The organism is Pseudanabaena sp. PCC 9330 (assembly GCF_055795045.1).
The window spans coordinates 1-115343 of record NZ_JAYFES010000103.1 but is presented as its reverse complement, the minus strand read 5'-3'; the positions used below and the strand labels follow the sequence as shown (position 1 = coordinate 115343).

Sequence of the window (115343 nt, the reverse complement as noted above, 5' to 3'; positions counted from 1 at the left end):
TTTACCCGCCAACCCGCCATTACCTGCTGGGTCAGGTCACAGATCGTGTCGCTATAGACCCGCATGCGATCGCCATGAAACGGCGGCATCAGCAACCGACGGTGGCGGCGATGGCGATCGCCATCGATCAACAGCAGCGACTGGTCGCCCAGCAAAAAGGTGAGCCCGCTGCCCATGCCCTGAGAGGGAATGTGAAAGTAGGAACTATCGGCCTGAAAGATGCCCTGAATCACCGCCGGGTCGGCCACGTAGATCGACGGCGGCATCCCCCCACCCACCTGAAACACTGAGCCGTAGCGGCGGTAGTTGTCTTCAAAATAGTCGAGCGGGCGCAGGATCAGCTTGGGCGCGCGCCGCCAGAAGGGGAGGGTAGAACCGGGGAGGGGGGGCATGGGGAGGTGCGGAGTGGGTGTTTTTAGGATAGCGAAGGGACTGGGGGCGGTGAGGGCGGCTCCGTTAAGGTTGAGATACATAGCCTGCGATCGCCAGCCGCAGGGGCCAAGATTGGGAAGCTCCCCTGTGGGGCAGGTATTTGGGACAGTGAGCTATGGAAACGCGACACCCAGGCGAAGATCTTGAGCGGCTTCGAGTGCTGGCGATGCTGCACTACGTGGTGGCGGGGCTGGTGCTGGCGTTTGCGCTGCTGCCGCTGGGTTTTGTGGCGATCGGGGTGGTGGCGATGGTGGCTCCTGGGAGTTTGGCCAGTGGCGACAGTGATCTGCCCCCCGCTGCCTTAGGGCTGATGTTTTTGGCGCTTGGTGCGGGGCTATTTCTCTACGGGCTGGTGCTGGCGATCGCGCTGATCGTTTCAGGTCGTTGCCTGGGCAAGCAGAGACGCTACTGGTTTAGCGTGGTGGTGGCCTGTGGTGCGCTCACCTTTACCCCCCTGGGCACGCTGCTGGGGGTAGCGACCCTGGTGGTGCTACTGCAAACATCGGTGCGCGAGCTGTACGGGGTTGCTCTCTAGGAGCGAGGGGCGTGGCACCAGAGACCCAGGCTAGCTAGCCCCAAGGCTCCAACTCCCCTGGCTTAGATCTAGAGCGGGCTGCTTTCGCCTAGGGCGGTCAGCACGGTGTCGTGAATCGCCCCATTGCTGACCACGACCCCCTTGTTGTTGGGAAAGCGGGCGGCGCTGGCAAAGTCTAGCGGTTTGCCGTGCATGTCGGTGACGCGGCCGCCGGCCTCTTCGACCACGATTACCCCGGCGGCGTGGTCCCAAATTTTTTCGCGGTAGTCGGGGGTTTTGGGCGAAGGTAGCCGCAGGTAGAGCACGGCCTGCCCAGCGGCGACGGCGGCGTACTTGGCCTGGCTATCCATCCGGATGGAATGGGCGGTAATGCCGACGGCACGGGCGATCGCACTCTGCTGGCTCTGGTCGCCGTGGCCCGACTCAACACTCTCCACAAAACGAAAGCGATCGGTGTCGTCTGCCGTGGCTACCGTCAGGGGCTGGGGGCTGCCACCGGCCAGGGGCATCATCACCGTGCCTTCGCCGCGCACGGCCACAAACAGCAGGCCCATGTCGCCGCCGTCAAAGCTGAGAAAGGGGCAGCCCAGCACCCCCACCTTGATGTCGCCGTCTTCTACCAGGGCTAGGGCGATCGCATACTGGTCACCGCGCAAAAAGCCCTTGGTGCCGTCGATGGGGTCGAGAGTCCAGTAGCGGGGGGCGACATCGCCGCTGCCGTGGTCAATGGCCCGCAGCACGTCGTCATCGGTAGCGCCTGCAATCACCCGCTGCACCTGCTCGGTGATCTGGGCCAATACTGCCGCTGAGTCGGGCTGGCGCAGGTCGGCGGTGTCTTCTTCGCCCACCACCGGGTCGCTAGGGAAGGCCTGGGCTAAGGCCTGACAGACGATCGCCTGGGCACCGTAGTCGGCGATGGTGACGGGGCTTTTGTCATTTTTTTCGATCGCCTGGGGCACCAGATTCTGGCGCACTGCTTCACAGAGCTGAGCCGCCTGGGTAACGGCGGCGATCGCAACCTGTTTTTCCTGTTCGTAGGCCATGGGGAGAATAGGTAGTGGGTGGATGAGAGGATGGGCGAGACCGATGTGTCTGCCCACGGGGCTTGGCGGGAGTGGGGAACTGGGTGATTACAGAAAAGTACTATAGCCGCTAGGGATAGCGTTAGCGTTGCTCAATCCAGGCGCGGGGGCCAAAGTGGCGACAGCTGCGGGCGGCTACCTCAGCGGCCTGAGCCAGAGCCAGGGGAAACGATCTGCTCAGCCGATAGTGGCAAAACGCGCCGTGGAAAATATCCCCCGCCCCTAGGGTGTCTTGCACGGCGACCTGGGGCACGGGCAGCATTCCCTGGTTGCCCCCCTGAAGAAACTGGATCGGTTGAGGGCCGTGGGTGATGGCAACTTCGGCAATGCCCAGGCTGGCCAGGGCCGCTAGGGTATCGGCCTGACCCGGAACTTGAAACTTGGCGGCGGCGATCGCGCTGGTGGCCCGACTGAGCACCGCCTCAAACCCTGGTTTCCAGCTGCCGGCGTCGATCACTACAGGAATGTCCTGCCGCTGGGCCTGGTCTGCCACCGCCAGCCCCGCCGCCATCTGATGGCCGTCGATCAGCAGTATGTCTACGCCTTGCAAGGCATTCTCTAGGGCCGCGGGTGGCTCGGCCTGGCGACCCACCGCATTGCGCGACACAATGGCGCGATCGCCGGTAGAGTCGGTTACCAAAATGGTAGACAGCGGCGGTGGGGTTTCTAGGTTAGGCAGTAGATCCAGCACCTCAACCCCATAACCCGCCAGCTCAGTGCGAATTAGAGTCGCGAGGGGATGCTGCCCCAGGGCACCCACCAGAGTGGCCCGATTGCCCAGGGCGGCAAAGGCGATCGCCGCGTTGGTGGCTGGCCCCCCGGCCACCAGCAGACTGTCTAGGGCCACCAGTTTTTCATCGCTGGCGGGCACATGGTTGACCCGATAGATGCAGTCGAGGGTGATTAACCCCACAAAAAGCCCCTTGGCCATAGGCTTGCCCTCAGGATCCTCACTCTAGATTGTCTCGGTATTCTGTCGAAGCTCAGGTCAGCCCGTACAATTAAAAGAACGCCATCCCTACGTCAACGATCGCCCCGGATATTGCCCGTCCATGACCGACACCGCCGTCACTGCCCTCACCGCCGCCGACATCTCTACTGACATTGCCGCAGCGGTGGAGCAGCGGCGCAACTTTGCCATCATCTCCCACCCCGACGCTGGTAAAACGACGCTCACCGAAAAGCTGCTGTTGTACGGGGGTGCCATTCAGGAAGCCGGGGCGGTTAAGGCCAAACGCGCCCAGCGCAGCGCTACCTCAGACTGGATGGAGCTGGAGCAGCAGCGGGGCATTTCCATCACGTCCACAGTGCTTCAGTTTGCCTACCGGGGCTACACCATGAACCTGTTGGATACACCGGGTCACCAAGACTTTAGTGAAGACACCTACCGCACCCTGGCCGCCGCCGACAACGCGGTCATGCTCGAAGACGCGGCCAAGGGTCTAGAGCCCCAGACCCTGAAGCTGTTTGAGGTGTGTCGCCTGCGCTCCCTGCCCATCTTCACCTTCTTCAACAAGATGGATCGCCCGGCCCGCGAACCCCTAGAGCTGCTGGATGAGATCGAGCAGCGGCTGGGCTTGCAGACCTATGCGGTCAACTGGCCCATCGGCATGGGCGATCGCTTCAAGGGCGTGTTTGACCGCCGCCACCAGCAGATTCACCTGTTTGAGCGCAGCATCCACGGCAAAAAAGCGGCCAAAGATACCGTGCTAGACATTGGCGACCCCCGCATCGAAGACCTGCTCGACCAAGACCTCTACTATCAGTTCAAAGAAGAGCTGGAGGTGATCGAAGAGGCGGGGCCAGAGCTAGACCTCGACGCCGTCCATGCCGGGCAGCAGACCCCGGTATTCTTCGGCAGCGCCATGACCAACTTTGGCGTGCAGCTGTTTCTCGATGCGTTTTTAGACTACGCCCTCAAGCCTTCGCCCCACAGCAGCACCCTGGGCGAGGTGCCGCCTACCCACCCCGACTTCTCAGGGTTTGTGTTTAAGCTGCAAGCAAATATGGATCCCAAACACCGCGATCGCATCGCCTTTGTGCGGGTGTGCTCGGGCAAGTTTGAGAAAGATATGGTGGTCAGCCACGCCCGTTCTGGCAAATCCGTTCGCCTGTCGCACCCCCAAAAGCTCTTTGGCCAGGGCCGCGAATCCCTCGAAGAAGCCTACCCCGGCGATGTGATTGGTCTGAATAACCCCGGCGTGTTTGCGATCGGCGACACCATCTACCAGGGCAAGCGCCTGGAGTATGACGGCATTCCCTGCTTCTCGCCGGAGATTTTTGCCTACCTCAAAAACCCTAACCCCTCCAAGTACAAGCAGTTCCAGAAGGGCGTGTCAGAACTGCGGGAAGAAGGGGCCGTGCAGATCATGTTTTCCGCCGATGAGTCGAAGCGCGACCCGATTTTGGCTGCCGTCGGCCAGCTCCAGCTAGAGGTGGTGCAGTACCGCCTGCAAAACGAGTACGGTGTCGAAACCCGCATTGAGCCGCTGCCCTACACCGTGGCCCGCTGGGTTGACGGCGGCTGGGAAGCCTTGGAGGCCGCCGGTCGCCTGTTCAACACCGTCACCGTCAAAGACAGCTGGGATCGCCCGGTACTGCTATTTAAAAACGAGTGGAACTGCCAACAGGTGATGACCGATCATCCGAAGCTCAAGCTGAGCAGCATTGCCCCGGTGGTCTCTGGCAAAGAGCCCGAGGCGCTGTAGGCAGGCTAGCCAAAAGCCCACATGACCGGGTCGGCGGGCAGGTGATCGGTCACGGTGTGGCTGATGCTGTCGATCGTCGCCCGATCGTCCGGCGATAGAGATACCGCCGCCGCCTTGACATTTTCTAAGGCCTGGTTAACGTTGCGCGCCCCAACGATCGCCGTGGTCTGAGGCTGGGCCATCAGCCAGGCCAGAGCCAGGTTGCCCAGGGTAGTGTGATGGGCCTCAGCGATGGGTTTGAGCTGATCTAGCGCGGCCTGGGCCTTTTCGTACAGCGGTGGCTGAAATAGCTTGTTTTTGCTGCGAATGTCGTCTTTAGGGAACTGGTGGTCGGGGCCAAACTTGCCGGTGAGCAACCCCTGGGCCAGGGATGAGTAGGCCAAAATCGTCAGGTTGTGCTCGACACAGTAGGGCAACAGCTCGGCCTCGACCCCGCGCCAAAATAGGGAATAGGGAGGCTGAAGGCTGTCGATGCGGCCAAACTGCATGGCTTCTTCGATTTGGGCTTTAGAAAAATTCGACACCCCAATCGCGCGAATTTTGCCCTGCTCCTGGAGCTGGTTCAGCGCTCCCATGGTTTCGCCGATGGGCACCACCTCGCTGTTAAAGGAGCCCGATGGCCAGTGGATCTGGTACAGGTCAATCACATCGGTCTGCATCCGCTTGAGAGAATTCTCGCAGGCCTCGATCACCTGGTCGGCTTTCAGGTGGTTGGCAAAAACCTTGGTGGCGAGCACAACCTGGTCGCGCCTGTCTGCCAACGCTTTACCCACCAGCTCCTCAGAGTAGCCGTTACCGTAGACTTCTGCGGTGTCGAAGGTGGTAATTCCGGCCTCCAGTGCCGCCTGCATGGCGTGGATGACGGCTGCATCCTCAACCCCAACCCAGCCACTTTTACCAGCCTGCCAGGTGCCAAAAATCAGCGGCGTGATCTCAATGTCGGTGTTGCCCAGCTTTCGCCTTTCCATTTGTCTAAGCACCCTGAGTAGACTGCAATTTCTCAATAAATGCCAGATGTTCTGGCGATTGTAGCCCCTGCTGCACCACGGCTAACACCTGAGGCAAGTTGCCCTGCACCATTGCCTCTCGGTCGAGCCACAGGCCAGGAAAGATTCGGCTGCGGCAGAGGCCATCTGCGCCCAGCTCCAGATCAACGTAACGATCCACATCCAGATCAAACCAGTCGATCTGACGGTCAAACACCTGCCAAACGATATATTCTTGAACGCCGTTACGACCATAGGCCGCTTTCTTTTCGTGTAGGTCAAAGGTGGCGGTGCTGGCGGCAATTTCAATCACCAGCTCAGGTGAGCCTTCCACATAATCATCTGCTGTGAGCCTAGATTTTCCGCCGTACCCCTGCTCCAGACGCATGAAAATATCAGGCTGAGGTTCGTTGCCCGAATCCAGCCTTACGGTTGAGTCAATGCCGACATCCACCCCCGGAGTTGTCACCCAGTAGGGACTGAGCCAGGCCATCATCTGAGAGTGGGGACGCCCGTGACTACCTAACCTGACAGGAGATGCCACGTAAACCACTCCTTCGATCAGTTCAGCTTTAGTATCGGGCATGGCGGCGTAGCGGCGCTCAAACTCGGCGCGGGTGAGGCGATCGCCATTCTCCAGCGGCGGTATAGTCAACGGCGTACGGGGAAAGGTGGTCATAGCAGACCCGTGTTCACATACCAGCATGATAACGGGCTTGCCGAGGGAAACAGTTGATAGTACTGGTTTATTATGGGTTTTAGGTTTTGTGGGCTGCCCACAAAACCTAAAACCCATAATTGTTTCCAATGCCTCCTCAACTCCGCCCCTACCAGGTTGACCTGATCAACGACCTCTACCGCAAGCTCAACGAGGGGCACAAGCGGGTGGCGATCGTCGCCGGTACCGGGGCGGGCAAAACCGTGATCAGCGGGCAGATCTGCGCCCATGCCGAACGGGCGGGCAAACGGCTGATGTTTTTGGTGCACCTCGATGTGCTGGTGGGCCAAACCTACGAAAAGATGGAGTCCTTTGGGCTCAACTGTGGCTTTATCAAAGCGGGCTGGGAAGAAAACCGCGACGCCCCGATTCAGATCGCCAGCATTCAAACCATGTCGAAGCGGCAGTGGTGGAAGCAGTGGCCCGCCGATGTGGTGTTCTACGACGAGGGCCACATCACCCTGTTTAGTCAAGTGGGCAAAAAAGTGCTCAAAACTTTTCCCGACGCCTGGCATCTGGTGATGACGGCCACCCCCAAGCGCCTGGGCAAAGAGCAGTTGGGCGATTTTATGGATACTCTGGTGGCCTCACCTGTGCCCAGCGACCTGCAACAGCGGGGGTTTTTGGCCCCGATGAAGTATTACAGCATGCCGCCAGATGGGGTCGCCAACCTGAAGGAAGTGAAAACTGTGCGGGGCGACTACGACGAGGTAGGACTAAAGAATGCCTGCGATCGCCCCGAGCTGATCGAAAAAATTGTCCGCGAGTGGCAGCGCCTCTGCCCCGGCAAGCGCACGATCGCCTTCTGCGTCGATATTGAGCACGCCCGACACGTGGCCGATGCCTTTAACGCCGCTGGCATTCCGTCTACCACCGTCGAGGGCGGCACCCCGATCAAAGACCGCAAGCGCATGTACAGCGACCTACGAGACGAGCAAATTCTGGTGCTCACCTCCTGCAACGTGATCAGCATTGGCTTTGACGAGCCCAGCGTGGAGGTGGGGCTGATGCTGCGGCCCACCCAATCCAGTGCCCTGCACCTGCAACAGATTGGCCGGGTCATGCGAATCTCGCCCCAGACCGGCAAGCAGTACGGCATCATTCTCGACCAGGCGGGAAATCTAGAGCGGCTGGGCTTTCCCGAAGATATTAAGGACTACCACCTGCCGGTGCAGGAGCAAACAAACAGCGAGGGGGGGACGCCGCCGACGACGAAGCCCTGCCCCCAGTGCGGCCGCATTGTGCTGTCGTTTATCGCCAAATGCCCCGACTGTGGCCACCAGTGGATCACCGAGCGCCCCCTCAACCTGGAAGACATGGTGGAAATCTACTCTGCCGACCAGGCCCATCAGATCAACGACATCCCCACCCTGGTAGAGCTGTTTCACAGCCACCGCCGCCGTGCCTATATGCGGCGGAATGCGCCGACCTGGGCCGAGCGATCGTTCTGGGAACACTGCGGTCGCTGGCCTAAGAACGAGTGGTGCTATGGCTCGATTTTTGGGGCTAGGCCCACGCCCACACAAATGCTGGAGTACTTCGAATACCTGCAAAAAAGCGCCAAGCGCATCGGCAAACGCCAGGACTGGATTGTGATGGAATTTGAGAAAGAGTGTGGCCCAGGTAGCTTTCAGCGGATGGCGAACCTGCGCCAGGCTATGTAGGTATCCAGGGCATGTCTGGGGGCGTGAGATATCGAGATTGCTGAAGTTTATTTAGACCAAGTTATAGTGTTTGCATACAGATAAATGAGTAGTCTCGACTACAAGAGCCGACTACAAGAGCCCTAGACAACTTTCTCAACCCAAGCTGGATGCGATCGCGCTAGTTTCGGCCATAGATGCAGGCTCAAGGCATCTACCTAGACGCTAATCGCCCCACACCGACAGTGGTTTAGCGTCAACTACCTGTGGCTAGGGCTAAACCGCTCGACACTCTACCCCCTTGTCAGAATGCAGAAAGCTTGGTACATCTGTGCCATGTCTTCAGGCCGCACTCACGATCGCATTACTCTCTGGGGCCTACCGCTGGTGGTTTTGGCCTCATTCTACGTCACCCTCCATGGCTGGTTGACGGCGTTGGTCTGCCTGGGCTACTTGCTGGCTGGCTGGCTGCTTGGCCCCGATCTCGACATTCACTCCGTGCAGTACAAACGCTGGGGCTGGCTGCGATGGATCTGGCTCCCCTACCGGGGCAGTATGCGCCACCGCTCTCGCTGGTCCCACGGGCCGATTGTCGGCACAATGGTGCGCGTGCTGTATCTGTCTCTCTGGCTCGGCCTGGCTGGCGTCACTGTGGTGCATTTGCTCAACAGCACCCAGCGCACTGCCCTCACCTGGGGCGAGCTGATAGACGGGCTGGGCTGGGCCTTGGTAACTTACTGGCCCTGGTGGCTAGCCCTACTGATAGGCCTGGAACTAGGTGCCCTGAGCCACTACGCCACTGACTGGCTCTCCTCCGCCGCTAAGAGCCGGCGAGGTAAGTCGAAAGCCAAGGCTAAACCCAAACGGGTGAAACGGAGGTAGGCAGATAAAAGCGTAGATGAATGTCGGAGGATCAGACCCGTCTGTCTGCCCTGAGAATATATTGGCTCTGAGAATGTACTGCCCTAGGAACGTATCCGTCCTGAAAATATCCGTTGAGCAGGCTAACCCTCCACGGGTAGCGATTTCCCCCACTGATCGCCCTCTACCACCGTATGCACCTGCCACTCTGGGGCCGCTGCGGGATAGTCTTGGCGAAAATGCCCACCTCGGCTCTCGGTGCGAAAGGCGGCGCTGCGGAGAATTAGCCAGGCAACATCGTGGAGATTACAGAGTTCACCCCAGGCTCGTACCAGTGGCCAGCTCAGGGACTCTGGCAGAGCGTAGGTTTGCCCAGGGGTAAGGGTATGGAGGGCATACAGGGGGTGCTGCTGCCACTGGGTGCGCTGAATTTGCAGGGCGGCGATCGCCTCCTCTAAACCCGACTGATTGCGGCTAATGGCGGCGGCATCCCACATGAGCTGGGTGAGCTGCGATCGCTGGACGTGAAGATTGTCCAAGACAGCTGCCCCATTCTCCTCAGCCCACCGCAGGGTGGCCTCATTCAGGGGAAGAACGGTCGCGCTCAAGCCGGTCGCGTTCAAGCTGGTTGCACCAGGGCAAGGATCGGCTTCTTCTTCTGCGGCCAAGGGCAGATGGGCCAGCTCAGCGCCGTAGACCAGGCATTCTAAGAGCGAGTTGCTGGCCAGGCGGTTGGCACCGTGGACGCCAGTGCTGGCGTTTTCGCCCACGGCGTAGAGACCTGGCACTGTTGTTTGACTGTGTAAATCAGTCGTAATGCCCCCCATCCAGTAGTGGGCGGCGGGGGCGACGGGCACCGGCTCGCTCAGCGGGTCACAGCCCCAGGTGCGGCAGACCTGGAGAATATTGGGAAAGCGGTAGTTGATGCGATCGCGCGGGATTGGGCGCAGATCGAGCCAGACGTGAGGCCGCCCGGTCTTTTGCAGGTGGTGAAAAATCGCCCGGCTGACCACATCGCGGGGGGCCAGCTCGCCATCGGGGTGGTAGTGAAAGGCAAAGCGATCGCCCTCGTCGTCTACCAGGTGAGCCCCCTCGCCCCGCACCGCCTCGCTGATCAAAAAGGGCGGTGCCCCTATCTTGGCCAACGAGGTCGGGTGAAACTGGACAAATTCTAAGTCGCGCAGCTGAGCGCCCGCCCGCCAGGCCATGGCCACCCCGTCACCAGTGCTGGCAGCGGGGTTGGTGGTTTGGGCATAGACCTGGCCACCGCCGCCGGTGGCCAGCACCGTGGCCTGGGCCGAGAGCCAGCGAAGCTGCTGGTTGTGGGCCACCAGGGCACCCCGACAGCGCCCGGCGACCATCCAGAGATCCAGAGCAAAGGCGCTTTCAAAGACGGTAATGTTGGGCCGTTGCAGCACCGCCTCTGCCAAAATCGAAACAATCGCCCGCCCGGTGGTATCGGCCGCATGCAGCACCCGACGGCGAGAGTGGGCCGCCTCCAGGGTCATGGCTAGCTGGCCCTCGGTGCGATCAAAGGCTACCCCCAGATCCACCAGGCGCTCGATGCAGGGGGCCGCATGGCTGGCTAAATGTTCGACTGCTGGGCGATCGCACAGCCCCGCCCCCGCCACCAGCGTATCGGCCACGTGGAGCGCCACCTGGTCATCGGCTCCGATCGCCGCCGCAATACCTCCCTGAGCCCAGTCGCTGGCGGAGATCGACAGCGTATCTTTGGTCACCAGCCCAATCCGCCATCGGCTGTCGATAGCCAGGGCCGCGTAGAGACCAGCGGCCCCTCCGCCGATCACCAGCACGTCGAAGGCAGCAGGCCCAGATGAGTCAAGGTCAGGCTTAGTCAACGATCAGCTCCGGGGGGTAGTGAAAGATTTCTATGCCCAAATCCAGCTCAGGATCCGCAGTTTTCCCACAGCTAGAACACCACTTCTGGACTTGGATCGGGTTGCTTGGATCTAGTTTAAATACTAGAAACCCCGGCCAGTGACGCTGACTACTAGAGCCAACTCGACCAGCCAGGGCCGCTAGATACAGATAGAGTAGTGAACCCGCTATACCAAGTCCAGCTCAAACTCTATAGCTTGCCCTCGGACAAAACTCAACCTTTGGGCTGGGATGAGTGGACTTGGATAAGGCTTACCTATTTGTAAACGCCATTGTTAAAGCGATCGCCGCCCTCCACAAAGGCTGAGTCAGGGGGCGTAACGGTGAAGTTATCGAGGTTAGCCCGCAGGATATCGAGCTGTTGCTCGCTCAAGCCAGGCAGATCGAGAATGTCTTCAACGTCATCGTAGGGGGCATTGAGCAGGATCTTGCGAGCCAGAGTGGGGTACAGCCCTGGGAACTTTCTAAAGCCCTGTACGTTGGCATTGTTGAGGTCAAACTTAGCCCCGTACTCCGTACTTAATTTAGCGTCTACCGCATTTCCAGCAGACGCTTCTGCCAACAAAGCCGTGGCCTCGAAGGGGACGACTAGAAAATCTGCCCCAGAAATCGGCTGTGCCACAGCAGGGCTGCTGACCCAACCTAACAGCACCGCCAGCGCAACGAGTAGGCCAACCAGTTGTTTCATTTACCCTAATCCTCTCCTACCAGTGTGAATGTCAATACACAGCATTTCTAAGAGACTACCATTTTCCATGCCCCAACAACGGAGAAAGAACCCCACCGAGTCAGGGAGAAAACCCACCTTGAGATAGAACTGATCGGAGCAATTGTAGTTTGGAAAGTTTTGTAGTGGCTCACCCCTCCTGGGGCAGCCGTTCGAGTTCCTCAGCGTAGTGCTCGCCCACATCTTGGCCGCGCAACAAAATCTGCTCGTACTGAATGGTGGCCCGTACCGCGAGCATGGTGCCCACCGGTGGAGGCGCGCTAGGGCTGAGCACCCAAATTGCGCCAGAGTCATCTACCAGTTCGTACAACCCTTGACCCACCAGGGGCAGGTGGCGGTCTACCCTACCCGCCAGGTACACCGTGGTACGGCGGCTCTGACCTACGTCAGCAATCGGGATCACGGGGTTAACCCAGGCCAGGCCAGGCAGCTGACTGATGCGATCGCGCAAGGCATAGCCTACCGTGGCGTCGACACGGGCACCGCAGCTGGCGATCGCCACCAGAGCCAGACCAACAACACTGAGGTGGGTAAAACGGCGGTTTAGGAAGTTCATAGCAGCATGTTGTGACGGTTAGACCAAGTTCATATTGGGCAAGTCCACATCGGGATCTGGAGCTTTTCCCCAGGCAGAACTCCGCGTCTAAGCTGGGAAAAGGATTTTTTGCGTTTCTGAGGAGCGATCGCTGGCACCGCGAGGATCAAAATCTGAGACACTGGGAAAGCATCAAAACCAGCCCTTGGCCAGACTGGGTCAAGCTACGTATCAGTTCCTTTTCACACCCTTCTCGTTCCAGCTTGTTTTCAAACATTAGGTTAGCGCACCTCTGCCATGGCCCAACTTCTCGACGGTAAAACCCTGGCCAGCCAGATTCAGTCCCAGCTAGCCTTGGAGATTCAAACTCTGACGGCCCAGGGTTGTCGCCCACCAGGCCTGGCCGTGATCATGGTGGGCGACAACCCCGCCAGCGCCGCCTATGTGCGCAACAAAGAACGAGCCTGCGAGCAGGTAGGTATCACCTCTTACGGTCAACACCTGCCCGCCACCGCTACCCAAACTGAAGTGGCCGACCTGATTGGGCAGCTCAACGCCGACCCCAACGTAGACGGCATTTTGGTGCAGCTGCCCCTGCCTGACCACCTCGACGCCGTCGCCCTGCTCAACGCCATCGATCCTGAGAAAGACGCCGATGGTCTGCACCCAGTCAACCTGGGACGGCTCGTACGCGGCGAACCGGGCCTGCGCAGCTGCACCCCCTACGGCGTCATGCGGCTGCTAGAGGCCGCCAATATCAACCTGGTAGGAGCCAACGCGGTAGTGGTGGGGCGCAGCATTTTGGTCGGCAAGCCCATGGCCTTAATGCTGGTAGAGGCCAATGCCACCGTCACCCTGGCCCATTCTCGCACCGCCAACTTGTCCGCGCTGATGCGGCAAGCTGATATTCTAGTGGCGGCAGTGGGGCGGCCTGGCATGATCACCGCCACCGATGTCAAACCTGGCAGCGTGGTGATCGACGTCGGCATTAACCGCGTCGAGCAGCCCGACGGTAAGGCTCGCCTAGTTGGCGATGTCGACTATGCTGCGGTAGAGCCTGTAGCGGGGGCCATTACCCCCGTGCCCGGTGGCGTTGGCCCCATGACCGTAGCCATGCTGCTAGAAAACACCGTCACCAGCTACCGGAATCGTTTGTAGGGCCAGCTGTCCCGCTCAGTTCTATCTATCCACCCGTCTGTTGCCGCCATGGTGCAAACCAACTCCCTCGATTCTCGCCCCTCGCCCGCCCACTCCTTCGATCTGGAAGCCTATCTGGCCGAGCGGCGCCCTTTGGTCGAGGCCGCTCTCGACCAGGCTCTGGCCCTGCGCTACCCCGAGACTCTCTACGAAGCCATGCGCTATTCGCTGCTAGCGGGGGGCAAGCGGCTGCGGCCGATTCTCTGTCTGGCCAGCAGTGAGCTGGTGGGGGGAGGGCTGGATGTGGCCATGCCCACCGCCTGCGCCCTAGAGATGATCCACACTATGTCGCTGATCCACGACGATCTGCCCGCCATGGACAACGATGACTATCGGCGCGGACGCCTCACCAACCACAAGGTCTACGGCGAAGATGTGGCCATTCTCGCGGGCGATGCTCTGCTCACCTATGCCTTTGAACATGTGGCCACCCAGACCTTGGGGGCTAGCCCCGATCGCGTGCTGTGGGTCATTGCCGGGCTGGGCAAAGCCGTCGGCGGTGAGGGTCTAGTGGGGGGCCAGATTGTTGATCTGGCCAGCGAGGGCAATCCTGATGTTACCCTCGAAACCCTGACCTACATCCACAACCACAAGACCGCAGCCCTGCTAGAAATTTCGGTCACCTCGGGGGCCATGCTGGCCGGAGCGAGTGACGATGAGCTAGAAAGTTTGCGGCAGTACGCCCAGCGCATCGGTCTGGCCTTTCAGATTGTCGATGACATTCTCGACATCACCTCTGACGCCGAGACTCTGGGCAAGTCGGTGGGTAAAGACGTGGCGGCCCAAAAGGTCACCTATCCTAGCCTGTGGGGGCTAGACGAGTCGCGTCGGCAGGCCGACCAGCTGATCGCAGCTGCAAAAGATAGCCTGGCTGGGTTTGGTGACTTAAACCGGCCGCTGCTGGCGATCGCCGACTACATTGTTGCCCGTACCCACTAATTTTTCGTACCTACCGGGGTTTGCCTGAGCCGATGAATAGTTTTAGCGACATTATTGACAACCACGTGCTGATTGTGGCGCTGATCGCCTGTTTTGCCGCCCAGGGGCTAAAAGCAATCATCGAGCTGGTGCGCCACCGCAAGCTCAACCTGCGAGCCATGATGGGCACCGGCGGCATGCCCAGCGCCCACTCAGCCCTGGTCACGGCTTTGGCCTGTGGCGTAGGCCAAACCACGGGCTGGGCTAGCCCCATGTTTGCTGCCACCGCCGTGTTTTCGATCATTGTCATGTATGACGCGGCGGGGGTACGCCAGGCGGCTGGCAAGCAGGCCAAGGTGCTCAACCAGATCATCGATGAGCTGTTTCAAGAAAAGCCTGAGCTCAGCGAAGACCGTCTCAAAGAGCTGCTGGGTCACACTCCATTTCAGGTGATCGCCGGGTCAGCTCTCGGGGCAATGATTTCCTGCCTAGCTGCTCCGGCCTACTGAGGTCTCAGGGTAGGGTACGGTGATTGGCCAGAGGGGCAACAACCATTTATGGCCCGGTCAGCGCCACCGCTGGGGTAAGCATGACGGTCTCTTGGCTGTCAACAATGAAGCCGGGGATGCCAAGCCCGGAGAGCACCGCTAGGGTTGAGGCGGCTCCATCGACGTTGGGGCTGTGGGCAATTAATAGGTATGGGCGCTGGCGATAGACCGCTAGCCCCACCGCCTGGCCCACCTGGCGCTGAATGGCGATCGCCGACTCGGGCTGTAGCTGATAGTCGACCAGTACTGCAAACCCAGTCCCCAGGGGCTGGGGGGCGTAGGCCGTCTGTACCGGCTGGGTGACCACAGGCTGGGCAGGGGCGGTCGTTGATCCGTTGGTGGTGGGGGTGCCCGTGGCGGGGGGCGTGGCACCTGGGGCTGGTGGGCTGGGCTGGGTAGCGGTGGTGGCCGGGCGCGCTACAAAGGCCTGAAAGCCCTCGACCTCGGTCATATACTGGGCCCAGGCGTTGGCATTCTCCAGGTTGGTGAAGCCGCCTGCCCGCACCACCGTGTCATTCAAATAGTCGCAGACCATAACGGTGCTGTTGGAGGGCAGCAGGTTTTGCACCCGGGTGCGCTCGGCCTCGGTGTTGCTGCGCACCAGCAGTAGGTACTCGTTGGCGGCGGGGGGTGGACAAGGGGGAAACTGGGCCAGAGCGCTGCGCCCTCCCCCGGCCAGAGATGACAAAATCACTCCCAGGGCCACCGCCTGCGATCGCCAGACATACTTTTTTAAACCCGCCATTGGCTCGCTGCTGCTCCGTTTCAAACCCTTTACCATCGTCCTATTTACTGCCATAATCTGCCAGCGATTCTAGCCTAAACCGCCGATCGCGGGGCGGCGATGCCATAAGTTTTGACGGTTTTACTATCAGAAATTGAGATCGCCTAGCTCAACCGCGCCGTGCATTCTAAAATTAGCCGCTGGTTGACCAGGGCGTAGGGTTGCACCACCAGCGCCTGCCGAAACGCCTGAATCGCGTCGTGGTACTGGCCCAGGGCGGCGTGGCACAGCCCCAGGCCGTGGAGAGCCCCAAAGTGGTAAGGCACCAGGTCAATCACCCGCTGACAGTCAGCCAGCGCCTCACGGTAGCGGCGCTGTAGGTAGTAGAGCACCGCCCGACGATTCCAGGCTTCGGCAAAGTCAGGCAGTTCTGTCACGAGGGCTGACAGCAGGTTCTCGGCAGAGTCGAGGCGATCGTCTTCTACCAAGGTTTGGGCCGCTTGCAGCCGCTCGTTACCCGCCTCACCCTTTTGGTAAAACCAGTGCTGCCACAGGGCGGCGGTGGCCAGTTCGCGCTGGTATTCATCCTCCTGCTTGAGGCTTTGCAGCAGCACGTCTAGGTTTACGTCGTCGATCATCGCTGGACCTGGGCCGAAAAAATTGCTTCTGTATCAAGTCCAACTCGAGAGCTATCGCCTTCCCACAGACAGGCCTTTACCTCTGGATTTGGATTTGATTCAATTATCAACCATATTGCCCGAACTGGTCTACTGCAAAGGGTTTCGGCAATTGGGGCTAGGGCCCACCGGTAACCAGGTAACGATAGATGAATTGATTTTCTCTAAATTGTGAGTGTTTTGAACCAGATGGGCAGAATACAAATGTGCAAGGGATAGGCCCTACGCACTACGCCTGTTTCTACCGCTTCTTTGCAGTGGCAGGCCAGTGTTTTGGAGGGTATTCTCTTCGCGGTTTCATTGCACACAGTTTCATCGCACACATTAACTGTTTAGGGGTTCAAAATCATGGCTGTTGAAAAAGTAAACTCTTCCTCTAGCTTGGCTGAAGTTGTTGACCGCATTCTGGACAAAGGCATTGTTGTCGATGCTTGGGTTCGGGTTTCTCTGGTAGGTATTGAGCTGCTGGCGATCGAAGCCCGCGTCGTCATTGCCTCCGTCGACACCTACCTCAAGTACGCCGAAGCCGTTGGCCTGACTGCTCAAGCTGCTGTTCCCGCTGCTTAGAAGATCACCACCGATCTTCGCCACCCATGGGGCAGCGGCTAGGTTTTTAACCTTGGCCCAGCTGCCCCATCGGTAAGCTACGTGCTTCCGTAAGATCTACCATTCTCCACCACAAAATTATCCCGGCAAGCTTCAGGCCAGCGCCCCAAAATTATCCCAAGACTTGGTCACCGTAATGGTTGTTTAAGTCGAGTATCTGTTAACTTTTCTGCGCTATTTCCTCCCCTTGCCGCACTGAGAAAAACTATTCTTAGTCTGACTCAGAACTTTTTCTCAGATTCAGCCCCAGCCTGACTGGCCTGATTTCCAATCTATTTCATTTGCACAAAAGGGAGAGCAGTCCTGTGACAGCACTTTTTGACCAGTGGCAAGCCGCACGACAACTGCGCCAGAGCGAGGTGGTTAACCGGCGCGATCAGGTCTCGACCGACCTGGAGCGCTGGCAGGCTGACCGGCTGGCCCACGCTGTGCAGCTGCGCCAAGACCTCGACCAGCTGATGGCCGATCTGCGCGCCAACACCGCGCTTTGGCTAGTCCAGACCACCGCCGATCGCGAGGCTGAGATTTTGCCTCGCCAGCAGGCTCGCCAAGACTACGTACAGCAGCTCCAGGTCGAAACTGAGGTGCTGCTGGCTCAGTATCAGAGCGATCGCGAGATCAGTGCCGCCGAGATGCGCGAAAAATTAGAGTACGACTGCCAGGTGCTGCAAGATACCGTCAGCGAGCTGCGCCTAGAGATTGCTCAAGAGCTGCGCCAGGTGCAGCAGCAGGTGGCCGAGATTCAAGCTCAAACCACTGTGGATCTGGCGGGTTACCGTCAACGCCAGGCGATGGTGCGGGCCGAACTGCTGCCTCAGCTTACCGCCTATGTCGAAGACCTTCAGGTGCAGGTGCAGGCTACGCTGAAAGACTTGACCGCCGTGCGCCAGCAGGCAGCGGCAGAAAATCAGGTCAGGCGACAGAGCGATCGCGCCACCCTGAGCGAATCGGTCGATGCCATGTTTGACGAGCTGGCTGACTTTCGCCACCAGCTCCAGGCCCAGCGGGCAGAGCTATCTCACATTGTGTGGGGCGGTGCTGTGACAACTCAGGCCACGCCAGCCACTCGCCCGGTTGCCACCCGCCCCGCGGTCACCTCGACCTCGGCACGACCGACAGCTAAACCTGCGATCGCCCCCCCTGCGACGCCTAAGGCCATCGCAGCTAAGACCGTAGCCCTCAAGCCGGCAGTTTCTAAAGCCACCCCAGCCAAGGTGGCCCCAGCCAGACCGGCTGCCAAAGCGGCCCCGGCCCGCGCGATCGCCACTGCTAAAGCCGCCGCCCCTGTAGCCACCGTCATGGCTCCGGCCAAAGCTCCTGCTGCTGCACCCGCAGTCGCCGTGGCCGAGCCCCCCGCCCCTGAGCTCCCTTCCCTCGAAGAGGTGGTGTACAACTACCTGCACCTGGCTCAGGGCGCTCGTCTCAGTGAACTTGAGACCGAGCTGGGTATCAACCGCTTTCAGGCCGTCGACGCCCTGCGATCGCTGATTCAAAAAGACCTTGTGGTTAAGCAAGACCGCACCTATCTCGTACAAGAGGAAGCCGATCTGTGAATACCGTTCTCCAAGCCCGCCCCCGCAACTTCGTCTCTACCCCCACCCTGGAGCGAACCACCCTCAGAGCCCTGCGGTATCTACAATCGGGGTACTCGATTCACCTCAAAGGCCCCGCTGGCACTGGCAAAACCACCCTGGCGCTACACCTGGCCGACCTGCTGGCCCGCCCGATCATGCTGCTGTTTGGTGACGACGAGTTTAAAACCTCAGACCTGATCGGCAATCAGTCGGGCTACACCCGCAAAAAAGTGGTTGACAACTACATCCACAGCGTCATGAAGGTGGAAGACGAGCTGCGCCACAACTGGATCGACTCGCGCCTCACCCTGGCCTGCCGCGAAGGCTTCACCATGGTGTACGACGAGTTCAACCGCTCGCGCCCCGAGGTCAACAACGTGCTGCTGTCGGCCCTCGAAGAAAAACTCCTGGTGCTGCCCCCCAGCAACAACCGGGCTGAATATATCCGCGTCAGCCCCCACTTCCGCGCCATCCTCACCTCTAATCCCGAAGAATACTGTGGCGTCCACGGCACCCAAGACGCCCTGCAAGACCGCCTGATCACCATCAACATGCCCGAGCCCGACGAGCTGGCCCAGCAGCAGATTTTGGTGCAAAAGGTGGGCATCGATGGCTCTGCGGCCCTGCAAATTGTGCAGTTGGTCAAGGCTTTCCAGTCCGCTGCCGCGCCCGACATGGTTTCGAGCCTGCGCCCCAGCCTGATGATCGCCACTATCTGCCACGACCACGGCATTTTGCCCCTGGCCGAAAACGCCGACTTCCGCGACCTGTGCAGCGACATTCTGCTGGCTCGTTCTAAAGAGCCTGGCCCCGACGCCACCCGCCACCTGTGGAACCTGTTTAACCGCTTTGTGGTGTCTCAGGCAGAGCTAGTCAACGACCTCACGCTCAAGCCCGAGCCTCAGCCTGCGGCCCGTCTCCACGGTGAAGAAGAGGAGGAGTCGGTGCTGGCACCGCTGGAGATGCCCCTCGAGGAAGATGCGCCCGAGGCTGTCCTGGATGAAATCTCGGCGGTGGATCCAGAAGCTGTAACTGTTGAAGATTTGCCAAAACCAGAGGCGATCGCCTTGGATGCAGTTTTAGCAGCAGCGCCCGAGGTTGAGGATCTTGTTCTAGAACCCGCTGCCGAACTTAAGCCCGAGCCTGAGGCCCAGGTAGAAGCCTTCTCCGAGGTCGAAATTAGCCTAAATGACGATCTTGAAACCCGCATTTTTGATTATTTAGATGCGGCGGGGACGGTGTCTCTCGTTAATATCGAGGCAGCTCTAAGTCTCAACCGCTTCCAGGTGGTCAACGCCCTCAAGTCGATGCTCGACCAGGGGCTGATTGAAAAGCAGGAAGTGGACGGGCAACTCCAGGGCTATGCTCTGAGTTCTAGCTGAGTTCTAACTGAAGGTAACTGCCGTGACCAGCAACGCCCCCGCCTCTCGCCCCCAACTGGGCCGTAGCATGGCTACCGCTACTCAGGGGTCTTCCCTGGTGGATGTGATTGAGCGGGTACTCGACAAGGGTATCGTAATCGCCGGAGATATCTCGGTCTCGGTCGGCTCTACCGAACTGCTGAGCATTCGCATTCGGCTGATCATCTCTTCGGTTGATAAGGCCCGAGAAATTGGCATCAACTGGTGGGAGAGTGACCCCTACCTCAGCAGCCGCACCAACGAGCTGTTAGAGGCCAACCAGCAGCTTCAGGCCCGCCTGGAGAGTTTGGAGGCCGAACTCAAGGCCCTGCGCCCGGCGGAGCCGACCCCATAGATGCCCTGGGCCGTTTTAGTTTTCTCTGCTTCACAGCACAGCAAAAAGCGCCGCGATCGCGGCGCTTTTTTTTACCTAGGGACTAAACACACAACCAACCTTAGCCGTTGACCGACTTATCGGCCTCGCTATCGGTCTCATCGAGCACGACGATGTGAACTGGGGCAGGAGCTTTGGCCTCTGCGGGCTGGGTCAGTTTGCTGGTGGCTAGCGCTACCAGGGAGCGAAAGCCTTGCACCAGGGGACGGAGGATGCCGTAGCGATCGCCGTATTCAGTGGCCATGTCGGTGTCAAAGCGATCGATCTGCTCTTGCAGTTTGGCCAGCAGGCTTTGGGCCCACTCCCCTTTGCGATCGCTAGCCAGGTTGCCCAGCTCAGCTAAGATGTCGCCCCAGCTGGGGGCAGTGCCGGTTTCGTCAACAGCTTCATCCGCGATGAAGGCTTCAGCGGCGGCTTCAGCCTGGGCGGCCTCGGCGGCCTCTTTGGCCTTGAGCTGTTCGATCATCTCGGCCAGGGTTTTGCGGCTTTGGGCTTCGAGCTCGCCAGAGCCTTCTTTGATTTCGGCGAGGGCTTCAGTGGCAGCGGCCCCGAGAATTTCGCGAATGCGATTGACGCGCTGGCCACCCTCTTTTTGGGCTTTTTCCCACTCGATTTTGACGCGGTCTTGCACGGTGTTGGGCATGGGTCTTCTCCTGATTAAAAAATGGGGTTAGAAACTTTGGGTGGGGCAATTTTTGAAGCGTTTAATCTGATGATGGGCGGTGCCCATCCTACGCGGCGGCGATCGCTGAATAAAGCAAGAATTGTCCCAAGAGTGAGGTTAGAACTGCTAGCTTTGCTGCTGCTCGGCCAGCGATGAATCTAGGTACTAAATGACGGCAACGGAGTCTATATCAATGACTGTTTCGTCGGTGTCAATCGCTTCGGCCATGGTTATACCCTCTGAGGTTTGGCGCAGGTTGCGCTTGCGATCGAGCAAAATTTGGGTGATTTCGGTGATGGCGATCGTGGCGATCAGGCCGTCGTCTAGCCATCCCAAAACAGGAATCATGTCAGGGGCAATATCAATGGGGCTAACCAGGTAAACTAGGGTGCCAAATAACACCACCCACCGATATTTTGAGTTGCGCAGTAACTGACGGTACCAGTTCATAACTGTCTTGCCAAACAGGGGCTTACCAAAAAAGTTTTTTGCCATTGCTATCTCCTTGAGCTGACATGACTATCTTTGCAGACCTAACAGGTTTATACAGGTGTGGCTTACCCCTGAGAATGCGGGGTTTTTACACCGAATCGACCGTATAGCAAAAACCGTAGGGGCAACTCTAGAGGCCTGATCGCCGGACAGACGCGGAGTTTTGCCCAGGGAAAAACTCCACCCGAGTTGGAAGAGACATCGCTTACTTCGCCCGGCTAAAGGCCACCGCCGCCGCAATGATTAAGCTGAGTAATGCCAGGGGCACCCAGAGGTCATTTACCATCATCATGGGGCTACACCGTGTCGAGTATGGGTGAACGTAGAGCGTGGGTGAACTGCCATGACTGTATCTGACCGGGTGATCTTTTTGCAGGAGCGCACCCCCCTCACTTTGCTGCCCGCCACCACCCTGGCCCCCCTGGCCCGCCAGTTGCAGGAGATTACCCTAGCGGCGGGGGAAACGGTGGTTGAAGCGGGGCAAGACCCCCAGGGGCTCTACATTGTCTGGCGAGGCAAGCTGGCCACTGAGGCCGAGCTGGGGGGTGTCAGCTTTTTACCCGGCGCGGTGCTAAATTTGGAGGCACTGCTGCTGGATCAGCCGGTGGAGCAAACCATTCGCACCCTAGGCGACAGCACCCTCTGGTTTCTTGAGCGATCGCAGTTTCAAGCCTTGGTAGAGCAATACCCCGGCATTTTGCAAACCTTTACCCGGCAGCTGGTGGATGCGGTCAAGCGGCTGTCGTTTCAGTTTGATCTAGAGCAAGAGCGCCAGGGTGTATTGCGCCCCTATCTGGTGGCCAAGGCTAAGCGGGGGGTGATTGGCCGCAGCCGGTACGGCGATCGCCTGCGGGCCGAAATCCGCTCTGCCGCCAGCCACCGTCGGTCAGTGCTGATCTTTGGTGAACCGGGGCTAGAAAAAGATAACCTCGCCGCCCTGGTTCACTTTGGCTCGACCCAGCGACGACTGCCCATCATTAAGGTAGACTGCGGCCAGCTCCAGGCCAGTGGGGCCGATCTGTTTGGGCGATCGGGAGGGCGCATGGGCTTGCTAGCCGCGCTCGGCCCCGGCACCCTGGTACTCAACAATCCCAACGAGCTGGATAGTGACCTGGTCGAACCCGTGGCCCAGCTGCTCAAGACCGGGCAGTACCGCCCCGTGGGGCGCAACGGCGAAACCGCTCCCCTGATCAATGCTGAAGCCCGAATTATTTTGCTCTCAGAGCAGGGGTTGCCCGTCCTCAGCAATGCGATCGCAGAGACGATCAAGGTGCCGCCTCTGCGGGTGCGCAAAGCCGATATCGAAGACTGGGTGAACTACTATCTGTCGCTGATCTGCCGCCGCCGGGGCACCGGGCGCATTACCGTCACCCCCGAGGCGATTCGACGGCTGCAATCCTACGACTTCCCTAACAACCTGCGGGAGCTAGGGAACCTGGTGGAGCGGGCGGCGGCCCAGCTCTCCGGGGGCGGGCTGATCACCGAAGAGATTATCTGGCCGGCCCAGAGCAAAAAGAAACAGCTGCGGCTGAATCTCCTGAACCGTTACCCCAAGCTGCGGCAATTTTTGCGCAGCCCCTGGTGGCCCGATCGCATCAACTACGGCATTACCTTCACTCTGTTCGCCGTCGTCATCGCCGTGCTCTGGTTTGGCCCCCAGCAGCGCCGTGAGAATGTTGCCCTGACGGTGTTTTGGGCTTGGTGGTGGCCCCTGGTGCTGCTGAGCTTTCCCGTTTTGGGGCGGCTGTGGTGCGCCGTGTGCCCGTTTATGATCTACGGCGAAGTCACCCAGTGGATCTCGCAAAAGCTGTTTCCCGGCAAACTCCAGCGCTGGCCCCGGCAGGCGGCCGAGCGCTGGGGCGGCTGGTTTTTGTTTGGCCTGTTTACCCTGATCTTGGTGTGGGAAGAGGTGTGGCATCTGGAAGACTCGGCCTACCTCTCTGCCTGCCTGCTGCTGCTGATCACCGCCGGGGCAATGATTTTCTCGGCCCTGTTTGAGCGCCGATTTTGGTGCCGCTATCTGTGCCCCATCGGCGGCATGAATGGTCTATTCGCGAAACTCGCGGTCACCGAGCTGCGGGCACAGCAGGGCATCTGCTCGGCGGAGTGCACCACTTACCAGTGCTACAAGGGTGGCCCGGCCAAAGGGGAAGGCCAGGAAACCAACGGCTGCCCCCTGTATTCTCACCCGGCCCAGCTCGAAGACAACCGTGACTGCGTGCTGTGTATGACCTGTCTCAAGGCCTGCCCCCATCGCTCTGTAGAGCTAAACCTGCGCCCCCCCGGCATTGAGCTGTGGACCACCCACCGCCCCCGGTCGTCTGAAGTGGCGTTGATGTTTTTGCTGCTGGGGGCCGTCTATCTGCACCGCCTGCCCGAGCTTCAGACTCGCTTAGGCATCCATCTGCCTGTAGATACGGTATGGGGCCATAGTCTAATCGCCTTGGGAGTGCTGGCGCTGCCTGCGCTGGTGCCCCTGACCGTAGAAGGGATTCAAGGGATATGGCGGCGTGCCCAGGGGCGATCGCCGCGCCCGGTGGTGAGACTGGCCTACGGCTACTTGCCTCTGGTGTGGGCGGCTAATCTGGCCCATTATCTGCGCTTGGGTCTGGGGGAGGGGGGGCGTATTTTGCCGGTGTCTTTGGCCACCCTTGGCGTCTCAGGGGCAAATTTGCCGGTTTGGGTTGCCCACCCGGCAGTGGTAGCCTTTTTGCAGGGTGTAACACTGCTGCTGGGCATGGCCCTGTCGGTGTGGCTAACGACCAAGATTTGCCGCCAGTCTGGCCCTCAACGGTGGATTCAACACGGCTGCACGGGGCTGCTGGGGCTGAGCCTGTGGTGGCTCATTTTGGCTCCTCAAGCAGGGTTTTGACCCCTCTCGATTTAGCCCCTGCGGCCCTGTAAAGTTTTCGTATAGTCGTGACGTCAAGTAATGCCCTAGACAGTCGTCACGGCCCTGAGTCTGGTAGGGTTTTACCCACACTGAGAGCATCTACGTTGCGAGTCTACCCGTCCGATCCTGAGTTTCTCTTCACCGGTTTTGTCTATGTTCCAGGAGAGTTCGCTGGACTTTAAGCTTGTGCAACGGGTGTGCCTACTGCAGCAGGCTCTCGACCAGGCTAAAGCATCTCTAGAAGATATGCAGGAGCAGGTAGCCAATCACGACATGCTCCAGGCTCATCTGGTGCAAACCGAAGAATATTCCAACGTTCAGCAAAAAATCATCCTCAACCTCAAGCAGCAGCTCGATGCCAAAGATCAGTGGCAGCACCAGGTGCTCGACCATCTGGTGGAAGGGATCAAGGGACTGGTGTCTGACCAGCAGATGGAGCTAGAGCGGCTGCGATCGCGCATTCACCAGGGCCAGGCCGAGGTGCAAGACTACCTGGTGCGGCTCAAAAACTATTACCAGAGCCTAGCCCTGGGGCGCCCCCCCGCCCAGGATCTAGATTTAAACTCGGAGGTGATGATTGCGCGATCGCTCACCGTCAGCCTTAGCAGCCAGCTGCAAGCCGCCCAGCAGCACATTCAGCACCTCGACACGACGCTGACCCGCCACCAAGTCACCCTGGCTCGGATGCAGGCCTACATCACTAGCACCAACGGTATGGGCGGGCCGATGCCAGACCACGGTGAGACGCTGGCCCCCACTACCCCGGCTCTAGAGGATGACCCCGTCGCTCTAAAAGCCATCATTGAGGCCCAGCGGCAAAAAATTGCCGAGCTCAGCAGCGAGCTAGGGCAGCAGTTTCACCAACAGACCAGCCTCAAGTACCGCTGCCAGGAGATCGCCGCCGAGCGCGACGGCCTCAAGCAGCGGGCGGTGGCCCTGAGCCTAGAGAATGAGGCGCTGCAAGAGCAGATTTGGTATCAGGAGGAGGACAGCGTCGGCTGAAGGGTGACGATGCGGGCGCACAGCTCCCTCACTCTAATGCGCCTCCCCAATGCGATCGGGTAGCACCCCTTCTAACAGCGGCGTCAGCGTTTCTTTGAGTTGTCCGGCGCGGATAAATTCGGCGTAGGTGTCGGCTTCGATCGCCAGCAGTTCTTCTCGCATTTGCTCGGAGGCAAACTCGCGCACAGTGTCATTTTGCTGTTCGAGCTTGGCCAGTTTTTCCTTGACTGTGTCCAACTCGCCATCGACTAGGGCCATCTGGTAGCCCACAAACTCGGGGTCAAACTCCTCATTTTGCTTCATGTCTTTGAGGCGATTCATGACGCGGGTGAGGGCAACCCGATGGGCGGTCAGCTGGCTGTACTCGATCTTCATGGGCTGGTCGCCCAGCAGGCCTAGATACTCTAGCAGTGGTTTGGTGGTCAACCCCTGCACAATCAGGGTGAAGAGCATCACCCCAAAGACAATGGAGATGATCTCTTGGCGATCGGGCAAAATAGCGGGCACACTCAGGGCTAGGGCCACCGAGACCGACCCCCGCAGCCCCCCCCACCAGAGAATAATCTGCCCCTTCACCGGCAAATCCATATCGGGACCGGTGACGGCGTTGCTGATGGCCCCCAGGACAAAGATGCTGACGGCGCGGGCGGCGATCATGAGGGCGATCGCAATCAAAATCTTGTCTAGCTCGTCGATGAGCCCCTGAAACTGCACCTGGTCACCGATCAGCAAAAACACGATGGAGTTGATGAAAAACGACATAAACTCCCAAAACTCAGACACCACCAGCCGGGTGCGGGGGCTCATGCCAATGCGCGAGCCAAAGTTGCCCAAAATCAGGCCCGTAGTCACCACGGCGATCACCCCCGACCCGCCCAGCTCTTCTGCCACTAAGTAGGTGCCGTAGGCCGACACCAGAGTCAGTGACTGCTCTACCAGAGGAATGTCGAACCGCTGGGTGAGAAACGACAGGCCAAAGCCAATGAGCCCGCCGATGCCAATGCCAATGCCCACAAACACCAAAAACCGGGCCACCGTCACCGACACGTCAAACTGCTCTAGGCCCAGGGCAATGCCCAATAGCAGGTTAAAGGCCACCACCGCCACGCCATCGTTAAACAGGCTTTCGCCTTCCATGACCGTGGTGAGCTTTTTGTCGACCCCCAGCTCGCGAAACAGGGCCACCACCGACACCGGGTCGGTGGCCGACAGGCTGGCCCCCACCAGCAGCGCCGTGGCCAGAGACGCCCCAGCAAAGGCTTGCAGCCCGAATGCCAGGGCGCTAACGCAGATAATCACGCCGACGATCGCATAGAGCACCACAGGCACCGCGTACTGCTTCAGTCTTTTCCAGTTGAGGTTCCATGCGGCCTCAAACAGCAGCGGCGGCAAAAAGATAAACAAAATCAGCTGGGGCGACAGGTTGATCAGCCGCACATCCAGCACCGCCAGACCCAGGCCCACCAGCAGCAGCAGCAGGGTGTAGGGAATGTTGCGCAGCACGCTAAACATCCGCGACAGCGTGGCTACCCCCAGCGACACCGACAGCACCAGGCAAAACTGGCGCAGGTGCGCTTCAATGGCGGGGTCTTCGAGCAGCAGCGACGGATCCTCCAGCAGGGGTTCGATGGTGAGGAGAAAATCCATAGGTGCTGGCCCCAACTTTTAGAACGCGACGGCTTGAGGCTGATTTTCGACGACGAAAGCCCAGTGTGGCTGAGACCTAACAGTGATTTAACCTCAGGTTAGGATAACGCCCTCCCCTTCCCCGGAGGGGTGCCCGGAGGGCGGGGTGAGTCAAATCGCGCCTGTACAGGGGTTGCGTTGGGCAGCTAAAGGGCTTGATGCCAGAGTAGACCCACCCCTAGCCCCTCCCTGGGAGGGGAAGTTGGCCAGTTGTTAGCCTGGTGAGCTGTAGAAAACTGCCCATCAACATCACAGCTTTTCGCGAATGCTGTCGGCCTGGGACAACAGCGCCTCCGCAAAGGAGAGAGACTGCTGGTGCGACTCGCCCCCCGCTAGCTGGGCCAGCTCCTCCCGCCGCTCTGTCTGCGAGAGGGGCAGCACTCGCACAACCGTTCGTTCTCCCTCGGTACCGGTAGCCTGACGCCCTTTGGCAGCAGCTTCCACAATGTGCTTGCCTACTCGATAGTGGGCATCGGCCAGGGCGGCAACCATGGGCTGGTGGGTGACGCAGAGCACCTGGTGCTGGCGACCCAGTTGGTAGAGCTTTTCGGCGATCGCCTGGGCCACCCGCCCCGACACCCCCACATCGATCTCGTCAAACACCAGGGTGCCCACCGGGTCTACTTGAGAAAAGCAGGCCTTCAGCGCCAGCAAAAAGCGGCTCATCTCGCCGCCCGAGGCGGTCTCGGCCAGGGGTTGCAGCGGTTCGCCGGGGTTGGGGCTAAACAAAAATCGAATGCCGTCGGCCCCGGTAGCGCTAGCAGCAATGGGCTTGAGTTCGACCTGAAACTGCACCCGATCCATAGCCAGGGGTTTGAGTTCGTTGATCAGGCGGGTCTCTAGCTTTTGGGCCACGTCCTGGCGGAGCTGGGTGAGTTTTGTGCAGGCATCCCCCAAGATTTCCTGGGTCTTTTCGACCTCGGCCTCTAGAGCCTCAATGGACTGGCCTTCGCCCGATAACTCAGCTAGGGATTGAATCACCTCGTCGCGGTAGGCCACTAGCTCGGGCAAGGTGCGGCTAAAGCGGCGGCACAGGGCCTTGAGCTGGCGCATGCGTTCTTCCACTTCTTCGAGCCGCTGGGGGTCGGCCTCGACGCTGGCCCCGTAGGCGTTGATGGCGCGCCCAGCTTCTTCGATCTGGGTGAGGGCTTCGCTGACCATGCCCAAAATCGAGGTAATGGCCGGATCGTAGCGTTCCATGTCGATGAGGATGGCTTCGGCTTTGCCCAGCAGGTCGGCGCAGGCGCTTTCCCCGGCATCGCTTTCGTAGAGAATTTGGTAGGCCGCGTAGCTGTTTTGCTGGAGGTCAACGCTGTGGTTGAGGCGATCGTGCTCTTGGGCCAGGAGATCTAGCTCGTTGGGGTCGTCGAGCTGGGCCTGCTCTAGGTCGTGGCGGTGCATCTGGAGCAGGTCGAGCTGGTCGCGGCGCTGCTGGTCGGCTTTGCGACGGGTATCTAAGCGTTTTTTGGCCTGGGCGGCGGCTTCGTAGGCGATCGCGACCTGCTGGCGCTGGGCCACCAGGCGGGCACCGCCAAAGCCATCGAGCCACTCTCGCTGGCGATCGCCCGAACCCAGCAGCACCGTCTGACCCTGGGCGGTAATTTCGACCAGTTTTTGGCGTAGCCCTTCGAGCTGGGGTCGGGTGGCGGGGCTGCCGTTGAGAAACGATCGGCTGCGCAGGGTTTTGCCCAGGGTCAGCTCGCGCCGCAGCACCAGCGCCCCCTCGGCGGCGGGGAACTCCTGCTCGGCTAGCCAGGTGTGGATTTCTTTGGGGACGTCGAAGCTGGCTTCGACCAGGGCTTTTTGGCTGCCCGATCGCACCAGTCTTTGATTTGCCTTGCCCCCCAGCACGGCATCGATGGCGTCGAGAATGATGGATTTGCCTGCTCCGGTTTCGCCCGTCAGCACGTTTAGCCCCGCCTCTAGCCGCAGATCGAGCTGGTCGATCAGGGCAAAGTTCTCGATGTGCAGGGCCGTTAGCATGGGGGCAACGTGTTAGTACCCACGTATTTTACTGGGAAGTCCTGTGGATACGCTGCTGAAATGCGTAGGATTTAAGGGGCTAGCCGTCCTGCGAGTAGAAAATCAGCCACTGCTAAAACCATCACGCTGCCTTTGATGCGCTGGGGGCAGCAATGATGTCATCGTCTGCTACGACATCATTGCCCAGTACTGGCCTCAGCTAGGAGTGTTCCAGCTAAATACTTGTTTGGGATCTCACTGCGGCAGGCCCAACGCGACGAGTGCGAGTCCTTGAAAGGGGTGTTTTTTAGTTGGGATACTCTAGAGACTGCGGCCTAAAGCATCAGACCAGTTAGCCCTCGTTCTAATGCTGAGCATTGGAATGCTGTTTGCCCCTGGTCGTAGGGTGTGTTCCCGGCCCCGGCTCACCTCGGCGAGGGGGCAATGCGCTTTACCTTGGCCGTAACGCACCGTTCGAGCAAGCGAGACACTCTATCGGGCTCGGTAGTATATTACGGCCCCAAGGCGGAGCCTGTGAGGCTTTGGGCGGATTCGTGAGCCAGAAATGAACCCTACACGTGGAGCAGACGCCCGCCGTTCGTTCTTAATAGCTGCCTCACGAGTGGAGCCTAGTATGGTTACAGTAAGGGCTATTTGAAGGGAATTGGGCTATTACTTATAGCGGTTCCTGAACGCATAAGGTACACCCCAACGGAGAGAAGCCCTGCAATTTATGGACTCGGGCAACTGACATGTACCTCATCCGAATGAGAACCGCTATAGACCACCTGGCCGCAGGCCATTACCCAGACGCCCCAACCCTCTATGAAGCCGGGCTCAACGCTAATCCGCTTGTCGCTGCTGAATATCTGACCAGATTTCATCCAGGCTTAAGTCATCTAGCCACTGGTGACGGTCTTGAGAGGAATCGCCGCTGCCCGTTTCAAACTGCTTAAAGAAACGAACCGCATTCACATAGCCCAGATTATCCATCAACGTCTTGAAGGCTAATTGATTAATCTCTGCCAGCGTCATCATAATCTCCTAACTATTGGTTACTTCCATAAACCAAGTCACTGGGTTAGTCACACGAACACCTAGATCTTCCCTCCGAGCTATTGCCCTACGGAGAAGGCGATCATCTGTGGTGAACATAGCATCAACCCCTGCAAACTCAGCACAGGCAACATGTAATGCATTGAAAGCCTGAAACCCAAGGTTTCTCAAGTCGCTAGCTCTTATCATTATGCTCTCTGTTACAGTCACACGCTCAGAGGCAATTGCCAATGAGTCAATGAGTCTTTGTTTCCGGATTGGATCAGGAGTGCGTTCAATTTCGGATTCAATGGCGGTGCTGCTCACCAAGCTCCAGTCAGAAGTCTGACACTGCTCTAAGATTGCCAAAATGGCTTCCGCTTCCAAGCGGATTCGAGATTGCGACCAGTCATCAAATGGCCGATTGAAGCAACAGACATCCAAATAAAGCCGATAGGGTATTCACCTGCTCCTACCACCCCTTGCAAGACCCAACTCAATAGGGAATCAGGTTATTGCGCAAAGTTTAATCTATCTTGCGATCGCGTGGGCGAAAGTCAAAAGTAGGGTAAGCATTGCCCACCACCCACTCATTCACCCACCACCCACCCCTCAAATATCCAGTAATGGTAGAAGACAGACCGTGAGCAGTGCTCCCCCAAAGTGTTTAGCTGGCGATTCCTTCGGATAGCTTCGCTAGCGCGTGGGTAAAAGGTGGGCAGTGACTACGGCTTGGATTGGGTTTATAACAACCCGCGATAGCGAATAAACAGCAGCGTCACCGCCCACGATCCCAGGGCCACCTTGACCGCCACCAGCACATTCAACAGCGGAATCATGCCACCGCTCAGCAGAGTGCCAAACTGCCCCGGCGGCGGCTCTACCCCCACCAGCACCAGCACCGCCAGCACAATGAAAACCAGCACCGAAACCTTCTCCCAAGCGGCGGCTCTCCAGCGTTCGTAGATCGCCTGCATCCACTCGGGGGATGCGGCGGTAATGGCGATCAGGCCGATCGCCGTGCCCCCGGCCACCCCCGCCGCAAAGCCCCCCCCAGGGCTGAGGTGGCCGCGAATGGCCAGCTCAATGCCCACCAGGGCCGCAATGGTGGCCCCCAGCCGGGCCAGCACCACCGACGGTTTGTCGCTAAAGCTCACGAAGGCAGTGGTGGGGGCTTCATCCGCCAGCAAATATTTGCAGCCCATGATGGCGACAGTAAAGACCACCACCTCAAAAATGGTGTCGTAGAGGCGGTTGCGCAGAATAATGCCCGACACGGCGTTGGGAATGCCGGTATCGGCGGCGATCGCCTCTACCACCGCCAGATCAGCCTCCGCCGTTACTGGGTCTGGCAAAATCATCATTTTGATAAAAAACAGCACTCCCGCCGTTATATAGACCCAGATCATAGGTGTTCCTCCGTTAAGGCCGCAGAGTTAGGCGAAAGATCGATCTCGCCATCGCTGTAGAGTTTGCTCTGGGCGATCGCCCCGGGCAGTTCTTCGGCAAAAATGTCGTACAGCCGCTGTACCCGCACAAAAATGTGAGGGACGCCCTCATCACTGGTCAGCCCAGCCCGATTCATCCGACAAATACCATGTACTTCCTTGGCCGCGAGGGCCTGGTGCAAGGCCTGGTCATCGCTGTAGGGCACCAGCTCCAGCCGCAGTTGGTAGCGTTTGAGCAGCGATCGCAGGTAGTCGAGCAGCGGCTGCCACTGGAGGTTGTGCTTCACGCCCTCGCCCTCCAGCACCCCCAACCGCATCACCAAAGACGATCGCACCGCCACGGCATAGAGCGTCACCGCCAGCATGGTGCCCACCAGCGCCTCGGTCAGGGCCACATCGGCCCCGCCCAGCATGGCGTATATTAGGGCGGCGATCGCCCCCAAAATCCCCCGCATGATCAACGCCTGGTAGGGGTTGACCTGAAAAACCACCATCGCCCCCGCCAGGGGCAGCAGCAGCATAATGGCGTACACGTAGCTGTTATCCATCATGGTGAACCTCCTCGGTGGCGCAGTAGGCCAGCACGTAGCCCAGTACCGTATTCCAAAGCGCCAGGGAAATCAGCGCCAGCACTAGCAGGGGCCACTCCTGGGGAATGCGCAGCAGCAGACCAAAGGCGATCGCCATCGACCCCAGGGTGTCGGCCACCGACAGCGTATGGAGCTTGTAGAGCACCGATCGCCGCCCCAGCAGCGGCCAGGTGCCCCAATACCAAAACACCAGGCCAATAACAATACAGGTGTAACTGAGAAAATTAATCATGTTAGATCTGCCGCTCGAATTTCCTGGGCAAAGCGGTTTCTAAAATCGCTATAGAACAACACCACCATCCCTCATGTATTCATGCCGTCGTTGACCCGTTTAATAATGTGGGCCAGCAGCATCAGGGCCGCATTACCCACGCTGAGAATTAGCACCCCGACCACACCAATCATCCAGTCATCCTGTAACACCGCAATCACCAAAATCATCACCGAGGTTTTGGTGGCAATACTGGCGAAGGCCAGCATGCGCTGCCAGATATCTTCATCCTGCAACGCCTCAACCATCGGAATCAGCAGAGCGCCAATCATGGCTAGCAAAACCAGGGTCATGGAGCTTCCTCCCGCTGAATGTAGTGAACTTCGTACCAGCCCTGCTCGCGATAGTGCTGCACGATGGTTTTGGGGGTAAAGGTAATCAAAAAGATATCGAGAAAAATCAGGCTGGCAGACCGGCGGGGTTTGGCCCGGTTGACGACGACCACCTCATGCCGGTGGGGCCAAATCATAATTTCAAAGGCTTCTTTGTAGGCCTGGGGAATGGCCACCACCACTTCCCATAGGGTGCGCAGCCAATCTTTTAGCCGACCAGGATTGGTCGCTCCCCGAGGCAGCAGAAGCGACACTGCGACCCCAATCAAAATGTTGGCCCAGCTGAGGTCAGCGGTGAGCAAAAACCAGATGGCCAACCGCAAAATTATGTTGAGATATCCGGTCATGCAAACACCATGCCAAACAACACCATTAGCATCAGACTCATCACCCCGATCAGGTGATCAAACTCTTCTAAAACCCGAGGTAGCTTCACCCCTACCCGCCGAATCACCAGCAGATAGAGCACCCAGCCCAGGGCAATAGTCCCAAGGGGTTTGGCCACATTCGCCCAGGAGTAGGCGTCGTAGTAGACCACATTGGCCCCCACCAGCCCTGCCAGCAGCAGCAGCACCGCCGGCCAAAAGCCCGGCTTCACCGCCTGCCCTTTATCCTGGGCAAAGGGCAAAAAGATGAACTTGGCAAAGGAAATCGCCGTGCCCAGGGCTGCCAGGTTCATGGCGATCACCTGCCAGGGCAGCAGGTTTTTCATGGTCAGCACCTTGGCCCCAAAGCCCGACAGCAGCGGAAAGCCCGAAATCGAGAAGCTGGCCACCACCAGGGCAATCCAGATGGGGGTGTGGATGGGCTGATGCTGGAGGTCTTTGAAGCTGCGGCTGGGCAGTGCCCCGGCGGTCAAAAACAGCGCCGCCTTTACCAGCCCGTGGGTGAGGGCGTAGAAGCCGCCCACCTCGGGGGCCGCCAGCACAAAGCCCATCTGCGACACGGTGTGGAAGGCCAGCATGCGCTTGGTGTCTTTCTCAAACATGGCGTAGGCCACCCCCAGCAGCGCCGTCCCCGCCCCAAAAATTCGCACGATTGGGTCGATTTCTCCCAGCATTAGCGCCAGGCGGGCCAGGGGAAACACCCCCGCCTTGATCACCACCCCCGACAGCAGCGCCGACACCGGCGTCTCCGACTCGGAGTGGGTCGGCGGCAGCCACAGCCCCGACACAAAAATGCCCCCCTTGGTCAGCATGCCGAGGAACAGCAGCGCCCAGGCCTCGATCGGAGCCCCCGCCAGGGCCGCAAAGGCAAAGGACTGCTGGCTGCGATAGACCAGCGCCACCCCAATTAGGTAGAACAGCATGGCGGTGTTGCTGACAAACAGGTAGCGCAGGGCCACCCATAGGCTGCGCCCGGTGCGCGGGTAGGCAATCAGCAAAAAGGCCGCGATGCCGATCACCTCCAGCGCCACGTACAGGCTCATTAGATCGGCGCAGACAAAGGCCGCATTGACGCTGCCGTGGAGAATGATGATCTGGGTGTAGAAAAAGCTGGTTCTGCCGCTGTACCAGCAGTAGAGAATCACCGCCGCCGTTACCAGGGCATTGGTGAGAATGAAAAAGGCGCTGAGTTCGTCGGCCATCAGGGTGACGCCGAAGTTGTCGAGCAAACGCCACTCGAAGGGCACCCCTTGCCAGAACAGAACCAGGGCGTAGGCCATCGACGCCAGGGTGACCCCGACGGCAAATATGCGGTCTGCCTGGGGCAGCAGATAGATGCTGAAGCCGACAAAAAACGGCAGCATCAGCCAAATTAAGGTAGCCAACGTCATGGCCGGTATTCCTCCTCGATCGCACGGGTTTCCAGGGTGGGGTTATCCTTCGCCAGCTTCATCACCCCCACTAGCATCAGCGCCTGAATGGAGAACCCAATCACGATCGCGGTCAAAATCACCGCCTGGGGCACCGGGTCCGCGTAGGGTCGCGCCGCCCCACCGTCGAGAATGGGGGTAAACGTGCCCCCCTGGGCCGCCACCAGCACAAACAACGCGATCACCCCGGTGCTCATCACATCCATCGCGATGATTTTCATCACCAGGTTTTCTTTAAGCAAAATACCGAAAAAGCCAAGCAGAATCGTGGCGTAGACACAGGCGTAGAGCATGGGTCGAGAGAGTGTGGGGAGTAGATGGGTAGGGAGCGGGGGGTGGGGAGATGAGGGCGATCGCAGCCGCCCAAAGGCCCGCTTGCAGAACACCCGTTTACAGAACAGGGGTTTAAACCGATGATCGATCAGTTCTTTCTGGGAAGACCAGGACGACCAATTTTTGTTTGCGCCCCTGTGGGGGCGACGTCCCTGGTCGTAGGCCGGAGGACGCGCGGAGCCGGGGGCTGGGGCCAGCGAATTGGCCCCAGCAGCAGATTTAGTTTTCACCCCCAAATGTGTGCCGCCCAGCTCCTAGGCAAGAACTACGGGACTGACGCTGCAAGAGAACCTAAGAGGCCACGTCAGCGGGTTCGGGAACCGCCTCCGCTGCGATCGCATCCGTCTCACTGCCCTTAAACGCAATCCGCAAAAACGGCGGGGCCAGAAATGTGGTAGCAATCACCATAATGATGATCGCCGCCTCCAGGGGCTTCGTCAGCACCCCACTGGCCGAGCCAATGCCCGCAAACACCAGCCCCACCTCGCCGCGAGGCACCATACCAATGCCGATCGCCAGCTTATTTAGCGGTTGGCCAAAGGTTGTCCAGCCGGTGATCACCTTGCCCACGATCGCTACCGCCAGCAAGAACACCGCAATCACCAGCCCCTCGCGGTTGGCTGCCACTGCCGGGTTGAGCACCCCGAGGTCGGCCTTGGCCCCCACTGTCACAAAGAAGATCGGCACCAGAATGTCGGCAATGGGCATGATCTGGCGATCGAGCTCCTTGCGCTTGTCGGTTTCATCGAGCACCAGGCCCGCCGCAAAGGCTCCCAAAATCGCCTCCAGGTGAATCACATTGGCGAAAAACGCCATCAAAAACGCAAAGGTAATCGCCGGAATCACCAGGTTGCCTCGGGTTTGCAGCTTGTCTGCGATCGCCACAAAGGAGCTATTAAAAAACTTGCCTAAGAAAATCGCCCCCAGCAAAAACCCCGTGGCGCTGGCAATCAGATACAGCACATTGATCACATCCACTTCGCCGGTCTTGGCCAGACTGGCCACCACCGCCAGCACGATGATGCCGAGCACATCGTCGATCACCGCCGCGCCAACGATAATCTGGCCCTCTGCCGACTTCAGCTGGCCAATCTCTGAGAGCACCTTCGAGGTAATGCCAATGCTGGTCGCCGTCAGCGCCGCCCCGGCAAAAATCGCCGGAATTGTCGGCACGTGGAACAGCAGCATCAACCCCGCTGTGCCCAAGCCAAAGGGAGCCACCACCCCCACTACCGCTACAATCGCCGCCTGGTAGCCCACCTTTTGCAGCTCTCGCAGGTCAGACTCCAGACCAATCTCAAACAGCAGAATGATCACCCCCAGCTCTGCCAGCACCGAGATCACCTCGCTCTGGCTGCGGAAGACCTCTGCCACCGTCTCGGGGGTGAGCCCGCCCAGCCACTGTAACAGCCCCATCAGCTGAGAGTCGGCGGCGGTGGCTCCGCTCTCAGGAAACATGATCAAATGCAGGGCCGACACCCCCACGACCACCCCGGCTACCAGTTCACCTAAGACCGGCGGCAGGTCGAGTAGCTTAGACAGCTCGCCCCCCAGCTTGCTGGCGACATAGATCACCACCAGGCTGAGCAGCACTCCAGCCAGCACCATTGGCCCAATTTCGGCCCCAGTTTCAGCAGTGGCCAACAGCGGCCATCCTGCGATCGCAGACAAAGCACAATTCACTATCGATACCTCCTTAAAACCTTGCAATACAGATATGGCAAATTTCATGCGGGCGCAGCACACCATGAGGCTGCCCCTTGCCCCCTCATGAAGGAGAGCTGTAGGTAACCCCGATGACACACCCGGCGAAGAATCTAGACCGCCGTGGCTCCTGGCTCAGCGGCGAGGGATGGCTCTAGGCCGTCTTGAACCGCCAGCAATTGCAGCGCCGCCTGGAGCGCTTCGGTGCGAGTGGCGACCAGGTGCTCAGCGGGCACAAACCGCAGCACGCCGAGCTTTTCGAGACGACTCAGGGTTTTGCCCTGGGCCCCGACCACAAACACCTGCCGTCTGGCATCGCTGGCATCTTGAATGGCATTTTCTAAGGCCAGGGCCGCCGTCACCCCCAGGTGGGGCACATCCTGCAAGTCCACAATCAGCACATCGTGGGCCGCCATCGCGGTCTGCTCTTGGGCGATCGCCCGCGCCACCCCAAAAATCATCGGGCCATTGAGGTGAAACACCAGCACCCGACCATTGGCCTGATCCATCAGCGTCTTGTCTTCAGGGCTCATGGCCACATCGTCGTCAAAGTCGGTGATGGTGCGCACCTGCTCAGACTGAAGCTTGCTGAGGCGATCAATGGTGAGCATGTTGGCGATAAACACGCCCACGCCCACCGCCACGATCAAATCTACAAACACCGTGAGAAACATCACGCCATACATGATGGCGGTGCCTTTCCAAGACACATTGTGGGCGCGCTTGAGAAAGCTCCAGTCGAGAATGTCAAAGCCGACCTTGACCGCGATACCCGCCAGCACCGCCAGGGGAATGGTTTTGGTCAGGGGCGCAGCCCACAGCACCACCACCAGCAAGATGCCTGCCCGCACTAGGCCCGACAGGGCGGTTTTGCCCCCGGCCTGAATATTTACCACCGTGCCCATGGTGGCCCCGGCCCCCGGCATGCCGCCAAACAGACCCGACATCAGGTTGCCGATACCCTGACCGATCAGCTCTTTATTGGCATCGCTCTGGGTGCGGGTAATGCTGTCGGCAATCATCGCCGTCAGCAGGGCGTCAATGCAGCCCAGCATGCCCAGCACCAGGCCATTCACCAGCATGGTCTGCACCTGGCCCGGCCCAAAGGTGGGCAGCTGCAGCGACGGCAGCCCGGTGGGTATTTCGCCAATCAGCCGCAGGTCAGCATTGGGAAAAACCACCAAAGCCAGCAGCGTGCCACCGATGAGCACCAACAGCTGGGGCGGCACCCACCGCTTAAACTGCTTGGGCATCAGAAACAGCACCGCCAGGGAAAATACCCCCAAAGCCACCTCTACCGGGTCGAGGGTAGACACCATCTCTGGCAGGCTGGTGAGGGTGCCAATCACGCCGCCCTTGGGGGTGGCGTGGCCCAAAAACGGCCCTAGCTGCAAGATGATCAAAATGATGCCAATGCCCGACATAAAGCCCGAGATCACCGGGTAGGGCATCAGCGTCACGTAGCGACCCAGCTTGAGAAAGCCGAAGATGATCTGAAAAATCCCGGCCAGCATGGCGACGGTAAAGGCCATGGCCATACCGTTTTCGGGGTCAGAGGCGATCAGCTGGGCAATGACGGCGGTAAACACCACGGTCATCGGGCCAGTGGGCTCTGAAATTAGCGTCGGCGTGCCCCCAAACAGCGCCGCAAAGAAACCGACAATTACGGCCCCGTAGAGGCCCGAGGCGGCTCCTGCCCCCGAGGCCACCCCAAAGGCCAGGGCCATTGGTAGGGCAATGACCGCAGCGGTAACGCCCCCAAACAGGTCTCCGCGCACATGGCGGAAGTTAATGTGATTTGTGATGCCCATCGCAGCACCTAAATCCTTTATTGAGTTCGGTAAATGAAAATGAATCTGGCATCTAAAAAAGTCTATGGATAAAACGATAGCATTTCTGTTTCACAAAATAATCGGGTGAGCAATTGGTTTTTCTAATCGTGGTGAAAGGTTGAGCTATGGCTAGACCCCAGGGGGCTTCTACGGTCAGCCCACGGGTATTGGCTGACCGCAGCAAGAACCCCCTGGGGTCTGGGCGACTAGATGTCGGGTTTAGGCGACTCTACGCCTCGGCGATCGCCTCTCGCTTTTTTGGAAACCAGTGCTTGAGCTGCACGGTGACCAGTGCGGTGACCAAGGTGCCAGCGGCGATCGCCACAATATATAGCCCCACGTTCTCTACCGCGTTTGGTATCGCCAGCACAAAGATGCCGCCGTGGGGGGCGCGCAGGGTGCAGCCAAAGGCCATGGACAGCGCCCCGGCCACCGCAGACCCGGCAATGCAGGCGGGCAAAATTCGCAGCGGGTCGTTGGCCGCAAAGGGAATCGCCCCCTCGGTAATAAAGGAAATGCCCAGCACCGAGGCCACCTTGCCCGCCTCTTGCTCCGCTTGGTTGAAGTATTTTTTGGAAACAAAGGTGGCCAGCGCTAACCCCAGGGGCGGGGTCATGCCCGCCGCCATCACCGCCGCCATGGGCGCGTAGATGTTGGTGGTCAGCAGTCCCACCGCAAAGGTGTAGGCCACCTTGTTGACGGGGCCGCCCATGTCGATCGCCATCATGCCGCCCAAAAGCAGCCCCAGCAGCACGGCGTTGGTGCCGCTCAGCCCCTCTAGGTAGGTGGTCAGGCCGTCCATAATGAAGCGCACCGGGGCACCAAAGACATAGACCAGCAGTAGCCCCACCACCAGCGTTGCCAGCAGGGGAATCACCAGCACCGGCTTGAGGCCCTCGAAGTTGGCGGGCAGGTTGACCTTGTCGCGCACAAACTTGGCCACATAACCGGCGAGAAAGCCCGAGAGAATGCCGCCGAGAAAACCCATGCCCAAATTCGCCGCTAACATGCCGCCGATCAGACCGGGGGCAATACCGGGGCGATCGGCAATGGAAAAGGCAATAAAGCCCGATAGCACCGGCACAATCAGCGCAAAGGCTGCGCCGCCGCCAATCTGCATCAGCGCGTCGCCAAAGCTGCCCTCGGGCGGGTTGATGCCAAACACAAAAGACAGGGCGATGATCAGGCCCCCAGCCACAATCACCGGCAGCATGTAGCTGACCCCGGTGAGCAGGTGCTTGTAGGGGCCAGAGCGACCTTCAGAACGCTCGGCCTTGGCGCGGTTCACTTCATCCAGATAACCGCTCTCGGCTGCGCCGCTACCGCCCCCGGCTACTGGTGCATCTAGCGCCGCAGTGACGACATCGGCGCCGCTGTGGATGGCGGCTTTGGTGGAGGTTTGGTACAGTCGCTTGCCGCTAAAGCGAGACAGATCTACGTGGGTGTCAGCGGCGACGATCACCGCGTCGGCGCGGGCAATTTCTTCATCGGTCAAGGCATTTTGCGACCCGACAGAACCCTGGGTTTCAACTTTGATGTCGTGGCCCAGCTTGGCGGCCCCCTGCTTCAGCCCCTCAGCGGCCATAAAGGTGTGGGCAATGCCCGTGGGGCAGGAGGTGACGCCGACAAAGAACCTGGTAGCAGCGGCGGATTCTGCCCCAGACACCGCGCTGGAGACGTCCTCCGGCAGCGGGTCGTGGGGGTGGGGCGTGGTTTTGATCGCCCCCAGGCTGGGGCCGTGCCCCACCAGAGCGACGGCGCTTTGAATCACCATCTCGGTATTGCGGATGGCCTCGCTGGTGGAGACGGCGTAGACGGGTTTGCCGGAGAAGCGATCGCGCTCCACCGGCCCATCGGCCCCCACAATCACCACATCGGCCTGTTGGATATCGTCAGGGTGGAGAGCGGTGGCGACAGCACCGCCCTGGGCCTCGGTCGCAATCTCATAGCCCATCGCCTGGGCAGTGCGCTTAAGAGCTTCCGCCGCCATCTGGGCATGGGCGTTGCTAGAGGCGCTAGCGGTAACAGCAACGATTTTGGTCATAGCGTGTTTGGGTAGAAGGGTGGATGGGGGAATGGGTGGGGCGTAGGGTGCATTCGCGCCGCAATGCACCGCCTAGGACCGTGTTTTGGGTGGTGCATTGCGGCGCGGGGGTGATCGATTCAGGGCCTAGGGGATCTGGCCGCGTAGGCGAAGCTGCGCCTGGGGTGCTATGCACCCTACGGGGATTGGCACGGAGATCACACCACCTCCTGGAGGGTGACGAGCTTTTGCATGGCGTGGATTTTCTCCATCGGGGGTAACCTCGGCCCGATTTCCCCCAGGGCACCCATCGAAAACGCCGTCGCCAGGGTGGCGCAGATTCTCAACGGATGCCCCTCAATCAGCCCTGCCACGGTGCCTGCCACCATGGCATCGCCTGCGCCAACGGTGCTTTTGATCGCCACGGGCGGCGGCTGGGCGTGGAAGGCCTGGGTGCGATCGATAAACAGCGCCCCCTCGGCCCCCATCGACACCACCACGTAGCGAATGCCGGAGGCGATCAGCTCGCGGGCGGCGGCGACAACCTCCGCGTGGCTCTCCAAGCGGGTGTTCAGCACCTCCTCTAGCTCCGCCTTGTTGGGCTTGATCAGGTCGGGTTTGGCGGGCAGGCCAAAGCGCAGGGCGTCGCCGCTGGTGTCGAGAATTACGGTTTTGCCCTGGGCTTTGAGAGCACCGATCAGCTCGTCGTAGATGTCGGTGGACATGCAGGCGGGCACGCTGCCCGAAAAGACAAACCAGTCGCAGCTCCTGGCCAGGGCGTGGATGACATTGCGCAGCCCATCGATATCCTGGTGGGTGGGGGCCTGGCCGGGGTAGTTGATGTCGGTGACCTGGCCCTGGGCGTCGTCTACGATTTTAATGTTGACGCGGGTTTCGCCGGACAGATAGACAAAGTGATCGTCAATGCCCTTGTGGTGAAAGAGGGCTTTGAACAATGCATCATTTTCCTTGCCGAGAAATCCTGTGACGCTGACTCGATGGCCCGCCTCGGCGAGAAAAGAGGCCACATTCACGCCTTTGCCGCCCGCATCATCCTGTTTCCAATCGACCCGGTTTACCGCATCGGCGCGAAAGTTGGGAATTGAGACCGTCTGGTCGATCGCTGGGTTGAGCGTCACCGTAGTAATCCGCTGCATTCTGGGGGGGTGGGTCATAGCGCCCTCACCTCCTCGGCGGTGCGACAGGCGATCGCTTTCTGCGCTAGCCGCTGCATCTGCTTCATCGAGGCCCTCCGCAGCCGCGCCTTCACCTTAGGGATGCTGGGGATATCCATGCTGAGTTCTTTGACCCCCAGCCCGGCGAGAATCATGGCGCCCTGGGGGTCGCCCGCTAGGCCGCCGCAGACGCCCACCCACTTGCCGGAGAGCTTAGCCCCTTGCACGGTTTGGGCGATCGCCCGCAGTACGGCAGGGTGCAGGGCCTCGGCCTGCTTCGCCAGGGTGGGGTGGCCCCGATCCATCGCCAGCAGGTACTGAGTCAGGTCGTTGGTGCCCACCGAGAAAAAGTCCACTTCCTGGGCAAATTCTGCCGCCATTAGCACGGCGCTGGGCACTTCCACCATCATGCCGATTTCGACGGGGGGGCCATCCGTCGCCGCCTGCACCGACTCCAGCACCGTCTTGGCGGCACGAATATCCTCTAGCGTGGCGATCATGGGGAACATGATACGGATGTAGCCGCCGCGCGCCGCCCGCAGAATGGCGCGAAGCTGGGTCTCAAACAGGTCGGTGCGCTCCAGGCACAGGCGAATTCCCCGAATGCCGAGGAAGGGATTTTCTTCGGCAGGCTGGTTCAGGTAGGGCACGTGCTTGTCGCCGCCAATATCCAGAGTGCGGACGATCAGCGGCAGGCCGTGGAGGGCGTCGGTCATCTGGCGCAGCGCGTCGTACTGTTCGTCTTCGCTGGGGGGCGCACTGCGGTTGAGAAAGAGGAATTCTGTGCGCAGCAGCCCCACACCTTCGGCCCCGGCTTGGATGGCGGGGGCGGCATCGGCTGGGCCACCGATGTTGGCGACGACTTCAATGCGGTGGCCGTCGGTGGTAATGGCGGCCTGAAAGCGAGTTTGCTGCTCTACATCGCGCAACTGGGCGCGATCGCCCATGGCCTGCCTTGCCTTCGCCAGATCTGCCTCGGTGGGGTTTGGGTAGAGCTGGCCTTTGTCGCCGTCGAGAATCGCTGTGGCTCCCTCTGGCAAATCCAGAATTTTAACCCCCGCCCCCGCCACGGCAGGAATGTTGAGCGATCGCGCAATGATCGCCGTGTGGCTGGTCGCCCCGCCCGCCGCCGTACAGAACCCGTGGATTTTGGCTGGGTCTAGGCCCGCCGTATCGGAGGGGGCCAGATCGTCGGCAATGAGAATCACCGGGTGATCGGGCAGACCCGCCCCCGCATCCCCCTGGCCTACCAGCCGCGCCAGCACCCGCTGCCCCACATCACGCACGTCTGCCGCTCGGCCCGAGAGCACCGGGTCGGCCAGCGCCTCTAGCTCCTTAGCCCTAGCCTCGATCATCTGCTGCCAGGCCCAGGGGGCACTGTGGTGGGGTGGAATGCGGTTCAGCGCCTCCTGTTGCAGTTCGGGGTCAGATAGGAATTCCCGATGGGCTTGAAAGATGGCGGCCTTGGCCTTGCCGGAGCGTTCTTTAATCGTGTTGTACAGCTCGGCTAGATCGGCATCGGCGGCGGCGATCGCATCCCTCAGCCGCCCCTGCTCGGCCACCGCATCCTCAGCGGTTTCGGCAAATTCTAGTTTGGTATGGCGGAAGCGATACAGGGGAGCAATGGCTAACCCTGGAGATGCTGCCACCCCGCCTATCGCAGGGCTCTCCAAGTCTAAGGCAGACAATTCCAGTGCGGGACTGGCCGCTACTTCATCCTCTTCCTCCAGCCCATCTTCTACCGCCTGCTGCAAAGCATTCAGCGCCTCGGTGGCATCGCTGCCCTTGGCCAGCACCCGCACCACGCCATCGCGCTCAACGCCGAGCTTGAGCAGCGACATTAGACTTTTGCCGTTGGCCACCTGGTCGCCGTAGCGCACTCGCACCTCGGCGCTAAAGGATTTTGCCAAATCGGCAAACACCGTCGCAGGTCGAGCGTGCAGGCCCGTTGGCGCGTCGATAGTGAGGTCTATAAACTGGTCAAAGCCGTCGGTATCCAGGGTTTTGACCACGGTGGACTGGCCGGTGAGGCGATCGCAGATCACCTGCGCATTTTCTGTCTCCACCAGCTGTTGGACAGCGGCAGGATCGTCCAGCACGTGGGTCAGGTTGGTGAGAATTTGCAGGTGCTCATCCGACTTCGCCGCAATGCCCACCACCAGCCGCACCACCTCGCCGGGGTTCCACTCCACCCCGGCAGGCATTTGCAGCACCACAATACCCGTGGTTTCAATCAGGTCGCGCTGGGCGGGCTGCCCGTGGGGAATGGCAATACTGTTGCCGAGGTAGGTGTTGGCCTGGGTCTCTCTCGCCACCATGCTGTCGATGTAACCTGCCTGAATGCGGCCACGACTGACCAGCAATTCTCCCGCCTGACGGATCGCATCTTCTTTACTGCGGGCAGTGGCCTTAAGCCGCACATCCTGCGGTGTTAGGTTAATCATTCAGCCGTCTCTCGTTGGGACAATAAAGCGAGCGTAAACGTACAAAACCAGCCCAGAATTCTGATATTTCCTGGCTAGAGATTGACGATTGCAGGGCGCTTCTCCTATGCCTTAATTGTTCAAGACCTGAGGAAATCTAGGGAAGGTTTGTCATATTTCCTTAGACATCGCTTAAAGATTTGTAGCGAACCTAGGCGACTAAGCGAGCTTTGCATCTCGCAATATGTCTAGGCAAACCGTTAGGGTCATCCGCTCATTTGACGTAATATGCAGACTTAGAAAAACCCGGCGGCTCCGGCGTCCTCGCTAAAATGTATCCCTGCATACAGTACACATTGAGAGAGAATTTTATAAGTGAGCTGATTGAAAGGCGCGGTAGAACTGGCTCTTGCCCAGCTGTTTTATCCCATTGATCGAGTACATCAAGCGTTAAAAAGTGGCCTTACTATGCAAGACGTACAACTAGAGCCAGTACTCGCCCTTGAAACAGTGCCTGCAGACCTTCAGGCCGAAGCTAAGGGAGTTTCTCTCCGGGATGTCACAAAAAGCTACGGCTCATTTGCTGCCGTTCAAAATATTACCCTCGACATTCCCGCCGGGTCATACACCTGTCTATTAGGCCCCAGTGGCTGTGGCAAAACCACCACTATGCGCATGATTGCAGGCCACGAAGATATTTCTAAAGGCGATATCTACATCGGCGACACCCGCATCAACGGCATTCCCGCCACCCAGCGCAACACGGCGATGATGTTTCAAAACTATGCGCTGTTTCCCCATAAAACCGTGTGGGACAACGTCGATTTTGGCCTCAAAATGCGCGGCATGACCAAAGCCGACCGCCAGCACCGCGTGGGTGAAATGCTAGAGGTAGTGGGGCTGAGTGGTTTTAGCGATCGCAAGCCCGCCCAGCTCAGCGGTGGTCAACAGCAGCGGGTCGCCCTCGCCCGCGCCCTGGTTACTCGGCCCCAGGTGCTCATGCTCGACGAGCCCCTCAGCGCCCTCGACGAATCCCTGCGGGTCAAGACTCGCGGCGAGCTGCGCAAGCTTCAGCGCCAGTTCGGCATGACCTTCATTCAGGTCACCCACAACCAAGACGAAGCCTACTCCCTCTCCGACCAAATCGTAGTTATGGACCACGGTCGGGTTGACCAAGTGGGCACCCCCAGCGAAATCTTCACCAAACCCCTGTCGAAGTTTGTGGCCCGGTTTACCGGCGACAACAACATCTTTGCGGGCACCATCACCAGCGCGGTGCAAGACACCAGCGGTCAGCTCATCCAGCTCGATGTGCCGGAGTTGGGCCACCTGCTCTGCCTCGGCGACTACGCCCAGGTGGGCAGCGAAGCCGCCTGCTGCATCCGCGCCGACCTGATGCAGATCAAGTCTCTCGACGAAGCGGAGCAGTCTACCTGCGGCCCCGCCACCAACCGGGTCACCGCCCGCATCACCGCCGTCGAGTTCACCGGCTACGTCACCCGTGTCTCGCTGGTGCTAGAGCGCAGCGGCATGGAGGTGCTCTACAAGGCTCGCACCCCCGACTGGCTCACCACCTCATTCGAGGAAGGTCAGGTGGTTGTACTCGACTGGGCTGCTGCCGACTGCGTTTTTCTGTCCCACTAACCCTCTATCCGAGTCCAGAGGTAGAACTCTACCTGTAGGAAAACCACAGATCCTGAACTGGACTCGGCCTGGGCAGATCCAGCCTTCTCCTCCACACCCTCCGCCGTTCATTCATTAATCGTTCACCATGGCTCAGTTTTCTCGTCGTCAAGTTATCCGCACCGGTCTCGCTGCTGGCGCATTTCTCACCGCCACCCGCTGCGCCGCCCCCTCCGGCACGCCCAACAACCCGGCCCCCGGCCCCCAGGTCAACACCAACCAAACCAAAGACGTCACCCTGCGGCTGATTGGCACCGGCGTCTCGCAGATCAACGACATTCGCGACAAGGCCCAAGAAGACCTGGGCTTTAAGTTCGACATGCGGGCGCTGAGCACCGAAGAAAACAACCAGATCGCCATCACCCAGCCCGGCCAGTACGACATCTTCGACGGCGAATATTTCAGCCTGCCTCTGGTGGTGCCCTCCGGCAACCTCCAGCCCATCGACATCAAGCGCGTCACCAACTACGACCAAATTGTCTCCTTCTTCAGAACTGGCGAGTTCAAAGGCATGCCGGTAGAAGGCTCCCAGGGCACCGCTCCCTACCGAGTGCAGTACCTCACCGGGCCAGACTCAAAAGAATTTTCTCCCACCCCCACCGACTTCGCGACGCTAATTCCTTTCCAGTACAACGCCGACACCCTGGGCTACCGCCCCGACCTGGTGGGCCGCAAAATCGAAAGCTGGGGCGAGCTTTTTAACGAAGAATTTAAGGGCAAAACCTCCATCCTCGACATTCCCCAGATCGGCATTATGGACGCGGCCATGGTGGCTGAGTCGCTGGGACTAATGACCTTTGGCGACAAGGGCAACATGACCAGGGCCGAGATCGACCAAATCATTGAGATTTTGAAGGAGCAAAAGGCCAACGGCCAGTTTCGCGCCTTCTGGAAGACCTTTGACGAGTCGGTCAACCTGATGAGTTCTGGCGAAGTGGTGCTGCAATCGATGTGGTCACCCGCTGTAACCGCTGTGCAGTCCCAGGGCATTGAGTGCATCTACGCCCCACTCAAAGAGGGCTACCGGGGCTGGGGCGGCGGCATTGGCCTCTCCAAAAATCTGGAGGGCATTCAGCTCGACGCCGCCTACGAATACATCAACTGGATGCTTGACGGCTGGGTAGGAGCCTTCCTCGGTCGCCAGGGCTACTACAGTGCTGCGCCCGAGACCGCCCGCAAGTTTATGTCTGCCGCCGAGTGGGATTTTTGGTACGAGGGCAAGCCTGCCGCCGAAGACATCGTCGACCCCTTCGGTAAGACCTTGGCCAAAACCGGTGTCACCCGCGACGGCGGCTCCTTCGACGAGCGCTTTGGCAACATCGTCTGCTGGAACTCGACCATGGAGGAAAATACCTACCTGGTGCAGAAGTGGAACGAGTTTATTGCGTCGTAGATCCCCCTGGTCTCTCGCTGCCATGATGTGCCCTCACCCCCAGCCCCTCTCCCCCAGGGAGAGGGGAGCCAGAATATGCAAAGTCCCTCTCCCCCAGGGAGAGGGATTTAGGGTTGAGGGCCACAACCGAGGCTAGAACAATCAACCTTGGAATATTTTCCCCATGTCTGAAACCTGGAAAACCCTCAAGCCCTACGCGCTGATCACACCGCAGACATTGGTATTTCTGCTGTTTCTGGTGTTCCCCATTCTCATGATTGGGGTGGTGAGCTTTTGGGAGTTTAACGGCTACTCCATGACCCCGGCCTTTACCCTCGACAACTATCGGGGGATTTTGACCGATGTGACCTTTAAGACCTACCTGAATACGTTCAAGTTCTTGGGGTTAACCTGGCTGGCGACGCTACTGATTGGCTACCCGGTGGCCTATTTTTTGGCCTTTCATGTGCCCAAGCTAGAGTGGCAAATTTTGCTGTTTCTAGTGTGTACTATTCCCTTTTGGACGTCGAATATCATTCGTATGATCTCCTGGGTGCCGCTGCTGGGGCGCGAGGGTTTGGTCAACCAGGGGCTGATGGGCATTGGTTTGATCCAGGAGCCGCTCCAGTTTTTGCTGTTTTCAGATTTTGCGGTGGTGCTGGGGATGGTGCACCTGTACATCATTTTTATGATTGCGCCAATTTTTAACAGTTTGATGCGCATTGAGCGATCGCTCGTCACTGCCGCCGAAGATCTCGGCGCCTCAGGGTTTCAAACTTTTAAGGAAGTGATTTTGCCGCTGTCGGCACCGGGGATTGCGATCGGCTCGATCTTTATCGTCACCCTGATCATGGGCGAATTTGTGACGGTGCGGCTGATGGGCGGCGGGCAGTCGGCCTCGGTGGGCAAGCTGATTCAAACCCAGATCGGCAGTTTGCAGTATCCCCTGGCGGCGGCCAATGCGATGGTGCTGCTGGCGGTGACGATGCTGATCATTGTCTCCATTCTGCGGGTGCTGGATATTCGCAAGGAACTGTAGAAAACCGTCCCCTCCTAGGAGGGGTGCCCGATAGGGCGGGGTGGGTCTGCAAGGTTCTGGGCAGACCCACCCCTACCCCTCCCAGGAGGGGATGAACCCACCCCTGCCCCTCCCAGGAGGGGATTTGGCGAACCGTAGGGTGGGCATTGCCCACCATTCATCCTAGAAAATCACCATGCAAAAACGCTCTCTTTCTTTCTACCTGCTTCTCGCCTTCTTTTGCCTCTTCGTGCTGTTTCTCTACGGCCCGATGATTACCATTTTTATGCTGTCTCTCCAGGGACCAGAGGGGGGGCTGACCTTCCCGATGAAGGGCCTTAGCTTCTACTGGCTGGGGCAGGTGTTTCAAGAGCAGCGGGTGGGCAACTTTATTGAGCCGTTTGTGCGATCGCTCTTTCTCGGCTTTGTGGTGGTGGCCATTACCCTGACGGCTTCGGTGTTGGCCAGCATGGGCTTTCGCCAGCGGTTCAAAGGTTCGACGGTGATCTTTTACATGACCATCGCCAGCCTGATTGTGCCGAGCATTTTGGTGTCGCTGGGCATTGGGGTGGTGTTTCAGGTGATGGGCTGGCCGACCAACTGGTTTACCTCGGGGCTGGGGGCGCACCTGACCTGGACCCTGCCGATCGCATTTTTGATCATGCTGGGCATCTTCAACCGCTTTAACCCCTCCTACGAAGAGGCTGCCCGCGATTTGGGGGCTACCGACTCCAAGACTTTCTGGGAGATTGTGATGCCGCTGATTGCCCCAAGTTTGCTGGGGGTGGGGCTGCTCACCTTTACCCTCTCCTACGATGAGTTTACCCGCACGTCGCTGGTGTCGGGCCAGCGCAACACCCTGCCGCTGGAGATCTTCGGTATGACCACCAACGTCACCTCTCCGGCCCTCTATGCCCTGGGGACTTTAACGACCATCTTTTCGGCATCCCTGATTCTGATTGCCTTTTTTGCCTACAACGAGGTGGTCAAGCGCCAGCAGGGCAAAGCCTAGGGAGATCTATTGGTACCAGTCTTGATACCACTGCTGCATTTGGTTGATTTCAGCCGTCTGGGTGTCGATGATGGTTTGGGCCAGGGCTTGCATTTCAGGACGATCGCTATTGCTCACCATCATCTGCGTCATCATCACCCCCATCTGATGGTGGGGTATCATCTCTTCGATAAAGGCCCGGTCAAAGTCTGGCGCGTTTTCTAGGGCGCTTAGATCGCCGGTCATCGACCTCATGCCCATACAGCCCATGCCTGGCTGCCAGCCCGACTGCCCCAGGCCAAATCGGCCATTCCCACGGTAGCGGTGCATACCCATGCCCTGGGGCCGGTTGCCAGTTTGTGGAGAGAGTTCGGTATTGTTCCACGGTGAGCCGCCCCGGTTCCACCCCATCATCCCCTGGCCCGGTATCGGCAGTGGTACATCAGCGCCGTACCACTGCCGATACCAGGTGCGCATTTGCTCATTTTCTTGGGTCTGAGACTGTTTGATCGATTCGGCTAGGGCCAAAATTTCAGGGCGCTGCGATCGCTCTAGGGCTAGGTCAGCCATGGCGATCGCCCCCTCATGGTGAGGAATCATCATGATAATGAACCGCTGCTCGGCCTGGGTGATCGTGCCCGGCATGCCTGAAACCGTCGAAGTTTGAGGCCCAGCCCCCTGGGTTTGAGCCACAGGGATCGCTTCACCCCCCGGTGATGCTTGCAAACTAGGGGTTTGAACAGCCGTCATCACCAGGGCTGTAACGGCACTGCCGGCGGCAAGGCTAGCAAGGCTATAAATCAGAAGTTTTTTATCCATGGTGTAGTCCTCTTGGGCGCTAGTTGTGCGCCGGGTAACACCAAATCTTGTAGGCTCATCCCCGTTGAATCAGGGCGAATACCGGAGGCCGTTTGACAGAGCCGCCCTCGCGTTTTTATCGAAGGGCGGTGAAGCGGGGGTGATGGACTCGGATTTGATGAGAAGTCCTATATAAAGAAGATCGTACCAACCTCGAGGGGTTTAGCGATTGCTTAGTCAGATATCTTCACTGCAATTGGCTACAGAAAGCTGGCCAAAAAGAGCGTTACAAAAGGTTCTACAGTGGCTCTATCGTTTAGCCTGCGCCATTGGCATGGGGTGATGGATAAAGACTCATTTTTGGCTCTGCTGCGGCAGCACCGGGCGATCGCCGTCATTCGCGCCTCCCAGGTTGACCAGGGTCTGGGCATGGCCGAAGCTGCCGCCGCCGGAGGTATGCGCCTGATTGAAATCACCTGGGACAGTGCTGAGCCTGCCCTACTGGTAGAAAAACTGCGCCATCAGCTGCCCCACTGTACCGTGGGCATCGGGACGGCGCTCTCTCTGGCCGATCTGGCCCAGGCGGTGGAGGCCGGGGCGCAGTTTTGCTTTTGCCCCCACACCGACCCGACGCTGATTCACTTGGCCCAGACTTTGCAGATTCCTCTAGTGCCAGGGGCGCTGACGCCCAATGAGGTGCTGGCGGCCTATCGGTTGGGGGCAGCGGCGGTGAAGGTATTCCCGATCAGCGCCGTGGGCGGGGCCAGCTACGTGCGGAGCATGCAGGGGCCGCTGGCGGCCATTCCCCTGGTGCCTACGGGCGGGGTGACGGTGGAAAATGCGGCGGCCATGGTGCAGGCAGGCGCGATCGCCGTGGGCCTCTCCAGCGGTCTGTTTTCTCAGGCTGCGATCGCCCAGCAAGACTGGGCCACAGTCAGCGATCGCTGCCGCAAACTCGTCGAGAACCTGGGGGCGATCGCAGCCTGAACACTGTCCTGATCCTTGGGCTGGCGAAATCCTTAGCCCTAGGGCCCTATTTCTACATCACCGCCGCCGTCTGCATTTGCAGCGTGCCCAGGGTCGCATCCATGGTCACCACTCCGCCGATAGGCAGCGTCCACATCGGCTCCACATGGCCAATCCAGGCCCCGCTGTAGGCCGGTATGCCTAGGGGCCGAATGTGGTCTTGCAAAATTTCTTCTAGGGTGAGGGAGCCGTAGCCCGAGCCGGGGCCGCAGGCGGTGCACTGACCAAACACAAACCCCGCCAGCCCGTCGAGCACCCCCGCCAGCTTGAGCTGAGTCAGCATGCGATCGACCCGGTAGGGCGACTCGCCCACGTCTTCTAAAAACAGAATGGCCCCGCTGGTGTCGGGCATGTAGGGCGACCCCACAATGCCCGCAATCACCGATAGATTGCCCCCCAGCAGTGGGCCGGTGGCCCGTCCGGCAGTCAGGGTGTGAATGCGGCCCTGGTCGCGCATGAGGCGGTCTTGGTCGGCCCCCACCAGGGGGTTGCTATAGGTCAGCGCTTCGCCAGCCATCACAACGCGGCGCAGTAGCTCCACCTGGTCAGATCGCCAGGCGGTGAGGCCGTGGGGGCCGTGAAAGGTCACCAGCCCGGTCTGGGCGTAGAGCCCCAACAGCAGCGCAGAGATATCGCTAAAGCCCATCACCACCTTAGGGTGGGCGCGAATGATGTCGTAGTCGAGGTAGGGCAAAATGCGGGCGCTGCCCCAGTCGCCCCGCACCGGCAGCAGCGCCTTGACGGTCGGGTCGGCAAACATGGCGTTGATATCGGCGGCACGCTGCTGGTCGGTGCCCGCCAGGTAGCCATAGCGGGCCAGGGCGTGGGGGGCCACTAGGGGCACAAAGCCCAGGGCTTTGACGGCGTCGATCACCAGGTTGAGGCGATCGCGCTCAAAGGTGGCCCCCGCCGGGCTGACAATGGCCACTGTGTCGCCAGCCCGCAGGCGGGCTGGCCTAACCGCAGGCTGCCGACTAGACTGCCCTTGGGAATAGGTGGCTTTTTGCCCCAGGGCGATCGCCGCTGCTGCGCCCCCCAAGCCGCCCAATAGCTGTCGTCGCTGCATACGCGCTACCCTAAAAGACTCTATACATAGCTATAGCCGAGCATACACCGGAGTTTTCCATGACTGCCCAAAGCCCGCCCCCCCTCAGCCCCGCCGCCTGGGAACAGCGCTACCAGGCGGGCACCACCCGGTGGGATCTTGGCCAGCCCGCCCCCGCTTTGAGTGCGCTGCTGGGGGCTGACAGTGCCCCTTTGCCAGGGACGGCGATCGCCCTGGGGGCCGGGCGCGGCCATGACGCCCTGCTGTTTGCCCGCCACGGCTTTACGGTCACCGCCGTAGACTTTGCCCCCTCGGCGATCGCCGCCCTAGACGCCCAGTCCCAGGCCCAAAACCTGCCGCTGCACCTGCTGCAGCGAGATATTTTTGACCTGGTGCCCGAGTTCGCCGGGCAGTTTGCCTATGCCATCGAGCACACCTGCTTTTGTGCGATCGACCCGGCCCTGCGCCCCGCCTACGCCGCCCTGGTGGCCGATTTACTCACCCCTGGTGGTGAACTGCTGGCCGTATTCTTCACCCACCAGCGCCCCGGTGGCCCGCCCTTTGGCACTACCCCCGCCGAAGTGCGCCAGCTGTTTACCCCCCACTTCGAGGTGCTGAGCCTAGACCCAGTCGGCAACTCCATCCCCTCCCGACGGGGCGAAGAGCATTTTGGCCGCTTGAGAAAGTGGTGATAAAAACTGAGGACAATTCTGACAAAGAAAACACCCAAGAATTTTGCTTCCTCGCGAGGGCGCAGGGCCTGTGGCCTTGCCTGGGAATATCTTCTTTATCCCCAGATTTCCTTAGTTTTGATGCCGAATCCTATTTGAATACACCCGCTTTGTAGGGGCGTAGCATGCTACGCCCCTACAAGGTTCCTGATTGTGAATCGGGGTTTACCCAATCGGATTTCGTATGAATTCTCAATTTTGAGGTTTGCACTGACGCCTGCAATTCAACCCTCACCATTCAAAACTTGTGTCACGCCTCTCCTTTCCCAATCCCTCCCTCCCCCAAACTCCCTATACTGAAGAAGATCGTTCGTAGTGCACCTTTCCCATGGATTTAGAGCAGATCTCGGCTCAGCTCAAAAGCGAAGACTCCAAAGATCGCATGCTGGCCCTGGCCTCGCTGCGCCATGTGCCCGCCGCTGAGGCGGCACCGCTGATTCGTCAGGCGCTCAACGACCAAAATCTGCAAATTCGCTCCATGGCGGTGTTTGCCCTGGGCCTCAAGCCCGACGACCAGGCCTACGATATTTTGATCAACCTACTCACCTCTGACCCCGACTACGGTATTCGGGCCGACGCCGCTGGGGCGCTGGGCTACCTCGAAGACCCCCGCGCCTTTGAGACCCTAGTGCGGGCGTTTTATGAAGATACCGACTGGCTGGTGCGCTTTAGCGCCGCTGTTTCCTTGGGCAATCTCAAAGACCCCCGTGCCCACGATGTGCTGATGCAGGCGCTCCAGAGCGAAGAAACGGTGATGCAGCAGGCGGCGATCGCCGCTGTTGGCGAGATTGGCGACCTAGACGCTGTCGATGAAATTCTCAAGTTTGCCCAGGCTGACGACTGGCTGGTGCGCCAGCGCCTAGCCGAAGCCCTGGGCAACCTACCTTCTCCCAAGACCGAGCCCGCCCTGCGCTACCTCGAAAAAGACTCTCAATTCCAAGTCTCTGAGTCCGCCAGAATTTCGCTGACTCGGCTGCACCACCGCCAAGGGAGTGAGGGGTAGCGGCTTACCCCTCGCTCCTGATGCTTGCGGCCCCTAGCTTTATCGAATAGTGAGCGTGTAGCTGGTGGGCGTAGGGCTGCTGTTGCCAACATAAAAAGAGTAGGTGCCTCGGTTGAGCAGCCCAGGGGCACTGATAGCGCCTCCGCTGCTGGTGTGGCACTCGCTAAAGCCGTTGCTGCCTTCAATTAGCAGGGTAAGGCCATTGGTGCCATTGCTGACGGCGATCTCGACCGCCGCAAAATCTTGGTTAACCTGAAGGGTCTGCACAGCAGCTGCACCCCGCACTCCGCAGCTAGAATTGACGCTGGGGTTGACCGAGCCGCTGACCTGAACTGGCTCTGTGAGGGGAGTTTGAGCTGTCGATTGGGCAGAGGCCACGCCAGTGCTCAAAGCTAGGGCAGCTGCAGAGAGAGCGAAGAGTTGACTGAGACGTTTCATGGCCTATCCTCCCGGTTTTAAGGAGCCGTGTGCTGGTTATGTATCTATCGTAACCAGGCCTCTGGGTGGGCAGTGGTAGGTTATGCCAGTTTTCAAGGTGCCAGGCCAGCAAAAAGGACCATGGTATATAGCCTTGGGGTAACTTTTGCCACCGCGATGCGCCGCAACTAAACTTCTGCCACAACGGGAGGGCTTAGCTATGATTGAGGGCAATTCTTGGGGATGAAGCACGGATTGGGTCAACAATGGCCGCGATCGCCCCGTCTGATCTGTCATACCTGACTCCATGGCGCAGACTTCTGACTCACAGCCCATTTCAACCCAGGCCTCGGCTGCTCCGGTGCAGGGGCGACTGTCGACGGCGCACAGTTTGGCCCTGCGGCGGCTGCTGGCCTGGGGGCTAGAGGCGGGGTTGCTGGTGGGCAGCGTGGCCCTGCCCTGGGGCGCGGGGGAGGTGGTACGCCAGCGGTTTACGGCTGAGACAGTGCCGCTGACGCCAGCGGTGGCGGTGGCCCAAGGGGCGATCGCCCGTCCCCTGGGCTGGTCTCGACAGCGGCTGGTCACCCAGGTACCACCCCTCACCAACCTGCTGTGGTTTAGTGCCCTATTGTTGCCGGTGGCTCTGAGCGCCAGCCAACTGCACGGGCTAGCCCGACGCGGTAAGACCTGGCCCAAGGCCTGGCTGGGTCTACAGGTGGTCGCACTCCATCGTTCTGCCCCTGGTGCCCAGGCGGTCTTGGTGCGAGAGCTAGGGCGCTGGGGGGTGCCTCTGATAGGAGCCTACGGGCTCTGGCTGGCCAGCGGGGCCTTCCCCAGTTTGCCCTGGCTGGGCGGGCTGGTTCTGGTCTGCGGCCTGGGGGCGGGGGCTACCGGGCAGACCAACTCGTCGCGCCGGGCCTGGTACGACTACGGGGCTGGCACCAAGGTGCTGCTGCTGCGGGGCGGCCAGGTGCCTACCCGCTACACCCCTGGCCCGACCGATCTAGACCCGACCGATCTAGACTCGTTTAGCGCCGACTCAGACAGCCCGACGGGGCTCTCGGCGCTGACAGCCTCTCCCCTGATCGGGCTCACCACCGAAGAGTATGGCGGGCTAACGGCGATCGTGCTCTCTCCGGCTGACTCGGCTGAGGTGATTGGCCCCAGGGGTTGGCGACGACACCTGCCGGTGATTGGGGCGCTGGCCGGTGTCGTCGCCCTGGGAGGGCTGGGGGCACTGTGGCTCGATCGCCGACTGCCAGCGGCCAGCGGCCAGGGGGGGGATGCTCTATTTTTAGCCCTGGTCGAAAATCTTAGTCAAAACGCGACTTCCTTTGGCGATCGCCAGGCGGCGGCCCTAGCTCTAGCCAGCAGCCAAGACCCCCGGGCGATTCCTCTACTGGTCGATATGCTGGCCCAAACCGGTGACCCTGGCCTGCTCGACACCCTACAACAGGCGCTGGTGACCCTGGGGCCACCGGCCATACCGGCCTTGCAGCGGCTCAACCTGGCCTTGGCCAATGACTTGCTGGCTCTACCCGACGACCAAAAACTGATGGCTCAGCTGCGGCAGCGCACGGTCAAGCGCACCCTGGCCAAGATTTTGGTGCTCCACAGCGGCAACTTTCACCAGGTCGATCTCAGCGGCACCAACCTCAGCTACATCATCGAAGGCCCCGATACCTTCACGCTGCTGCTAGAGCAGCAGCACCTGGCGGGCATTGGCTGGCGCAACGCGGTGCTCTCGGGGGCGCGGTTTCGCAAGGCCATATTTTTTGACCCCGGTGCCGATGGCCGCCCCGACACCTTCGACGACTGGGTCACCGACTTTAGCGGTTCAGATCTGACTGAGGCCAGCCTGGTGGCGGCCCAGCTGCGCCATGCCATCTTTCGCCACACTAGCCTGCTGCGGGCCAATCTGAGCAATTCTCTGGCCGCCTACGCCGACTTCACCGGGGCCAATGCCAGCAGCGCCTGGTTCATTGCTGCTGACCTCAGCCATGGACAGTTTGAGGGTGCCAGCCTGGTGGGGGCCGACTTTACCGCCGCCAACCTCAGCCAGGCCTCTTTGGTCGAGGCCCGTCTGCACCAGGCCTACCTAGCGGCGGCGACCCTGGTGGGGGCCGACCTCAGCCGCGCCGACCTGGGGGGGGCTGATTTGAGTGGGGCTAATCTGAGCGGGGCCAACCTGGTACAAACCACCCTGAGCAATGCCCAGCTCCAGGAGGCCGACCTGAGCGGGGCCAACCTTGCCCAGGCTGACCTGAGCGGGGCCAATCTTGAAGGCACAGTTTTGACTGACGCCAACCTGAGCGGGGTCAACCTGGCAGAGGTGAGGTTCTTTACTCCCGATCGATCGCCGGTCGATGGCTTTGTCACTACCCCAGCGGCACCCAGTACCGCAGAGACACTGGTGGGGGTAGACTTTTCTCAAGCCCTCAACCTGAAGGGTGACCAGCTTGAGTATGTGTGCCGTCAGGGGGGGCTACACCCCGCCTGTCGAGCCGATTTCTGAGGCCAAATTTGAGGCCAGTACCGGTAATACTGTTGACAGCAGCTAAGGGAGTGAACCGATGCAGCGCACCCGTTTCAGTACCCTGATCGACGATCTGGGCGACCAGTTTAACCTGTGGCTGGTCAACCCCTGGCGGCGAATATCGCTGGTGACTATCAGTCTGCTGGGTGGCTATTTTATCGCGGTGTCTCTGTCGGCGATCGCGGGCCAGGCCGCCGTTCAAGACACCACAATATCGGTGTTTCTAGTGCTGGCGGTAGAGCTAGTGAGCTGGCTGGTGTACAGCCGCCGCTGGCGCGACCCCGAGCTGTTGCGAAAGATTCCCAAACCCCTGTGGCTCGACTGCATCAACAGCTTTAAGATTGGTGCCATCTATGCCTTATGCCTTGAAGCCTTTAAGCTGGGCAGCTGATCGGCCCAGGGGCGACAATCCGTCATACTCAAAAGAATTGTCGCGCTCAGGCAGACCACCATGGGTCAGATCTCATCCTTAGACCTCGATTTTGTTCGACAGCAGTTCCCTGCCTTGGGGGGTGACTGGGTGTTTGCTGACAACGCGGGCGGGTCGCAGATTCTCAAGCCCGTGGTCGATCGCATTACCGAGTTTCTCTACGGGTCTAACGTCCAGCTGGGGGCCAGCTATGGGGTGTCGCAGCAGGCCACCGAGCGGGTAGAGGCGGGCACTAGGGCCATGGCCACGCTGATCAATGCTGCTGACCCGACGGAGGTAATTCTCGGCCCCAGTACCTCGGCGCTGCTGCGCATGTTGGCTCAGTGCCTGGGGCAAACCCTCGCGCCGGGGGATGAAATCATCGTCACCAACGCCGACCACGAGGCCAACATCAGCCCCTGGATGGAGCTGGAGCGCCAGGGTGTGACGATCAAAATCTGGCGGGTCAACCCCAACACTCTAGAGCTAGACCTGGCCGACCTGGAGGCGCTGCTGACGCCGCGCACCCGCCTGGTGGCGGTCACCCACACCTCCAACGTGCTGGGCAGCATTCAGCCAGTGCGGGCGATCGCCGATCTAGTCCACAGCCAGGGGGCGCTGCTCTGCGTGGATGGCGTCGCCTTTGCCCCCCACCGCCGCATCGACGTTCAGGCGCTGGATGTGGATTTTTACACCTTTAGCCTGTACAAGGTCTATGGCCCCCACCAGGCGCTGCTCTACGGCAAAAAAGACCTGCTGCTGGCCCTGCCCGGCTACAACCACTATTTCATTGCCGACAGCGCCATTCCCTACAAGTTTCAGCCGGGGGGCAGCAGCTACGAGCTGAGCTACAGCCTCACCGCCCTTCCTGAATACTTTGAGGCTCTGGCCCGGCACCACGGCCTGCCCGCCGGGGTTGACCCGATCGACTACGCCTTTGCCCTGATCGAGCAGCACGAGGGAGCGCTCAACCAGCGGCTGCTGTCGTTTCTGGGCAGTCGCCTGGGGGTGCGCATCATTGGTCGCGAGAGCGCTGACCCTGCCCAGCGCGTGGCGACGATTTCCTTTGTGGTCGAGGGGCTGAGCAGCGATCAGATTCCGCCGCAGCTAGATGCCCACCGCATCGGCATTCGCTACGGACACTTCTACGCCCTGCGGCTGATCGAAGATCTGGGTCTGCTGCCCCAGCAGGGGGTGGTGCGGGTCAGCCTGGTGCACTACAACACCCTGGAAGAGTGCGATCGCCTGATTGAATACCTCGCCGAGATTCTATAGCTGATTCAAAACCGATACCTGGTAGGGGCGTTGCAGTGCAACGCCCCTACGAATAAGGTTGATTCCATCCCCTCCTTGGAGGGGTGCCCGGAGGGCGGGGTGGGTCAAAACGGTTACAGCATATGATTCTCTGAATACGGTAAGCTGCCTTTCTGGCCTAGACTAACCCACCCCTACCCCTCCGAGGAGGGGACGGTGAGACTGCTTTTCCAAAGATTGTTCTGATCCCAACTTAGGTCAGAACAGGCTCGTGCATCTCCCAAGCACCCCCCGCGATCGTAGCGGCGCTTACTCTTTTGATTCCCCGACCCTGTAGGCTATTGCCTAGATAATTTAAGGGCCACTGAATGAACGCTCGTGCCGTCGCTACCGCTGGACTATGTCTGCTGCTATTTACCGGCTGTCGGTCACCCCAGAGCTCGCCCCAGACCGAGGCAGGCACCCAGAGCGCCCCAGCGACCCCCGACGACACCCTGCGCCTGCTCTACTGGCAGGCACCCACCATTCTCAACCCTCACTTCTCTAGCGGCTTCAAAGACTCTGAGGCCAGCCGCATTACCCTAGAGCCCCTGGCCAGCTTTGACGCCGAGGGCAACATGGTGCTGTTTTTAGCCGCCGAAGAGCCCACCCTCGACAACGGCGGCGTGTCTGCCGACGGCACCACTGTCACCTGGAAGCTGAAGGAGGGCATCACCTGGTCAGACGGTACCCCGTTCACCGCTGAAGATGTGGCCTTCACCTACGAATTTCTTGTCAACCCCGAGGTGGCCACCACCACTGCTGGCTCCTACGAAATCATCGAAAGCGTCGAAGCGGTGGATGACACCACCGTGCGGATCACCTTTTCGGAGCCCAACCCCGCCTGGTACCTGGTGTTTACCGGCACCGAGGGCATGATCTTGCCCCGGCATATTTTTGCCGACTATAACGGCCCCAATGGCCGCGAGGCCCCCGGCAACACCATGCCCGTGGGCACTGGCCCCTACCGGGTGACCAGCTTTACCCCCGGCGATGTGATTGTCTACGAGGCCAACCCCAACTACCGCGATGCCGACCAGGTGGCCTTTAGCCGGGTAGAGCTGAAGGGCGGCGGCGATGCTACTTCGGCGGCGCGAGCGGTGCTGCAAACCGGCGATGTCGACTACGCCAACAACCTCCAGGTCGAGGCCGCCATTCTCAACCAGCTCGAGGCCGCTGGGCAGGGCCAGGTAGTGGCCAACTTTGGCTCTTTGGTGGAGCGGATTATTTTCAACTTCACCGACCCCAACCAGGCCACCGCCGACGGCGAAACCTCTAGCCTCGAATTCCCCCACCCCATGTTTAGCGACCTACCGGTGCGCCAGGCGGTAAATTTGGCGATCGATCGCGAGACCATTGCCACCCAGCTCTACGGCCCCACTGGCCAGCCCACCACCAATTTTTTGGTGGCCCCAGGGCAGTTTATGTCTGAGAATACTAACTACGACTACGACCCCGAGGCTGCTGCTGCCCTGCTCGACGAGGCGGGCTGGGTCGACAGCAACAACAACGGCACCCGTGACAAAGATGGTCGAGAGATGCAGATCGTCTTTCAGACCTCGGTGAACCCGGTGCGCCAAAAGACCCAGGAAATCGTCAAACAATCCCTAGAGCAGATTGGCATCGGGGTTGAACTCAAGAGCATCGACGCCAGCGTCTATTTCTCCAGCGACCCCGCCAGCCGCGAAACCCTCGATCGCTTCTCCGCTGACCTGCAAATGTTTGCCACCGGCAACACTAACCCCGACCCTGGGGCCTACCTCAAAACCTACACCTGCGACGAAATCGCCCAAAAAGCGAACAACTGGTCAAAGGGCAACTACGCCCGCCACTGCAACCCCGAGTACGACGCCCTCTGGAACCAGGCCGCCGCCACCCTCGACCCTGACACCCGCCGCGATCTCTTCATTCAGATGAATGATTTATTGATCAATGAAGCGGCGGTGATGCCCATCGTGCACAGGGCCGACGTGTCGGGGGTGAGCAACCGCCTCACCGGCATCAACCTCACCCCCTGGGATCTCAGCACCTGGAATATTGCCGACTGGCGACGACCGTGAGATAAGGGGTGAGGCCGTTGGAACCCTCTCAATGATCCCCCCACCCTCCACTACTCCACCCTTAACCCTTAACCCCCCACCCTCCCCATGCCCGAAATCCGCTTCCAGATCCAATGGCCCGACGGCAGCCAAGAGACCTGCTACTCTCCCTCCCTGGTGGTGAAGGACTACTTTGCTCCGGCGACCACCTACCCACTGGCCGATTTTGTGGAGCGATCGCGCACCGCCCTGACCATTGCCAGCGATCGCGTCCAGGCTAAATACGGTATGCCCTGTGGCTTGGCTCTGGGGCAGCTGCGCCGCATTGAGGCCACCGCTAGCCGCTACGAGGCGCTGGCCGAGCCGGGGGTCACCGTGCTCGACTTTGTGGAGTAGGCGGAGTCGCCAAACCCTGTCGCCAAACCAATTTTGAGAAATTTGCAAAAATAGTTTGACAAAAGCCTCCCCAAGGCGGAATATAGAGATCGCCCAGTTGAAGGGCGATTCACCCAAGGGCCTGTAGTTCAATCGGTTAGAGCACCGCCCTGTCACGGCGGAAGTTGCGGGTTCGAATCCCGTCAGGCCCGTTCTAAAAAAGCACCCCGCTGGCAACTTGTCAGCGGGGTGCTTTTTTAGGCTGTTGCTATGTTGCTATGACCGGCGATCGCACCCTAGGAGCGGGCCGGAGAGGCAAAGGCATTAATGCCTTCGGTGGCTCCACCAATGGCTTTCCAGGCAGGCAGACCGCCTTGCAGGTGGGCAACGGCCTGATAGCCAGCCTGACGCAGCTGCTGAGCGGCCTCGGCGGCGTTGTTGTCACTGTCGGCGTAGACGTAGATATCGCGCCGGTACTCCAAACTGGCCTCCGCCTCAGCGGGGATTTGCTCGATGGGCATGGGCATCGCGCCGGTAATGCGCTCATTGTTAAAGGCCTCGCGGCTGCGCACATCGAGAATGGTGAGGGCGGGTTCGCCCCAGTTTAGCCGCTTGAACAGCTCTTCAGCAGAAGCCTGGTCGGCTGCCATGGCGGGCGGCGTGGGCAGCGGTGCGGTCAGAGTCGATTTGACCGACTCAATTTGGTCAGGGACTTGGTTGGCAGCCGCTGCCACCTGGTTAGCCGCAGTCTCAGCCTGATCGGCTACCCGCTGCCCAGGATTGTCGGTGCTCAGGCCAACATTGACCCCATCGGTATGGGGAGTGTTAGCGGAGCTTTGGGTTTGTTCAGAGAAGTTAGTCATGGTTGAGTTCTGGTTATGTCTTAATTGGGTTTGGCTGTTGCGTTTGGCCGTGTTCTACTAACGGTGCGCCCAGTTATGGGACACGTCATAGATGCCCCAGTCGTGCATACCCCTTTCGCCTAGGGTGGCAGCGGCCTGAAGCAAATCTTGGTTCTGGCCGCGCAGGGTAACGAGATAGGCCCCATTGGTCAGATGCCGCCGGTACAGACGGGTTGACTCGGGGGCAATGCCCAGGCCGGTGACCTCGTGCCGAGTTCTATGGGTCCCTGAGCTACTGCCGTTGGGGACAAATGTATCGGCCAGAGCCTGGGCGTCAGGCCCCATCACCAAAACGGTGCCAACTTCGGGCAGCAGTATACGATCGAGGCCAGCGGTGAGGCGGGTGGCCCCAGCGAGAGAGTGACTGTCGTAGCCTTGGCGCTGGTCTGGTGCCTCGGCTTCGCGCACTGCCATAGAGAGGGTATGCATGGGAAAGCCCGTCTGCTGGAGCTGAGCCAGGGCCGTTTCCATCGATTCGCGGTTGAGAAAGACTCCTACCACTCGCCGCTCTTCGGCAGGAGACGGCTGGCGGGGCCGATCGCTCACGGTAGTGCCGCTAGGGTGCCTAGAGTCAATCGGGTTAGACGAGTGCGGCAGTCCGGTGGTGCGGTAATTTTCCAGAGGCAGGCTGTGATCTGACGGCCCTCCCGCTGAGGCATCGCCACGGGTTTCGCCGTAGAGATTGCTGGGGCCATTGGCGCTATAGCCATGGGGCTGAAGGTCAGCCTGACGGTGGCGAGGCACAGTCTCAGGCTCTCGGGGGCCTGCCATAGACTGAGGCTCAGTGCCATGCACCCCTGCGTCATTGACCAAGGGGCGATCGCGCCAGTTTAGATCGCGGCCATCGCCTACCGCCGTGCCACCATTGGCAAGGGTGCCAGCCTGAGGGCGGTTGGGTTGAGTGTGATGGGGCTCATCGGCCACGGGGTAAACACCCCAATCTTCGATGCCCGCGCTGCTAAACGTTCGCTCGGCTTGAGCAATATCGTTTTCAGATCCCTTGAGCATGACCAGGTAGCCCCCCTGGGTAATGCGATCGCGGTAGCGCTCAGCTCGATGTTGGGGAATGCCCAAACCGACCAAAGCACCCACCAGACCGCCAGCGGCGGCCCCAGCCGCACCCCCCACCAGGGTAGACAGCACTACAGCCGCCTCTCCCGCTAGCAGGGCTGGCCCCACACCTGGAATCGTCAAGGTGCCGAGACCCACCAGCAGACCGGTGACGCCGCCCAAGAGGCCGCCCGTAGCAGCGCCAACCACCCCGCCAGTGTCGGCCTGGTTAGTCACCTCATCTTTGACGGAGACGCCAGCGATGTCTTTTTGATGGTCTGCATCTTTGGCAATGATCGAGACATCGCCCATGGAAAAGCCCGAATCGCTCAGAGCCTGCAAGGCCGACGCTGTCTGAGGGCGGCTAGGGAAAATGCCCACTGCTCGTCTGTAAGTCGAAGCCATAGTTGTTGTCCTCCTGGGGGTCTTGATCGCGCCACTGACGCGAAATCTGCAAAATCTAACCAAGCCCGGCCAGGGGAGCGTTGCCTCAAGAGCAACTGCGATCGCCAGATTGGCATTGTCTGTCTGACGGCCTCTATCTGACGGCCCTACCTGGCCGTCTTCAACCTGGCATTGTCTAACCTGGGACTTGGCATATGTTCACGTTTTAACCAGCGGCATTGAGGGTCGCCATCGCTCAATGTGAATACCCCGGCCCGCTACAGGACAGAGTTGAGCCCGTCACGGTGTCGGCCCTAAGAATGAGGGGGGCTGGCCGCCGTCGCTGGGCTTCTCCCAGAGTGAACTCAAGTTATCGGGTCGTTGTTGGAGACGGAGGCGTGCGATCGCAGCCCTGAACTCAGCAAAACAATTAGAAAAAATTGCAGACACAGACAACCATTTAGGATGAGAATCGGTACAGTTAGGGCTGTCGCCGCCCAAGCTAGGCCATTGCCCAGACAGCTCTTGGAGTGGCGGCCAGTGCCACCCTGCCTCTGCCTTAGAACTCAACGGCTGTCTCTAGCGCACCGGCCCAGGCTTTATCTACTTTGATTTTTTTTGACATTGTGAGTTGACGTAATGAGTTTGATTCAAGAGATATTTCTCGAAACCGACTGGGAAGACGTAGAGCAAGCCCAGGCCGCCTGCGATGAACGTGCCACCCAGCTCAGAGCCGAGGGCCACGACTGCACCTGCACCACTCTCTACCGCATCAACGATGGGCGGCGGGTGTTTTTGCTAGAGGCCCAGCATCCCGATAGCCTAGACCCTGAGCAAAAGCCCTCCCGACGCAAACCACCCTCGCGCCGATCGACCCCAAGAAGTTGAGGCCTAGGGTCAAAGGGAAGCCATTGACCGACCAACCGTTCTTCCGACGGCTCAGAAGATTTCTAAAAAAGATGTTCCCTTAGGGTGGGCAGTGTCTACCGTTTTCCTAGACATCTCCTAACACCCAAGCGATCGCCGCCCATCCGCACGGATCGCAGCCAGTCTCCATAGGTTAGGGCCACTGCGGCAGAATTCCTCCCTATGGTTTTATGGGTAGCGCCCACCCCTAAATTGCCTGAGAACCCCCATGGGAATGCCCTGTCAAATCAACAGCGTTCTAAAGCTCAAGCCCGCCCAGGGCTACCCCGCCGAGCTGATCGTCGGCGCTCGGCACCGCGTCCAAAAAGATGGCTATCGCATCTTTCCGCTCGATGTGCCCCTGTGCCTGGTAGATGAACAGTGGCTGGCCCACGCCGACATTGTGATCGAAGCCCTGACCTGGGCCGACCAAACCACCCATCTAGACTTTAAAATCGATCGCCTCTACGCCACCCCCTTCGCCATGAAGTAGATGGCCTGCTAGGGTCAACTATTTCAGCGCCAGCGTTTTGCTGACCGCTGGCTGTTGTACCGGTTGGCCGGAGCCTTTGCCCCGGGCCAGCAGCCGATACACCGAGGGAATGTAGTAGAGGGCCAGCAGGGTGGCACCGCCGAGACCACCTGCGATCGCGATCGCCAGCGGCGGCCAAAACCCAGTCGGGTCGAGCATCAGCGGCACAAAGCCCACAATCGTGGTCACCGTAGTGGCAATCACGTGGCGGGTGGCGTGAAAGACTACGTTCTCCACCGCCTGAGGCTGGCCCAGGCTGGCCTCGGGGTCTTCTCGCAGGGCCGCTAGCACCACAATCGAATCGTTGATCGCCAGGCCGATCAGCCCCAGGGTGCCGAGAATGGCGGTAAAGCCAAAGATGGAGCCAAACAGCTTGAGCGCTAGGGCGGCAAGGCCGACAGCGAGAATTGCCACCGAGCCAATCAGCGCCGCCAGCCCAAAAGAGTTGAACGACAGCACCAGGGTAGCGGTCATGAGAATGGTCAGCACCCCGACGGTGGAGAGCAAATTGCCCACGGCGGTGCCCCGCGCATCCGCCTCGCCGCCATACTCGATGCGGTAGCCGGGAGGCAGCTCAAAGCCCTGTTCCTGGAGCCGGGTTTGGAAGGCGGCCAGCACGGTGCTGGGCAATGACCCAGCGGTGATGAACCCCTGCACGGTGTTAATCCGCTGGCCGTTGCGGCGGCCAATGCTGGCGGTGTCGGGCACCAGGCTGAGGGCGGCGATCGCATCCAGCGGCATCTGCCCCTGGGGTGTCACCATCTCCAGAGATGCGATCGCCCCCAGATTTCCCTGCTGCTCGCCCGGCACCCGCACCCGCACCGGAATATCGCGACTGCCGTCGAGCACTGAGCCGCCGGTTCTGCCATTGAGGGCGGCGTTGAGCTGGGCGGCGATCGCCTGATTATCTAGCCCTAGGCGGCGAGACTGGGCTTCGTCCACCGTCAGAGCCAGCTTGGGCAGGGCCTCGGTCAGGGTGGCGCGGGTATGCACTACGTCGGGCACCTGGGCCAGCTCGGCTCGGAGGCGATCGCCCACCGCCCGCAGCCCCGCCAGGTCTGCGCCGTAGACCCGCAGCTCAATCGGCGCGTCAAAGGGTGGCCCCTGCTCCAGCTGTTTTACCAGCACCTGGGCCTGGGGAAAGGCGGCATCGAGCTCGGCTTGCAGCGCCTGAATCGTCTCGCGAATCTGAGTCGTACCCGTCAGTTGCACGATGCCCTGGGCGAAGTTTTGGGCATTGCGGCGGTTGTCGAGCACGTTGTAGAAAAAGGGCGGCGCACTGCGGCCCATAAACCAGTGGATGTCTTCGACTTCGGGATGCTGGAGCGCCAGCTCCCGCGCCTGGTTAACCTGGGCCTGGGTGGCGGCCAGCGACGCCTGGGTGGGCAGCTCAAACTCGATCTGAAACTGGTTGCGGTTGGTGGGCGGAAAAAACTGCTGGGGCAGGCTGGCAAATACCGCAAACCCCATCACTGGCAGCACCAGCGATAGGCCTACCCCCAGCCAGGGGCGGCGAAACACTGCCCCCAGGCTCCACCGATAGGCAGCGGCCAGAGATTCATTCGAAAAGCCCTGCTGCAACCAGTCCCAGCGATCGGGCAGCGGGTTCCAGCGGTGCAGCCGTCCCGCCAGCGCTACGATCACCGTCAGCGACAGAGCCAGAGAACTCAGCAGCGCCAAAATCACCGTCAGGCCAATGGTGCCGATGAATTCGCCCACGCTCCCTGGCGAGGTGGCAATGGGTACAAAGGCCAGCACCGTGGTCAGGGTGCTGGCCAGCAGCGGCACCAGCAGGTGATGCACCGTCTGCCCTACCGCATCGGCAGGGAGAATGCCCTGGCGCAGCCGCCCCTGCACCTCATCCACCACAATGATGGCGTTGTCGATCAGCAGCCCCAGGGCGATGATGATGCCCGTCACTGACATCTGGTGCAGCGGCACCCCCAGCACCCCCATGGTGCCAAACACGGTCAGCGTCGTCAGGGGCAGGGCCAGACCCACCAGCAGGGCCGACTTCCAGCCCAAAATCAGCAGCGACACAGCAATCACCAGCAGCGATCCCAAGATCAGGTTGCTGACTACCCCGTTCAGCCGCTGCTGTACGTACTGACTCTGATCCAGCACCACATGTAACCCCATCCCCTGGGGCAGCTCGGCGCGAAAGGTGTCGAGCACTTGATGGGCCTGCACCGCCCACAGGTCTACCCGTTCGGCAGATTCTACCTTGGCCGCCAGGGCGATCGCCGGCTGCCCATTCACCAACGCTAGATCGGTCGGCGGGTCTTGGATCGCTTTGGTGACGGTGGCAATGTCTCCCAGCCGCGCCACCTGGCCCGACTCTCCCGCCTGCACAGGAATAGCGCGAATCTGCTCCAGAGAGCTGAGGCTACTGTCCACCTCCAGCAAAAATTCAGCGCTGCCATTGCGAAACTGCCCCGCCGACACCTTGGCGTCGCTGGCGGCAATCTGATGGGCCAGAGCCGCCGTCGACAGCCCCAGCCGCGACAGCTCGGTCGCGGCAATGTCTACCCGAATTTCTTCGTCCGGTTCGCCAAAGATATCCACCGTCTCCGTGCCCGGAATCGACCGCAGCCGATCTTCCAGCGCTGCCGCCAGCCGCCCCATAATGGCGTAGTTGGGGGCGTCATCCCGCGTCCAGGTGAGGCCGACGATCAGAGCGCTGGCCTTGGTAGAGCTGTCGGCGTATTCCGGTGTAGAAGCATCACCGGGCAGGTCGGGGACGGCATCATCTACTTTGCTGCGCACCTTGGCCCACACCGGATCGACGTCGGGAATGGTGTCCTTGAGTTCTACAGTGATGATGGAGATGCCGCTGCCCGAGGTCGATCGCAGGGACTCGATCTCCTCTAGCTCAAACAGTCGATCTTCGATTTTCTCGGTCACCAGGGTCTCGACCCGCTCCGGCGTTGCCCCCGGCAGCAACGTGGTGACGCGGGCAAAGCGCTGCACAATTTCTGGGTCTTCTAGGCGCGGCAGGGTGAGGAAGGCGGAGAGGCCCCAGACAGTCACCAGTACCAGGGTGAGGAGCAGCAGTTGACGGTTGCGGTAGAAGAGGGTCATGGAGAGTGGGGAGTGGGGGGTGGATGGCGTTCACTTCTTGGCGGTTGGGGCCGGAGTCTTCGGTCCCTGGCGGATCTGACGCCTGCGCTCTTAGTCGGGCAGGCTGACGGTTTGGCCGGGGACAACGCGGTGGGTGCCGCTGGTGATGACGCGATCGCCCGTTTCGACCAGCCCCTGCACCAGCACCCGAGTCCCAAGGGAATCGCTGCGCGCTGTGCCCTCGGTGTGCAGGATTTCGACCGGCTGGCGGGTCACCGTGGCTTCAGTACTCTCACCGTCTGCCACATACACCGCCCACAGCCCCGGGTCTCCCTGCACCAGTGCCGTGGAAGGCAGCCAAAACCCGCTGGTGGGCTGGGTGTTGGTGAGCAATAGTCGCGCTGTCTGGCCCAGGGTGAGATCCTCCGCAGTATCTAGAGTCAGCACCGCCGTCACCGTGCGGCTGGTAGACTCTAGCTCGGGCAGCAGTGCCGTCAGGGTGGCGGAGAGCGATCGCCCCCCCACTTCCACCACTTGGGCACTGCCCAGGGAGAGATCGGCGGCCACCTCTGCTGGAATGCCAATGCGAGCCTCAGTGGCGCTGCCCTCGGTGAGCTGCACCACGGGTTGACCGCCGCTGACGACGACCCCCTCATCCACCAGGCGATCGCTGATACGTCCGCCAAAGGGAGCGGTAATGACCGCCTTAGACCGATCCACCTCGATCGCCTGAAGGCTGGCGTCGAGCTGGCGTACCCGAGCCGCTTGGGCGGCAATCTGCTCTGGTCGGGTGCCGGCCAACAGTTCATCTAGCTCGCTCTGGGCCTGGGCCAGTCGTTTTTCTAGCGCCCCGGTGCCAAAGGTTTGCTGGTCTAGCTCTTCGCGGGAGATCGCCCCCCGGTCGTAGAGGTCGGTGCGGCGATCGCGCTGGGCCGTCGCCAGGGCCAACTGCTGCTCCAGATCTCCCACAGCGGCCTGGGCGGCGGCAATAGACTGCTGGCGAGGGCCATTTTGTAACTCGCTGAGGGCGGCCACGGATTGATCGCGCTGGGCTACTAATTGCTGGCGCTGGCTTTCTAGACTGCGCGTGTCGAGGCGGGCTAGAGGCTGACCGGGGGAAACGCGATCGCCCGATCGCACCAGCACCGCCACCACCATGCCCCCCTGCTCAAACCCCAGGGCGCTGTGGCGCTGGGCCACCAGTTCCCCCACGTACTGGCGCTCCACGGTGTAGGCATCTACCGGCGTCAGCGACACCACCTCCACCGGCAGCGGCGCAGCGGCGATGGTCACCTCCGAAGACTGGCTTCCCTGGCGCAGCCCCACCCCCATCGCCAGGGGCACCGTCACCAGGGGCACCAGCCACCAGCGTCGCAGTCGCAGTCGCCAGCGGCGATTTTTCTTAGCGGCCTGACTCGAATCCACGGGCCGAGTTTGGGTAGACACAAAATTTGCAGAAGCAGGCGCGTCGGTCATAGCGACCCCTTGAGCGAAAAGAACAAGACAAAATCCAAATCGAATACCCCACCGGGAGGGGCAAACCGCGATTGATAGGTAGAACCCATCAAAGGCATCAAGGGATAGATTCAAGAGAACCTTATACAACCAATCTGTATTCAACAAGTAGATATTCAAAATGTTGAGTACATAGCCCAAAGGGTATACTCAAATAGTTGAGTATGTCAACAACGTTCCTAATTCGTCTTCCTATGGCCCTGTCCCACACAATTTTGGCGGTTTTGTCTCAGCAGCCCTACAGTGGTTACGACATCAGCAAGCGCTTTGAAGAGAGCGTCAGCTGCTATTGGCAGGCCAGCCAGCAGCAGATCTACCGCGAGCTGGGCAAAATCGAAGGCCAGGGCTGGGTCACCTACGAAACCGTGCCCCAGGCGGGTAAACCCGATAAAAAGATCTACAGCATTACTGAGGCAGGCACCGCCGAACTCCGCCGCTGGTACGGCGAACCCAGCGAACCCACCCCCATCCGCGAAGATCTACTGGTGCGGGTGCTGGCGGCCCCTTACGTGCCCGACGGGCTGCTAATGGACGAACTCCACCGCCGCCGTCAGCTCCACAGTGAGCGGCTGGCCAACTATCAGGCGATGGCAGATCAGTACAAATCTGTGGCCGCCCCACCCGCCATCGAGCAGTTTCGCTACCTTACCCTGCGCCGGGGCATGCGCTACGAACAAGACTGGATCGAGTGGATCGACGAAGTGCTGGATTTTTTGAAAGCAGCATAATACCGAATCTGGCCTGCAAAACTGCGCACAAAACAGCCCCCCGTCTGCATGGGCGATCGCCTATGCAGACGGGGGGCTAGATCAAGGTCAGAAGATTCTACGCTCCCTAAACCGAACCCGCTGTTGCCGGTACACTGCGAGCGGTTTCATCATCAAGCCCTACCAGGCGGGCGCTGAGATCCCAAAGCTTGCGGGCCTTGGCGTCGTCCTGGGCTTCGTTCGACACTTCCTGAGCAAAGGAGCGGCGACCGGGCTTTTGGCGGTTGCCCCAGCTCCAGTACATGCCCGACTCTTTGAGTTCAGCGTCGGTGACCACATCGGCCACCCGCTCACCCGCCAGTTTTTGGGTGACGTAGCCACCGGTTACATTCTTTTGGAACCAGGGGAAGATGGTTTGAAACGCCTTAAAGTGGTTGCGAAACAGGGGTGTATCGGCCACGCAGCCGGGGTACAGCGAGCTAAAGGTGATGCCGGTCTCGTCGTGGTAGCGGCGGTGCAGCTCACGCATGGTGAGCACGTTGCACAGCTTGCTGTCTTTGTAGGCCTTGCCCGACTTAAATTTTTTGCCGTTGATCATCGAGATCGGGGCTTTGAACCCGGCCTCAAAGCCCTCCAGGTTGCCGAGATCGGGCGGGGCCGGAATGGGGATCTTGCCGCCCAGCTCTTTGGGGTTGGCGGTGACGGTGCCGAGGATGATTAGGCGCTTGTCGGCGGCGGGGGAAGCCTTAAGGTCATCCAGCAGCATGTTGGCCAGCAAAAAGTGGCCCAGGTGGTTGGTGGCGACGCTGATTTCGTAGCCGTCTTCGCTGTACATCGGCTCTTTGAGCAGCGGATAGTAAACGGCGGCGTTGCACACCAGCGATTCTAAACTGCGACCTGTGGCCCGAAAGTCGCTGACAAACTGGCGCACGCTGGCCAGAGAGCCCAGATCGAGGTGGATAATGCTGTAGCGATCGCCCGGCATGCCAATCTCTTGGGCCACCTGCTTGGTTTTATCGATGTTGCGGCAGGCCATCACCACATGCCAGCCGCGATCGGCCAAAGCCTTGGCGGCGTTTAGCCCCACTCCAGAAGAGGCTCCGGTCACAATGACTGTTTTCTGCTGTTCCATAGCTGTCTTTAACGCTGAAAAATCGCTTCTAGCATTCCAGTGTTAAGGATTACGAGGACAGTGATGCAGAGTCTTAACGTTTTTTGAGGAGTTGTTACAGGGAGTGATGGAGTGGGGGGCGGGGAGTAGGGACGATGGCCTCTTACCCCCTGCCCGCTTCAGGTAAACGAACTCGCCCAATCCTTCGCCCAGTGCAGATGCTTGTGCACCTCATCGATGGTCTTGGCTTCGCTGTAGAGGCGCAGCACCGGCTCGGTGCCGCTAAAGCGGATCAGCAGCCAGCTGTCGTCGTCGAGGGTGAGTTTGTAGCCGTCGATGTCGAGAATGTGGGTGACGGCTTTGCCTGCAACTTCGGTGGGTGGGGCGGTGGCGAGGGCGTCGAGCAGCTTGGCCTGTACTTCCATGCTGGCCAGGGGCAGGTCGATGCGATCGTATTCGGAGAAGTAGCCGGTTTTTTCTTGCAGGCTGCGGTAGTAGTCGCTGAGGTCTAGCCCTGAGGCCACCACCGCTTCTAATACATAGAGGGCCGACATCAGGGCGTCGCGCTCGGGAATGTGGTGGCCGTAGCCGATGCCGCCCGACTCTTCGCCACCCAGCAGCACTTTGGCATCCTGCATGCGATCGGCGATGTATTTGTAGCCGACGGGGGTTTGGTACAGCTCTAGGCCGTTGATCTGGGCTACGGCGGGGATCAGGTTGGAGCCGCTGATGGTTTTGACGATTTCGCCGCTGTAGCCCCGGCGCGACTTGAGGTGGTCGATCAGAATGGGAATCAGAATTTGGGAGCTGAGGAAGTTGCCCTGGCCATCGACGGCGGCGATGCGATCGCTGTCGCCATCAAACACCAGCCCCACTTTCACACCCTGCTGCATTGGATACTCTTTGACGGTCTCCAGCATTTCGCCCAGGTACTTGGGCAGAGGCTCGGGCGGGTTGCCGCCAAACAGCGGGTCGGCCTCGCTGTGCAGCTCATGAATGCTACCTTCGCCCAGGAGCCGAGGCAGGCCGCCACTGGCAGAGCCATACATAACATCGGCAAACACCGTTAGCTTGCCGCTAGAGATGGCGGTCTGAATAGCCGCAACATCGACCTGAGCTTGGAGGGCCTCGCAGTAGTCGGGCCAGGGGTCAAAGGTTTCGACCTGGCCAGGTTTGCCCAGAGGTGCCGGGGGGGTGGGTAGCAGCGCCTCGACCTGCTTGGTCACCTCAGGGGAGACCGAACCGCCAAAGGCTCCTTTAATCTTGAGCCCTGAATAGGAGGGGGGGTTGTGGCTGGCGGTAATGACGATCGCCCCCAACAAATTCTGATGCTTGGCAGCGTAGCTAAAGGCTGGGGTAGGAGCGTAGTCTTGGGAGAGCAGCACGTCGAAGCCCTGGGCGGCGATCGCCTCGGCGGCGGTGCGAGCAAACTCGGCGGCTAGAAAGCGGCGATCGTAGCCCACTGCGATCGTGCGGCTGCCAGTTTCGGCCCCAAAGCAGTGGTGCAGCACGTGGGCAGACACCGCCGCCACCTGGGCCACCCGCTCAAAGGTGAAGTCGGCGGCGATAATGCCGCGCCAGCCATCGGTGCCAAATTTGATCGGCTTCGGCGTAGCTGGAATGGGGCCTGAAGGTGCTGCCATAGCAGATTTCCAAATGTCGGGGGATAAAGAGCAGATTTTCTCTGAGTTTACTCGCTTAATTCGGCGGTGACACGGCCAGGGCGGCGGCACTACGCACAATTTACTCAACCGGCTGGTTTTGCCGAAAAGTCTGAAAAGATTGGCAAATTCTCCTGACGCGATCGCGGATTGGGCGCAAATGCTAGTTGCGTTGTGGGAGATTGCGGCTACTTTGGGGGGGCGAGGGTCGGTTGGGGGAGGTGGCGTGGGGGATGTTGGGGCTGAGTTGTGGGATGTCGTAGGTTTTAGACGCTGCGAATCGCTGCTGCTAACCTAAATTTTGCCAACGGTGGGGGGCTGTCGTGTTACCCTAGTTGAGTAAAACGGGATGTAGCGCAGCTTGGTAGCGCACTTCGTTCGGGACGAAGGGGCCGTGGGTTCGAATCCCGCCATCCCGATTCTTCTAAAACCTACTGCGGAAGCGCCTTGTAGCCGACGCATCTGTACGTTCCGGAATTATCTGACATCGTTCTGGAATTGGTGTCGCCGTTCCGGAATTACTGTCGTTTACCCGCACATCGTCTAGTCGAGATGGCGGGATTCGTTTCAATCCATGCTTCTCAATGATAGTTCACTCGAAACATCACAAGTCTATGGTGGTTGTCAGTCTATGATGTTCTCTCGTTTGGACGAGGATCCAGTGATGCAAGATGAATTTTAAGCCTCACGGGCTGTAGAATCCCAGTGCGACAAGATCTGGCTAGCCCGAAGTTGTAAACACAATTGTTTCAATCCTCACGGGCTGTAGAAGCCCAGTGCGACCAGAAAGCTGGCCAGCCAGGGAGTGTAAACACAATTGTTTCAATCCTCACGGGCTGTAGAATCCCAGTGCGACAGCACCCAATCAAAACCCTTGGTTCGCGGGCTATGTAGCCTCTTTGATCGCGAACCTTCCTTTCTACAGCCTGTTTAATTCGCCAAAACACACCGTGTAACACTTGACTGCCAACGGGTAAGGCTTTCAGGCTGCGCGAACCTACCAGGAAAAAGTCCTGTGCTTGGAGTTCGCGAAGGCTAAGATATCGATATGGGTGCATGGATTACTCCTTGATCGGAGTTGTTTTGGCAGCCAACACTACAGTAAGTCCGTCCTCTCTTGCTGGGTGCGCCCCTCATCCTGTTGCACAGTGCCCGATTCCAGACGTTCATTAACAACAGCAGCATCGGAGTGGTCAGCTACCAGGGCCAGAAAGTAAAACTGTGGTCTCACAGTCAAACAAGCCCTTATTTTTCACAGTGCAGAGGCTTTCGCATGTTCTGCGGCGCTTTTGGTACAAGTATCCTACTCTACGAATGAGTTCTTGTATAGTAGGGCTTGATAGGGTTTTCGCTAGGAATTTCAGGACGGCGACACTAACTTAGCTAGCACATCAGGCCATGGATGCTGGGGCTAAGTAGAAAGTGCTAGACGCTTTTCATAAGCTAGCAGGCCAAGGTCTTTGGCTTTTTCTTGGGGCGAACCAGAACATCCTTGCCGAGCCGTTTCGACGGTGATCCGGCACTGTCCAGCCTTAGAGGCTATGGCGTCTTGCAGACGACCGTAGCTCCACTGGTGAACTTGAGCGCGGTAGGCTTTGGCGTACTGCTTTTGGCCATCTACAAAATCGGGTACCTTGTCTGCCGCTCGTTGTTTGACCTCTGCTTCAACAATTTCGCGAATGTGGGCAAGGTCTGGTACGACAATGCTGCCCGCCTGATGGACTTGGGCAAGTTCAACGATTGCCTTAGCTAGCAGCCGATCAACATGCTTACCCAGGTCAGACTCTGGGGACATGCGCTTGCCGCCTTTGCGACGCTGCCGGTGCCCCTGGTGGGCTATTTTTACCCGTTCAGATCGGGCACGCTGTAGGAGCGGGTAGTGCTCGCCCAGCAACTGTTTGACGGATCGGTAGGCCAGCACCTCTTTGTTTAGGGCATTGACGACAGCAACGGTGGCGGGCTTCTCTAACCCCATGCTGATCCCAACCAGAATGTCTGATCTAGGTTGGTAAAGGGGACAGCTGGGACGAGGGTAAGGGGTTTGTAGCCGCTCAATGGTAGACTCTAGCCGCCGCACGTAACCCTGTTGGGTTGTGGATAGCGATCCTTTAGTCTGCATGGATGACAGCTTAGTGGCAGTGCTAGCGGCTTTTTCTGCCGTCACAAGTTGGGTGCCTTCTTGAGTCCACAGGGCAGTGTCTACGGTGCAAGACAGGTTGAGGTGGTAGCGGTTCCATGGCTCAGACTCATCTTGATGCTTTTTGGACGGAATCCAAGACAGCCGAGCTGATCGCAGGGTAAACAAGCCCGCTGAATGGCGATCTCCTCCTGCGCTTTTAGTTTCTTGATCTACCAGAAACCGCTCGAACCAGTGCAGGTGGGGCTTGTCGCAGTACACCTTAAACCGATGCTGACTTGTGCCCTGGCCCTGAAAGCTGACCAGCAAATGGCCTTGCTCATCTCGCGACCAGATAAGAGTTTCAGCGGTTTCGTATATGATTGGGAAGGGAAAGGTAGCGGGTTCTCTGGTGAGGGATTGATGCCAGGTGCCGTAGCTCTCATCATCTAGAGGAGGCGTGTGAATACTCTGGATGAGTGCTTCCGTCTGGATATGGTCAGTCAAATCGCGTCCTTTCGGAAGGCTGGCCTGAAGCTGAGTTTCTAGCCTCTGAATAGAAATTTCGGCTTTGCGGTAGCGCTTGGCCAGTGCGTCTAGGTTTTCGATTGCAGGGTCGAGCTTGGCACCGCGCTTGAGCAAATAGGCCAAGGCATTTTGACGAAGTGCTTTTTTGGCCTGCCCATACTCCTTAAACAGGTGCTTGAAGAGGTTGGTCGCTTCGACAGTTTTAAGGATGCGGATTGCCGTGCCCTGCAATTTTTCAAGGCTGCATCCGGCTTGTTCAGCCAGGGTAGAGTCGGGTTGTAGAATGCCGAGCCAGCGGCGTTTGCCTTCTAGCCGCCACTGCTTACGCCGTTGCAGATTGAGCCAGCTTTTGAAAATGTAAGTGACTTGCTTTTGCGCTGAGATGTAGAACCAGACAGGCTGGTTACTAAATCTAGGATCAGTTTTTAGTCCATTAACCAGTTTTATAGCGACTTCATTGGGCAACTTGCCTCGCTGCTGCCACCTTACAAAATCAGGATATTCTGGCACTCGGTTAAGAACTTCATTGACCAAGGGGGTATTACGTTCGGCCATTAACGTCCAAATGGCTTGCCGAGCCTCAGCTGAAGCGATCAAGCGGCACCGGACAGTTTTATATGTCATAGCTCTATAAAAACATCATGTTATTATAGAGTAACTTCAGTTTTTGTCTTTCCGATAGGATGGGTCTATGGATTCATCTTCGATAGACCAACGATTCTTTACCAGTGCCGAGGCAGCCCAGATAACGGGATGCACTGCTCGGCAGCTTCAGTATTGGCGGCAAAAAGAAGTAGTGGTGCCCACCATCAACGCCACTGGCACCGGACGCACGGTGTACTACTCTCTGTCAGAGCTTCTGCAACTGACCACGATGGAGTACCTGATGTCCTTGGGTTTGACTTATGAGGTCTGCCGTCAATACCTAGCGGTTCTTAAAGCGTCAGATCCAGATGTTTTCAAGAATCCTGAGCAGTACAGCGTCACCAAGCGTTTCATGCTTTTGCAGAGAGAAGCCCAAGGGAGCCTGGAACTCTGCCCCTTCTCAGAGCAAGAGGCTGTTGATGCGGTTTCTAGTGGACGGGCAGTGATTCCCGTTTGGCCTGAGATTCTGCTTAAGCGGCTTGAGGACAGGCTGCTGGTATTTGGGATCAAGGTCTCTTTGCTAAAACCTGATGTGCAGCCAAATCCCACCCAGGAAAAGCTAGCCACGTCACGGCCTCACAGATATGCCGACGCTGCGGTAGGCGAAGAGCATCCACTCCTTGAAGGAAAAGCTTTGATGATTGAGCCAGGCAATCCTACAGGGGTAGAGGACGACAACCAGGAGTAGCCAGCCTCAAAGGTTGGAGCATTCTCAAATTTTCTATACGAAGGCGGCGCTAGCTACTTCCATTCACCCAACGCCAGAGGGTTAGTTTTACTCAAAGAGCTGAATGTAGCTTTTGAGCAAGACGTTGAATATCCAGTGGGCGCTTATTTTTAGCTCAGATTGGATCCATCTACTGTGGTTTTTGGATAGTGCTCCTTTTTGGTCTCACTTTCTTGATGCAGAGTATAGTGCATACTCTGCATCAGTAGGAACATATAAAGCTAAACGCTATACAACTGCATATATTTGCCAATGCTTTTAGTGGATCGATGATTAGCTTTCAGCCAACGCAGTAAGCGCCGCTTGAGCGACTGTTTCGGCTCGCTGCGATGTCACCTTTTGGTAGCGCAAGGTTGTCTGAATGTTCTGGTGCCCCATGAGCGCTCTTAATTCCTCGATGCCCATCAGCCCTACTCGCTCAGTGGCAAAGGTATGGCGCAGGTCATGCATCCGAATGCCCTCTAGCTCTGGCCTTTGGGCAATTAAATCCGTCCAATCCTGGTGAGCTGTGCGATAGCTCATCCGGCTCACTTTCTGTGTGAAGGGCTGCTGGGCGGTAAATAAGGCTGAACAACCCGAGTGTCGCTGGTATTTGAGATAGCGCTCCAGAACCCGAGCCGCGTCTTCGCTGTAGAAGCACCACCGCCTCTTGTTGCCTTTGCCGACTACCTGAAACTTTCGCTGATCGAGGTTCATGATGTTCAGATCAAGGGCTAGTATCTCAGCGATCCTGGCCCCGGTTCGATGCAGCAGATGCACCAGCGCATTCATCCGCAAGTTTGAAGCCACCGCTTGATACAAGACATTGAGCTGCTCTGGTGTCAGGTAGCGGATCACGTCATCTGTACCATGCTCACCTTTCTCCCGGTCAGGCTTCCGCCGCTTCAGGCGAGCGATGGGGTTGGCTTTGATGTAGCCTTGCTCGACCGCGAAGTTAAAAAGCGCCTGGATAGTGGCCTGGTGTCGTTGGTGGGTGGTGTAAGCCAGGTTAGGCAACTCGCTGAGATAGTCCTGCAACGTTTGTCGGGTCATGATCTCAATCGGCATCTGCCCATACTCCTGCAAGAGGGGCATCAAGGCGGACTCATAGGAGCGCTGGGTACTCTTTTCTAGTCCTGGACGTTGTAAGAATTCTACCGAAACGCTAGCTAGAGTAATGATCGTTTTCATCTCAGGTAATCACCTTCGCTTTGAGAGTAAGATAGCGTTTAAATTAATCTTTTTATCTATACTTTAATGCACCCTTTGGATGAAAACTTGACTCCAACCCCTGGAGAAACCCTTGCAGCCTATGTGCAGCGGGGGCGGATGAGCCTGGGTATGAGCCAAAAAGAGTTGGCGGAGAAGGCCGGGATCCATCCTCAAAGTGTAGGCAAGATTGAGCGTGGTCAAACCACACGGCTCAAGCAGAAGCCTAAGAGCGGTCTGGCCCATGCCCTGGGTATTTCAGTGGAGTATCTGGATGCGGTCTGCCAGGGAAGGACTATGGAGGAAATCGCAACTCTCAAGTTCTGCCCCCAGTGCTGGGTGCCCGGAACGCCTCCCGATCCTATGTGGACGACTCCACGCTCAAAGCACTGCTTCGCCTGTGGGAGCCAGTTGCAAGATCGCTGCTCAGGGTGCCAAGAACCTATCGCCTCTCTCAAGTTCCGGTTCTGTCCCTACTGTGGGAAGTCGTATAAGGGCGGTGGCAGTGAGTGAGCTTCGACTAACTCAACGTGCTCTAAACCGATTGTTAGACACTGCGGATTTACTCGCTAGTTAGCTGAGACCAACTCATCCCAGCGAGTTGTGTACCGCTGAGTCAATCTGTCGGCTCTCACCCTCCAGCCCTGTTGCAGCCTCTCAGCCGCCCATCGAACAGTCCCGGATCCAAACTGCCGGTTGAGGGAATCAATCACTTCCATCAGCTCCCAAGATCGCTCTTGCTCGGTCTGGTCTCCGAAGATGCTCCCTTGGACAATCCCTTCAGGGCTTAAGTCCATCAGCATGACTCCGGCTTTGTGGAAGCTATACCCTGGCTGATAAAGCTCCTCTGTAGCCCCCAGCGCCGCCCTAACTAAGGTTGGTGTGTCGTTAGCGGGGAAGGGCAGTATCAACGTCTGAGAGTTGGCATAGTATGGCTCCCTGGGCCGGAAGCGACTGGTGGTGATAAAAACCGTCATCGTCTTCGCTACCTGACCATCACGCCTTAACTTCGCCGCCCAAAGCCCCCTGAAACACAGCAACTCTTACGAGGCTGTGGACACATCATTATCTGCTGCTGGCGGGGGGAAGCCAGCAGCAATAGTGACGATAAATAATTCAAAGATGTCCTTCAGCGCAACTGCGGTAGATAGCACCTGGGAATTGAAAGCCGCGTGTGCTGAGGGTTTGAACCTCTCTCGGAACTCGTTAGAGCAGTATAGTGCAAGTGAACTGTAGAAGAAGGAAGATTTAGTGTTCACAGAACAAAACCCCCACTGGCCAGCAGGTGCCGTAGGGGTTGGATATTAGGGTGCATCTACAATTCAGGACTCCTGCCTGTTGCCTACCTGTGGTGTCCTCGCAGGCGAGGGCGGTGACAGGGGGTAAGTGAATGGAATTTAACATCTGCCCCTGACTAGTACAGGGGCTTTGTTTTGCCTACCCTCGCTTTTAATCGAGGGTAGGCGACCCAGCTAGTTGCGCGACCAGGCAACTACGCAACCCACAAACCTTCAGCTGGTTAAGGCCATTAAGCACTCGGCTTAATAGATAGTCACCTCAGCTACCTCTCAACAATGTCATTCTGCCTATTCAAAGTTGAAGTTTCAGGAAGCAGGTTAGTTGTAGGGGTCTAACGTTTCTGGCCAGCGGTTGTCGAGGTCTTTTTACCACAGCAGGCAAACTAGGAAATCCAATGCTTCAGGGTTGTTATCTGCACTTATGCGGGGTTACGGGCAAAAAATCGCGAACCGAGGATATCAATAACGATACTTGCTTATCATCATATGCGCTGTAATTTCCGTGCGCTGCATCATTGCGCAGCCCTAGCCAAGCAGTCACATTCTTTAAATCGATCTTTGAATATACACCAGTCTTCGTGAGGTCAGCATTCAGAGTATCGGCCTTACGTGGTTTGCCAGCATGATCAATTGGCACAGAATACTTGGCACAAAGTTTTCGCAAGTGAGCCTCCAATGTGCTTCCGGCTATCACGGCAGCAGCGTCCTTATACCCGTTTGCAACTAGATGATCGGCCATTTCTAAGAAGTCGGCGAACACATCAGCGTGAATGATCTCTTCAAGCGACTTGAGATAGCCATTTTGAATGTCATGTAGCAGTGAACGTGCAATCCCAACGATTGACGACAGATAGTCGTAGCCATGCGATGAGGTTGATCTTGCTTCGTGAACCTGGCGGGAATAGACCGAGTCTACACCGCTAGCTCGTTCAATTGCAGCGAGGCAGAGGGTTTGTAGTTCGTTGCGCAGAGCCGAGGGCATGTCGGAACCGTCGTCGTACTTCAACATCTTCATTGCGTCTTCGTACCGCTGGATTGCTGATTCGAGTTGTTGCTGAAATGGGTTCGACATTTTTGTCATATGCTACGACTTGTGCGGATAACGTTCGCAATCACCGGACGCAGGCAATTTTCACAATCAACTTGACATACTGAGTCGTTACGGTGCATTGCGGCTGCTAGGCATTTATTTGTTCACACCCTATAGCAATTTCTATTATTTTATCTATTGTCTGTTGCTTTTCTTCAATCTGCCGATCTATTTCTTTTTGTTCATTAAGTTGAATCTTTATGGCTTTAACTATCTCGATTTGCTCTTCAAGTTCTGGAATTGGTAGCCTGAAATTCAAAAGTTCAGTTGATGATACTTTTACCATTGTTTGATTTTTTCCTTTTGCAACATACTTAAAATACAACCTGCCTATGAAAGAATTAAAGATATAACTTAAATATTGCTTGTTAATACAAGCTTCGTCTAATTCAACTCTTATGTATAAGTCTGGAAATATTATATTTTTATTTCATCGTTTACAATTGATGCAAGGGCTACTAATTCAACAGTATTACCCCTGCTAACAAAAAAGTCTCCCTTTTTTATAAAAAAATCTTCAATATTGTTGCGAGTTTCTTCTGTGAATTTTGATGGTTTAATTCTAAGTACACCATCAAAATTATAGCTTTCTTGACCTAAGACTGGGATACCATCGCCGCCCTCAACCGATGATGGGCTCCATCCATTTTTTGTGGATATATTAAAATGACCGAGCGTTTTAATACAATTGATATTAGAATAAAGGATTGATTGAATATACTGCATTTTGTTCCATCTTAGACCACATCGTAGTTCTAGATTGTGCGGGCTAATTTTATCAAATGAAACAGATAGAATTTTGTTTTTTTCTAACTTATACACTTCATTAAGGTCAATTCTAAAGTAGTCTTCAAGAACTCGATTTATGATGTCTAAAGGTTTTAGCTTTGAATTTTTAAGTTCTAAAATTTCCTTTTCGTAAGATGATATTTTAGATAGCAATTCTTTTTGTTTTTCAAAATCAAATAATAAATATCTCTGAACTGATAAAAGACTGAAATGCCTATTATATCCCCTACTTGGAACATCCATAAATCGTAATAAATAATAAAAGAATAAAGGGTCTACTTTATTCTTGTCTGGAAAAAGTATTTTTATGCCGTCTGCACCTTGAACAAAGGGAAAGTTAACAAACTTAAAAATTCTTGTATGGTCTCCAAAAATAATTACAGGCAAGTTTCCCTTATATGCTAAATCTTCTCTATCTGTATATCCTGCAATAAAGTTTTTGCTTTGGTCAACTATAGGAATATGGTTTTTCTCTGATTCTTCTTCGTAATTTTCTGTTTTCAGTTTACCAACCGAAAAGTCATTGTCATTGCATAAAAAATAATTTAATGGTCTATTATTTGATTTAACTTCCATCCGTTCCCAGTAATACTGGACTCTACTTGAAGCAATTAAATTACTTGTTTTACTTAGTTCTGAAAACTTTATCTTATTCACTATTGCCATATCACTTCTTTCCTAATGGTGTCTAGTATAGTTAACTGTTCGGTTGTACGAAGCACGATATCATCACTTTTGTAGCGTGCAAGCACTCCTTTTTTGAAATAGCTAATTAGTTCGATGTCGATTCTTTCAGCGTATTCAGCTTTTAGTTTATCGGCTTCATAATATTTTTTGAAAATTTCAGCAACCTGTGCTTCTTCAGCTTCTACCTGTTCAATTTTCGAAATCAGTGCTTCAATATCGCTAGTGAGCCTTTCCGCTTTCTTTCTCAGTACTTCGGTTTCTTTGTCTTCAATTTTATGATTTATAGCTTCCAGTTCTTTTCTAAGTTCATCTAACTGCTCTTTTAAAGTCCTGACGTCCTCACCGTAAATTTCAATAATTTCCTTTGTTTTGAGCGTATCAGGCGCGTACTCCAAATCGTAAAGATCGTTTGGCATTAGGCTTTCGCTCCTTGTAGTTCTCTTGTAACCCACATTGTCGGCTTCTGCGATAAAAATATCGTAATCCATCTCTTTTGCTACTTCACCGAACACCCACCAAGCATTGTAAAAGCCAAATACATTGGTTTCCTTTTCAAACTTTCCTAGACTATCTATTTCCTCCCTATATTTGGAAAGCAACTCTTTTGGATTTAATGCTTCATCTTCGGGGGTTACGTAGTCCTTCAAAAAGCGTTTGATATTGGCTTTAATGTGTTCCAGATCTTTCTTATTGATCACCTCAACAGCATCCTTATCTTCATTCTCCAAAAGTTTATTCAAGTCGGTCGTAAGTTCCTTTACCCAAGCATACTTTTTGCTTAGTTTGGCTTCATCTACAAAGTAGTTATAATAGCGAATTACACGGGTTTTAAGTTTTGCCCATTCTTTCCCGTATGCGTCCCACAGCTTGTTCCACTGCTCTACTTGTTTTTTGGTTTTCTTTTGGGCAAACAAAAGACTTGTTTTAGTAGAAGTATAGGGTTCAAATGTCAATTGCGGCAAACTTACGATTGCCTTTACGTTGAAATATTTAAAGAGAAATAAGCGTATATATTTGTTTTCAGCGGTGTCAAAAACACTTTCAGGAAGCACAACCCCTAATCTACCACCTTCCTTTAAAAGCTGGTAGTATCGCTCGATAAATAAGTTTTCAGAGTTCTTTTTGTCGCCAAAGGCAAAGGCATTTTTTACTTCTCTTTGAGTTTGCGTATCCAGATCAACGCTAAAAGGCGGGTTGCTTATAACAACATCAAATTTTGCGTTTACTTCTTTGTCGTTGTAAAGCAGTTCTGCGTTAGCTGTTTCCAAATAGTTGGGTGATGTTTCTTTTACATAAAATCGGAAAGGCAATAAGCCATCTTTCACAAAAATATTGGTTGAGCCGTCACCATGTAAAATCATATTGACTTTTGAGGAAGTGCCTAAGTCAAAGTTGATTTCAGTACCATATAGATAATATCTTGCCCATCTATTTTGTTTGCTCTTTTCATCTATTCTTCCAAAAAGCTCATTCAAGCGCTCTTGTATCTGTCTGCTTGTTTTAATTAGATGCCTTTGTTTGTATTTTATTTCCTTGGTAATGAGTTTCATTGCTTCTACTAAGTATGTTCCGCTGCCTGCCGATGGGTCAATGATGAGCGGTAATTCTCTGTCATTATTTAACCGTTCAATAGCCAACTGATCCAATTGCAAAGCATAAATCAAAAAGTTTACGATTGGGGTAGGAGTAAAAAACTGCCCTTGGGTTTGCTTAAAACCGTCTCGTGTAATGCTCTCAAAAAAGTCTCCAAGTATATCTTTGCCGTCCAATGAACTGCGGCCTTCCAAAAATGAATAGTTTTCTAATGACTGAACGGTGTAAATAAGTTTGTTTATCGGAAACTTGTTTCGGTTAATTACGTGATCATCATCAATTTTTTGCTGTTCCGAAACATTGAGCTGTTCTTTTAATGCTCGTTTATAAAGCTGGTTTATTCGATCATAAACCTTTTCTGCTCCTTCAATATGATTTCCGTATTGGTGGATCTGAAAATCGTATTCTTTACCATCCTCCTTCTCATATTCGTCCTGGATTTTGGCAAGAATGATGTTTACAAGAGAGTAAAAAATTTCACTGTCGTTGGTTCCACCGCCGCCCCAAAGCACATTATGTAGATTTCTTCCTAAACCTTCAATTTCTTCACGATTGATTTTGGTTCTTAAATCGTGCTTTTCGTGTCCTTTGATTAAGGGCTGCTTCTTTGGCTCTCCGTAACCTGCGGTGGTTTCCGTTCCAATGGAAATAAAGCCGTCATTCTCCCAGTCTGCGTAGTTGTGGTATTTCTCAAAGTCAATGATGATTGCTTTATCCAAAATGCCTTCGTCTTGCAAGTCGGCAGTATAGTAAACCAAATACTTTACTTTGGTTTTATAGTCTTTTTCTTCGGCTTGTGCTAACGAGAAAAGCTGTCCTTCAATTTCTTCTTTGTCTTTTTCAAACTTGTTTGGCGATTTGGTTTCAATGAAAAAGAAAGGATTACCTTTATCGTCTTTAACAATGATGTCAATTCTTGGTGTTAGTTTTCCGTGTCCTGCCTTTACAGAATATTCCTTTTCTATCTCAATATTCCCAGGCTTATAGTCAAGTTCGTTTACTAATCGGTCAATCAGAAATGCTCTTACAATTTCTTCGTTACCCGTTAGGGAATTCAAAGCCCTGTTTTGCTTTATTTTCTCGGAATAATGAACAGTCCTTTTGTCGATACTGATTTTGGCAACACTATTTTTTTGCTTTATCAGTTTCTGTTCAATTAGCTCTTGCCAAGTCTTCATTTATGTCTCTTAATTAAAATTAATTATTCTGTTGCATTCCTACGGTCTAATTTGGACTGGTGCCTAAATCGTTATTAAGGGGAATCATTCCAACTAGCTCCTCAAAAAGAATTAGAGCAATAGCAACCGCAACAACCATTATTATATTTTGCAACACTCCGGACAGATTTAGGAGGCTGTGGTCCTAGTCTATGCGGCTATAACCTACCCCTGTTAAGGTGAGCGTTTGTACCAATGGATCGGCGCGATGGCCAACGAGAAAACAAGGTTTACGAGCCTTGGTTCACTTTGCTTCTGGGAAAGAAAATCCGTAAAGCCGAGGTTGCAATTCCTGATTTTGAGGTCTGATCGCTGAAACGCCCGTATACCAAGGAATAGTTCATCTGTTCACCTTAACAGGGGTAGGCTATAACCCCGTAGTTCAGGAGGGTCTGGTAGTTGGGATGGGATTTAATCAAAGTCGGCTCCAGAGCAAACGTGGCTGTAAATAGGTCGAGAAGATGGGCATTAAGGGCCTGCCGTTTGAATGAGGCGATAGAGAAACTGAGCGGTTCAGCGGGTTCACCCTGAGCTTGAGTGGATTGCAGGGCGGCTTTGGCCAAATTAAAGGCCGTCAAACTGGCGTTGACATGGGAATCGAGTGCTTCGGGAGAGCGGGCTTGGCAATCCGCTAAGCCTGTGAATTGGCGAGCATCACGGAAGATGAATTCGATTTGAAACCGCGCCGCGTAGTATTGATAGATCGCCATGGGGTCACCGTCGATATCGGTCGAGAACAAGACGACATAGCTCCGTCGCCCGCTTTGCTCCTTGAGCAAATAGGCCAAGCGGATGCGGCGCTTGAGGCTGACCGACCAAACGACAGTGGTGTAGAGGGACACTCCCTCCTCTAGGGTCTTCACGAAGGTGAAGCGACTGGTGTCAGCCAGGTTTACCTTACCGTCATAACGACGGCGGTTGCCCCGTCGCTTCTGGGGACCCTCATAGAGAAACTTGAGGTTGGCATCGCTGCGGAGCCGCCCAATGGAGTGAAAGCCCAACTGCACCACCCCGCTCACCCATTTGTACTTGCTGTAGAAGCCATCGGCGACCACATAGCGAACTCTCGCTGGAAAGAAAGCTGTGCAATAGGCCAGATGCCCTAGATAAAAGTCGACTCGGCTTTTGGGGGGCTTCGACTCATCAGCCGAAGCGGCGGCCTGAGCACCCAGCCCCGCTTCGGTTTGTTGGGCCGATAGCGCATAGCCCGTCTTTTGCGCTAAATCAACAACCGCGACTACCGACCATTCCAACCCTCGCTCGGCTCGCTGCGTTTTGCCGTTGTAGAACCAGTCCAACCCGTAGGTGTGGCGGCCACTTTTCTCCGTAAAGGTGCAATCTACCACCACGATCTGGGAGCTGTCATCTGCGCTCACCTGGCCAATCAGGTCTTGGTTCAAGCCTTCTAAGCCCAGTCCAGCCTCAAAATGACGCCGGTACGTTCGCTCACAGTAGTCGCTGTACCGACTTAGGTTGGTGTAGTTGACCTTAGCGGGGTCAAGCAGGCCAAGCGGCCTATTGCCGTGCGCCTGGGTCGGTCATCCAAGGGAGCCGCTGCGGCATCGCCAGCGGAGGGCTCAGAGGTGCGATCGCACCCTGGCCGCTTCTCGTTTTATTCAAGGCGGGAGTAGTGCCCAACGATTCCCCGCTCTAGTTTGAGATTTTCTCTGCTGTTTTCACTGGTTTAAGCGCCATGACAACCCCCCAAACCCAGCTCAGGCTGAGAATCTACGGTTCTCCTCAGGTGTCTGTAAAATCGCTGCTCGAAGACCTGGCCGAAAGCTGTCGGGTGGTCGTCCGAGGCATTGCCCAAGGCGGCCAACCGACTACCTTTTCGGTCAGCAGCCTGGCCCAGTCCACCGCCCTAGAGATTGAGCTGTCTGGCCCGCTAAATGCCGTGCAGTGCTGGCTCAAGCAGCTTCAGAAATACCCCATCACCATCCAGGGCAAGGGCCACGCCGACGGCGATAGCTGGCACTACTAGGGGCTGTCATCAATTAGCTGCTGAAGGCCCACAAATCAATGATGACAGCCCCTAGTCTGTTTTTTGGGTCGGGCGTGGCAAGGCTTGATACACCAGACTTTTAGTCTCAATTGATGACACGCCCTAGGAAATTTTGAGTTCTCAATGCTGAATTTTGAGTTGGTTGCCATTCAAAGCTCAAAACTTCCTACCTCTGGCGATCGCTGCAACTTTCCCCGTTCGTTGTTCTCTCTACTCTCTGCACCATGACATCCTTCTCTCTCAACACCTCCAAAACCGCCCTCGTCTACCCCTCTACGCCCCGCCCCCTTGCCCGCCGCCGATCGCTCCGTAACCGCTGGAGCTACGGTCGCGGCTACACCGTCGTCGCCCTACTTGCTCCCGTGGTATTGGGCAGCCTGCTGCTGGTCTACCTACACAACCGCGTGAGAACTCAGTTCAGTCTGCTGCGACTGCGGCGGTGGTAAGAGTGATGTAGTGACGGAGTTTCCCCGACAGGGCAGACACACCGGTCTGCCCTGCCGGGGAAACTCCTCCCACTCATCTAAATCTCGTAGTGCCAGTGGTCGCTTGTCTCAGCCAAGATTAACTGGCGCGATCGCCGATAGATCAGCCCCTGTTCCTCAAACTGCCGCAGCAGGCGAGTTACCGTCACCCGGCTGAGGCCGCTGAAGTCAGCCAAGTCTTGGTGGGTGATTTTGAGATCGATCAGGCAGCCTCGGTCAATCTGCAAACCAAAGCGATGGGCCAGCCACTGCAAGAGACTCAGCAGGGCGGTTTCGGCCCGGCGGTGGGTGCGCACTACCATCAGCGCCTCAGTGTTTTTTAGGTAGCTGGTGATGACGTCCACGGGGGGTTGCCAGTCGCTCAGGGCAATGGCGACCGCCTCGACGGGGGTTAGCGCCTCGATCAGGTAGGGATCGGCATTGGAGAGAGACTGCCCGACAATATCGCCAGTGCTCCACAGCCCCAGGGCGATCGCCGTACCGTCTTCTTGGTAGGTAATCGTGCGCACAACACCCGCCTTGAGTAACCAGAGGCGATCGGAGCGGACGGGCAGGTAGCCGCGCCGCCCGCAGGACGTAACGTCAGCCATCGGCCACTGCTGCAATTGCTCTAGAGAAAGCCCCTGTAATGGCTTGGCCGAGACAACGTGTGGCACAACCCCAAAACTATCCAGTTGGTTCAACATGACCGCTCTCCTGATTCTGGGGATATAGCCCAACCACTGCTAGCCAGGCACCTGCAACTCAACCCCTAGGGTGTTGCCAAATCAATTCCCCAAAGAATAACATATTTCAAACTGTTTCAAATTCAATCTTGTTTCAAATAAAATTCGATCAATTTTTAGCCTGAATCGGTTTGGGGATATCTGTTTTGCGGATTCCTATCTCAAACATGACCCACCCCCTTGACCTTGCCGCTCTCCCTTGCCAGTCATTCCCTCGATCTTCCTGAGCGATCGCCAGTGAATCCGTAGGCGATCGCCTGGTCGAAACCCCTTCAACCCATCCTCCAGTCGCTTCAATGTAGGTTCCGCCCTGACTGCCTGACGCATCTTTAAGCGGCCTCCTAAGGGGGAAGCTGACAACGCACAGAACGAGATTGCAGCGCCAGCGACCATCCGTCCAAAGACCAACCCCGTTGTAGAATCGGGCTTCCCCCTTAGGCGGCCATAGCGTGCCGACTGCAATGGTATGACGGCGAGGATCATGCACTATGACGGCACAGGGCAATCGTCAACATCAGGGGCTTAGGTACTGGCGGCACAGATTTGATTTTTGCCCAGACGTTTTGCCTCATAGAGCTGCTCATCGGCCAGCTGCACCAGGGTGGTAGCCGACTGATTGGCAGCGGGCACTCTGGCGGCCAATCCAATGCTGACCGTCACCACTGGGGCAGTCGGCGAGTACTGGTTGGGTATTCTCAAGCCTAAAACCTCTCGCTGAATGCGCTGGGCTACCACCTGGGCTTTGGCCAGGGTAGTGCGGGGCAAAATCACCACAAACTCTTCGCCACCGTAGCGGGCCACCAGGTCGCTGGGGTGGTGCAGGCAGTGGCGCAGCACCTTGGCGACCTGCACCAGACAGCTATCGCCAGCCAGGTGACCGTAGGTATCGTTGTAGATTTTAAAGGCGTCGATGTCGCAGAGAATGACGGCCAGGGTCTGTTGCTCGGTGGCCATGGTCTGCCACTGTTGGTCGAGATACTCATCAAAGCGACGGCGGTTGGGGATCTGAGTCAGCCCGTCGATGTCAGCCCGTACCATGGCAGCGCAAAACTTTTGGTGCCACTGGGTGTCGAGGGTGTCGCCGTGCTCCATGATCGTGTGCATGATGATCTCTAGGTCGGCCTTTTGGCGGGAGATGATGTCGATCAGGGTCTTGAGGGTGGTTTCGGCCCGCAGTCGCTCTAGCATCTCGGCCTGGAGCCGCTGGTTGGCATAGTGCAGGTCAGCCTCGATCAGATCGCCGTGCTCGGCGGTGGTGGAGAGGGCGATGTGCAGATCGGCGTTTTCTTGCCGCAGCCGATTGTTCTCTCGACGCAGGTCGTCTACGGTTGCCAGTAGCTTGGCATCCGTAGACATCCCGCCAGGAGCGGTGAGAGGAGCAGCGTTTTCAGGATCAGACACGGCGTTTAAACACCACTAGAGTAATGTCATCGTAGACAGTGTGCGGCCCAATGTGCGATCGCACATCCGCAATTGCCGCCTGTTGAATGGCTTGGGCTGACTCGCCCCACCGTTGCTGCACCACAGCAATCAGCCGATCGAGGCCGTAGAGCTGGCGTTGGCTATTTTCGGCCTCGGTAATGCCGTCGGTGTAAAGCACTACCCCGTCGCCCACCGCCAGATCGAGGGTGTGCTGAGCCACAAATGGGGAGATGTCGGCTACTAGACCCACGGGGTAGCCTAGGTCGCTGGTGTCGATGCGCTCCACGGTGCCGTTAGCTCTGATAACGATCACGTCTTCATGCTGGCCACTGATGGTGAGTTTGCCTTGGTAGTAGTCGATTAACACCAGAGATAGATCGCGGTGGGAGTCCATTCGCAGGCGATTTTGGTAGATCACCTCATTGATCGCCTGAAAAATCTGCGGCGCCGAGGCCGTCATTCCCAGGGCTTGCAGGGTGCGCACCGCCGTTTGCGCCATAATCATCAGCACTCCGCTCTCGAGGCCATGGCCGGTGACATCGCCCATGGCCAGGGTAACCCGCTCTCCTGCTTCCGGTCGCTCCTCTCCCAGTGGCCCTTTTCCCTGAAGCACGTCATAGTAGTCGCCACCTACCTCAGTGGCGGCCTCCATAAACCCGGCAATGTCTAGAGCGGCGATCGCCGCCAGCTCCTCAGGGCGCGGCAGCACCATGCGCTGAATCTGGCGGGCCACATCTAGCTCGGCCCCCAGGCGCAGGTTGTCAGCCGCGAGAGCCTGGTTGAGGCTGGTGATCTCGGCATTGGCGGCCCGCAGGGCCGCCTCGGCCTGCTGCCGCTGATCGATCTCCTGGCGCAGCTGGGCCAGAGCCTGCTCTAGTTCCCAGCTCGACTGGATGGCGTCTGAGACCTCGCCCAGCATCTCAATCACTACCTCTGCCGCCGCGAAGGACTGACCTTCCATTCCCAGCCAGGGCTGCGGGCGAATCGGCCCAGGGCTAGAGTAGACAATGCGAAACTGCCCGTTGGCCTGGGCCTGACCCACATGGCAGGCCTTTTGCAGGTGGTGGTTGGGCTCGCAGCAAACGGGGCCACTGGGGGCATCCCAACACTGGTGGTAGGCGGCCTGGCGCACTGCATCGGTGTCGGTGGTCTGGGCGGCGGTGACGGCGGCCCGCCACAGATACACCTGGGTATAGGCGGCCTCGATCGAGTCGCTGGTGACGCGATCGCCCCCATAGCGCTGTTGAAACCGCCGCACAAAGGCACGGTTGGCGGAGGTATCTAGACTTTGAAAGTAGCTCCAGCAGGCGTAGTGCCCAGCGGCGGCGGCACCGATCGCCTGTAGCTCTAGCTCACCAATGCTGACCGTGAGAATGGGAATGCGATCGGCGGTGATGCCCACCGCCTGGCACTGGGTGTAAAAGGGCAGGTTGCTGGCCCCATTTAGCGTGTTAAACACCACGTCGGGTTGGGCCGCGAGAATTGCTGCGGCAATATCCCTAAAATCGGTTGTGCCTAGGGGGACGTAGGCTTCGCCCACCACCTTGCTGCCGTCCGCATCTGGACGGTGTTCGAGCTGCCCTTTGAGCACCTTGTTGGTCACCCGGGGAAACAGGTGGTCTGAGCCCACTAAAAAAAACCGCCGCAGGCCCTGACTCAGCAGCCAGTCGAGGGCGGGCTCTACCTGCTGGTTGAGGCATGAGCCGGTGTAAAACACCCAGGGCGACTGTTCTAACCCTTCGTAGTGGACAGGGTACCACAGCAGCCGATTGTGGGCCTCAAGCACCGGCAGCACCGCCTTGCGCCCCATGGAGGCCCAGCAGCCAAACAGAGTCACCACTGGGTTAGAACCATCGGGGCCGGGGGCCAGCAGCTGCTGGGCTGCCGCCTTAAACTGAGCTGGAGCCGACCCGCCGTCGGCCACCACCGCTTTGAGGGGGCGGCCGAGCACGCCGCCGCTGGCGTTGATCTCGTCGATCGCCAGCAGGGCCGCCTCTAGCAGCGGGGCTTCACTGCTGGCCATGGGCCCTGTGAGGGAGTGCAGCAGACCTACCCGAATTGGCGCACCAGAGACTATGGGTGTCGTAGCCATATCAAGTCCGGATTGGGATCTGTAGTTTGCCCACCGACAGAACTCCGCGTCTGAACTGGGATGGGGTTGAGATTGGCCTCGGGCATTTGCCTGTCTGTAATGAATTCACTATGCCTGCGCCCAAGCATCCACCATGGATTGACCCAACAGCCCTAGATTGCCCAAAGCTGGGCTAAAAGCTACGTTGAATGAGGCGATCGCAGAGGTTTAGATCGCGTGAAGGATAATGGTCATTGGTCGTAGCCGTAGGATTGCCATGTACCCAGCAACTGCCGAGCCACCAGAGACCGACGGGCCAGGCTCCTATGGTCTGATGCTGTTCACCCGCTACCCCGTGCCGGGGCAGACTAAAACCCGGATGATTCCGCACCTGGGGCCGGAGGGGGCAGCGGCGCTACAGTGGCAGATGACAGAGTATGTCCTCAATCAAATGACTGAGGCGGCCCGGCAGTTACCCCTGGCGGTCGAGGTGCACTTTAGCGGTGGCAGTTTGGCCCAAATGCAAGACTGGCTGGGCGATCGCCCCACAGTCACCTACCACCCCCAAGGCGAGGGTAGCTTGGGCGATCGCCTGATTGCCGCCTTTCACCATAGTTTTGAGGCTGGCCGACGGGGGGCGATCGCCATCGGCAGTGACTGCCCAGCCATGGGCCTCGACCACCTGAGCGCTGCGATAGAGGCTCTACAGCGGGTCGATGTGGCGATCGGCCCCGCCACCGATGGCGGCTACTATCTAATCGGCCTAGCTCAGCCCCAGCCAGCCTTGTTTCACAACATAGACTGGGGCACTGACAAGGTGCTAGCCCAGACCCTTGCCGCCGCTGCTGACCAGGGGCTGAGCGTAGAGCGATTGACCCCATTGACCGATATCGATCTGCCGGCAGACCTGCCCCATTGGGAACAGATTTTGGCCAATTCTGCTCTCCAATCGCTAGGTTTGACTGGGGCTACAGGGTAAACAGTTCCATGGTCTGGGCGCGGCCCCGCAGGGCATGCACCCCTACGGACTGGAGGGGCCACTGGGGCAGCCGCTCCTGGGTAGCCTTGCTCACCAGCAGAGCATGACCCAGGGTTTTGGTCAGGGCTTCGAGCCGGGCCGCCACATTCACCGTGTCGCCAATCACCGTAAACTCCAGCCGTCCGCTGCTGCCCAGACAGCCCGCCACCACTGCCCCAGAGTGCACCCCCACCCCCATGGCCAAGGGTGAGATCTGACGCACCTCACGCAACATCGCCGAGACGGCGGTGAGGGCGCTGTGGGCATGGTTGTCGAGGGGGGCAGGGGCACCAAAGACCGCCAGCATACCGTCTCCCATAAATTTATCGACCCAGCCGCCGTGGCGCTTGACGATCGCCGCCAGAGTGCCCTGGTAGCGGTTAAGAAAGTCGAGGGCAGCCTGGGGGGCGAGGGCTTCGGCGAAGTGGGTAAACTCTCGCAGATCGGTGACCACTACCGTGACATCGTACTTCTGGGGCTGCTGGAGGAGTTCGAGGGGAGACTCAAAGGCGGCTTCAACCACCATTTCGGGCAAGAACTGAGCCATTAGCACCCGGCCCGACTCGTTTTTTACCTGACGGCGCACGATCGCCGCCATGCGCATGCCCAGGTAGCCGGTGCCAAACACCGTCACGCCCGCAAACAGAGCCAGGGCCACATTTAGCTCAAACAGCACCGCCGCATAGCTAAAGTTGGCCAGAGCCAGTAGCGAGGTCAGCAGGGCCGCCCGGCGGCTCAGCCGCAGCCCCCCAGACACTGCCACCAGGCTACAAAAGGCGACCACGTTGGTCAAAATCAGCGGCTGGCTCTCCCCCAGCACCTGTTGAATATTGGTGATGAAAGCCCACAGCAGCAGATTGTCAAAGATAGGGATGATCACCTGCCAGCGCCGCAGGACTTCCATGGCTAGCCCCTGGCGCAAAATGGCCACCAGCAGCAGCGCAAACAGGGTGGCACAGAGGCTAATGATCATCACCGTGGGAGGCACCTGGTCTTTGCCCAGCAGCGCCTGGGGAAACAAAAAGACCGTCAGATCTAGCAGCAGCGACAGCACCAGCACCCCCGCCCGCACGTAGGCCAGCTGTAGCTCGTTGCGGTGGGCCTCGGCAGAGACGACCTGATCGAGGGCCGCTTGAAGGCTGTGCTGGCGCGACGGGCCAGTGAGCGAAGCCATAGACTGTCCGAAGGGAGTTTCAGCGGTCATCGTCGCCAGGGGGATGTCGGTGGCTCAGGGTGGCTGAGCCAAAAAACTGAGTCCTACTCTATTAAACCACTCTTGAAAAGAGGGGGGAGACCCCGATAACACTCTCACTGTAGGGGCACAACCTGACAGCGCGTGACACACTGCAATGCCCCTACCAGATCCCTGTTTTGGGCCGGGTGGTTTCAATGCAGATTCAGTAGATCACAAACGCGCTCTTTTGCCGCGAGCCAGCCCTCACCCTAAATCCCTCTCCCTTGGGGAGAGGGACTTTGAAGGCAGCTTCCGGCTCCCCTCTCCTCTTGGGAGAGGGGCTGGGGGTGAGGGGGGGCAGGGACTTTTCGATCCACTGAGATTTGATATGAAACCAAAACTTGCAATCCGTACTCATAACGAGTATGATTTGGAGAACTGAGCCGGATGCTACGATTGCACAATAGTCAGAATGATCTGAGTGCGCATTCTTACTACTCTTGGCTACAGGGCAAAATTGTTGGTAAAAAGAGAGGCCTTATGGTTGCAACTCCTGTCAAAAAAGCTGAAGCAAAGCGTCGGTTTTATCCGACCCGCATTGATATGGCGGCCAATGTGCGATCGCAGGTCTGTGAGGTTTTAAACCAAACTCTGGCCGCTACCCTCGATCTCAAAACCCAGACTAAACAGGCCCACTGGAACGTCAAAGGGATGGATTTCTTGCAGCTCCACGAGCTGTTTGACGAGCTAGCTGGCGAGCTAGAGGGCTATGTCGACATGGTGGCCGAACGGGTCACCGCCCTGGGGGGCACCGCCTTGGGTACCGCCCGTATTGCCGCTGCCGAGTCGATTTTGCCTGAGTATCCCCTCGATGCCATCGATGGCGTTGAGCATGTCACGGCTCTGGCCGAGCGCTTTGCTGCCTATGGCAAGCATGTGCGCGAAGCCATCGATACCACCGATGACCTGGGTGACGCTGACACTGCTGACCTCTATACCGAGATCTCTCGCACCATAGACATGCGGCTGTGGTTCCTCGAAGCCCACTTGGTGCAAAAGTCTGACCTCGATTAGTGCTGTTGAGGCATATCGACTTTCTGCCTCAACCATGGCAATGAGTTGAGCATCGAAGCAAGTCTGATGGGCGATCGCTGAGCCAGCTCTCTCGGGGGCAGGCTCGGCGATCGCCTCTTTTCTTTACCCCTTCCTAGACATTGAGCACCGCCAGCTGGCTTAGCAGCGGGTCGACTAGGGTTTGGTGTTTGGTGGCTAAGAGCTGCTCCATATAGTGTCGGAGTCGCTGGGCCTGATCGAGGTTAGGGACATAGACCTGGCCGCTGGGGCGGGCAAACAACGGCGTAGTCGCCAGAGTGGCCAACTCATCGGTGGCCGGGGCCAGCACTAGGGGGCCACTGGTGGCACTGGGCAACAGCCCAGGGGGCAGCCGTCCCTCTAGCAGGGCCAGCAGATGGGCTTGGCAGGCCTCCACATTGAGCCCCCGCTCGTTAAGCAGGTGCAAAATGCCGCTGAGGGGCATGGGCTGTTCGGGCAGGGTGCGCAGTATCTCCATCAGCAAAAACATGTCGCTGTACTGGTGGCGGGTCAGGTCAAGCACCTGGGGATAGCGCACCAGATTCACCAGGCCGTAGGTAACGCGGCTACAGCTGGGGGGGCGATCGCTGTGGTACGTATCTTGCACAATGGTGGCATTGGGAAACTTTTGCCGCAGCCAGCGGGCAATCTTGGGTAGCGAGGCACTGCCGCCAGTGCAAATCACCTGGTTAACGGCCTGGGTGCTCAGGTTGGCCTCACTGAGCAGCCGGTTTAGCGAGCCGTTGATACGCTGAATGTAGGGCAGAATGATGCGGTCTTCGAGATCTTTGCTGCGCACCACCCAGCGCTGGTCGGCCAGCTCTAGCTCAAACTGAGGCTGGTGCTGAAGAATAATCTTCAAATGGCGGGCGGCCTCTAGCACGCTCTGGCCCAGCAGCGAGGCCTCTAGCCGCTGGTAGAGGCGCTGGCGGCGAGCGGTATCAGGCTCTGCCGGTCGAGGCAGGTCGCAGCCGTCGAGGTCGAGGTCGGCCCACTTAGCTCCTTCTAGTTCAGGCATCGATGCCTGCCAGCTCCAGCCCGCTGTCTCGGCAGTGCGCCCAAAGCCCTCAGTGGGGCGGTGCTGGCGACACTCAATGGGGTGCAGTAGATGACAGACGATATCTAGGTCGATGGCGTCACCGGCGTAACCCATAGAATGCAGGGAAAAGTCGCTATAGGTGAGATCGCCCAAGGAGCGCGGCAGGTTGACAACGCCCACTTCGGTCACCGTGGCTCCGGCAGAAATCACCACCGTACCCCCAGTCCAGGGGCAGGCGTAGAGGGTCTGCTGCTGCATGGGCTGCCCATTGCCCTCGGGGAGCGGGGTAGCCGGGTCGGGAAGACCCGACAGCACGGCGGCGATCGCATCTTCGACAAAATAGATATCGTCAGGGTTGGCGGCCAGCCCTGCCCCCAACACCGCCTCCCGCAGGTTGAAGGTATAGGTGTCGGGCCAGTTGGCTGGGTAGCTCACCACCACCCCCCGCAGTTGGGCCATGGCTTGGGCCATGGCAGCGGTCTCTAACCCCACGGCTCCAACCGTTACTGGGGCGTCGGGGGCTAGGCCCTGGGGTAGGGTAGCCAGCAGCTCACGCAGACTATCTTGAAAGACCTGGAGCGGCAGGCGATCGCTGTCAGACCACTGAATCTGCGGCCACTGACGACTCTGCTGTCCTGGCTCGCCGCTGGGAATGCCCAGCTTCAGGTAGGGTTTGAGAGCCTTGAGCTGCACGGTGCCTTGGTCGATCGCGTCACTCTGGTCGTTGGCATTATCATCGCCCCAGGTGACCGTCAGGGCCGATGACCCCACTGACTGTACTTGGCTACGGCCCGACCCGTTGGCGGCTATCACCGTGGCCAAGGTAGGCAGCCGGAAAAATTTGTCGGCGGTAACGCCCGACATGCCGTTATCGACCCAGTAGAGGGGATGCACTTCTCCTCCCTGGCGCTCTAGCAAAACCGCCGAGAGACCGGTGGTGCCCACATCTAAGCCTAAAAACCACAGCGGGCCAGAGACCGGAGCGACGGCGGGGGAAGAGGCAGGCCGCAGAGGCTCGGCCACAGAAGGGGCAGCGGGCTGTAGCTCACTAGGGGCGACCGGTAGACCTAGCTCAGCTGGGTCTAGCACCGATGGCCCTAGGCCGCTGAGATCGGCGGTAGCTAGCTCTTCGAGGGCGGCCATCTCTGTAACTACGGCGGCTTCAGCGGGGCTGACCGCCGCCAGGGCATCAAGCCCAGAGATACTGCCGGTGGGAGCGATCGCAGCGGCTGAGATCTCAGATTCTACCGTCTCAGGCTCTAGTTCAACGGACTCAGCCTCAGGCCACTCCTCCACAGCCTCTGGGGGTAGTTCTCCCAGTTCTAACGCTAGATCTTCTGACTCTAGGGCGACGGGTTCAGCTTCAGGGGCGGGTTCCCCTAGCTCTAGCGTCCAATCCACTGTCTCTAGGTCAACGGGCTCAGCTTCAGGGGCGGGTTCCCCTAGCTCTAGCGTCCAATCCACTGTCTCTAGGTCAATGAGCTCAGTTTCAGAAGCGGGTTCCCCTAGCCCTAGAGTCCAATCTTCTGTCTTTAGGTCAACGGGCTCAGCCTCAGGGGCGGGTTCCCCGAGTTCTAGCGTCCAATCCACTGACTCTAGGTCAACGGGTTCAGCCTCAGAAGCGGGTTCCCCTAGTTCTAGCGTCCAATCCACTGACTCTAGGTCAATGGGCTCAGCTTCAGGGGCGGGTTCCCCTAGTTCTAAAGTCAAATCCACTGACTCTAGGCCAGCTTCGTCAACCTCTCCTGACTCCAAAAACTCTGCTGCGGGAGTCAAGAACAGATCTTCGCCCTCAGTGAATTGATCCAGGGCTAGTTCTTCGGGGGGTGTGAATAGATTTTCAGTGGCGTCTCTGGCTGCGATCGATGGCTCGGTCGATAGAGGTGTGGCTGTGGGCAACCACTCAATGGCCTCATCTGCCGCCGCCGCATCGCCATCCTCCACGAGGTGGTCGACAGAGGCAGGGCTATCAGATGTTGCAGCCGCCTCCGCCTCAGCCTGCCCGGCCGAAGACAGTTCAGCAAAATCATCACTCAGGAATGATATCGACTCCTGGGGGGCCGGTGTGAACTCTTCCTCAGGCTCAAGGGTCAGATCTAGATCAAAGGACTCTAGGGAAAGGCTTGGCACCGGTGCGACACCGGGGGGCAGGCTCGTATCGCCTAGCAATGAATCAAGGTTAATGAAATCAATGATGGTTTCCATTGACTCCGCTGCTGCTGCCGCCGCTGCCTGAATCGGGTCTAAGACGTCGGCGGTGTCGGCTGAGGTGGTGTCAGCTGAGGTAGGGTCGGCTGGGGCATTGGCGAACTGATTGCCAAGGTTGGCCGCGCCAGCAGCATCCAAAATATTGTCTAAGCTCAGTTCGCGCTGCCATTCGATGGAGTCGCTTGGCGAGGGCTCTAGGATCGTCTCTGAGGGTGTTAGCGGGGGTGCAGACTCCGCCGGCGACCAAAACTCCCCTAGGGTTGTCAGGCCATCTAGACTGGTGTCGTCGCCAGGTTCAGCAGCTTCGGCACTCTCGCCCTGCTCCCAGTTTAGATTGTCTGGGCTAGGGGCCGTGGGCTCTTCTTCTAGACTCAGGTTCAAGTCGTCAAGACTCAGAGACAGCGGCATCGCCGCCCCCGCAGCGGGCAGGGGGCTAGGGGGTGGTGCTGCCCCCCAGCTATCGAGCGTTAGGTCAGATTCACCTGGCAGCTGAGACTCGTTTTGACCCCAGCTATCGAGCGTTAGGTCAGATTCACCTGAGCCTTGAGGTAGAACGTCGAGGTTAAGCTCAGGTTCGCTGACGGGCTGGGGCTGGACGGGTTCCCAGCTGTCTAAATTGAGCTCAGGCTCACTCAGCGGCTGGAGCTGTTGCCAGCTGTCGCGGCTAATCTCAGGTTCACTTGATATCTGAGGCTCAGCTTGGCCCCAACTCTCTAGGGTAAGGTCGCTGGCGCTCTTAGCCTCAGGCTGGCTCAAACTGTCTAGTCTGGGGGGCTGGGCCAGGTTGAGGGATAGGTCACCTAGGCCCAGGCTCTCTAGGGTGAGGTCTGGGGCTGAGGCAGCGGGAGTATCGTCAAATGGCTCTAGCTCTGAAGGCGCTGCCGGTGGCGCTGGTTCATCGCTGAGGGCGCTACCCCAGGTATCGAACAGCTCAGCTGCGGTAGCGGGTTGATCTGACCAGGGTTGCTCAGGCAGAGGGGGCACTGAAGGGCGATCGCCGCCTAGCAAGCCCTCGATGAGTAAACTCTCGTCGGATAGATCGGACGCAGGGGTTGCCTCTGCCTGCCCCAGGGTCAGATCGCCCAGGGTGAGTCCACTGGCGGGCGGTGAAAAATCTCCTGCAGAAGCTTCATCGCCAAAGACGCTGTCGGTGCTCAGATCGTCTAAGGTGACCCCTGTAGGTGGCGGTAGCTCTGATGGTTGCAGGGGGTCGAGGGTAAGATCGCCCAGCAGGTTTTCTAAGGTCAGCGATGGCCCGGTGGCATCAATGACTGGTAGGGTCGGGGGCTGTGGCTCTACCGAGGCGGCAGGCGGGGCCGGTTCATCGGCGATCGCACCAAGATCTTCCAGGGTTAGCCCTGATTCACCGATCGCTGGTTCGCCCCCTCCAAGGCTGAGATCAAGGTCTGACAAGATCGAGGCCAGAGACAGGCTGTCTGACAAAGCTGGCCCGTCAAACAGGTCGGCCCCGCTAGGCGCCTGGCGTGATTCACGCTCTTGGCCGAGGTCAACATCACCGAAGAGATCGATGCCAGTGGTGGGTTCGACAAGCAGTTCCGGCTCACCGTCCGCAGATTCGCCGAAGAGATCAAGGCCAGTGGTGGGTTCGACAAGCAGCTCCGGCTCACCGTCCGCAGATTCGCCGAAGAGATCAAGGCCAGTGGTGGGTTCGACAAGCAGCTCCGGCTGACTAGCCGCAGATTCGCCGAAGAGATCGATGCTAGTGGTGGGTTCGATAAGCAGCTCCGGCTCACCGTCCGCAGATTCGCCGAAGAGATCAAGGCCAGTGACGGGCTCGGCGATCGCCCCCGGCTGACTAGCCGCAGATTCGTCAAATAGATTGACGGCGGATAGATCGCTATCAGGGGCGAGCTCAGCGGTGGAGAAGGTGGCCAGAGAGTCCTGATCCGGTGGCTCAACGTCTATATTTGTGGTGCTGAAGACCGACAGGTCGAGGCTGTCTAGCGGCTCGATGCCCAGCTCCCCATCGCCGACGGCCACCTCTTCTGGTGGCTCTTGAAACAGATCAAGGCCTAAGACCCCGCCGACGGAGTCATCGCTGTCGGCAGAGTCACCAGCGGAGTCTAGACTGTAGTCAGCCGGGGCTTCGGGGGCGATCGCCTCGCTGAACAGATCGGCTTCCTCAATCTCTGGAAAACTAGCCTCAGGCATCTCTGGGGCGGTCTTTGGCCAGTCTAAGGTCAATTCACCCAGGGTCTCGGCTCCGTCTTCTACGCTGGCCCCAAACAAATCTAGGGCTGGGGATGCGGCGGCATCGCCAGCGTCCACGAGTGAGTCAACAGGGCGATCGGGTTCAGAATCTACGGAAGATGCTGCCTCGAACCGGTCACCCGTTTCTGCCTCCGGCGGTAGGGAAGGGAATAACTCACCGCTGGCAGGGGTAGCAGCCACTGGGCGATCGCTGGCCAACCCCAGAGACAACCCGTCGTAGCCCATGGGCATCTCCAGGTTTTCTAGGTCTTGCTGAAGCTGGTCAACCATGGTGGCATCCATGGCCAAGTCGTAGGGAGTGGCCGTAGTCGGGAGATCGTCTTGTACTAGCAAGTCTTCCTCGGACGAGGCTGCCATAAAGCCTTCTAGGGAGTCGTCGCCATCGCTGCTGGGGCCAGCTTCGTCCGGCAGGGCTGGCAGTAGCTCGTCAAAGGAGGCGATCGCATCGGGCAGCTCAACCACTGTGGCGGTCTCCATACCAGCCATGGAGAGATTATTGTCAACCTCAAACAGGTCGTCTAGATTGTCAACTAGAGCATCCCTAGGGGCAACAGCCTGGGTCAGCAGCTCCAGGTCTTCAGGGCGGGGCAGATCGCCGCTCAGGTCGATTGCCTCTGAGGCATCGGCACCTAAGGTGTCCGAGCGATCTAAGCCCAGGTCGATGGCATCCGCGCGATCGATCGCCAAAAAAGCATCCAAGGGGTCTACGGCATCAGACGCATCTGAGGCTAACCGATCTAGATCGTCCCCTAGCTCTGCACCCGCAGCAGCTTGGGTCAGGTCATCGGTGGCGTCGACCAAAAAGCTCCCAAACAGGCTTTGGTAGAGATCGTCGAGGGCTGAGTCAGAGGTTAGACCAGCCTCAGTCACTTCAGAGCGAATGTCTTGGGCTAGGGTCTCGGGCAGTGATACTGCTGGCAATGGGTCAGCCGCTGGTGCCTCCAGACTTTCTAACAGCTGCAAGTCTAGGGGCTGAAGATTTTCCTCGTCTTCGGCGGTCAGATCACCGTCTAGCTGCATCTCGGTAATTTCATCTTCAATTTGCAGCAGCGTAATCTCGTCATCATCTAGATCAAGGCCTAGGGCTTCAAACGCCAAATCTGTATCTAGCTCAGAAGCTAGGCCTGCCGACAGAGCCGCTTCCTCTGAGGCAAAGGCTTGGGACGCAGAAATTTCGGGCGTAGAGGTAGTCGGGCTAGACTGGGGCAACTCTCGCCGCTGGGCCGACTCCAGGTAGGTCAGGGTGTCTGGGTTGATCTGCTGCCCCAAATGGCTGACCAGGGCGCTAAACATCAACTCGCCCTGCTGCCCCAGGGTATGCATCTGGTTGAGCCCCTGGTTGAGTGAGTTTTGATAGGCGTAAATGTTTTCTTGCAGGGTGCTAAAAACCGTGCGCAACGACTGGTCAAGCCCCAGCATGAGCTGATCAGACTGAGCCTGAAGCTGCTTTAAAAACTCCAGCCGCTGGGCGGGTGTTAGCTCTGGGATGGCACCGTAGCCATCGTCAGGAGCCTGGGTCAGCCCGTAGGCATTGGCGGTAGCGAGCTCTAGGCGCTGCACCGACTGGCTCACCTGCGCACCCAGGTGAGCCTCTAGCTCTCGGGTCATCCGTTGTAGGGCGGCATCCCAACTGGGGGGCAGCTGGTGCAGGGCCGCACCCTGATCGATTTGCATCCGCTGCTGCTGGAGCTGCTGCACCTCTTGCAGCAGCAGCTCGCGCTGCTCCCGCAGGGTGGCGACCTCATGGCGCAGCGGGTCGAGAATTTGCATCGTCTGACTGCGCAGATACTGCATCTCTTGCAGCAGCGCCTTGAGCACCTGACTAGCGTTGGCGCTGGTGGGGTCTGCGGGCAGACTACCCGCCTCTGGCGTGGGTTGAGCCGCAGCGGCCTTGACCTCTGCCAGACAAGCCCGTGCCCGCGCCAGCAGCTGGCGCTGATTGGCGTCGTTCGACATCACCCAGGGTAGCCTGGGTGCGGCTTCCCCTAAAATTGAGTCGATTTCAGCTACCAGAGCTTCCAGTTCATCCTGATGCACGGCTTCCCCTTTGCTTACCTTTCCCCAGCGATTGACAAAGTGTATGTCAGGCGGCTCTAAAAATCATCACAGCAGAGCCCACTGGTGTTGTTTCTCAACATCGCCCCGGCTTACCCGAGCTAGGCTCCCAAAGCCAGCCCTAAGGTAGATGCCAGTGAGTCGGCTCGCCTAGGGCGATCGCCCCAGGCAGCGCCGGAGAGAATGATATAGTGCTAACACTTTACTAATGTAATGCCGTTGGCCCACTCATCCGGCTAGCGCATCAGTACCATAGCCAGCCAAGATTTTTTATCTCTACCCTGGGCTAGGATGGGTGCGACTGATTTTAATATCACTAACTTAAACAAAAATAATTAATGTTGGGGTGATTAATGGATTCTCGCTACAACCCTAGGGATGCGGATGCCGATCTTAGGTTAATTCGGTCTGCAATCCTGTTTCAGGATCTACCTGAGGAAGCTGTAGTTGAAGCCACTAGCCATGTGGTGTCTCGTCGGCACCCAGCCAACCAGGTCATCCTGCTAGAAAATGACTGGGGGTCATCGGTTTATTTTATTTTGGATGGGTGGGTTAAGATTCGCACCTACAACCTCGACGGTAAAGAAGTCACGCTCAATATTTTGGGCAAGGGCGAGCTGTTCGGCGAAATGGCTCCCCTAGAAGAGGTTCCCCGCTCCACCGATGTGATTACCCTGGTGCCCACGGTAATTGGCAGCATGCCCGCCAGTGATTTTGTGAAGCTGCTCAATACCCAGCCCCTAGCCGGTATTCATCTCTCTCGGCTGATGGCACGACGCCTGCGCCAGGTCAACCGCCGCCTACGGCTGCGCGAGTCTGACAGTACCTCACGGGTAGCCGATATTATTCTTTTTTTGGCCGATGGGCAGGGGCAGCCTGTGGCCGGTGGCATTGAGATTCCTAACCTGCCCCATCGCGAGCTGAGCAGCCTCAGCGGTCTGGCGCGCGAGACGGTGACCCGAGTGCTGAGTAAGCTAGAGAAGAAAGGGCTGATCGTGCGGGAAAAAGACCTAATGAGTATTCCCGACATCAATGCCTTAGAACGTCTGCTGGTTTAGCCATCCATGAGTCATTCCCCTGATCCGACCCCTGGGGCTCAGCCTGTGCCCCAGGTCGAAGCCGATGCCAACGACTTCGATGGGCTAGAGACCTACTTAGACTATCGCGCTGCCGAAGCCGAGGCTGAGCGGCCAGACATGGCCCATCGACTCAAGTCTGGCCCCCTGGCCATGGTCGAGACGGCATTTTTAGCCAGTACCGCAGCGCTGATCTGGCTGGTGAATACCTATTTTCCGCCGGGGCCAATTTTGCGCATGCTGTTTCCGCTGCCCACGGCGCTGGTGTATCTGCGCTGGGGGCCTCGAGCTGCCTGGATGTCGGCGCTGGTGTCGGGGCTGCTGCTGTCGGTGCTGATGGGGCCGCCCCGCAGCCTGCTGTTTTTAATGCCCTACGCACTGCTAGGGGTACAGCTGGGCTTTTTTTGGCTCAGGCGGGCTAGCTGGTACTGGTCGATCGCCGTGGGGTCGCTGTTGGGCACGGTGGGCTTTTTCTTTCGGCTTTGGCTGTCGTCGGTGCTGGTGGGAGAAGACCTGTGGGTGTACCTCACCACCCAGGCCAGCCAGATGCTGAACTGGGGGCTAGAGCGGCTGGTGGGCTTGGGTGTGCTGAATGTGGGGGTGCTCGGTCAGGCCAATGTGGAGGCTGTGCAACTGCTGGCGCTGGTGTCGGTCATCGCCAGCAATGTGGTGTACCTTTTTACAGTTCACTTGGCCGCATGGCTGCTGCTGGGGCGGCTGGGGGCCAAGCTGCCCGACCCACCAGGGTGGGTGCAGGATCTCTTAAAAGATTGATCCCTAAAACGAAAGTGCTGGGCAGTGCTCCAATTTGAGCAGCCCAGCGTAGCGATCGCCGCGCTGAGCGACCCCAGCCCCTCACCCCACTGCCATGGCCCTGATTAAGACCTATACCCTTCCCCAGCAGGGTCAAGCCTGGATTGATCAAGTGCAAGGGTTGCGGCCAACGCTGGTGCTGACCCTGGGGTTTACCCAGACCGGGCTGATCGAGGGAATCTCGGCGGCAGGGGCGACCCCTGGCGATCGCCGCTACACTGCCCTGGCCGACGCCGAGTTTATGGTCAACGGACTGACCCCAGCACCCCAATATCCCCTGCCGCCGCTCCAGTCTGGGGCATCGCCGGCACTGATTTCTAGAGCCATCCTCGCCAGACAGCAGATTCCCCTGATCGTTTTAAATGCGGGCTTGCCTTTGCCCCCACCGGTGCCCTCTCTCGATCTGGGCGGTAAGCCTGCTCAATGTCTCAGCACCGGGTCGGCTCTGCCGATTGAAACGGTGCGTCACCTCTGGCACCAGGGCTTAGCCCAGGGAGAAGCCTGGGCCGCTGACAACAATGGCTATCTCCTGCTAGGGGAGTGCGTGGTGGGGGGCACGACGACGGCCCTGGGCGTGCTCACCGGGCTGGGGGTCGAGGCGGGCGATCGCGTTAACAGCAGCCACCCCACCTGTAATCACGGCCAAAAACAGGCCCTGGTAGCCCAGGGGCTGACCCTAGCTAGACTAGCGGCCCAGCCTCAGCCCCTCGCGGTAGTGGCGGCGGTGGGCGACCCGATGCAGCCGGTGGTGGCGGGCCTGGCCCTGGCCGCCAGTCGCACTCGACCTGTACTGCTGGCGGGGGGCACGCAGATGTTGGCAGTCTACGCGCTGATGGTGGCTCTGGCAGAGGCCGAAGGGTGTGATTGGAACCCTCACAATGTGGTGGTGGGTACGACCCGCTGGGTAGCAGAAGATGCCACTGGGGATACGGTGGGTCTAGCAGAACTAACCAAAGCCTGTCTGATGGCGACGCAGCTCTCGTTTGAGCACTCGCAGTTTGAAGCTCTGCGGGCCTACGAACGAGGGTTTGTGAAGGAGGGCGTGGGGGCAGGGGGCTGTGCGATCGCCGCCTCGCTCTACCAAAACTGGGGCCAGGGGGAGCTATTGGGAGCGATCGAAACTCTACTAGCACAAAGATCTCAGGGCGATAAATCTCAGGGTTCTAGCCCAGGTTCAGGTTTAGATCAGAGCTGTTAAGCCAAAAAACAGTTTGATGAAGTCATTACCTTACACAAGATGAAATCATTACCTCGCGCAATATTTATCTCCCATGGTGGTGGGCCGCGGCCGCTGCTAAAAGATCCGGGCCACCATCAAATGGTGTCCTGCCTGCAAGAAATAGCTGCAAGCATTCCCCGACCAGATGCCATTCTGGTGGTCAGTGCCCATTGGGAAGAACGGGTGCCTACCATTACGGCGCAAAGCAAGCCCCAGCTGATCTATGATTACTACGGGTTTCCTCCAGAGTCTTACGAAATTCAATATCCTTGCGCGGGTGAACCTTCCTTGGCTCGCGAGGTTTATCGCCTGCTTAAAAACCGCGAAATTGACGCCCAACTAGATGAGTCAAGAGGTTTAGACCACGGTGTTTTCGTGCCTCTCAAGATCATGTATCCAGAGGCCGATATTCCCTGTATTCAGCTGTCTCTAGTCAATACCCTCGACGCTTCTTTCCACATTGAAATCGGGAATGCGCTCCAGAAACTTGTAGACCAAAACGTTCTGATCATCGGCTCAGGATTCTCGTTTCACAACCTCAAGGCATTTTTTGCCCCAGATAACCCCGACTCTTTTCAGCTCAACGAGTCGTTTGAAAAGTGGCTGCAAAAAGTATGCACTGATCATGATCTCCCAGAGCACACAAGGCGTGAACTCTTGATTAACTGGGCCGAGGCTCCAGGAGCACGCTTCTGCCACCCTAGAGAAGAGCATCTTTTGCCTCTCCACATGTGTTATGGGGTTGCTCAAACGCCTTGCTCTGAGCTATATGAAGTCACAATTATGAATAAAAAATCGAGTATGTATCTGTGGTGATCTGGCTGCTAACAAACTGTTACGGACGACGGCGATCAATCCCGAAGCGCTCGCTGGAGGGTAGCTCTCTTGGGTCAAAGATAGGGACTTGATCGACCAGGCAAATCTAGATATCGTCTGGCTACCACTGTGGCAAAGGGCCGCGATCGCATCGAGAATCTGCCCCCTGGGTGAGAGATTGATGCTATGGTTGAGTCTATAGAATTTTTGTTGAGTTTAGGAGTTTAGCTGTGGTTGAGCCGTTACTCAGTGGCATCGTTTTAGGGCTGATCCCTGTTACTTTGGCTGGCCTGTTTGTCGCCGCCTACCTGCAATATCGTCGGGGCAACCAGTTCGACCTCTAGGTTAGCTAGCCTAATGCCAGATAGGCACTACCCACCGCCGCCTCAGTTGAGGCGGCGTTTTTAATGGGTACAGGCATCAGACGGTGGCGAATTTGTCGCCAGGTGTCATTGGCGGCCCCGCCCCCGGCGGTGTAGATCTGCCGCAGAGGAGTAGCGCCCAGTTCTGCTAGCAGTGCGTAGCCCCGCTGCTCAATGCGGGCAATGCCCAGCAGCAGCCCGTGGAGAAAGGCGGCGTCATCTTGGGGGCGGGGGGTGAGTCGGGGTGCTAGGTCGGGGTCGTTGATGGGGAAGCGTTCGCCAGGCTTCAGCAGGGGGTAGTAGTCTAGCTCCGTGGGCCGGGTGGGGTCGATGCGATCGCTCAGCCGCACCAACTCCTCTCGACTAAAGTAATGCTCTAGCACCGCGCCGCCGCTGTTAGAAGCGCCGCCCACCAGCCAGCGATCTCCCAGCCGATGGCTGTAAAGGCCGTACTCGCCCGCATCTACCCGCACATCGCTCAGCAACTTAATCACCAGGGTAGAGCCCAGGGAGGTGACGCCATCCCCCGAAGTGCTGGCTCCGCTGGCGAGAAAAGCGGCAATGCTGTCGGTGGTGCCTGCCACTACCTGGCACTGGGGAGCAAGGCGAAACTGCTGGGCGATCGCTGCCGTCACCGGCCCGATGACCTCTCCCGGAGCTACCACCCGAGGCAGCACCCGGCTCCAGGGCTGCCCCAGCATGGTTTGGGGGTAGCGCAGTTCTCCCACGTCGTAGCCCAGCTTAAGGCTGTTGTGGTAGTCGCTGATGCCCCACTGCCCGTGGAGATGGGCGGCTAGCCAGTCGGCCTGGTGCAGCAGATAGGCGGCTCGACGCCAAGAGTCTTGGGACAAAGTCTGGTGCCACCAGACCAGTTTGGCCAGGCTGGCGGTAGCGCTGGCGGCGGGGTTGTCAGGGGGGACGATCTGAAGGACGGTCGCCAGCGCGTCCCGGCAGGGATGGTTGTAGAGCAGCGGTGCCGTCAGGGCTTGCCCGGTGCGATCGCACAGCAGCACCGTGGCCGAGGTGCCGTCGATCGCCACCCGCCCCACCTGTGCTCGAATATCCTCGGGCAGTTCTCCTAAAACAGTAAATAGCGCTTGCCGCCAGTTCTCTGGGGCAGGGAGATCTGGGTAGCTATCGCGATACTCCCAACCCAAATGCCGCTGTGGGTCAACCACAGCGGCACGCACCCCAGAGGTGCCAAAGTCAATGCCAAGGGCGAGAGCGGTCACAGAGAGAGTGCTCCTGAAACTCAAAACCCCTCTCCCTAGGGAGAAGGGTAGGGTGAGGGCTCAAGGCCGACCGGGAGCAGGGAAAGTCCCCTAGACGCTAATTTCGCTGAGGGAGCGGCTGACATAATCGAAGGGATAGTCGACCACAGACGGATCGGTGACACCAACTTCTAGAGCCTTGGCCTTGACAATGTCTTTCATCAGCTGAATGCCGATGACGGTGGGGCCAATGGGCACGCCCAAGGAGTTGTAGGTCTCCCGCAGGCCGGTGAGCACGCGCTCGTCGAGCACGTCGGGGTTGCCCGCCACCAGGGCATAGCTGCTATAGCGCAGGTAGTAGTCCATATCGCGTAGGCAGGCGGCGTAGCGACGGGTGGTGTAGGCGTTGCCACCGGGGCGAATCAGCTCGGGCACCTGGGCAAACAGAGTTACCCCGGCTTCTTTGACGATGCCAGCGGCGTTGGCGCTGATGACCGCCGCCACCTTGATGCGATCGAGGCCACTATCGAAATAGGACTTGATGGAGTCTAGGGCGCTGTTGTCGAGGTAGCGTCCGGTGTTGTCGTAGGTCTTAATTAGCGTGGTGACAGCGTCCCGCATAGGTGGTTTCTCCCAACTCTCACTTGGCAAACAGCATTTTATAAACGGCGGCAACTTGGGGTCGCCTAAATGGCGGCAACCTCGGGTCGCTCACCCCTGGTCAGAGGCTCTAAATCCCTATGAACTCCAGGCTTTATTTCTCGAAGAAGTTTACCATGGGGGCCTAACCCCTGGGTTGCCCAAGCCTCCCGAAGCAGAGGGTTTATGAGTAAATTGTTACAAAACATCATGATTGCTGCTGGGGCTTTTGTTGCCATTCCCTGACAAAAGGTAGTAGCTGATACAAAATGGGCGAACCCCACTTCCTAGGATAGTTCAGACGGATTTTCCCGCAGTTAGAACGCTAAAGAGGCTAAGGAGTAGTTCATGGCAACCCCCGCAGACATCCTGAAATGGATTGAGGATGACGGCATTGAGTTAATCGACCTGAAATTTATCGACATGCCCGGCATCTGGCAGCACCTCACCCTGCACAAGAGCCAGATTGACGCCAGCAGCTTTACCGATGGGGTAGCCTTCGACGGCTCCAGCATTCGCGGCTGGAAGGCCATCAACGAGTCGGACATGATGATGGTGCCCGACCCCGACACCGCCTGGATCGACCCCTTCATGGCGGAGCCGACCCTGAGCATGATCTGCACCATCAAAGAGCCCCGCACCGGCGAACTCTACTCTCGCTGCCCCCGTGCGATCGCAACTAAAGCGATCGAATACCTCAAGTCCACCGGTCTAGGCGACACCGCCTTCTTCGGCCCCGAAGCTGAGTTCTTCATCTTCGACGACGTGCGCTTCGACCAAACTGAGCACTCGGCCTACTACTACGTCGATAGCGTCGAGGGCCGTTGGAACACCGGTCGGGTTGAAGAGGGCGGCAACCTCGGCTACAAGCCCCGCTACAAAGAGGGCTATTTCCCCGTGGCCCCCACCGACACCTCCCAAGACATGCGCAGTGAAATGCTGCTGACCATGGCCAAGCTGGGCGTGCCCATCGAGAAGCACCACCACGAAGTAGCTACCGGCGGCCAGTGCGAGCTGGGCATTCGCTTTGGTCGGCTGATCGAAGCCGCCGACTGGCTAATGATCTACAAGTACTGCATTAAGAACGTCGCCAAGAAGTGGGGCAAGACCGTCACCTTCATGCCCAAGCCCCTGTTCAACGACAACGGCTCCGGCATGCACACCCACCAGTCGATCTGGAACAACGGTGAGCCTCTGTTTGCGGGCGATCGCTACGCCGGTCTGAGCCAGATGGCCCTGTGGTACATCGGTGGCATTCTCAAGCACGCCCCCGCTCTGCTGGCGCTGACCAACCCCACCACCAACTCCTACAAGCGTCTGGTGCCGGGCTTTGAGGCTCCCGTGAACCTGGCCTACTCCCAGGGCAACCGCTCCGCTTCGGTGCGCATTCCCCTCTCCGGCGACAACCCCAAGGCCAAGCGCCTAGAGTTCCGCTGCCCCGATGCTACCTCCAACCCCTACCTGGCCTTTGCCGCTATGCTCTGTGCGGGCATCGACGGCATCAAGAACCAGATCGATCCCGGCGACCCGCTAGATGTAGACATCTATGACCTCAGCCCCGAGGAGCTGGCAAAGATTCCTTCGACCCCCGGCTCGCTGCTGGATGCTCTCAAGGCCCTGGAAGCTGACCACAGCTTCTTGACTGATACGGGCGTGTTTACCGAAGACTTCATCAGCAACTGGATCGAGTACAAGCTCGATAACGAAGTCAACCCCATGCGTCTGCGGCCCCACCCCTACGAGCTGGCCCTCTACTACGATTGCTAGAGTCGGTATCTCATACCGAATCTGAGTTCTGTACCCCCGCTTTATAGGGGCATTGCAGTGCAATGCCCCTGCTGATTCCAAATCAGGGTGATAGGACTCGGATTTGGTACAAGCAGATTTCCCTCACGGTAGGCATTGCCCACCGTGAGGGAAACTTTTTTAAACGACGTCCAGGCAATAGTTGTCTGACCGTTTCTACCAATCGTCCATGCCGCTGACGCGGCACCCCCAACGATGAAAAGCTGGGCTATTTTTAGAGCAGACTCCCCTTGAGATGCTCAGACTACAGCAGCGTGGGCATGGTGTCGTCGTGGGCGGAGTTGGGTTTATTGGTGATCCACACCGACTGGTAGGGGGCTAGCTCGTAAACGGCGCGATCGTCTGTAAAACGGTGGCCACTGATCAGGTCGTACCAGTCATCGGTGCTGACCAGGTTGAGATCGCTCAGCCGCAGCTCTTGAGGCTGGTCACTGAGGTTATGCACCGAAAAAATACTCTGGTCGCGGGTCAGGCTCTGCCGCCAAAAGGCGAACAGGGCAGGGTTCATCGGGTGCAGGGTGTACTGGGTGGCGTTGGGGTGAAAGGATGTCTGCTGACGGCGAATCTTGATCAGCCGCTTGAGTTCTGCTAACACCTTAGCGTGGGCGGTAGTGGGGTCAGCTAGGTTTTTCTCTAAGGTTTCCAAGTCCCACTTGTAGCGGTTGATGGTGCGGTTGTGGCCCGTTTGCTCTACGCCCTCGGTGTAGTTGTGGGTGGCCAGCAGGCTGTGGATGTAGAAGGCGGGAATCCCTTCCAGCGCCATCATGATCGTCTGAGAGCAGATAAAGCGCTCCACCTGCCACTGGTCTTCGCCTTTGACCGTGCCCTTGAGGGCGTCAAACAGCGAGATGTTGATCTCGTAGGGCGACTCGGTGCCGTCGGGGCGGCTGCGCATGCTAATTTTGCCGCCGAAGTTGCGCATGGCGGCGATCAGCTGCTCGTACTCATCCGCCGCCAGCAGCCCCTCGGCGGGGCGCATACCGATGCCGTCGTGGGAGGCGGTGAAGTTGAAGTAGGCGCAGCCGATGGGGGCGGGCGGCATACTCATCATCCAGGTTTTGAGGTGGTCTGAGCGGCCCTGCATGAGCGCATTCAGCAGCAGCGGTGGCAGGCTGAAGTTGTAGATCATGTGGGCTTCGTTGCGATTGCCAAAGTAGCTCAGGTTCTCGCGGTTGGGCACGTTGGTCTCGGTGATCAGCGCAATGCCGGGGTCAACCAGCTGCAAGATCTCGCGAAACAGGCGCACCACGGCGTGGGTTTCGGGCAGGTGCATGCAGTTGGTGCCCTGCTTTTTCCACAAAAAGCCCACCGCATCGAGGCGAATGTAGCGTGCCCCGGCCTCGACGTAGGCGAGGATAATCTTGACGAACTCGATCAGCACGTCGGGGTTCTCGAAGTTGACGTCGATCTGGTCAGCGCTGAAGGTGCTCCACACATACTTTTTGCCCTCGGCGGTCTCGACCGGGGTGAGCAGGGGTGAACTGCGGGGGCGTACCACCTGGGAGAGATCTTCGCTGGGGTCGGCGGTGATGAAGTAGTTGCGACCGGGGAGTTCGTTCTCTTTGAACTGCTGGAACCACTCGTGCTCGCTGGAGATGTGGTTGATCACCAGGTCGGCCATCAGGTTGAAGTGGGTGGCAATGCGCTTGATGTCTTCCCAGTTGCCCAGCTCACTGTTGACCTTGAGATAGTCGATGATGGCAAAGCCGTCGTCAGAGCTGTAGGGGAAGAAGGGCAGAATGTGGACGCCGGTAATGGTGTCCTCCAGATGAGTTTCTAAAAATTCTGCTAGCACGGAGAGGGGTGCCCGCTGGCCGTCGCAGATGCTGTCGCCGTAGGTGATCAGCAGCACGTTGTTGTGGTTCCACTTTTTGAGATCTTCGCGGCCTGAGGGACAGAGGGTGTCTTTGATCAGGGCAAAGATTTTGGTGGTCAACCACTCGGCAGTTTCAGGGGGGTAGACCTTCTCTAGAAGGGGTTTGATGTTGTTAGTCACGCGACTTAACGGTGGGCTAGGGGGGGCAATATCTGGTTTATTTTCTAGCTTATTTATAGAGTAATTTTGAGAGAGGGCCGCAGGGGCTAGGTTGCTGCCGGGCTGGGGGGCAGGTTTTGTAGAACGGTTTTGAGCTAGGGTCATATCAACCTACAGTCTTCGGTAGTTGTTTACGGTAGTCTTGGCAGCAAAAAGCAGCGGCTAGGGTGAGAGATCTCGGCGATCGCCTTTGCTTTAGGGGTGTGCAGCTCTCTCCGGCTCGATTGAGCCGACTCAGGAATAGATGGCAGATTTTCCCAGCCGGTGTGGCCTCTAGGCTTCAAAGCCTCCGCTAGCGGAGCATGGGCAATCTAACCCAAGCATTCCCCATGAAGCAGCGGGAACGCTTGAGTCGGTAGCCGGAGTCAGTGCTGCGGTGAGCGGTGAGAATGCTGGCGGCTGGCGCTGGGTGAGCGTCTAATGCTGGGCTGCGATTTCCCTAGTGACAACTTTCAGGTTGATGAGTCGGATAAATGCTAGTGAGAAAAAGCCAGGAGCCTTTCCCATGGATGCCGTCCTGATACTTCTGATGGTGGCATAGGCTACCTGCTTGCATCAGCGCTATTCCCGGAAGTTCATCGCTTTTTAGGTATTTTTCCTGAGTCTTCACAAACCCTTAAGCACAGGCCTTAAAAGCTCAGGCGACTTCTATGAAAGAAGACGCCCCCATGGAGGGGCGCAGGGCCTGCGCCCTCGGGAGGAAGCAAAATCTTTGGGTATTTTCTTTGTCAGAATTGTCATAAGGCGACTTCTAGCAAAAAGAGTCCCCAATGGTGGGCACTATCCACCCTATGGTTGCCGCTCTATGCGTCCTGCTGCAATTCGTCTAGCGCTGCGAGCACTTCCTGGCTGTGGATCACCGGCTGCACGCCCAGGAATCGGGCCTGCATAGTGCCGTCGGGGCCAACAATGTAGGTGTGGCGCAGCGACATGGCCCCCAGCCAAGATCCGTAGGCCTTACTCACGGCCCCTTTGGGGTCAGACAGCAGGGGAAACTCTAGCCCCTCGGCATCGCAAAACTCGGCGTGAGACTCAACACTGTCGGCGCTGATGCCAATCACCTGGGCGTTGCGGGCTTTATAGGCGTCAATATCGCGCTGAAACCGCTGGGCCTCAACGGTGCAGCCCGAGGTAAAGTCGCGAGGGTAGAAATAGAGCACCACCCATTGGTTGCGGTAGTCGGCCAAGGAGATCTCGCCATCGCCTGCGTTGGTCGGTAGGGTAAAGTCGGGCGCTGGCTCTCCCAGGGGAATTTGAACTCCTCCCAGGGCCAGGGCTGGCAGGGGAGACACCACCCAGCTGAGGCAGACTAGGCAAAGCCCTAAAACAGCTTGCAGCAGGTGGCGACGGTTCATGGCAGACAATCTCTCTCTCGAATGATTCTGAAGGCTGTTTACTAAAGTTTACAATATGACAAGCCTCATCTAAGCCCGGAAGCGGAGTTGCGCTGGTGGAAGCACTACAGGTTCCGATTTGGACTTGATATATCGTCTTTTGCTTCTGTTGTAGCCGCTGCCTTCTTTCTGTCCCCACTGCCCCTGGAGTCTGCCCATGCCCCCTATCACTGACCTGCAAACTGTGACCCTTGGCCCTAATGGCCCTACCGTGCCCGCCCTGGGCGTCGGGACCTGGGCCTGGGGTGACTCGCTCTTTTGGGATTATGGCAAGGCCTACAGCGATCGCGATCTCGAAGCCGCCTTTGCAGCTTCCCTAGAGGCCGGGCTGACCCTGTTTGACACCGCCGAAATCTATGGCTTTGGCCAGTCAGAGCAGTTAATTGGCCGTTTTATGCAGCAGCACCCAAGTCAGGCGGTGGTGGCGACCAAGTACTTTCCGCTGCCCTGGCGATTTTCAAAGCAGTCGGTGGCCGATGCCTTGGCCGCCAGCCTCGATCGCCTTCAGGTGGCCTCGGTGGCCCTCTACCAGGTGCACTGGCCCCTCGACTTTTTGCTCAGCCAAAAAGACCTGATGCAGGCGCTGGCGGCAGAGGTGAAGCGGGGTCGCATTGGGGCAGTGGGGGTGAGCAACTATTCGGCCCAGCAAATGCGGACGGCCCACGGGTATCTGGCCGAGCAGGGGGTGCCCCTGGCGGTCAACCAGGTGCAGTACTCGCTGCTGCACCGCACCCCCGAGACCAACGGTGTGATCGAGACGGCCCGGCAACTGGGGGTGACGATTTTGGCCTACAGCCCCCTGGCCCAGGGGCTGCTGACGGGCAAATATACCCCCGAGGCCAACCTCAAGCCCGCCGGAGCCCGCTGGCTCGACCCGCGCTTTAGCCAACAGGGCCTGACCAAGCTGATGCCAGTAATTGAGGCGCTAAAGGAGATTGGGGCCAGGCACGATCGCACCCCGGCCCAGGTGGCCCTCAACTGGCTGGTGGCCCAGGGCAACGTCATGCCCATTCCTGGCGCTAAAAATGCTGGTCAGGCGGCTCAAAATGCCGGTGCCCTAGGCTGGGCCATGGCGGCAGATGAGGTCGAAACCCTGAGTCAGCTTACCCAACGCTCAGCCAGCTAGAGCATCTATGGGTTTATAGATCACCACACCCACGCGATCGATGTGGTCTACGATGGCCTGCTGATCTAGGCGATCGCAGCCCTACCCCAGCGCCAGCATGACCTCAGCCGTCAGCGCCCAGTCGGGAAAGCTAGGCGACACCACTACCGCTTCCCCGGCAAAGGTGGCCTCGCTATAGCCCTGGGCGGTCAAGCTCAACACCGTCACCTGGCCCACCACCGGGTCGAGAATCCAATATTCAGGAATGCCGCGCCACTCATACTGGTTGCGCTTTTCTAAATAGTCGCGGCGGCGATTTTCGGCTCCGGGGCTGACCACCTCGACCACCAGCAGGGGTGGGGCCATCTCTAGGGTGATGGCGGCCTGGCCTAGCTCGCGCATTTGCTCAGGGTGCTCGGGCCGCAAGACTGTGAGGTCGGGATAGCGATTTTTGGGCTGTCCTGGTGTGGCGATCGCCACACCCTGGAGGCGAATTTGCTGCATATCGACAACGGACTTGAGGGCTTCGTAGAGCCGCATTGCCCGATACAGATTTTCATCAGACTCTGGCGGCATTTCAACCAGTTCTCCGTTGGTGAGTTCGTAGTAGCCTTCGACCTCCTGGGCATAGGCGAGAAAGTCGCTAAAGGTGTTGAGCTGGGGTTGAGTTTGTACCACGGGCGATCACCTGCTGCTCGATGCCATTATTTTATCGGCTTACCGGGTGTGCTTTTTGTGAGGGACTTGGTCTAGCAGATACCAGCTCTGCTAGACAACCTGGTATCTGCTCCTATAGGAGCACGGAGATCGGGCGCGACTGTCGTTGGGGTCGGCGTAACTCTGGGTATGGATGATTTGATAGTGCTCTCTTGCAGTTGCAGACCAAAAGCTGCTGGATAAGCACCCATTCAAATGCCTTATCCAGCATAATTGACGGATAAAACCCCCTCTGTCAGGGAGCAGGGTAAGCGCAAGAAAACTATCGAGACATTGTGCTAGGTTGCGAGCCCTGCAGCAAGGACAGTGAGCATGTAGTCAGGACTCATTGAGGCTC

The 115343-nt window shown here is 58.2% G+C and carries 96 protein-coding genes and 2 tRNA genes (1 of these 98 running past the window's edge); 44 read left to right on the top strand and 54 right to left on the bottom strand.

Annotation, left to right across the window (positions count from 1 at the left end):
* Positions 1 to 392, bottom strand: partial view of a cytochrome P450 gene (locus tag AC0QKW_RS12990; RefSeq protein WP_473151494.1) — the 5' portion only. Its footprint begins 1012 nt before the window's first position; only the first 392 of its 1404 coding nucleotides appear in the window; the start codon lies at positions 390 to 392; its stop codon lies off the left edge, out of view.
* Between the two features lie 155 nt (positions 393 to 547).
* On the opposite strand from AC0QKW_RS12990, the gene AC0QKW_RS12985 reads away from it, so the two are divergent.
* Complete coding sequence (locus tag AC0QKW_RS12985; protein WP_473151493.1) at positions 548 to 967, top strand: hypothetical protein; 420 nt, start codon at positions 548 to 550, stop codon at positions 965 to 967.
* Between the two features lie 68 nt (positions 968 to 1035).
* On the opposite strand, the gene AC0QKW_RS12980 is transcribed toward AC0QKW_RS12985, so the two are convergent.
* Both AC0QKW_RS12980 and AC0QKW_RS12975 read right to left on the bottom strand, forming a co-directional pair.
* Entirely contained in the window at positions 1036 to 2010 is a 975-nt protein-coding gene (locus AC0QKW_RS12980) for a 3'(2'),5'-bisphosphate nucleotidase (protein WP_473151492.1), read from the bottom strand.
* Between the two features lie 121 nt (positions 2011 to 2131).
* Entirely contained in the window at positions 2132 to 2980 is an 849-nt protein-coding gene (locus tag AC0QKW_RS12975; RefSeq protein ID WP_473151491.1) for a PfkB family carbohydrate kinase, read from the bottom strand.
* 121 nt (positions 2981 to 3101) lie between these two features.
* On the opposite strand from AC0QKW_RS12975, the gene prfC reads away from it, so the two are divergent.
* The gene (gene prfC / locus AC0QKW_RS12970; protein ID WP_473151490.1) at positions 3102 to 4757 is read left to right on the top strand and encodes a peptide chain release factor 3; all 1656 of its coding nucleotides are present in this window, start codon (positions 3102 to 3104) and stop codon (positions 4755 to 4757) included.
* 5 nt (positions 4758 to 4762) lie between these two features.
* On the opposite strand, the gene AC0QKW_RS12965 is transcribed toward prfC, so the two are convergent.
* Both AC0QKW_RS12965 and AC0QKW_RS12960 read right to left on the bottom strand, forming a co-directional pair.
* Positions 4763 to 5725, bottom strand: coding sequence for an aldo/keto reductase (locus tag AC0QKW_RS12965; protein WP_473151489.1), 963 nt, complete (start codon positions 5723 to 5725; stop codon positions 4763 to 4765).
* 4 nt (positions 5726 to 5729) lie between these two features.
* Positions 5730 to 6422 (bottom strand): Uma2 family endonuclease, encoded by a 693-nt coding sequence (locus tag AC0QKW_RS12960; protein ID WP_473151488.1) that lies wholly within the window; start codon positions 6420 to 6422, stop codon positions 5730 to 5732.
* 128 nt (positions 6423 to 6550) lie between these two features.
* On the opposite strand from AC0QKW_RS12960, the gene AC0QKW_RS12955 reads away from it, so the two are divergent.
* Positions 6551 to 8125, top strand: a complete 1575-nt coding sequence (locus AC0QKW_RS12955) for a DEAD/DEAH box helicase (RefSeq protein ID WP_473151487.1) — start codon at positions 6551 to 6553, stop codon at positions 8123 to 8125.
* Between the two features lie 288 nt (positions 8126 to 8413).
* Positions 8414 to 8986 (top strand): metal-binding protein, encoded by a 573-nt coding sequence (locus AC0QKW_RS12950; RefSeq protein ID WP_473151486.1) that lies wholly within the window; start codon positions 8414 to 8416, stop codon positions 8984 to 8986.
* A 122-nt stretch (positions 8987 to 9108) separates the two neighbouring features.
* On the opposite strand, the gene nadB is transcribed toward AC0QKW_RS12950, so the two are convergent.
* The 3 genes from nadB to AC0QKW_RS12935 all read right to left on the bottom strand — a co-directional run bounded on the left by nadB (position 9109) and on the right by AC0QKW_RS12935 (position 12147).
* Entirely contained in the window at positions 9109 to 10824 is a 1716-nt protein-coding gene (nadB, locus tag AC0QKW_RS12945) for an L-aspartate oxidase (protein ID WP_473151485.1), read from the bottom strand.
* 296 nt (positions 10825 to 11120) lie between these two features.
* The gene (gene psbU / locus AC0QKW_RS12940; protein WP_473151484.1) at positions 11121 to 11552 is read right to left on the bottom strand and encodes a photosystem II complex extrinsic protein PsbU; all 432 of its coding nucleotides are present in this window, start codon (positions 11550 to 11552) and stop codon (positions 11121 to 11123) included.
* Positions 11553 to 11721: 169 nt separating this feature from the next.
* Complete coding sequence (locus AC0QKW_RS12935) at positions 11722 to 12147, bottom strand: hypothetical protein (protein ID WP_473151483.1); 426 nt, start codon at positions 12145 to 12147, stop codon at positions 11722 to 11724.
* 276 nt (positions 12148 to 12423) lie between these two features.
* Between AC0QKW_RS12935 and folD the strand changes: the two genes are divergently transcribed.
* Genes folD through AC0QKW_RS12920 form a run of 3 tightly spaced genes read left to right on the top strand, consistent with a single transcriptional unit; the run spans position 12424 to position 14750 of the window.
* Positions 12424 to 13284 (top strand): bifunctional methylenetetrahydrofolate dehydrogenase/methenyltetrahydrofolate cyclohydrolase FolD, encoded by an 861-nt coding sequence (folD, locus tag AC0QKW_RS12930; RefSeq protein ID WP_473151482.1) that lies wholly within the window; start codon positions 12424 to 12426, stop codon positions 13282 to 13284.
* A 48-nt stretch (positions 13285 to 13332) separates the two neighbouring features.
* Positions 13333 to 14262, top strand: a complete 930-nt coding sequence (gene crtE / locus AC0QKW_RS12925; RefSeq protein ID WP_473151481.1) for a geranylgeranyl diphosphate synthase CrtE — start codon at positions 13333 to 13335, stop codon at positions 14260 to 14262.
* A gap of 32 nt (positions 14263 to 14294) precedes the next feature.
* Entirely contained in the window at positions 14295 to 14750 is a 456-nt protein-coding gene (locus tag AC0QKW_RS12920; RefSeq protein ID WP_473151480.1) for a divergent PAP2 family protein, read from the top strand.
* A 46-nt stretch (positions 14751 to 14796) separates the two neighbouring features.
* Here the strand turns inward: AC0QKW_RS12920 and AC0QKW_RS12915 are convergent, their stop codons facing one another.
* The gene (locus AC0QKW_RS12915; RefSeq protein ID WP_473151479.1) at positions 14797 to 15534 is read right to left on the bottom strand and encodes a hypothetical protein; all 738 of its coding nucleotides are present in this window, start codon (positions 15532 to 15534) and stop codon (positions 14797 to 14799) included.
* A gap of 143 nt (positions 15535 to 15677) precedes the next feature.
* Positions 15678 to 16148: a tetratricopeptide repeat protein gene (locus AC0QKW_RS12910; RefSeq protein ID WP_473151521.1), complete on the bottom strand. Its 471-nt coding sequence runs from the start codon at positions 16146 to 16148 to the stop codon at positions 15678 to 15680.
* Between the two features lie 390 nt (positions 16149 to 16538).
* On the opposite strand from AC0QKW_RS12910, the gene gvpA reads away from it, so the two are divergent.
* The 4 genes from gvpA (at position 16539) to AC0QKW_RS12890 (ending at position 20125) form a co-directional block, all read left to right on the top strand.
* A complete protein-coding gene (gene gvpA, locus AC0QKW_RS12905) occupies positions 16539 to 16757 on the top strand; it encodes a gas vesicle structural protein GvpA (protein WP_017300094.1) in 219 nt (72 codons plus the stop codon).
* 344 nt (positions 16758 to 17101) lie between these two features.
* Positions 17102 to 18349: a hypothetical protein gene (locus tag AC0QKW_RS12900; protein WP_473151478.1), complete on the top strand. Its 1248-nt coding sequence runs from the start codon at positions 17102 to 17104 to the stop codon at positions 18347 to 18349.
* Positions 18346 to 19752 (top strand): gas vesicle protein GvpN, encoded by a 1407-nt coding sequence (gene gvpN / locus AC0QKW_RS12895; RefSeq protein WP_473151477.1) that lies wholly within the window; start codon positions 18346 to 18348, stop codon positions 19750 to 19752. The genes AC0QKW_RS12900 and gvpN overlap by 4 nt, the downstream gene beginning before the upstream one ends.
* 22 nt (positions 19753 to 19774) lie before the next feature.
* A complete protein-coding gene (locus tag AC0QKW_RS12890) occupies positions 19775 to 20125 on the top strand; it encodes a gas vesicle protein (RefSeq protein WP_473151476.1) in 351 nt (116 codons plus the stop codon).
* Between the two features lie 100 nt (positions 20126 to 20225).
* Here AC0QKW_RS12890 and AC0QKW_RS12885 read toward each other — a convergent pair whose 3' ends face one another.
* Entirely contained in the window at positions 20226 to 20807 is a 582-nt protein-coding gene (locus AC0QKW_RS12885) for a hypothetical protein (RefSeq protein ID WP_473151475.1), read from the bottom strand.
* 21 nt (positions 20808 to 20828) lie between these two features.
* Between AC0QKW_RS12885 and AC0QKW_RS12880 the strand changes: the two genes are divergently transcribed.
* Complete coding sequence (locus AC0QKW_RS12880; RefSeq protein WP_473151474.1) at positions 20829 to 20984, top strand: hypothetical protein; 156 nt, start codon at positions 20829 to 20831, stop codon at positions 20982 to 20984.
* A 9-nt stretch (positions 20985 to 20993) separates the two neighbouring features.
* Here AC0QKW_RS12880 and AC0QKW_RS12875 read toward each other — a convergent pair whose 3' ends face one another.
* Positions 20994 to 21323: a YkvA family protein gene (locus AC0QKW_RS12875; protein WP_473151473.1), complete on the bottom strand. Its 330-nt coding sequence runs from the start codon at positions 21321 to 21323 to the stop codon at positions 20994 to 20996.
* Positions 21324 to 21663: 340 nt separating this feature from the next.
* Here AC0QKW_RS12875 and AC0QKW_RS12870 point away from each other — a divergent pair, with 340 nt between their 5' ends.
* Both AC0QKW_RS12870 and AC0QKW_RS12865 read left to right on the top strand, forming a co-directional pair.
* Positions 21664 to 24192 carry a cyclic nucleotide-binding domain-containing protein gene (locus AC0QKW_RS12870; RefSeq protein ID WP_473151472.1) on the top strand — a complete coding sequence of 843 codons (2529 nt, stop codon included), beginning with the start codon at positions 21664 to 21666 and terminating at the stop codon, positions 24190 to 24192.
* Positions 24193 to 24366: 174 nt separating this feature from the next.
* Positions 24367 to 25215 carry a hypothetical protein gene (locus AC0QKW_RS12865; RefSeq protein WP_473151471.1) on the top strand — a complete coding sequence of 283 codons (849 nt, stop codon included), beginning with the start codon at positions 24367 to 24369 and terminating at the stop codon, positions 25213 to 25215.
* 33 nt (positions 25216 to 25248) lie between these two features.
* Here the strand turns inward: AC0QKW_RS12865 and AC0QKW_RS12860 are convergent, their stop codons facing one another.
* The 15 genes from AC0QKW_RS12860 to ptsP form a co-directional block, all read right to left on the bottom strand.
* Positions 25249 to 26862: a cation:proton antiporter gene (locus tag AC0QKW_RS12860; RefSeq protein WP_473151470.1), complete on the bottom strand. Its 1614-nt coding sequence runs from the start codon at positions 26860 to 26862 to the stop codon at positions 25249 to 25251.
* A gap of 288 nt (positions 26863 to 27150) precedes the next feature.
* Positions 27151 to 28884, bottom strand: coding sequence for a DNA repair protein RecN (gene recN / locus AC0QKW_RS12855; RefSeq protein ID WP_473151469.1), 1734 nt, complete (start codon positions 28882 to 28884; stop codon positions 27151 to 27153).
* An 822-nt stretch (positions 28885 to 29706) separates the two neighbouring features.
* A complete protein-coding gene (locus AC0QKW_RS12850) occupies positions 29707 to 29901 on the bottom strand; it encodes a hypothetical protein (protein WP_473151468.1) in 195 nt (64 codons plus the stop codon).
* 740 nt (positions 29902 to 30641) lie between these two features.
* Positions 30642 to 31307, bottom strand: coding sequence for a Na(+)/H(+) antiporter subunit B (locus AC0QKW_RS12845; RefSeq protein ID WP_473151467.1), 666 nt, complete (start codon positions 31305 to 31307; stop codon positions 30642 to 30644).
* A complete protein-coding gene (locus AC0QKW_RS12840; protein WP_473151520.1) occupies positions 31304 to 31894 on the bottom strand; it encodes a DUF4040 domain-containing protein in 591 nt (196 codons plus the stop codon). The genes AC0QKW_RS12845 and AC0QKW_RS12840 overlap by 4 nt, the downstream gene beginning before the upstream one ends.
* A complete protein-coding gene (locus tag AC0QKW_RS12835; RefSeq protein WP_473151466.1) occupies positions 31887 to 32168 on the bottom strand; it encodes a monovalent cation/H(+) antiporter subunit G in 282 nt (93 codons plus the stop codon). The genes AC0QKW_RS12840 and AC0QKW_RS12835 overlap by 8 nt, the downstream gene beginning before the upstream one ends.
* 71 nt (positions 32169 to 32239) lie before the next feature.
* Positions 32240 to 32500 (bottom strand): hypothetical protein, encoded by a 261-nt coding sequence (locus AC0QKW_RS12830; RefSeq protein ID WP_473151465.1) that lies wholly within the window; start codon positions 32498 to 32500, stop codon positions 32240 to 32242.
* Complete coding sequence (locus tag AC0QKW_RS12825) at positions 32497 to 32886, bottom strand: Na+/H+ antiporter subunit E (protein ID WP_473151464.1); 390 nt, start codon at positions 32884 to 32886, stop codon at positions 32497 to 32499. The genes AC0QKW_RS12830 and AC0QKW_RS12825 overlap by 4 nt, the downstream gene beginning before the upstream one ends.
* A complete protein-coding gene (locus AC0QKW_RS12820; RefSeq protein ID WP_473151463.1) occupies positions 32883 to 34316 on the bottom strand; it encodes a cation:proton antiporter in 1434 nt (477 codons plus the stop codon). The genes AC0QKW_RS12825 and AC0QKW_RS12820 overlap by 4 nt, the downstream gene beginning before the upstream one ends.
* Positions 34313 to 34648: a cation:proton antiporter subunit C gene (locus tag AC0QKW_RS12815; RefSeq protein ID WP_473151519.1), complete on the bottom strand. Its 336-nt coding sequence runs from the start codon at positions 34646 to 34648 to the stop codon at positions 34313 to 34315. Before AC0QKW_RS12815 ends, AC0QKW_RS12820 begins: the two co-directional genes overlap by 4 nt.
* A 331-nt stretch (positions 34649 to 34979) precedes the next feature.
* Complete coding sequence (locus AC0QKW_RS12810) at positions 34980 to 36371, bottom strand: cation:proton antiporter (protein WP_473151462.1); 1392 nt, start codon at positions 36369 to 36371, stop codon at positions 34980 to 34982.
* A 134-nt stretch (positions 36372 to 36505) separates the two neighbouring features.
* Positions 36506 to 38203 (bottom strand): bicarbonate transporter BicA, encoded by a 1698-nt coding sequence (gene bicA / locus AC0QKW_RS12805; RefSeq protein ID WP_473151461.1) that lies wholly within the window; start codon positions 38201 to 38203, stop codon positions 36506 to 36508.
* 250 nt (positions 38204 to 38453) lie between these two features.
* Complete coding sequence (locus AC0QKW_RS12800; RefSeq protein ID WP_473151460.1) at positions 38454 to 40268, bottom strand: PTS fructose-like transporter subunit IIB; 1815 nt, start codon at positions 40266 to 40268, stop codon at positions 38454 to 38456.
* Positions 40269 to 40465: 197 nt separating this feature from the next.
* Complete coding sequence (gene pfkB / locus AC0QKW_RS12795) at positions 40466 to 41422, bottom strand: 1-phosphofructokinase (protein WP_473151459.1); 957 nt, start codon at positions 41420 to 41422, stop codon at positions 40466 to 40468.
* Positions 41419 to 43866: a phosphoenolpyruvate--protein phosphotransferase gene (gene ptsP, locus AC0QKW_RS12790; RefSeq protein ID WP_473151458.1), complete on the bottom strand. Its 2448-nt coding sequence runs from the start codon at positions 43864 to 43866 to the stop codon at positions 41419 to 41421. Before ptsP ends, pfkB begins: the two co-directional genes overlap by 4 nt.
* A 447-nt stretch (positions 43867 to 44313) precedes the next feature.
* Between ptsP and AC0QKW_RS12785 the strand changes: the two genes are divergently transcribed.
* The 4 genes from AC0QKW_RS12785 (at position 44314) to AC0QKW_RS12770 (ending at position 48930) form a co-directional block, all read left to right on the top strand.
* Positions 44314 to 45489 carry an ABC transporter ATP-binding protein gene (locus AC0QKW_RS12785; RefSeq protein WP_473151457.1) on the top strand — a complete coding sequence of 392 codons (1176 nt, stop codon included), beginning with the start codon at positions 44314 to 44316 and terminating at the stop codon, positions 45487 to 45489.
* A 127-nt stretch (positions 45490 to 45616) separates the two neighbouring features.
* Complete coding sequence (locus AC0QKW_RS12780; RefSeq protein ID WP_473151456.1) at positions 45617 to 46921, top strand: ABC transporter substrate-binding protein; 1305 nt, start codon at positions 45617 to 45619, stop codon at positions 46919 to 46921.
* Between the two features lie 163 nt (positions 46922 to 47084).
* Positions 47085 to 47939 (top strand): ABC transporter permease, encoded by an 855-nt coding sequence (locus AC0QKW_RS12775; RefSeq protein ID WP_473151455.1) that lies wholly within the window; start codon positions 47085 to 47087, stop codon positions 47937 to 47939.
* A gap of 175 nt (positions 47940 to 48114) precedes the next feature.
* Positions 48115 to 48930: an ABC transporter permease gene (locus AC0QKW_RS12770; protein ID WP_473151454.1), complete on the top strand. Its 816-nt coding sequence runs from the start codon at positions 48115 to 48117 to the stop codon at positions 48928 to 48930.
* 6 nt (positions 48931 to 48936) lie between these two features.
* Here AC0QKW_RS12770 and AC0QKW_RS12765 read toward each other — a convergent pair whose 3' ends face one another.
* Positions 48937 to 49728 carry a DUF305 domain-containing protein gene (locus AC0QKW_RS12765; protein WP_473151453.1) on the bottom strand — a complete coding sequence of 264 codons (792 nt, stop codon included), beginning with the start codon at positions 49726 to 49728 and terminating at the stop codon, positions 48937 to 48939.
* A gap of 282 nt (positions 49729 to 50010) precedes the next feature.
* Between AC0QKW_RS12765 and AC0QKW_RS12760 the strand changes: the two genes are divergently transcribed.
* Positions 50011 to 50694, top strand: coding sequence for a bifunctional 4-hydroxy-2-oxoglutarate aldolase/2-dehydro-3-deoxy-phosphogluconate aldolase (locus AC0QKW_RS12760; protein ID WP_473151452.1), 684 nt, complete (start codon positions 50011 to 50013; stop codon positions 50692 to 50694).
* 52 nt (positions 50695 to 50746) lie between these two features.
* Here the strand turns inward: AC0QKW_RS12760 and AC0QKW_RS12755 are convergent, their stop codons facing one another.
* The gene (locus AC0QKW_RS12755) at positions 50747 to 51799 is read right to left on the bottom strand and encodes a S66 peptidase family protein (RefSeq protein ID WP_473151451.1); all 1053 of its coding nucleotides are present in this window, start codon (positions 51797 to 51799) and stop codon (positions 50747 to 50749) included.
* Positions 51800 to 51858: 59 nt separating this feature from the next.
* On the opposite strand from AC0QKW_RS12755, the gene AC0QKW_RS12750 reads away from it, so the two are divergent.
* Positions 51859 to 52470 carry a methyltransferase domain-containing protein gene (locus AC0QKW_RS12750; protein ID WP_473151450.1) on the top strand — a complete coding sequence of 204 codons (612 nt, stop codon included), beginning with the start codon at positions 51859 to 51861 and terminating at the stop codon, positions 52468 to 52470.
* Positions 52471 to 52837: 367 nt separating this feature from the next.
* Positions 52838 to 53512 (top strand): HEAT repeat domain-containing protein, encoded by a 675-nt coding sequence (locus AC0QKW_RS12745; protein ID WP_473151449.1) that lies wholly within the window; start codon positions 52838 to 52840, stop codon positions 53510 to 53512.
* A gap of 39 nt (positions 53513 to 53551) precedes the next feature.
* Here AC0QKW_RS12745 and AC0QKW_RS12740 read toward each other — a convergent pair whose 3' ends face one another.
* Positions 53552 to 53950 (bottom strand): hypothetical protein, encoded by a 399-nt coding sequence (locus AC0QKW_RS12740; RefSeq protein WP_473151448.1) that lies wholly within the window; start codon positions 53948 to 53950, stop codon positions 53552 to 53554.
* Positions 53951 to 54236: 286 nt separating this feature from the next.
* On the opposite strand from AC0QKW_RS12740, the gene AC0QKW_RS12735 reads away from it, so the two are divergent.
* The 6 genes from AC0QKW_RS12735 (at position 54237) to AC0QKW_RS12710 (ending at position 60793) form a co-directional block, all read left to right on the top strand.
* Positions 54237 to 56444: a pentapeptide repeat-containing protein gene (locus AC0QKW_RS12735; protein WP_473151447.1), complete on the top strand. Its 2208-nt coding sequence runs from the start codon at positions 54237 to 54239 to the stop codon at positions 56442 to 56444.
* Positions 56445 to 56502: 58 nt separating this feature from the next.
* On the top strand, positions 56503 to 56856 hold the full coding sequence (locus tag AC0QKW_RS12730) for a DUF565 domain-containing protein (RefSeq protein ID WP_473151446.1): 354 nt from the start codon (positions 56503 to 56505) through the stop codon (positions 56854 to 56856).
* 60 nt (positions 56857 to 56916) lie between these two features.
* Positions 56917 to 58149: a cysteine desulfurase-like protein gene (locus AC0QKW_RS12725; RefSeq protein WP_473151445.1), complete on the top strand. Its 1233-nt coding sequence runs from the start codon at positions 56917 to 56919 to the stop codon at positions 58147 to 58149.
* Between the two features lie 347 nt (positions 58150 to 58496).
* Positions 58497 to 60227 (top strand): peptide ABC transporter substrate-binding protein, encoded by a 1731-nt coding sequence (locus AC0QKW_RS12720; RefSeq protein ID WP_473151444.1) that lies wholly within the window; start codon positions 58497 to 58499, stop codon positions 60225 to 60227.
* 87 nt (positions 60228 to 60314) lie between these two features.
* On the top strand, positions 60315 to 60602 hold the full coding sequence (locus AC0QKW_RS12715) for an MSMEG_0570 family nitrogen starvation response protein (RefSeq protein WP_473151443.1): 288 nt from the start codon (positions 60315 to 60317) through the stop codon (positions 60600 to 60602).
* Between the two features lie 117 nt (positions 60603 to 60719).
* Positions 60720 to 60793: transfer RNA gene (locus AC0QKW_RS12710), tRNA-Asp, on the top strand.
* A gap of 84 nt (positions 60794 to 60877) precedes the next feature.
* Here the strand turns inward: AC0QKW_RS12710 and AC0QKW_RS12705 are convergent.
* Both AC0QKW_RS12705 and AC0QKW_RS12700 read right to left on the bottom strand, forming a co-directional pair.
* Entirely contained in the window at positions 60878 to 61444 is a 567-nt protein-coding gene (locus tag AC0QKW_RS12705; protein ID WP_473151442.1) for a rhodanese-like domain-containing protein, read from the bottom strand.
* Positions 61445 to 61501: 57 nt separating this feature from the next.
* Positions 61502 to 62938 carry a general stress protein gene (locus AC0QKW_RS12700; RefSeq protein ID WP_473151441.1) on the bottom strand — a complete coding sequence of 479 codons (1437 nt, stop codon included), beginning with the start codon at positions 62936 to 62938 and terminating at the stop codon, positions 61502 to 61504.
* A gap of 618 nt (positions 62939 to 63556) precedes the next feature.
* On the opposite strand from AC0QKW_RS12700, the gene AC0QKW_RS12695 reads away from it, so the two are divergent.
* Complete coding sequence (locus AC0QKW_RS12695; RefSeq protein WP_473151440.1) at positions 63557 to 63805, top strand: hypothetical protein; 249 nt, start codon at positions 63557 to 63559, stop codon at positions 63803 to 63805.
* A 247-nt stretch (positions 63806 to 64052) separates the two neighbouring features.
* Complete coding sequence (locus AC0QKW_RS12690) at positions 64053 to 64316, top strand: DUF2584 family protein (RefSeq protein ID WP_473151439.1); 264 nt, start codon at positions 64053 to 64055, stop codon at positions 64314 to 64316.
* Positions 64317 to 64334: 18 nt separating this feature from the next.
* Here AC0QKW_RS12690 and AC0QKW_RS12685 read toward each other — a convergent pair whose 3' ends face one another.
* Together AC0QKW_RS12685 and AC0QKW_RS12680 are read right to left on the bottom strand one after the other, a co-directional pair.
* Positions 64335 to 67436, bottom strand: coding sequence for an efflux RND transporter permease subunit (locus tag AC0QKW_RS12685; RefSeq protein WP_473151438.1), 3102 nt, complete (start codon positions 67434 to 67436; stop codon positions 64335 to 64337).
* A 90-nt stretch (positions 67437 to 67526) separates the two neighbouring features.
* The gene (locus AC0QKW_RS12680; RefSeq protein ID WP_473151437.1) at positions 67527 to 68840 is read right to left on the bottom strand and encodes an efflux RND transporter periplasmic adaptor subunit; all 1314 of its coding nucleotides are present in this window, start codon (positions 68838 to 68840) and stop codon (positions 67527 to 67529) included.
* A gap of 284 nt (positions 68841 to 69124) precedes the next feature.
* On the opposite strand from AC0QKW_RS12680, the gene AC0QKW_RS12675 reads away from it, so the two are divergent.
* A complete protein-coding gene (locus AC0QKW_RS12675) occupies positions 69125 to 69658 on the top strand; it encodes a PadR family transcriptional regulator (RefSeq protein WP_473151436.1) in 534 nt (177 codons plus the stop codon).
* 106 nt (positions 69659 to 69764) lie between these two features.
* Here the strand turns inward: AC0QKW_RS12675 and AC0QKW_RS12670 are convergent, their stop codons facing one another.
* Entirely contained in the window at positions 69765 to 70769 is a 1005-nt protein-coding gene (locus AC0QKW_RS12670) for a protochlorophyllide reductase (RefSeq protein ID WP_473151435.1), read from the bottom strand.
* A 158-nt stretch (positions 70770 to 70927) separates the two neighbouring features.
* The gene (locus AC0QKW_RS12665; protein WP_473151434.1) at positions 70928 to 72391 is read right to left on the bottom strand and encodes a phosphoglucomutase/phosphomannomutase family protein; all 1464 of its coding nucleotides are present in this window, start codon (positions 72389 to 72391) and stop codon (positions 70928 to 70930) included.
* A 363-nt stretch (positions 72392 to 72754) separates the two neighbouring features.
* On the opposite strand from AC0QKW_RS12665, the gene AC0QKW_RS12660 reads away from it, so the two are divergent.
* Positions 72755 to 72828, top strand: a tRNA-Pro gene (locus tag AC0QKW_RS12660).
* 992 nt (positions 72829 to 73820) lie between these two features.
* Here the strand turns inward: AC0QKW_RS12660 and cas12k are convergent.
* Positions 73821 to 75677 (bottom strand): type V CRISPR-associated protein Cas12k, encoded by a 1857-nt coding sequence (gene cas12k, locus AC0QKW_RS12655; RefSeq protein WP_473151433.1) that lies wholly within the window; start codon positions 75675 to 75677, stop codon positions 73821 to 73823.
* Positions 75678 to 75744: 67 nt separating this feature from the next.
* On the opposite strand from cas12k, the gene AC0QKW_RS12650 reads away from it, so the two are divergent.
* Positions 75745 to 76386 (top strand): MerR family transcriptional regulator, encoded by a 642-nt coding sequence (locus tag AC0QKW_RS12650; RefSeq protein ID WP_473151432.1) that lies wholly within the window; start codon positions 75745 to 75747, stop codon positions 76384 to 76386.
* 312 nt (positions 76387 to 76698) lie between these two features.
* Here the strand turns inward: AC0QKW_RS12650 and AC0QKW_RS12645 are convergent, their stop codons facing one another.
* Positions 76699 to 77595, bottom strand: a complete 897-nt coding sequence (locus tag AC0QKW_RS12645; protein ID WP_473151431.1) for a tyrosine-type recombinase/integrase — start codon at positions 77593 to 77595, stop codon at positions 76699 to 76701.
* Between the two features lie 66 nt (positions 77596 to 77661).
* Here AC0QKW_RS12645 and AC0QKW_RS12640 point away from each other — a divergent pair, with 66 nt between their 5' ends.
* Positions 77662 to 78126, top strand: coding sequence for a helix-turn-helix domain-containing protein (locus tag AC0QKW_RS12640; RefSeq protein WP_473151430.1), 465 nt, complete (start codon positions 77662 to 77664; stop codon positions 78124 to 78126).
* A 56-nt stretch (positions 78127 to 78182) separates the two neighbouring features.
* On the opposite strand, the gene AC0QKW_RS12635 is transcribed toward AC0QKW_RS12640, so the two are convergent.
* From AC0QKW_RS12635 to AC0QKW_RS12610, 6 genes are all read right to left on the bottom strand, one after another.
* Positions 78183 to 78653 (bottom strand): DUF4113 domain-containing protein, encoded by a 471-nt coding sequence (locus AC0QKW_RS12635; RefSeq protein WP_473151429.1) that lies wholly within the window; start codon positions 78651 to 78653, stop codon positions 78183 to 78185.
* A gap of 667 nt (positions 78654 to 79320) precedes the next feature.
* Positions 79321 to 79983, bottom strand: coding sequence for a hypothetical protein (locus AC0QKW_RS12630; RefSeq protein WP_473151428.1), 663 nt, complete (start codon positions 79981 to 79983; stop codon positions 79321 to 79323).
* Between the two features lie 106 nt (positions 79984 to 80089).
* On the bottom strand, positions 80090 to 80326 hold the full coding sequence (locus AC0QKW_RS12625) for a hypothetical protein (RefSeq protein WP_473151427.1): 237 nt from the start codon (positions 80324 to 80326) through the stop codon (positions 80090 to 80092).
* Between the two features lie 92 nt (positions 80327 to 80418).
* Positions 80419 to 81456, bottom strand: a complete 1038-nt coding sequence (locus AC0QKW_RS12620) for a restriction endonuclease subunit S domain-containing protein (RefSeq protein WP_473151426.1) — start codon at positions 81454 to 81456, stop codon at positions 80419 to 80421.
* Positions 81447 to 84248, bottom strand: a complete 2802-nt coding sequence (locus AC0QKW_RS12615; RefSeq protein WP_473151425.1) for an N-6 DNA methylase — start codon at positions 84246 to 84248, stop codon at positions 81447 to 81449. Before AC0QKW_RS12615 ends, AC0QKW_RS12620 begins: the two co-directional genes overlap by 10 nt.
* 392 nt (positions 84249 to 84640) lie before the next feature.
* A complete protein-coding gene (locus tag AC0QKW_RS12610) occupies positions 84641 to 85663 on the bottom strand; it encodes a transposase (RefSeq protein WP_473151518.1) in 1023 nt (340 codons plus the stop codon).
* Between the two features lie 317 nt (positions 85664 to 85980).
* Here AC0QKW_RS12610 and AC0QKW_RS12605 point away from each other — a divergent pair, with 317 nt between their 5' ends.
* Positions 85981 to 86271, top strand: a complete 291-nt coding sequence (locus AC0QKW_RS12605; protein ID WP_473151424.1) for a hypothetical protein — start codon at positions 85981 to 85983, stop codon at positions 86269 to 86271.
* Between the two features lie 245 nt (positions 86272 to 86516).
* A complete protein-coding gene (locus AC0QKW_RS12600) occupies positions 86517 to 86738 on the top strand; it encodes a hypothetical protein (protein WP_473151423.1) in 222 nt (73 codons plus the stop codon).
* 77 nt (positions 86739 to 86815) lie between these two features.
* Here AC0QKW_RS12600 and AC0QKW_RS12595 read toward each other — a convergent pair whose 3' ends face one another.
* From AC0QKW_RS12595 to AC0QKW_RS12585, 3 genes are all read right to left on the bottom strand, one after another.
* Positions 86816 to 87463 (bottom strand): Crp/Fnr family transcriptional regulator, encoded by a 648-nt coding sequence (locus AC0QKW_RS12595; RefSeq protein WP_473151422.1) that lies wholly within the window; start codon positions 87461 to 87463, stop codon positions 86816 to 86818.
* A 561-nt stretch (positions 87464 to 88024) separates the two neighbouring features.
* Positions 88025 to 88903 (bottom strand): diguanylate cyclase, encoded by an 879-nt coding sequence (locus AC0QKW_RS12590; protein WP_473151421.1) that lies wholly within the window; start codon positions 88901 to 88903, stop codon positions 88025 to 88027.
* Positions 88896 to 91016, bottom strand: coding sequence for a transporter substrate-binding protein (locus tag AC0QKW_RS12585; RefSeq protein ID WP_473151420.1), 2121 nt, complete (start codon positions 91014 to 91016; stop codon positions 88896 to 88898). The genes AC0QKW_RS12590 and AC0QKW_RS12585 overlap by 8 nt, the downstream gene beginning before the upstream one ends.
* Before the next feature lie 256 nt (positions 91017 to 91272).
* Here AC0QKW_RS12585 and AC0QKW_RS12580 point away from each other — a divergent pair, with 256 nt between their 5' ends.
* Positions 91273 to 91974, top strand: a complete 702-nt coding sequence (locus AC0QKW_RS12580) for a TIGR04282 family arsenosugar biosynthesis glycosyltransferase (RefSeq protein ID WP_473151419.1) — start codon at positions 91273 to 91275, stop codon at positions 91972 to 91974.
* On the opposite strand, the gene AC0QKW_RS12575 is transcribed toward AC0QKW_RS12580, so the two are convergent.
* Entirely contained in the window at positions 91964 to 93187 is a 1224-nt protein-coding gene (locus AC0QKW_RS12575) for an adenylate/guanylate cyclase domain-containing protein (RefSeq protein WP_473151418.1), read from the bottom strand. The two genes, AC0QKW_RS12580 and AC0QKW_RS12575, sit on opposite strands and share 11 nt — an antisense overlap.
* Positions 93188 to 93727: 540 nt before the next feature.
* Here AC0QKW_RS12575 and dps point away from each other — a divergent pair.
* Positions 93728 to 94261, top strand: a complete 534-nt coding sequence (gene dps, locus AC0QKW_RS12570) for a DNA starvation/stationary phase protection protein Dps (protein ID WP_473151417.1) — start codon at positions 93728 to 93730, stop codon at positions 94259 to 94261.
* Positions 94262 to 94394: 133 nt separating this feature from the next.
* Here dps and AC0QKW_RS12565 read toward each other — a convergent pair whose 3' ends face one another.
* Entirely contained in the window at positions 94395 to 101795 is a 7401-nt protein-coding gene (locus AC0QKW_RS12565) for a hypothetical protein (RefSeq protein ID WP_473151416.1), read from the bottom strand.
* A gap of 371 nt (positions 101796 to 102166) precedes the next feature.
* On the opposite strand from AC0QKW_RS12565, the gene AC0QKW_RS12560 reads away from it, so the two are divergent.
* The 5 genes from AC0QKW_RS12560 to petG all read left to right on the top strand — a co-directional run bounded on the left by AC0QKW_RS12560 (position 102167) and on the right by petG (position 106081).
* Positions 102167 to 102871, top strand: a complete 705-nt coding sequence (locus AC0QKW_RS12560) for a Crp/Fnr family transcriptional regulator (RefSeq protein WP_473151415.1) — start codon at positions 102167 to 102169, stop codon at positions 102869 to 102871.
* Positions 102872 to 102877: 6 nt separating this feature from the next.
* Positions 102878 to 103663: a DUF2232 domain-containing protein gene (locus AC0QKW_RS12555; protein ID WP_473151414.1), complete on the top strand. Its 786-nt coding sequence runs from the start codon at positions 102878 to 102880 to the stop codon at positions 103661 to 103663.
* Positions 103664 to 103763: 100 nt separating this feature from the next.
* Positions 103764 to 104900, top strand: a complete 1137-nt coding sequence (cobT, locus tag AC0QKW_RS12550) for a nicotinate mononucleotide-dependent phosphoribosyltransferase CobT (RefSeq protein WP_473151517.1) — start codon at positions 103764 to 103766, stop codon at positions 104898 to 104900.
* 39 nt (positions 104901 to 104939) lie between these two features.
* Entirely contained in the window at positions 104940 to 105737 is a 798-nt protein-coding gene (locus AC0QKW_RS12545) for a DODA-type extradiol aromatic ring-opening family dioxygenase (RefSeq protein WP_473151413.1), read from the top strand.
* Positions 105738 to 105967: 230 nt separating this feature from the next.
* Positions 105968 to 106081 carry a cytochrome b6-f complex subunit V gene (petG, locus tag AC0QKW_RS12540; RefSeq protein ID WP_106882944.1) on the top strand — a complete coding sequence of 38 codons (114 nt, stop codon included), beginning with the start codon at positions 105968 to 105970 and terminating at the stop codon, positions 106079 to 106081.
* Between the two features lie 5 nt (positions 106082 to 106086).
* Here petG and AC0QKW_RS12535 read toward each other — a convergent pair whose 3' ends face one another.
* Positions 106087 to 107331, bottom strand: a complete 1245-nt coding sequence (locus AC0QKW_RS12535; protein ID WP_473151412.1) for an FGGY-family carbohydrate kinase — start codon at positions 107329 to 107331, stop codon at positions 106087 to 106089.
* A 90-nt stretch (positions 107332 to 107421) separates the two neighbouring features.
* The gene (apcB, locus tag AC0QKW_RS12530; protein WP_473151411.1) at positions 107422 to 107931 is read right to left on the bottom strand and encodes an allophycocyanin subunit beta; all 510 of its coding nucleotides are present in this window, start codon (positions 107929 to 107931) and stop codon (positions 107422 to 107424) included.
* Positions 107932 to 108297: 366 nt separating this feature from the next.
* Here apcB and glnA point away from each other — a divergent pair, with 366 nt between their 5' ends.
* Positions 108298 to 109716: a type I glutamate--ammonia ligase gene (gene glnA / locus AC0QKW_RS12525; RefSeq protein WP_473151410.1), complete on the top strand. Its 1419-nt coding sequence runs from the start codon at positions 108298 to 108300 to the stop codon at positions 109714 to 109716.
* Between the two features lie 283 nt (positions 109717 to 109999).
* Here the strand turns inward: glnA and AC0QKW_RS12520 are convergent, their stop codons facing one another.
* Positions 110000 to 111751, bottom strand: a complete 1752-nt coding sequence (locus tag AC0QKW_RS12520) for an alpha-amylase family glycosyl hydrolase (protein WP_473151409.1) — start codon at positions 111749 to 111751, stop codon at positions 110000 to 110002.
* Between the two features lie 842 nt (positions 111752 to 112593).
* On the bottom strand, positions 112594 to 113145 hold the full coding sequence (locus AC0QKW_RS12515) for a peroxiredoxin (RefSeq protein WP_473151408.1): 552 nt from the start codon (positions 113143 to 113145) through the stop codon (positions 112594 to 112596).
* A gap of 196 nt (positions 113146 to 113341) precedes the next feature.
* Between AC0QKW_RS12515 and AC0QKW_RS12510 the strand changes: the two genes are divergently transcribed.
* The gene (locus tag AC0QKW_RS12510; protein ID WP_473151407.1) at positions 113342 to 114310 is read left to right on the top strand and encodes an aldo/keto reductase; all 969 of its coding nucleotides are present in this window, start codon (positions 113342 to 113344) and stop codon (positions 114308 to 114310) included.
* An 81-nt stretch (positions 114311 to 114391) separates the two neighbouring features.
* On the opposite strand, the gene AC0QKW_RS12505 is transcribed toward AC0QKW_RS12510, so the two are convergent.
* Positions 114392 to 114967, bottom strand: a complete 576-nt coding sequence (locus tag AC0QKW_RS12505) for a Uma2 family endonuclease (protein WP_473151406.1) — start codon at positions 114965 to 114967, stop codon at positions 114392 to 114394.
* Between the last annotated feature and the right edge of the window lie 376 nt (positions 114968 to 115343).

What these genes read in the sequence shown, in the direction of transcription:
- AC0QKW_RS12745 (WP_473151449.1), top strand. Translation starts at nt 52,838, where the DNA reads ATGGATTTAGAGCAGATCTCGGCTCAGCTCAAAAGCGAAGACTCCAAA.
- AC0QKW_RS12915 (WP_473151479.1), bottom strand. Translation starts at nt 15,534, where the DNA reads ATGGCGGGTTTAAAAAAGTATGTCTGGCGATCGCAGGCGGTGGCCCTG.
- AC0QKW_RS12600 (WP_473151423.1), top strand. Translation starts at nt 86,517, where the DNA reads ATGACATCCTTCTCTCTCAACACCTCCAAAACCGCCCTCGTCTACCCC.
- AC0QKW_RS12730 (WP_473151446.1), top strand. Translation starts at nt 56,503, where the DNA reads ATGCAGCGCACCCGTTTCAGTACCCTGATCGACGATCTGGGCGACCAG.
- AC0QKW_RS12665 (WP_473151434.1), bottom strand. Translation starts at nt 72,391, where the DNA reads ATGGCAGCACCTTCAGGCCCCATTCCAGCTACGCCGAAGCCGATCAAA.
- AC0QKW_RS12630 (WP_473151428.1), bottom strand. Translation starts at nt 79,983, where the DNA reads ATGTCGAACCCATTTCAGCAACAACTCGAATCAGCAATCCAGCGGTAC.
- glnA (WP_473151410.1), top strand. Translation starts at nt 108,298, where the DNA reads ATGGCAACCCCCGCAGACATCCTGAAATGGATTGAGGATGACGGCATT.
- AC0QKW_RS12515 (WP_473151408.1), bottom strand. Translation starts at nt 113,145, where the DNA reads ATGAACCGTCGCCACCTGCTGCAAGCTGTTTTAGGGCTTTGCCTAGTC.
- AC0QKW_RS12560 (WP_473151415.1), top strand. Translation starts at nt 102,167, where the DNA reads ATGGATTCTCGCTACAACCCTAGGGATGCGGATGCCGATCTTAGGTTA.
- ptsP (WP_473151458.1), bottom strand. Translation starts at nt 43,866, where the DNA reads ATGATTAACCTAACACCGCAGGATGTGCGGCTTAAGGCCACTGCCCGC.
- AC0QKW_RS12965 (WP_473151489.1), bottom strand. Translation starts at nt 5,725, where the DNA reads ATGGAAAGGCGAAAGCTGGGCAACACCGACATTGAGATCACGCCGCTG.
- AC0QKW_RS12650 (WP_473151432.1), top strand. Translation starts at nt 75,745, where the DNA reads ATGGATTCATCTTCGATAGACCAACGATTCTTTACCAGTGCCGAGGCA.
- AC0QKW_RS12985 (WP_473151493.1), top strand. Translation starts at nt 548, where the DNA reads ATGGAAACGCGACACCCAGGCGAAGATCTTGAGCGGCTTCGAGTGCTG.
- AC0QKW_RS12980 (WP_473151492.1), bottom strand. Translation starts at nt 2,010, where the DNA reads ATGGCCTACGAACAGGAAAAACAGGTTGCGATCGCCGCCGTTACCCAG.
- AC0QKW_RS12715 (WP_473151443.1), top strand. Translation starts at nt 60,315, where the DNA reads ATGCCCGAAATCCGCTTCCAGATCCAATGGCCCGACGGCAGCCAAGAG.
- AC0QKW_RS12605 (WP_473151424.1), top strand. Translation starts at nt 85,981, where the DNA reads ATGACAACCCCCCAAACCCAGCTCAGGCTGAGAATCTACGGTTCTCCT.
- AC0QKW_RS12865 (WP_473151471.1), top strand. Translation starts at nt 24,367, where the DNA reads ATGTTCCAGGAGAGTTCGCTGGACTTTAAGCTTGTGCAACGGGTGTGC.
- AC0QKW_RS12880 (WP_473151474.1), top strand. Translation starts at nt 20,829, where the DNA reads ATGGGGTTAGAAACTTTGGGTGGGGCAATTTTTGAAGCGTTTAATCTG.
- AC0QKW_RS12740 (WP_473151448.1), bottom strand. Translation starts at nt 53,950, where the DNA reads ATGAAACGTCTCAGTCAACTCTTCGCTCTCTCTGCAGCTGCCCTAGCT.
- AC0QKW_RS12725 (WP_473151445.1), top strand. Translation starts at nt 56,917, where the DNA reads ATGGGTCAGATCTCATCCTTAGACCTCGATTTTGTTCGACAGCAGTTC.
- AC0QKW_RS12580 (WP_473151419.1), top strand. Translation starts at nt 91,273, where the DNA reads ATGTACCCAGCAACTGCCGAGCCACCAGAGACCGACGGGCCAGGCTCC.
- AC0QKW_RS12835 (WP_473151466.1), bottom strand. Translation starts at nt 32,168, where the DNA reads ATGATTAATTTTCTCAGTTACACCTGTATTGTTATTGGCCTGGTGTTT.
- AC0QKW_RS12545 (WP_473151413.1), top strand. Translation starts at nt 104,940, where the DNA reads ATGAAATCATTACCTCGCGCAATATTTATCTCCCATGGTGGTGGGCCG.
- AC0QKW_RS12595 (WP_473151422.1), bottom strand. Translation starts at nt 87,463, where the DNA reads ATGTTGAACCAACTGGATAGTTTTGGGGTTGTGCCACACGTTGTCTCG.
- folD (WP_473151482.1), top strand. Translation starts at nt 12,424, where the DNA reads ATGGCCCAACTTCTCGACGGTAAAACCCTGGCCAGCCAGATTCAGTCC.
- cas12k (WP_473151433.1), bottom strand. Translation starts at nt 75,677, where the DNA reads ATGACATATAAAACTGTCCGGTGCCGCTTGATCGCTTCAGCTGAGGCT.
- AC0QKW_RS12670 (WP_473151435.1), bottom strand. Translation starts at nt 70,769, where the DNA reads ATGGAACAGCAGAAAACAGTCATTGTGACCGGAGCCTCTTCTGGAGTG.
- AC0QKW_RS12845 (WP_473151467.1), bottom strand. Translation starts at nt 31,307, where the DNA reads ATGATCTGGGTCTATATAACGGCGGGAGTGCTGTTTTTTATCAAAATG.
- AC0QKW_RS12875 (WP_473151473.1), bottom strand. Translation starts at nt 21,323, where the DNA reads ATGGCAAAAAACTTTTTTGGTAAGCCCCTGTTTGGCAAGACAGTTATG.
- AC0QKW_RS12510 (WP_473151407.1), top strand. Translation starts at nt 113,342, where the DNA reads ATGCCCCCTATCACTGACCTGCAAACTGTGACCCTTGGCCCTAATGGC.
- dps (WP_473151417.1), top strand. Translation starts at nt 93,728, where the DNA reads ATGGTTGCAACTCCTGTCAAAAAAGCTGAAGCAAAGCGTCGGTTTTAT.
- AC0QKW_RS12860 (WP_473151470.1), bottom strand. Translation starts at nt 26,862, where the DNA reads ATGGATTTTCTCCTCACCATCGAACCCCTGCTGGAGGATCCGTCGCTG.
- AC0QKW_RS12695 (WP_473151440.1), top strand. Translation starts at nt 63,557, where the DNA reads ATGAGTTTGATTCAAGAGATATTTCTCGAAACCGACTGGGAAGACGTA.
- AC0QKW_RS12955 (WP_473151487.1), top strand. Translation starts at nt 6,551, where the DNA reads ATGCCTCCTCAACTCCGCCCCTACCAGGTTGACCTGATCAACGACCTC.
- AC0QKW_RS12770 (WP_473151454.1), top strand. Translation starts at nt 48,115, where the DNA reads ATGCAAAAACGCTCTCTTTCTTTCTACCTGCTTCTCGCCTTCTTTTGC.
- crtE (WP_473151481.1), top strand. Translation starts at nt 13,333, where the DNA reads ATGGTGCAAACCAACTCCCTCGATTCTCGCCCCTCGCCCGCCCACTCC.
- bicA (WP_473151461.1), bottom strand. Translation starts at nt 38,203, where the DNA reads ATGGGCATCACAAATCACATTAACTTCCGCCATGTGCGCGGAGACCTG.
- AC0QKW_RS12675 (WP_473151436.1), top strand. Translation starts at nt 69,125, where the DNA reads ATGGCCCTGTCCCACACAATTTTGGCGGTTTTGTCTCAGCAGCCCTAC.
- apcB (WP_473151411.1), bottom strand. Translation starts at nt 107,931, where the DNA reads ATGCGGGACGCTGTCACCACGCTAATTAAGACCTACGACAACACCGGA.
- AC0QKW_RS12935 (WP_473151483.1), bottom strand. Translation starts at nt 12,147, where the DNA reads ATGAACTTCCTAAACCGCCGTTTTACCCACCTCAGTGTTGTTGGTCTG.
- pfkB (WP_473151459.1), bottom strand. Translation starts at nt 41,422, where the DNA reads ATGACCCACCCCCCCAGAATGCAGCGGATTACTACGGTGACGCTCAAC.
- AC0QKW_RS12585 (WP_473151420.1), bottom strand. Translation starts at nt 91,016, where the DNA reads ATGGCTACGACACCCATAGTCTCTGGTGCGCCAATTCGGGTAGGTCTG.
- AC0QKW_RS12920 (WP_473151480.1), top strand. Translation starts at nt 14,295, where the DNA reads ATGAATAGTTTTAGCGACATTATTGACAACCACGTGCTGATTGTGGCG.
- AC0QKW_RS12750 (WP_473151450.1), top strand. Translation starts at nt 51,859, where the DNA reads ATGACTGCCCAAAGCCCGCCCCCCCTCAGCCCCGCCGCCTGGGAACAG.
- AC0QKW_RS12735 (WP_473151447.1), top strand. Translation starts at nt 54,237, where the DNA reads ATGGCGCAGACTTCTGACTCACAGCCCATTTCAACCCAGGCCTCGGCT.
- AC0QKW_RS12960 (WP_473151488.1), bottom strand. Translation starts at nt 6,422, where the DNA reads ATGACCACCTTTCCCCGTACGCCGTTGACTATACCGCCGCTGGAGAAT.
- AC0QKW_RS12800 (WP_473151460.1), bottom strand. Translation starts at nt 40,268, where the DNA reads ATGACCAAAATCGTTGCTGTTACCGCTAGCGCCTCTAGCAACGCCCAT.
- AC0QKW_RS12755 (WP_473151451.1), bottom strand. Translation starts at nt 51,799, where the DNA reads ATGCAGCGACGACAGCTATTGGGCGGCTTGGGGGGCGCAGCAGCGGCG.
- AC0QKW_RS12820 (WP_473151463.1), bottom strand. Translation starts at nt 34,316, where the DNA reads ATGACGTTGGCTACCTTAATTTGGCTGATGCTGCCGTTTTTTGTCGGC.
- AC0QKW_RS12615 (WP_473151425.1), bottom strand. Translation starts at nt 84,248, where the DNA reads ATGAAGACTTGGCAAGAGCTAATTGAACAGAAACTGATAAAGCAAAAA.
- AC0QKW_RS12830 (WP_473151465.1), bottom strand. Translation starts at nt 32,500, where the DNA reads ATGACCCTGGTTTTGCTAGCCATGATTGGCGCTCTGCTGATTCCGATG.
- AC0QKW_RS12720 (WP_473151444.1), top strand. Translation starts at nt 58,497, where the DNA reads ATGAACGCTCGTGCCGTCGCTACCGCTGGACTATGTCTGCTGCTATTT.
- AC0QKW_RS12840 (WP_473151520.1), bottom strand. Translation starts at nt 31,894, where the DNA reads ATGGATAACAGCTACGTGTACGCCATTATGCTGCTGCTGCCCCTGGCG.
- psbU (WP_473151484.1), bottom strand. Translation starts at nt 11,552, where the DNA reads ATGAAACAACTGGTTGGCCTACTCGTTGCGCTGGCGGTGCTGTTAGGT.
- AC0QKW_RS12640 (WP_473151430.1), top strand. Translation starts at nt 77,662, where the DNA reads ATGCACCCTTTGGATGAAAACTTGACTCCAACCCCTGGAGAAACCCTT.
- AC0QKW_RS12950 (WP_473151486.1), top strand. Translation starts at nt 8,414, where the DNA reads ATGCAGAAAGCTTGGTACATCTGTGCCATGTCTTCAGGCCGCACTCAC.
- AC0QKW_RS12885 (WP_473151475.1), bottom strand. Translation starts at nt 20,807, where the DNA reads ATGCCCAACACCGTGCAAGACCGCGTCAAAATCGAGTGGGAAAAAGCC.
- AC0QKW_RS12815 (WP_473151519.1), bottom strand. Translation starts at nt 34,648, where the DNA reads ATGCTCTACGCCTGTGTCTACGCCACGATTCTGCTTGGCTTTTTCGGT.
- AC0QKW_RS12975 (WP_473151491.1), bottom strand. Translation starts at nt 2,980, where the DNA reads ATGGCCAAGGGGCTTTTTGTGGGGTTAATCACCCTCGACTGCATCTAT.
- AC0QKW_RS12765 (WP_473151453.1), bottom strand. Translation starts at nt 49,728, where the DNA reads ATGGATAAAAAACTTCTGATTTATAGCCTTGCTAGCCTTGCCGCCGGC.
- gvpA (WP_017300094.1), top strand. Translation starts at nt 16,539, where the DNA reads ATGGCTGTTGAAAAAGTAAACTCTTCCTCTAGCTTGGCTGAAGTTGTT.
- AC0QKW_RS12645 (WP_473151431.1), bottom strand. Translation starts at nt 77,595, where the DNA reads ATGAAAACGATCATTACTCTAGCTAGCGTTTCGGTAGAATTCTTACAA.
- AC0QKW_RS12870 (WP_473151472.1), top strand. Translation starts at nt 21,664, where the DNA reads ATGACTGTATCTGACCGGGTGATCTTTTTGCAGGAGCGCACCCCCCTC.
- AC0QKW_RS12700 (WP_473151441.1), bottom strand. Translation starts at nt 62,938, where the DNA reads ATGGCTTCGACTTACAGACGAGCAGTGGGCATTTTCCCTAGCCGCCCT.
- AC0QKW_RS12705 (WP_473151442.1), bottom strand. Translation starts at nt 61,444, where the DNA reads ATGACTAACTTCTCTGAACAAACCCAAAGCTCCGCTAACACTCCCCAT.
- AC0QKW_RS12785 (WP_473151457.1), top strand. Translation starts at nt 44,314, where the DNA reads ATGCAAGACGTACAACTAGAGCCAGTACTCGCCCTTGAAACAGTGCCT.
- AC0QKW_RS12620 (WP_473151426.1), bottom strand. Translation starts at nt 81,456, where the DNA reads ATGGCAATAGTGAATAAGATAAAGTTTTCAGAACTAAGTAAAACAAGT.
- recN (WP_473151469.1), bottom strand. Translation starts at nt 28,884, where the DNA reads ATGCTAACGGCCCTGCACATCGAGAACTTTGCCCTGATCGACCAGCTC.
- AC0QKW_RS12775 (WP_473151455.1), top strand. Translation starts at nt 47,085, where the DNA reads ATGTCTGAAACCTGGAAAACCCTCAAGCCCTACGCGCTGATCACACCG.
- AC0QKW_RS12690 (WP_473151439.1), top strand. Translation starts at nt 64,053, where the DNA reads ATGGGAATGCCCTGTCAAATCAACAGCGTTCTAAAGCTCAAGCCCGCC.
- AC0QKW_RS12850 (WP_473151468.1), bottom strand. Translation starts at nt 29,901, where the DNA reads ATGATGACGCTGGCAGAGATTAATCAATTAGCCTTCAAGACGTTGATG.
- AC0QKW_RS12575 (WP_473151418.1), bottom strand. Translation starts at nt 93,187, where the DNA reads ATGGCTTCGCTCACTGGCCCGTCGCGCCAGCACAGCCTTCAAGCGGCC.
- AC0QKW_RS12825 (WP_473151464.1), bottom strand. Translation starts at nt 32,886, where the DNA reads ATGACCGGATATCTCAACATAATTTTGCGGTTGGCCATCTGGTTTTTG.
- prfC (WP_473151490.1), top strand. Translation starts at nt 3,102, where the DNA reads ATGACCGACACCGCCGTCACTGCCCTCACCGCCGCCGACATCTCTACT.
- AC0QKW_RS12780 (WP_473151456.1), top strand. Translation starts at nt 45,617, where the DNA reads ATGGCTCAGTTTTCTCGTCGTCAAGTTATCCGCACCGGTCTCGCTGCT.
- AC0QKW_RS12555 (WP_473151414.1), top strand. Translation starts at nt 102,878, where the DNA reads ATGAGTCATTCCCCTGATCCGACCCCTGGGGCTCAGCCTGTGCCCCAG.
- AC0QKW_RS12685 (WP_473151438.1), bottom strand. Translation starts at nt 67,436, where the DNA reads ATGACCCTCTTCTACCGCAACCGTCAACTGCTGCTCCTCACCCTGGTA.